General features: G+C 60.1%; 101 protein-coding genes and 1 tRNA gene (1 of these 102 running past the window's edge). 57 read left to right on the forward strand and 45 right to left on the reverse strand.

The genetic code is table 11. From position 1 onward, the window contains the following. Positions 1-360 precede the first annotated feature (360 nt). Positions 361-1,371 carry a pseudouridine synthase gene (locus tag QP884_RS06115; protein ID WP_434736452.1) on the reverse strand — a complete coding sequence of 337 codons (1,011 nt, stop codon included), beginning with the start codon at positions 1,369-1,371 and terminating at the stop codon, positions 361-363. Here QP884_RS06115 and QP884_RS06120 point away from each other — a divergent pair. The 4 genes from QP884_RS06120 to QP884_RS06135 all read left to right on the forward strand — a co-directional run bounded on the left by QP884_RS06120 (position 1,352) and on the right by QP884_RS06135 (position 3,492). Then, positions 1,352-1,495: a hypothetical protein gene (locus tag QP884_RS06120; protein WP_005325337.1), complete on the forward strand. Its 144-nt coding sequence runs from the start codon at positions 1,352-1,354 to the stop codon at positions 1,493-1,495. The genes QP884_RS06115 and QP884_RS06120 overlap by 20 nt on opposite strands. A gap of 41 nt (positions 1,496-1,536) precedes the next feature. Next, positions 1,537-2,436, forward strand: coding sequence for a universal stress protein (locus QP884_RS06125; protein ID WP_179387148.1), 900 nt, complete (start codon positions 1,537-1,539; stop codon positions 2,434-2,436). 120 nt (positions 2,437-2,556) lie between these two features. Next, the gene (locus QP884_RS06130; protein WP_005327014.1) at positions 2,557-2,805 is read left to right on the forward strand and encodes a GlsB/YeaQ/YmgE family stress response membrane protein; all 249 of its coding nucleotides are present in this window, start codon (positions 2,557-2,559) and stop codon (positions 2,803-2,805) included. A 78-nt stretch (positions 2,806-2,883) separates the two neighbouring features. Continuing rightward, on the forward strand, positions 2,884-3,492 hold the full coding sequence (locus QP884_RS06135; RefSeq protein ID WP_204610744.1) for a TetR/AcrR family transcriptional regulator: 609 nt from the start codon (positions 2,884-2,886) through the stop codon (positions 3,490-3,492). Here the strand turns inward: QP884_RS06135 and yidC are convergent. Next, entirely contained in the window at positions 3,449-4,393 is a 945-nt protein-coding gene (yidC, locus tag QP884_RS06140) for a membrane protein insertase YidC (protein ID WP_005327017.1), read from the reverse strand. The two genes, QP884_RS06135 and yidC, sit on opposite strands and share 44 nt — an antisense overlap. Positions 4,394-4,426: 33 nt before the next feature. Between yidC and QP884_RS06145 the strand changes: the two genes are divergently transcribed. Next, positions 4,427-5,089, forward strand: a complete 663-nt coding sequence (locus QP884_RS06145) for a class E sortase (RefSeq protein WP_005327018.1) — start codon at positions 4,427-4,429, stop codon at positions 5,087-5,089. Continuing rightward, entirely contained in the window at positions 5,089-5,241 is a 153-nt protein-coding gene (locus QP884_RS06150) for a hypothetical protein (RefSeq protein WP_005325347.1), read from the forward strand. Before QP884_RS06145 ends, QP884_RS06150 begins: the two co-directional genes overlap by 1 nt. On the opposite strand, the gene QP884_RS06155 is transcribed toward QP884_RS06150, so the two are convergent. Beyond that, positions 5,238-5,774: a DUF2020 domain-containing protein gene (locus QP884_RS06155; RefSeq protein WP_284821304.1), complete on the reverse strand. Its 537-nt coding sequence runs from the start codon at positions 5,772-5,774 to the stop codon at positions 5,238-5,240. The genes QP884_RS06150 and QP884_RS06155 overlap by 4 nt on opposite strands. On the opposite strand from QP884_RS06155, the gene QP884_RS06160 reads away from it, so the two are divergent. Together QP884_RS06160 and QP884_RS06165 are read left to right on the forward strand one after the other, a co-directional pair. Then, complete coding sequence (locus QP884_RS06160) at positions 5,773-6,936, forward strand: sensor histidine kinase (RefSeq protein WP_239191892.1); 1,164 nt, start codon at positions 5,773-5,775, stop codon at positions 6,934-6,936. The two genes, QP884_RS06155 and QP884_RS06160, sit on opposite strands and share 2 nt — an antisense overlap. A gap of 37 nt (positions 6,937-6,973) precedes the next feature. Then, the gene (locus tag QP884_RS06165; protein ID WP_005327021.1) at positions 6,974-7,612 is read left to right on the forward strand and encodes a LuxR C-terminal-related transcriptional regulator; all 639 of its coding nucleotides are present in this window, start codon (positions 6,974-6,976) and stop codon (positions 7,610-7,612) included. Here QP884_RS06165 and QP884_RS11275 read toward each other — a convergent pair. Both QP884_RS11275 and QP884_RS06175 read right to left on the reverse strand, forming a co-directional pair. Further along, positions 7,609-7,701 (reverse strand): Lsr2 family DNA-binding protein, encoded by a 93-nt coding sequence (locus tag QP884_RS11275; protein ID WP_434736454.1) that lies wholly within the window; start codon positions 7,699-7,701, stop codon positions 7,609-7,611. The two genes, QP884_RS06165 and QP884_RS11275, sit on opposite strands and share 4 nt — an antisense overlap. Positions 7,702-8,109: 408 nt before the next feature. Next, on the reverse strand, positions 8,110-8,742 hold the full coding sequence (locus QP884_RS06175; RefSeq protein ID WP_005325356.1) for a DUF6474 family protein: 633 nt from the start codon (positions 8,740-8,742) through the stop codon (positions 8,110-8,112). A 69-nt stretch (positions 8,743-8,811) separates the two neighbouring features. On the opposite strand from QP884_RS06175, the gene QP884_RS06180 reads away from it, so the two are divergent. Then, a complete protein-coding gene (locus QP884_RS06180; protein ID WP_284821306.1) occupies positions 8,812-10,245 on the forward strand; it encodes a TM0106 family RecB-like putative nuclease in 1,434 nt (477 codons plus the stop codon). On the opposite strand, the gene QP884_RS06185 is transcribed toward QP884_RS06180, so the two are convergent. Next, complete coding sequence (locus tag QP884_RS06185) at positions 10,232-11,530, reverse strand: copper oxidase (RefSeq protein WP_284821308.1); 1,299 nt, start codon at positions 11,528-11,530, stop codon at positions 10,232-10,234. The two genes, QP884_RS06180 and QP884_RS06185, sit on opposite strands and share 14 nt — an antisense overlap. A 10-nt stretch (positions 11,531-11,540) precedes the next feature. Further along, positions 11,541-12,692: an MFS transporter gene (locus tag QP884_RS06190; protein ID WP_005327025.1), complete on the reverse strand. Its 1,152-nt coding sequence runs from the start codon at positions 12,690-12,692 to the stop codon at positions 11,541-11,543. Between the two features lie 71 nt (positions 12,693-12,763). Between QP884_RS06190 and QP884_RS06195 the strand changes: the two genes are divergently transcribed. Continuing rightward, entirely contained in the window at positions 12,764-13,618 is an 855-nt protein-coding gene (locus tag QP884_RS06195; RefSeq protein ID WP_005327026.1) for a LysR family transcriptional regulator, read from the forward strand. A 42-nt stretch (positions 13,619-13,660) separates the two neighbouring features. Here QP884_RS06195 and QP884_RS06200 read toward each other — a convergent pair whose 3' ends face one another. Beyond that, positions 13,661-14,263, reverse strand: coding sequence for a superoxide dismutase (locus QP884_RS06200; RefSeq protein ID WP_005325362.1), 603 nt, complete (start codon positions 14,261-14,263; stop codon positions 13,661-13,663). A gap of 164 nt (positions 14,264-14,427) precedes the next feature. On the opposite strand from QP884_RS06200, the gene msrA reads away from it, so the two are divergent. Beyond that, positions 14,428-15,075, forward strand: coding sequence for a peptide-methionine (S)-S-oxide reductase MsrA (gene msrA / locus QP884_RS06205; protein WP_005327027.1), 648 nt, complete (start codon positions 14,428-14,430; stop codon positions 15,073-15,075). Here the strand turns inward: msrA and QP884_RS06210 are convergent. After that, entirely contained in the window at positions 15,072-16,814 is a 1,743-nt protein-coding gene (locus QP884_RS06210; RefSeq protein ID WP_284821310.1) for an alpha/beta-hydrolase family protein, read from the reverse strand. The genes msrA and QP884_RS06210 overlap by 4 nt on opposite strands. Positions 16,815-16,901: 87 nt before the next feature. On the opposite strand from QP884_RS06210, the gene QP884_RS06215 reads away from it, so the two are divergent. Genes QP884_RS06215 through QP884_RS06225 form a run of 3 tightly spaced genes read left to right on the forward strand, consistent with a single transcriptional unit; the run spans position 16,902 to position 19,494 of the window. Further along, complete coding sequence (locus QP884_RS06215) at positions 16,902-17,849, forward strand: L-lactate dehydrogenase (protein ID WP_284821312.1); 948 nt, start codon at positions 16,902-16,904, stop codon at positions 17,847-17,849. Further along, positions 17,849-18,553: a glycerophosphodiester phosphodiesterase family protein gene (locus QP884_RS06220; protein WP_200436303.1), complete on the forward strand. Its 705-nt coding sequence runs from the start codon at positions 17,849-17,851 to the stop codon at positions 18,551-18,553. The genes QP884_RS06215 and QP884_RS06220 overlap by 1 nt, the downstream gene beginning before the upstream one ends. A gap of 20 nt (positions 18,554-18,573) precedes the next feature. Beyond that, on the forward strand, positions 18,574-19,494 hold the full coding sequence (locus tag QP884_RS06225) for a DUF5926 family protein (protein ID WP_284821313.1): 921 nt from the start codon (positions 18,574-18,576) through the stop codon (positions 19,492-19,494). 49 nt (positions 19,495-19,543) lie between these two features. Here QP884_RS06225 and QP884_RS06230 read toward each other — a convergent pair whose 3' ends face one another. From QP884_RS06230 to QP884_RS06240, 3 genes are all read right to left on the reverse strand, one after another. Continuing rightward, entirely contained in the window at positions 19,544-20,788 is a 1,245-nt protein-coding gene (locus tag QP884_RS06230; RefSeq protein ID WP_284821315.1) for an LCP family protein, read from the reverse strand. Positions 20,789-20,851: 63 nt separating this feature from the next. Then, positions 20,852-21,550 carry a CPBP family intramembrane glutamic endopeptidase gene (locus QP884_RS06235; RefSeq protein ID WP_284821316.1) on the reverse strand — a complete coding sequence of 233 codons (699 nt, stop codon included), beginning with the start codon at positions 21,548-21,550 and terminating at the stop codon, positions 20,852-20,854. Further along, a complete protein-coding gene (locus QP884_RS06240; RefSeq protein ID WP_284821318.1) occupies positions 21,547-22,683 on the reverse strand; it encodes an amidase in 1,137 nt (378 codons plus the stop codon). Before QP884_RS06240 ends, QP884_RS06235 begins: the two co-directional genes overlap by 4 nt. Before the next feature lie 33 nt (positions 22,684-22,716). On the opposite strand from QP884_RS06240, the gene pheA reads away from it, so the two are divergent. Together pheA and QP884_RS06250 are read left to right on the forward strand one after the other, a co-directional pair. Further along, complete coding sequence (gene pheA / locus QP884_RS06245; RefSeq protein ID WP_284821319.1) at positions 22,717-23,613, forward strand: prephenate dehydratase; 897 nt, start codon at positions 22,717-22,719, stop codon at positions 23,611-23,613. 9 nt (positions 23,614-23,622) lie between these two features. Beyond that, entirely contained in the window at positions 23,623-24,276 is a 654-nt protein-coding gene (locus tag QP884_RS06250; RefSeq protein WP_284821320.1) for a histidine phosphatase family protein, read from the forward strand. Here the strand turns inward: QP884_RS06250 and QP884_RS06255 are convergent. The 3 genes from QP884_RS06255 to QP884_RS06265 are packed head-to-tail and all read right to left on the reverse strand — an operon-like array spanning position 24,273 to position 26,479. Beyond that, positions 24,273-24,620, reverse strand: coding sequence for a metallopeptidase family protein (locus QP884_RS06255; protein WP_284821321.1), 348 nt, complete (start codon positions 24,618-24,620; stop codon positions 24,273-24,275). The genes QP884_RS06250 and QP884_RS06255 overlap by 4 nt on opposite strands. After that, complete coding sequence (locus QP884_RS06260; protein WP_204610769.1) at positions 24,620-25,693, reverse strand: septum formation family protein; 1,074 nt, start codon at positions 25,691-25,693, stop codon at positions 24,620-24,622. The genes QP884_RS06255 and QP884_RS06260 overlap by 1 nt, the downstream gene beginning before the upstream one ends. A gap of 36 nt (positions 25,694-25,729) precedes the next feature. Further along, positions 25,730-26,479 carry a GntR family transcriptional regulator gene (locus QP884_RS06265; protein ID WP_284821323.1) on the reverse strand — a complete coding sequence of 250 codons (750 nt, stop codon included), beginning with the start codon at positions 26,477-26,479 and terminating at the stop codon, positions 25,730-25,732. 65 nt (positions 26,480-26,544) lie between these two features. Between QP884_RS06265 and serS the strand changes: the two genes are divergently transcribed. From serS to QP884_RS06295, 6 genes are all read left to right on the forward strand, one after another. Beyond that, positions 26,545-27,801, forward strand: a complete 1,257-nt coding sequence (serS, locus tag QP884_RS06270; RefSeq protein WP_150850412.1) for a serine--tRNA ligase — start codon at positions 26,545-26,547, stop codon at positions 27,799-27,801. Positions 27,802-27,824: 23 nt separating this feature from the next. Continuing rightward, entirely contained in the window at positions 27,825-29,438 is a 1,614-nt protein-coding gene (locus tag QP884_RS06275; RefSeq protein WP_434736453.1) for a lysophospholipid acyltransferase family protein, read from the forward strand. Between the two features lie 297 nt (positions 29,439-29,735). After that, entirely contained in the window at positions 29,736-31,460 is a 1,725-nt protein-coding gene (locus QP884_RS06280) for a glycerol-3-phosphate dehydrogenase/oxidase (RefSeq protein WP_284821326.1), read from the forward strand. Between the two features lie 3 nt (positions 31,461-31,463). Continuing rightward, a complete protein-coding gene (locus QP884_RS06285) occupies positions 31,464-32,201 on the forward strand; it encodes an MIP/aquaporin family protein (RefSeq protein WP_250409099.1) in 738 nt (245 codons plus the stop codon). A 28-nt stretch (positions 32,202-32,229) separates the two neighbouring features. Then, positions 32,230-33,777, forward strand: coding sequence for a glycerol kinase GlpK (glpK, locus tag QP884_RS06290; protein WP_239274041.1), 1,548 nt, complete (start codon positions 32,230-32,232; stop codon positions 33,775-33,777). Between the two features lie 22 nt (positions 33,778-33,799). Next, positions 33,800-34,630, forward strand: a complete 831-nt coding sequence (locus QP884_RS06295) for an HAD family hydrolase (protein WP_239274040.1) — start codon at positions 33,800-33,802, stop codon at positions 34,628-34,630. On the opposite strand, the gene QP884_RS06300 is transcribed toward QP884_RS06295, so the two are convergent. Then, on the reverse strand, positions 34,627-36,525 hold the full coding sequence (locus QP884_RS06300) for an N-acetylmuramoyl-L-alanine amidase (RefSeq protein ID WP_284821328.1): 1,899 nt from the start codon (positions 36,523-36,525) through the stop codon (positions 34,627-34,629). The genes QP884_RS06295 and QP884_RS06300 overlap by 4 nt on opposite strands. Positions 36,526-36,670: 145 nt before the next feature. On the opposite strand from QP884_RS06300, the gene glf reads away from it, so the two are divergent. Both glf and QP884_RS06310 read left to right on the forward strand, forming a co-directional pair. Next, the gene (glf, locus tag QP884_RS06305; RefSeq protein WP_269954052.1) at positions 36,671-37,867 is read left to right on the forward strand and encodes a UDP-galactopyranose mutase; all 1,197 of its coding nucleotides are present in this window, start codon (positions 36,671-36,673) and stop codon (positions 37,865-37,867) included. 268 nt (positions 37,868-38,135) lie between these two features. After that, complete coding sequence (locus tag QP884_RS06310; RefSeq protein WP_284821329.1) at positions 38,136-39,626, forward strand: ATP-binding protein; 1,491 nt, start codon at positions 38,136-38,138, stop codon at positions 39,624-39,626. Here QP884_RS06310 and QP884_RS06315 read toward each other — a convergent pair. The 4 genes from QP884_RS06315 to QP884_RS06330 are packed head-to-tail and all read right to left on the reverse strand — an operon-like array spanning position 39,623 to position 47,726. After that, positions 39,623-42,841, reverse strand: a complete 3,219-nt coding sequence (locus tag QP884_RS06315; protein WP_284821330.1) for a type I restriction endonuclease subunit R — start codon at positions 42,839-42,841, stop codon at positions 39,623-39,625. The two genes, QP884_RS06310 and QP884_RS06315, sit on opposite strands and share 4 nt — an antisense overlap. A gap of 35 nt (positions 42,842-42,876) precedes the next feature. Beyond that, a complete protein-coding gene (locus tag QP884_RS06320; protein WP_284821333.1) occupies positions 42,877-44,046 on the reverse strand; it encodes a hypothetical protein in 1,170 nt (389 codons plus the stop codon). A 1-nt stretch (position 44,047) separates the two neighbouring features. Then, a complete protein-coding gene (locus tag QP884_RS06325) occupies positions 44,048-45,679 on the reverse strand; it encodes a type I restriction-modification system subunit M (RefSeq protein ID WP_284788411.1) in 1,632 nt (543 codons plus the stop codon). Between the two features lie 52 nt (positions 45,680-45,731). Then, on the reverse strand, positions 45,732-47,726 hold the full coding sequence (locus QP884_RS06330; protein WP_284821334.1) for a helix-turn-helix transcriptional regulator: 1,995 nt from the start codon (positions 47,724-47,726) through the stop codon (positions 45,732-45,734). 241 nt (positions 47,727-47,967) lie between these two features. Between QP884_RS06330 and QP884_RS06335 the strand changes: the two genes are divergently transcribed. The 3 genes from QP884_RS06335 (at position 47,968) to QP884_RS06345 (ending at position 49,042) form a co-directional block, all read left to right on the forward strand. Next, on the forward strand, positions 47,968-48,150 hold the full coding sequence (locus QP884_RS06335; protein WP_284792034.1) for a hypothetical protein: 183 nt from the start codon (positions 47,968-47,970) through the stop codon (positions 48,148-48,150). Between the two features lie 40 nt (positions 48,151-48,190). Then, a complete protein-coding gene (locus QP884_RS06340) occupies positions 48,191-48,373 on the forward strand; it encodes a DEAD/DEAH box helicase (protein ID WP_239278600.1) in 183 nt (60 codons plus the stop codon). 81 nt (positions 48,374-48,454) lie between these two features. Next, positions 48,455-49,042: a three-helix bundle dimerization domain-containing protein gene (locus tag QP884_RS06345; RefSeq protein ID WP_225746299.1), complete on the forward strand. Its 588-nt coding sequence runs from the start codon at positions 48,455-48,457 to the stop codon at positions 49,040-49,042. Here QP884_RS06345 and QP884_RS06350 read toward each other — a convergent pair. Then, complete coding sequence (locus QP884_RS06350; protein WP_284821336.1) at positions 49,039-50,283, reverse strand: hypothetical protein; 1,245 nt, start codon at positions 50,281-50,283, stop codon at positions 49,039-49,041. The two genes, QP884_RS06345 and QP884_RS06350, sit on opposite strands and share 4 nt — an antisense overlap. A 124-nt stretch (positions 50,284-50,407) precedes the next feature. Between QP884_RS06350 and QP884_RS06355 the strand changes: the two genes are divergently transcribed. The 13 genes from QP884_RS06355 (at position 50,408) to QP884_RS06415 (ending at position 71,011) form a co-directional block, all read left to right on the forward strand. Then, entirely contained in the window at positions 50,408-52,360 is a 1,953-nt protein-coding gene (locus tag QP884_RS06355; protein ID WP_284821338.1) for a glycosyltransferase, read from the forward strand. Continuing rightward, the gene (locus QP884_RS06360; RefSeq protein WP_284821340.1) at positions 52,350-52,865 is read left to right on the forward strand and encodes a phosphatase PAP2 family protein; all 516 of its coding nucleotides are present in this window, start codon (positions 52,350-52,352) and stop codon (positions 52,863-52,865) included. Before QP884_RS06355 ends, QP884_RS06360 begins: the two co-directional genes overlap by 11 nt. Further along, positions 52,858-53,838, forward strand: coding sequence for a decaprenyl-phosphate phosphoribosyltransferase (locus tag QP884_RS06365; protein ID WP_250409107.1), 981 nt, complete (start codon positions 52,858-52,860; stop codon positions 53,836-53,838). Before QP884_RS06360 ends, QP884_RS06365 begins: the two co-directional genes overlap by 8 nt. Before the next feature lie 53 nt (positions 53,839-53,891). Further along, the gene (locus tag QP884_RS06370) at positions 53,892-55,586 is read left to right on the forward strand and encodes a hypothetical protein (protein WP_284821342.1); all 1,695 of its coding nucleotides are present in this window, start codon (positions 53,892-53,894) and stop codon (positions 55,584-55,586) included. A 137-nt stretch (positions 55,587-55,723) separates the two neighbouring features. After that, positions 55,724-56,737: an alpha/beta hydrolase gene (locus QP884_RS06375; RefSeq protein WP_284821344.1), complete on the forward strand. Its 1,014-nt coding sequence runs from the start codon at positions 55,724-55,726 to the stop codon at positions 56,735-56,737. A gap of 159 nt (positions 56,738-56,896) precedes the next feature. After that, entirely contained in the window at positions 56,897-58,042 is a 1,146-nt protein-coding gene (locus tag QP884_RS06380; protein ID WP_284821346.1) for an HNH endonuclease signature motif containing protein, read from the forward strand. A gap of 21 nt (positions 58,043-58,063) precedes the next feature. Continuing rightward, complete coding sequence (locus QP884_RS06385; RefSeq protein WP_284821348.1) at positions 58,064-59,464, forward strand: NAD-dependent succinate-semialdehyde dehydrogenase; 1,401 nt, start codon at positions 58,064-58,066, stop codon at positions 59,462-59,464. 137 nt (positions 59,465-59,601) lie between these two features. Beyond that, entirely contained in the window at positions 59,602-61,548 is a 1,947-nt protein-coding gene (locus QP884_RS06390; protein WP_284821350.1) for an alpha/beta hydrolase-fold protein, read from the forward strand. A 2-nt stretch (positions 61,549-61,550) separates the two neighbouring features. Beyond that, positions 61,551-61,985, forward strand: a complete 435-nt coding sequence (locus tag QP884_RS06395; RefSeq protein ID WP_284821352.1) for a hypothetical protein — start codon at positions 61,551-61,553, stop codon at positions 61,983-61,985. A gap of 22 nt (positions 61,986-62,007) precedes the next feature. Beyond that, positions 62,008-62,922, forward strand: coding sequence for a cutinase family protein (locus tag QP884_RS06400; RefSeq protein ID WP_284821354.1), 915 nt, complete (start codon positions 62,008-62,010; stop codon positions 62,920-62,922). 59 nt (positions 62,923-62,981) lie between these two features. After that, complete coding sequence (locus QP884_RS06405) at positions 62,982-64,694, forward strand: AMP-binding protein (RefSeq protein ID WP_284821356.1); 1,713 nt, start codon at positions 62,982-62,984, stop codon at positions 64,692-64,694. 79 nt (positions 64,695-64,773) lie between these two features. Then, a complete protein-coding gene (locus QP884_RS06410) occupies positions 64,774-69,480 on the forward strand; it encodes a type I polyketide synthase (protein WP_284821358.1) in 4,707 nt (1,568 codons plus the stop codon). Next, a complete protein-coding gene (locus QP884_RS06415; protein WP_239228427.1) occupies positions 69,455-71,011 on the forward strand; it encodes an acyl-CoA carboxylase subunit beta in 1,557 nt (518 codons plus the stop codon). The genes QP884_RS06410 and QP884_RS06415 overlap by 26 nt, the downstream gene beginning before the upstream one ends. Positions 71,012-71,199: 188 nt before the next feature. Here QP884_RS06415 and QP884_RS06420 read toward each other — a convergent pair whose 3' ends face one another. The 5 genes from QP884_RS06420 to trmB are packed head-to-tail and all read right to left on the reverse strand — an operon-like array spanning position 71,200 to position 76,079. After that, positions 71,200-71,529, reverse strand: a complete 330-nt coding sequence (locus tag QP884_RS06420; protein WP_284821361.1) for a DUF3054 domain-containing protein — start codon at positions 71,527-71,529, stop codon at positions 71,200-71,202. After that, a complete protein-coding gene (locus tag QP884_RS06425; RefSeq protein ID WP_284821363.1) occupies positions 71,526-72,542 on the reverse strand; it encodes a lysylphosphatidylglycerol synthase transmembrane domain-containing protein in 1,017 nt (338 codons plus the stop codon). The genes QP884_RS06420 and QP884_RS06425 overlap by 4 nt, the downstream gene beginning before the upstream one ends. After that, positions 72,543-74,696: an MMPL family transporter gene (locus tag QP884_RS06430; protein ID WP_284821365.1), complete on the reverse strand. Its 2,154-nt coding sequence runs from the start codon at positions 74,694-74,696 to the stop codon at positions 72,543-72,545. It abuts the gene before it with no gap. A 12-nt stretch (positions 74,697-74,708) separates the two neighbouring features. Continuing rightward, on the reverse strand, positions 74,709-75,302 hold the full coding sequence (locus QP884_RS06435; RefSeq protein WP_005325427.1) for an NYN domain-containing protein: 594 nt from the start codon (positions 75,300-75,302) through the stop codon (positions 74,709-74,711). Next, on the reverse strand, positions 75,303-76,079 hold the full coding sequence (trmB, locus tag QP884_RS06440; protein ID WP_005325428.1) for a tRNA (guanosine(46)-N7)-methyltransferase TrmB: 777 nt from the start codon (positions 76,077-76,079) through the stop codon (positions 75,303-75,305). 349 nt (positions 76,080-76,428) lie between these two features. On the opposite strand from trmB, the gene QP884_RS06445 reads away from it, so the two are divergent. Then, on the forward strand, positions 76,429-78,252 hold the full coding sequence (locus tag QP884_RS06445) for a phosphoenolpyruvate carboxykinase (GTP) (RefSeq protein ID WP_284821366.1): 1,824 nt from the start codon (positions 76,429-76,431) through the stop codon (positions 78,250-78,252). Positions 78,253-78,297: 45 nt separating this feature from the next. Here the strand turns inward: QP884_RS06445 and QP884_RS06450 are convergent, their stop codons facing one another. Then, positions 78,298-79,041, reverse strand: a complete 744-nt coding sequence (locus tag QP884_RS06450) for a class I SAM-dependent methyltransferase (RefSeq protein WP_284821367.1) — start codon at positions 79,039-79,041, stop codon at positions 78,298-78,300. 24 nt (positions 79,042-79,065) lie between these two features. Here QP884_RS06450 and QP884_RS06455 point away from each other — a divergent pair, with 24 nt between their 5' ends. Continuing rightward, a complete protein-coding gene (locus tag QP884_RS06455; RefSeq protein WP_284821368.1) occupies positions 79,066-80,175 on the forward strand; it encodes a glycosyltransferase family 4 protein in 1,110 nt (369 codons plus the stop codon). On the opposite strand, the gene QP884_RS06460 is transcribed toward QP884_RS06455, so the two are convergent. Next, on the reverse strand, positions 80,090-81,508 hold the full coding sequence (locus QP884_RS06460; protein ID WP_284821370.1) for a hypothetical protein: 1,419 nt from the start codon (positions 81,506-81,508) through the stop codon (positions 80,090-80,092). The two genes, QP884_RS06455 and QP884_RS06460, sit on opposite strands and share 86 nt — an antisense overlap. Continuing rightward, entirely contained in the window at positions 81,498-82,652 is a 1,155-nt protein-coding gene (locus QP884_RS06465; RefSeq protein ID WP_284821372.1) for a DUF3068 domain-containing protein, read from the reverse strand. The genes QP884_RS06460 and QP884_RS06465 overlap by 11 nt, the downstream gene beginning before the upstream one ends. 9 nt (positions 82,653-82,661) lie before the next feature. On the opposite strand from QP884_RS06465, the gene QP884_RS06470 reads away from it, so the two are divergent. Beyond that, a complete protein-coding gene (locus QP884_RS06470; RefSeq protein ID WP_284821373.1) occupies positions 82,662-83,822 on the forward strand; it encodes an acyltransferase family protein in 1,161 nt (386 codons plus the stop codon). Here the strand turns inward: QP884_RS06470 and QP884_RS06475 are convergent. Genes QP884_RS06475 through QP884_RS06485 form a run of 3 tightly spaced genes read right to left on the reverse strand, consistent with a single transcriptional unit; the run spans position 83,743 to position 87,540 of the window. Next, on the reverse strand, positions 83,743-86,811 hold the full coding sequence (locus QP884_RS06475) for an alpha-(1->3)-arabinofuranosyltransferase domain-containing protein (protein WP_284821375.1): 3,069 nt from the start codon (positions 86,809-86,811) through the stop codon (positions 83,743-83,745). The genes QP884_RS06470 and QP884_RS06475 overlap by 80 nt on opposite strands. Before the next feature lie 2 nt (positions 86,812-86,813). Further along, entirely contained in the window at positions 86,814-87,011 is a 198-nt protein-coding gene (locus QP884_RS06480; RefSeq protein ID WP_005325448.1) for a DUF2613 domain-containing protein, read from the reverse strand. Positions 87,012-87,033: 22 nt separating this feature from the next. Beyond that, positions 87,034-87,540, reverse strand: coding sequence for a universal stress protein (locus tag QP884_RS06485; protein ID WP_049359996.1), 507 nt, complete (start codon positions 87,538-87,540; stop codon positions 87,034-87,036). 58 nt (positions 87,541-87,598) lie between these two features. On the opposite strand from QP884_RS06485, the gene QP884_RS06490 reads away from it, so the two are divergent. The 5 genes from QP884_RS06490 (at position 87,599) to QP884_RS06510 (ending at position 92,335) form a co-directional block, all read left to right on the forward strand. Beyond that, a complete protein-coding gene (locus QP884_RS06490) occupies positions 87,599-88,759 on the forward strand; it encodes a glycoside hydrolase family 3 N-terminal domain-containing protein (protein ID WP_049359998.1) in 1,161 nt (386 codons plus the stop codon). A 34-nt stretch (positions 88,760-88,793) separates the two neighbouring features. Further along, positions 88,794-90,482 carry a VanW family protein gene (locus QP884_RS06495; RefSeq protein WP_284821377.1) on the forward strand — a complete coding sequence of 563 codons (1,689 nt, stop codon included), beginning with the start codon at positions 88,794-88,796 and terminating at the stop codon, positions 90,480-90,482. Between the two features lie 13 nt (positions 90,483-90,495). Next, positions 90,496-90,795, forward strand: coding sequence for a hypothetical protein (locus tag QP884_RS06500; protein WP_284821379.1), 300 nt, complete (start codon positions 90,496-90,498; stop codon positions 90,793-90,795). Positions 90,796-91,600: 805 nt separating this feature from the next. Further along, entirely contained in the window at positions 91,601-92,035 is a 435-nt protein-coding gene (locus QP884_RS06505) for a hypothetical protein (protein WP_284821381.1), read from the forward strand. Between the two features lie 3 nt (positions 92,036-92,038). Continuing rightward, complete coding sequence (locus QP884_RS06510; RefSeq protein ID WP_284821383.1) at positions 92,039-92,335, forward strand: winged helix-turn-helix domain-containing protein; 297 nt, start codon at positions 92,039-92,041, stop codon at positions 92,333-92,335. 374 nt (positions 92,336-92,709) lie between these two features. Here QP884_RS06510 and QP884_RS06515 read toward each other — a convergent pair. Next, positions 92,710-92,783 (reverse strand) — tRNA-Gly (locus tag QP884_RS06515). Positions 92,784-92,848: 65 nt separating this feature from the next. Between QP884_RS06515 and dcd the strand changes: the two genes are divergently transcribed. Both dcd and QP884_RS06525 read left to right on the forward strand, forming a co-directional pair. Continuing rightward, positions 92,849-93,412, forward strand: a complete 564-nt coding sequence (gene dcd, locus QP884_RS06520) for a dCTP deaminase (RefSeq protein ID WP_005329405.1) — start codon at positions 92,849-92,851, stop codon at positions 93,410-93,412. Between the two features lie 42 nt (positions 93,413-93,454). Continuing rightward, positions 93,455-94,777 carry a UDP-glucose dehydrogenase family protein gene (locus tag QP884_RS06525; RefSeq protein WP_284821385.1) on the forward strand — a complete coding sequence of 441 codons (1,323 nt, stop codon included), beginning with the start codon at positions 93,455-93,457 and terminating at the stop codon, positions 94,775-94,777. A 71-nt stretch (positions 94,778-94,848) separates the two neighbouring features. On the opposite strand, the gene QP884_RS06530 is transcribed toward QP884_RS06525, so the two are convergent. The 5 genes from QP884_RS06530 to QP884_RS06550 form a co-directional block, all read right to left on the reverse strand. Continuing rightward, a complete protein-coding gene (locus QP884_RS06530) occupies positions 94,849-96,012 on the reverse strand; it encodes a YibE/F family protein (RefSeq protein WP_284821386.1) in 1,164 nt (387 codons plus the stop codon). 149 nt (positions 96,013-96,161) lie between these two features. Beyond that, a complete protein-coding gene (locus tag QP884_RS06535; RefSeq protein WP_179387070.1) occupies positions 96,162-97,391 on the reverse strand; it encodes a pyridoxal phosphate-dependent aminotransferase in 1,230 nt (409 codons plus the stop codon). 54 nt (positions 97,392-97,445) lie between these two features. After that, complete coding sequence (locus QP884_RS06540) at positions 97,446-98,087, reverse strand: DUF1707 SHOCT-like domain-containing protein (RefSeq protein ID WP_284821395.1); 642 nt, start codon at positions 98,085-98,087, stop codon at positions 97,446-97,448. 57 nt (positions 98,088-98,144) lie between these two features. After that, positions 98,145-99,422, reverse strand: coding sequence for a cation:proton antiporter (locus QP884_RS06545; protein WP_284821397.1), 1,278 nt, complete (start codon positions 99,420-99,422; stop codon positions 98,145-98,147). Positions 99,423-99,456: 34 nt separating this feature from the next. After that, positions 99,457-102,066: a (Fe-S)-binding protein gene (locus tag QP884_RS06550; RefSeq protein WP_284821399.1), complete on the reverse strand. Its 2,610-nt coding sequence runs from the start codon at positions 102,064-102,066 to the stop codon at positions 99,457-99,459. 250 nt (positions 102,067-102,316) lie between these two features. Between QP884_RS06550 and QP884_RS06555 the strand changes: the two genes are divergently transcribed. The 3 genes from QP884_RS06555 to QP884_RS06565 are packed head-to-tail and all read left to right on the forward strand — an operon-like array spanning position 102,317 to position 103,942. Then, entirely contained in the window at positions 102,317-102,895 is a 579-nt protein-coding gene (locus QP884_RS06555; protein WP_284597874.1) for a DUF6230 family protein, read from the forward strand. Next, on the forward strand, positions 102,885-103,352 hold the full coding sequence (locus tag QP884_RS06560; protein WP_284821400.1) for a DUF6114 domain-containing protein: 468 nt from the start codon (positions 102,885-102,887) through the stop codon (positions 103,350-103,352). The genes QP884_RS06555 and QP884_RS06560 overlap by 11 nt, the downstream gene beginning before the upstream one ends. Continuing rightward, positions 103,349-103,942, forward strand: a complete 594-nt coding sequence (locus tag QP884_RS06565; protein WP_284821402.1) for a hypothetical protein — start codon at positions 103,349-103,351, stop codon at positions 103,940-103,942. The genes QP884_RS06560 and QP884_RS06565 overlap by 4 nt, the downstream gene beginning before the upstream one ends. An 18-nt stretch (positions 103,943-103,960) precedes the next feature. On the opposite strand, the gene QP884_RS06570 is transcribed toward QP884_RS06565, so the two are convergent. From QP884_RS06570 to QP884_RS06580, 3 genes are all read right to left on the reverse strand, one after another. Next, a complete protein-coding gene (locus tag QP884_RS06570) occupies positions 103,961-105,898 on the reverse strand; it encodes an ABC transporter ATP-binding protein (RefSeq protein WP_284821403.1) in 1,938 nt (645 codons plus the stop codon). Then, the gene (locus QP884_RS06575) at positions 105,898-107,640 is read right to left on the reverse strand and encodes an ABC transporter ATP-binding protein (RefSeq protein ID WP_284821405.1); all 1,743 of its coding nucleotides are present in this window, start codon (positions 107,638-107,640) and stop codon (positions 105,898-105,900) included. Before QP884_RS06575 ends, QP884_RS06570 begins: the two co-directional genes overlap by 1 nt. An 85-nt stretch (positions 107,641-107,725) precedes the next feature. Continuing rightward, complete coding sequence (locus QP884_RS06580; RefSeq protein ID WP_040425355.1) at positions 107,726-108,145, reverse strand: hypothetical protein; 420 nt, start codon at positions 108,143-108,145, stop codon at positions 107,726-107,728. 172 nt (positions 108,146-108,317) lie between these two features. Here QP884_RS06580 and QP884_RS06585 point away from each other — a divergent pair, with 172 nt between their 5' ends. Genes QP884_RS06585 through QP884_RS06595 form a run of 3 tightly spaced genes read left to right on the forward strand, consistent with a single transcriptional unit; the run spans position 108,318 to position 111,285 of the window. Then, positions 108,318-109,103 (forward strand): phosphoadenylyl-sulfate reductase, encoded by a 786-nt coding sequence (locus QP884_RS06585; protein WP_284821408.1) that lies wholly within the window; start codon positions 108,318-108,320, stop codon positions 109,101-109,103. After that, positions 109,103-110,002 (forward strand): sulfate adenylyltransferase subunit CysD, encoded by a 900-nt coding sequence (gene cysD / locus QP884_RS06590; protein WP_284821410.1) that lies wholly within the window; start codon positions 109,103-109,105, stop codon positions 110,000-110,002. Before QP884_RS06585 ends, cysD begins: the two co-directional genes overlap by 1 nt. Beyond that, positions 110,002-111,285 (forward strand): sulfate adenylyltransferase subunit 1, encoded by a 1,284-nt coding sequence (locus QP884_RS06595; protein WP_284821412.1) that lies wholly within the window; start codon positions 110,002-110,004, stop codon positions 111,283-111,285. The genes cysD and QP884_RS06595 overlap by 1 nt, the downstream gene beginning before the upstream one ends. On the opposite strand, the gene QP884_RS06600 is transcribed toward QP884_RS06595, so the two are convergent. The 4 genes from QP884_RS06600 to QP884_RS06615 form a co-directional block, all read right to left on the reverse strand. Next, the gene (locus tag QP884_RS06600) at positions 111,282-111,470 is read right to left on the reverse strand and encodes a hypothetical protein (RefSeq protein WP_284821413.1); all 189 of its coding nucleotides are present in this window, start codon (positions 111,468-111,470) and stop codon (positions 111,282-111,284) included. The genes QP884_RS06595 and QP884_RS06600 overlap by 4 nt on opposite strands. Before the next feature lie 198 nt (positions 111,471-111,668). Then, positions 111,669-112,157, reverse strand: a complete 489-nt coding sequence (locus tag QP884_RS06605) for an LppP/LprE family lipoprotein (protein ID WP_239282906.1) — start codon at positions 112,155-112,157, stop codon at positions 111,669-111,671. A gap of 229 nt (positions 112,158-112,386) precedes the next feature. After that, positions 112,387-113,112, reverse strand: a complete 726-nt coding sequence (locus QP884_RS06610) for a hypothetical protein (protein WP_239282905.1) — start codon at positions 113,110-113,112, stop codon at positions 112,387-112,389. 81 nt (positions 113,113-113,193) lie between these two features. Continuing rightward, positions 113,194-114,285 (reverse strand): hypothetical protein, encoded by a 1,092-nt coding sequence (locus QP884_RS06615; RefSeq protein ID WP_239282904.1) that lies wholly within the window; start codon positions 114,283-114,285, stop codon positions 113,194-113,196. A gap of 402 nt (positions 114,286-114,687) precedes the next feature. Here QP884_RS06615 and QP884_RS06620 point away from each other — a divergent pair, with 402 nt between their 5' ends. Beyond that, positions 114,688-115,343, forward strand: partial view of a hypothetical protein gene (locus QP884_RS06620; RefSeq protein WP_284821417.1) — the 5' portion only. The gene runs 328 nt beyond the window's last position; 656 of the gene's 984 nt are visible here — the first part of the coding sequence; its start codon is at positions 114,688-114,690; its stop codon lies off the right edge, out of view.

Below are 115,343 nucleotides of genomic sequence, written 5' to 3' on the forward strand. Positions count from 1 at the left end.
CGCCGACACCAAACAACAAAAACATAATTCAATAACCCAAAAGAAGGGAAGAGAACGGAACACCACCGTCCTCTTCCTTTTTTTCACGTTTTGCGGGAGCAAGCATCACGCGACGGAACACGTAGCGAGCCGCGTGCCGCCGCCTTTCGTCGTCGCTGAAGTTTATAGGCATTAGGCGCCCCAGGAGAACACTTCAGGACGAGCGATTGAGAATGTTCCCGCACCCAACTGTGCTTGTTGCTGGGGATCTACGGACTAGGAATGGCTCGGTGATTTTTCCCTTATCTACTCGTAAAGGGCGCCGGCTTTGGCTATACTTTTTCGCCACGTGACAGTTTCATGGACTACACGATGTGTCGGCTATCTTTGATCTATTAAGCGGTGCGTATAGAGAGGAAGGGCGGACTCGAACTCCCGGTACTTCCCGCTGAGGGGGTCAGTAAATTCGATGTGGGCTGCGGTGAGATGCATAGGGATGCGCATATCCTCAGCATCCTCGGGATAAATTTCTGGATAGACAGGATCACCCAGGATGGGTATTCCAGCCTGCCACATGTGGAGACGCAATTGATGGGTCTTGCCCGTGGTGGGTTTGAGCGTGTATTTGCCTAATTGTGGCAGTTCTCCGTGGATCCTTTCATACGGGGCGTTATCTATTAGCTCTACTGCAGTCAGAGTAGTAAATGCGTTGGGGATGCCATCGCCTATGCGGCCTTGGATTTCGCCGGGGGTTTTGGTGAGGTGGGAGGCCCACTGTAGGGGCTTCGGAAAGCGGCGGTATTCGGCGATCGCCTGATAGGTCTTTTGTACTTTCTTTTCCGCAAAGAGCGTTTGGTAGGCGCCGCGAACATCACGATGTTTGGTGAATAGCAAAATTCCGGAGGTAAGTCTGTCTAGGCGGTGCGCCGGTGCGAGCTCGTCGTTTCCTGTCATTCGTCGGAGCTGGACTGTAGCTGTCTGTACGATGTGGCGTGCGCGTGGCATGGTTGCCATAAACGGCGGCTTATCGGCGACGAGGATATGCTCATCTTCGAAGAGAATAGGGACGTCGTAAGGCACCGGTGTTTCGGGTGCCGGAATGCGGTAGAAAAAGACGTCCTCGTCGTTGCCTAATATTGAGTCCGGCCGAAGCCTGGTCTGATTGCGTAGGACAACCTCGCCAGAGTCGAAGCGTGCCTGGAGCGCCGAGGCGTCGTCGTCGGGGTGTCGATGGCGTTGTGCCGAAATTACTGCACTAAGAAAATCCCAGGCCGTTATGCCTGCCTCGGGAGTGCGAACGCGGGTTGGATTCAGACCGTCTTTAATCGGCAAAGGCGTGAAACCTTTTCGGCGATGTATTAATGTTTTGTCCATGGATTTTAACTCTCTCATTGAACCGGTTGTTGCCTTTTTCTCTGAAGGTATTGGTGCCGTAATTCGCACCGTCCTGGAGTTTGTGTACACCGTTATGTTCCCGTCGAATTCCGAGGCTGCAACCGTCAACCCTCAAGCCTAATCCGTACTACAATTAAGGTATAACCACCGAAAGGACACATCATGGCTAAGGAAGACATTGTAGTCGTTGCCGTTGACGGTTCGGATGCATCGAAGAATGCAGTTCGTTGGGCCGCAAATACGGCTATGAAGCGCGGGATTCCACTGCGAATCGCATCTAGCTACACCATGCCACAGTTCCTGTACGCAGAAGGCATGGTTCCGCCTAAGGAGCTTTTCGACGACTTGCAGGCCGAGACCCTCGAGAAGATCGAGGAAGCTCGCGCCATCGCTCATGAGGTAGCCCCAGAGCTGAAGATTGGTCACACTGTGGCCGAGGGCTCCCCGATCGACATGCTGCTAGAAATGTCGCACGATGTCACCATGATCGTCATGGGCTCCCGCGGCATGGGTGGCCTGTCCGGCATGGTGATGGGTTCTGTCTCCGCTTCGGTTGTGTCCCACGCCTCTTGCCCGGTGGTCGTCGTTCGCGAGGATAATCATGTCACGGACTCCACCAAGTACGGCCCTGTCGTTGTTGGCGTGGATGGTTCTGAGGTTTCGCAGAAGGCCACGGCTTATGCGTTCCGTGAGGCACAGGCCCGCGGTGCTGCTTTGATCGCCGTGCATACTTGGATGGATATGCAGGTGCAGGCTTCCTTGGCGGGTCTGTCGGCCGCCCAGTCCGAGTGGGCTGATATTGAAAAGGAGCAGAGCGAGCTTCTGACTGAGAATCTGAAGGAGCCGCGTGAGGAATACCCAGAGGTTGAGGTAAAGAAGCTCATTACCCGTGACCGTCCAGTGAGCGCTTTGACCGAGGCTGCAGAAGGCGCGCAGCTTTTGGTTGTAGGTTCGCACGGTCGTGGCGGCTTTAAAGGTATGCTCTTGGGCTCGACCTCTCGCGCACTGTTGCAGTCCGCACCGTGCCCGATGATGGTTGTCCGTCCGGATGAGGAAAGCTAAAAGCTGCTGTTTATAGAGCGCTTCGCCCACAAGGGCGGAGCGCTCTTGTTGTGTGGGGCCGCCTTAGGTAGTGTGCGCTCGTGTACGCTAAGGTATTACCCGCTAATTTAGGAGGATTGCATGAATTTGGGTTTGGGGCTTATTAGCTCGATTGTTATTGGTATCATTGCCGGCTGGCTGGCAGAGAAGATTATGAAGCGCGACCACGGCCTGCTGACCAACCTTATTGTTGGTGTGCTGGGTGGCATCATCGGTGGCATGATTATCCACTTCCTGAACATTGAGGAAGGTGGATGGATCTTCTCCTTGATTGCCGCTACGGGTGGTGCTTGTATCCTGTTGTGGATCGTGGGGCTCATCAAGAAGTAGCCCGAATTTAATTCGCGTACAAACCGGTTTGTCTATAAAGTATAGATGAACCGGCTTTGTCGTTTTAGAGAGGAACCCATGGCAGAGAAGAAGTCGCGCCGTAATCGGCCCAGCCCGCGCAGCCGGCTGCTGGAATCGGCGACCAAGCTTTTTACCACCGAAGGCATTCGTGTCATCGGAATTGACCGCATCCTGCGCGAGGCGGATGTGGCTAAAGCTTCTTTGTACTCTTTATTTGGTTCCAAAGACGCGCTCGTTATCGCTTATGTAGAAGCTTTGGACGAGAAGTTCCGCCAAGATTGGGAACAGCGTACCGCGGAGATGACGGATCCGGATCAAAAGATCCTGGCCTTTTTTGATAAGGCGATCGAAGAAGAACCCCAGCAGGAATTCCGCGGCTCCCACTTCTTGAATGCGGCCGGAGAGTATCCGCGCCCAGAAACCGAGGCGGAACACGGTATCGTGGCTGCCTGCGTTGAACACCGCAAATGGGTGCATTCCACTCTGACGGCCTTGCTGACAGAGCGCAATGGTTACCCATCGTCCTCGCAGGCGAGCCAGCTGTTGATTTTCCTGGATGGTGGCCGTGCGGGTGCTCGCCTCACCAAGGAGATTGGGCCGCTGCAGACGGCCCGCGACCTGGCTACTCAGATGCTTTCTGCTCCCCCTGCTGATTATTCGATTTAAGGTACTTTCGCGCCTCCATACGTAGCTGGCTGACCCGCTTCTTCTCCTCCTTGGAGAGGGCGGGTTCTTTTTCGCGCTTGCGCCAGCGGCGAATGCTTTCGCGGCGCATAGCGTGGACATCCTCAGTAAGCGGGTAGTCGCGGTGCAAAATGATCTCAAAGATAGCGGTTTGGATCAGCATGAAGAGATAGGCGCAGCCCCAGTAAAGAATGATGGCCACCGGGATAGGTCCGGTTTGGGCCAGGTGCCACAGGAAGAATGGGATCACCAGGAGCAAAAAGCCCATGAGAATGAAGACGCGGCGGTTGACCTTCTGATCAAATTGAGTGGTGCGGAAACTGCGCACGAGGGAAATGACGGAATTAGCCATGGTAAAGGCGATGGCGGCAATGAGGATGGGATTGATGAGGTCGCCGTGCTCGCGGGCGAAATCCGTCAGCGGAGCGCCGTAAAAGGTGGTTTCGCGGAAGGCCGAGACGTCGGAGGCATTCAACATGCCCACGGTGGTGGAGCCGCGCTCAATATTGGACATGCGCAGGAGCACTTGATAGAGGCCGATGAAGGCCGGAATCATGATGAGCGGGGGAACACAACCAGCTGCGGGGTTGTAGTTATAGCTCTTCATGAGGTTCTTTTCCTCTTGCATGAGCTCCGCCATTTCCTCGGTGGTGGTGGCGCTATTCATCTGCTTTTTGATGCGGTTATTCTCCGGGCGGATGAGTGCGCCGATGCGGGCGGAGCGTACGGATATCCAGTTCAAGGGAACAACGACGCCGCGCACGGTGATAACCAGCAGGATGATGGAAATCAGCCAGGCCGTAGATTCACCGACGAAGCTGCTGATGAGCCAGTGCCAGAATTTCATGATTCCGGAAACTGGGTACATGAAGACTTCGTACATGCTCAACCTTTCATGGGCAGTATGGTTTAAGGCATGACTAAAGTTCTAGGGGAACTCATGCTAACCATTGGCGTGGTTCTTTTACTCTTTGCATTCTATGAAGCCTATTGGACAAATGTAGAATCCGGTCAGCTGCAGGAGGAGGCGAGCGCCCACCTCGACGAGCAATGGCGCAATCCGCGGCAGAAGTTGGAGCCGGAGTTGGGTGAGGCGTTCGCGCAGCTTTATATTCCCACGTTCGGTTCTGACTACCGCTTCGCCATCATTGAGGGCACCAATGAAGATGATCTGCTGCGCGGCCCGGGGCGCTACCTGGATTCCCAGATGCCGGGAGAGATGGGCAATTTTGCGGTTGCGGGCCACCGCGTGGGCAAGGGAGCTCCCTTTAATGACTTGGGCAAGCTAGAGACCTGCGATGACATCGTGGTGGAGACGCAGAAAGAGCGGATTACCTATCGCGTATTGCCCATCGATGGCGAGCAGGCGGACTGTTTCAATGGAATTCCGCCGGAGTATTCGCACGTAGCTGGCCGGCATATTACGACGCCTGGCGACGTCTCGGTGACCAACCCCGTGCCAGAGTCGGACGCCGAACCGAGCCGCGAGATCTTGACCTTGACCACGTGTCACCCGCAGTTTTCCAACGCGGAGCGCATGATTGTGCACGCTATGGAAGTAGAAAAAGAGGAGAAATAATGTATCGCGCTTTGTGGAATCTCTTGCCGGGGCCGACGCCGGTGAAGGCCATCTTGGCCATTGCTATTGCGGTGGGAGTCTTCTTCCTACTTATGGAGGTTGTATTCCCGTGGCTGTCGCCGATGATGCCGTACAACGACGTCGCGGTTTAAAGGCCCAAGTTGGTGATCGCTTCGTGGGCGATCTGCTCTGATTTAACGGTTTGTTGCTGGTTGCTCCACACCAGCACCGCGTGCGTGTCCTTCTGGACGGCGTACACGGCGTGCTCATTGACTACGCCCCGGCCACCTTCCCAGCCGTCGAAGGAGGCGGGTTCGGTGGCGTCGATAGGCGCGGCCCAATCCACTGCGGCGCGGGCGTCGGCGACCGTGGGCATATCGCGCACGATGACGGTGGCTTGCGGGTCGTCCTGGTAGGACCAAAAGACGCAGGCCGGGGTGGGAAAGCGCGTATCGATGCCCTGCTTGGTCAGGCGCTGGCCGTTGGTTTCTTCGAGCCAGCCGGGGCCGATGTAGGGGCAATCGCTCCAGTCATTGACTTCCGCGGTTTGGGCCACGTTAACCTCCGGTGCCTCCGAAGCCTCCGGAGTGACCGTAGTGGTTGGTGCAGGAGTGGGTGCGGATGAATCGCAGCCGGCGATCCCAAAAGTGGCTAGGGCGAGTAGGGGAAGTAGGCTTTTGCGCATGAGCCCCACAATAGACCGGGATACCGATGCGTTGCGCACCGGCATCCATATCCTGACCGCTGGCCTGCTGGTGGTAGGCATTTTTACCTCCGCGCGAATGCCGCTTTCGCAGGCGATCATCAACTTGCTGCTCTTGGTGGGCTTTGCGGCCGTGTACTTCGCAGGCTCGGTATACGGGGAATATTGGGCAAGGCCGGTGCGCTACCTGTGGCTGTGCATCCTCTCGGTGCTGTGGGTTGCGGATCTGTTCGTGGCCCCAGCGGCAATCTATTTGGTTTTCGCCATGTTCTTTTTGTACCTCACGGTGCTGGACATGGCGGCGGGCATCGCGTGCGTCATCGTTGCTTCGATCATCACCGTGGTGGTGCAGATTCCGCAGGGCCTGACCTTCGGCGGTGTCATGGGGCCGGCGGTCTCGGCGCTGGTGACGATAGCGATCACCTACGCCTTCCGGACGCTGTCGCGGATGAATAAAGAGTTGATTGAAACCCGTTCGCAGCTGGCAGCCACGGAGCGCGATGCCGGCATGGTGGCCGAACGTCAGCGCATTGCGCACGAGATTCATGACACCCTTGCCCAGGGACTGTCTTCCATTCAAATGCTCCTGCATTCGGCGGACCGTGATCTGGATAAGCAGGACGCGGGCAAAGCACGAGAGCGCATCGAGCTGGCCCGCAGGACGGCTGCGGATAATTTACACGAAGCGCGGGCAATGATTGCCGCTTTGCAGCCGCCGACGCTCAATGAGGCATCACTTGAGGCCGCGTTGACCCGTATGGCGGAAAATTTCGGCGCTACCGGAGATATCCACGTCGAGGTGGAATCCGAAGGAGAGGTACAGCAGCTGCCCATGAAGGTGGAGGCGGCGCTGCTGCGGATTGCGCAGGGCGCTGTGGGGAACGTCGTCAAGCATGCAGAGGCAAGCCGCGCCCGGATCACGGTGACCTATGAGGGCGATGAGGTGCGCCTGGACGTGGTGGATAACGGCAAGGGCTTTGATCCGGCCGCGGTGGAAAGTACCCCGGCTGGGCTGGGGCATATTGGGCTGGCCGCAATTAGGCGTCGGGCACAGGAGCTAGGTGGGGAGGTCATTATTGAATCCGCGCCGGGGGAGGGCACTGCCGTGTCAGTTAGTATGCCCTTAGGCAACCGGGTAGATTAAACTTTTGGTTGACAATGACATCGATAGGAGGAATGTCGTGATTCGGGTCCTATTGGCAGATGACCACGAAATCGTCCGCCTGGGTCTGCGCTCCGTGCTTGAGGGCGCAGAGGATATCGACGTCGTAGGGGAGGTCGCTACGGCCGAAGCTGCGGTGTCGGCAGCGCAGGCGGGCGGCATCGATGTCATTTTGATGGACCTGCGCTTCGGCGCGGGCGTAGAAGGAACCCGCGTTATGGGCGGCGCGGAGGCAACCGCGCAGATTCGCTCCGCGATGGCCACCCCGCCCAAGGTCCTCGTGGTTACCAACTATGACACTGATGCGGATATCCTCGGCGCTATCGAAGCCGGTGCCGTGGGCTATTTGCTCAAGGACGCACCACCGCACGAGCTGCTGGCCGCAGTGCGCTCGACTGCGGAGGGTGATTCGGCGCTATCTCCCATCGTGGCCGATAGGTTGATGACTCGCGTGCGCACGCCACGCACTTCGCTCACGCCGCGTGAGCTGGAGGTCTTGCAGTTAGTTGCGGCGGGTGCGTCGAACCGCCAGATTGGCCAGGATCTCATGTTGTCTGAGGCCACGGTAAAGTCCCACCTCGTGCACATCTATGACAAGTTGGGCGTGCGCTCGCGCACCTCTGCTGTGGCGGCAGCGCGCGAGCAAGGCGTGCTTTAATTAGCGGCGTTATACGCCTCGATAACGTCTTGCCGGATCTTTCCGCGGTGCGCCACTGGCAGGCCTTGGGTGCGGGCCCATTCGCGGATTTGGCTGGGGTTTGCCCGCTGCGCATCGTGCGCGGGGGGCTATGCGGGCGGCGTCCACGTAGGGGGCGAGCAGATTATGGAAATGCCGCGCATTATCCGTGGAGAGATCGATAAGGTAATTTTGACTGTTTACGCTGAAGCGAACGACTTATAGCTGGTCTTCGGGGATTAGGGTGTGGTCCAAGGCGTCGTAAAATTGGGTCACTTCACGGCGGGAAATATTTCCTCCAATTTTAAAAATTGCACCAAGCACAGAGAGCATAAACGGTGCTAAAGAGGTAGGGCGGTGAGAAGATTATCAGCAACTTTTTCTGGCCGAAAATACTTTTCCCGAAAAAATCCCGGATCTTTATAGAAAATAATTAAACGCCACCACCGAATAGGAGGCGGTGGCGGCGTGTATCTCTTTTACTGGGCCAGGCGCTGCTGGATTTCCGCAGTAATGGAGTCAATTTCCGAGCTAATGGTCTTGTGAGCGCGGCGGCGCTGCTGCTCGGTCATGAACTCGGCATTATCGATGGCGGAGTCTACTTCTTGCAGGCGGTCACGCACATCGCGCTTGAAGCCGGCCGGAACGTCCGTGTTATCGAGGGAGTTGCGGATGCCGGCGGTGCGGGCCTTGAGCGGCGCACCGTAGCCGGAGAAGGAAGCCATCTGATCCGAGCTCACGCCCGCCTTAGCGGCCTTGCGCTTTTCGCCCTCGGTCTTCAAGCCCACGTAGCCGCGGTAGAGGAGCGGCAGCAGCAGGGGTGCGGCGGTGCGCAGTGCACCGGCATAACGCTTGACATTATCGGAGTTAAAGCGGCCGGCCTTGAGCTTGGCCAGCTCGTTCTTGGCCATCTTCTCCTCGTGCTTGCGGCGCTTCTTGAGGCCCTTTTCCTCCGACTTAATGAGGTGCTTTTCCTGCTTGGCCAGGAGCTTTTGCTGGCGGCGACGGTCCTTAGACTGGGCCTTTACCTCTGCCTTGGCGCGGGTCTTGGCGGCCTTTGCCTGTGCGCGTGCTTCTTGGCGGGCCTTTTTAACTTTCTTCAGAATGCTCATTAATTTTCCCTCACGTTTGATCGAGTCTGGATTCAACTTTACCTTGCCGTTCTATTAAGCTCACCCGGTGTGGAGGATGTGGTTGTTGCTTCGGACCTTGTGGGGTGCCGCTACCGCTTAGTACAGCGGCGCGCGCACCCCGAGATGCCGCGTACCCATGCCTCGATTGCCCGAGCAGAACGCCACGCGGCCGCAGTGGAGGCCGTCATGGAGATGTTTCCCCGCAAGGGCTCTGGCCGGTTCCGCCGCATCGATCTGGAAGGCGATGAGTGGGAGCGCTCCATGCGCACCCTTGAGGCCTTAGCTTCTGGGTATACGCACATCACCAACGCGGTCTTCGCCACCGCGGAGTGGATGGTGCGCGTAGATTTGCTGCTGCGCGAGGGCGATAAGTACACCCCAATTATCGTGTCCAATCACCGTGTGGCCCGCAAGAATGACACTAAGACGACGCCGGCGGTGCCTACCCACCGCTTGGGCCTGAGTGAGCCGCTCGAGGCGCCGTATAAGCTGCGCCATCATGCGGTAGATGGTTACCGCTTAGCGTTTGCCGCCCGTGCTTTGCAGGATCTCGGACTCGATTCCGGCCGGGGCGGGGCCATCGGCCAGGACCGCACCCGGGCATTTTTTACGGAAACAGCGAAGTTTGATCTGGAACGCGCCTGGAATCAGCCGCTTCCTACCGCGCCGGTGCGGGTTAAGGAGTGCGCGAGCTGCCGCTTTTGGTCCTTGTGCGAGCAGGAGCTGGTGGCAGCGGATGATATTTCGCTTTTCCTATCCGGCGATCGTGCTAAGCCTTATCGCGAGCGCGGGATTACTACCGTGCAGGCGCTTATCGACGCCGACCTGGGCGAACCCTCCCGCCTTGCTGCTGCCTGGCGCGCCGGGGAAGTGTTGCTGCGCCGCGGCGACGTGCACGCTCCGCGCGCAGACGTGGAGGTAGACGTGGATATGGAAGCCTACCTGGACCAGGGCGCGTACCTATGGGGAGCCTGGCACGACGGCAACTATGTCCCGTTTGTTACGTGGGACCCGTTGGGCGGGCGCGCCGAGGCAGAGAACTTTGCGGCCTTCTGGCGCTGGCTGATGGATGTGCGTGCTAAAGCCCATGCGGAGGGCAAAACCTTTGCTGCATACTGCTACTCGGCCCACGGTGAAAATCACTGGATGCGCATGTCCGCGCAGCGCTTCCGCGAGGTGGATGAGCGGGAAGTAGAAGAGTTTATCTCCTCACCGGAGTGGGTGGATATGTTCGCCCACGTCAAAAGATCCTTCGCCGGCCCCTTCGGCCTAGGCCTAAAGGTAGTCGCCCCAGAAGCGGGGTTTACCTGGCCAGAAGAAGACTTCGACGGCGAAGAATCCGTGAACGCGCGCCGCGAGGCGCTAGCCGGTGACCTCGTGGCGCGGCAGCGCTTGCTGGACTATAACTCCGGCGACGTCCAGGCCACCCGCGCGGTTCGCGAGTGGATGGATGCCGGCGCGCCGGGTACTACAGCGCTGTAAATAGGGCGTAGATGACCGCGAGGATCGCGATGCCCGCATAGACCTGGTTCCATTCTGGCCCCGGCTTCGGATCTGGGCCCTCCGCCTTCTTCATCAAAACCTGCTTTTGGGCCTTGACCGCCCGGGCGATGAGCACGGGGTAGACCGCCAGGGACAGGATGCACAGGAGGGAGGCGACCACCTTAAGCAGGGAAATATCGGTGCCGATCCAGATGAGCAGGCCGCCGTTGACGAAGGTGGCGCGCAGGAGACCGAGTTTGTTCAGCTGCTGCAAGCCCGCTCGGACGGCAGCGGGGCCGCCACCCATGGTGCTGGGCAAGAGGTAGCTCATCACGCCGATGAGCAGTTGGCCGGCAAACCCCACCAGCAAGGCGAGGGTGGGCAGCGCCGGCTCGGGCATAAAGAAATGCTGCACCGTGTAGTACACCAAAGACAGCACCAGCCATAACGAGGCCATGAGCACGGAGACCGAGGCAAAGGTGATGCGATCGCGCGGGTCCTTAGCCACCGTCAGTACATTAGCGAGCCACTGCTGCAAGCTCAGCGCCCAACCGCAGCAGTAGGCGATAAGTCCCAACTCGGGGAAGCCGAGGAAAGCGCCCACGATGGTGGCAACCACACCGACTGCGAGCAGCGCAAAGGAGGAGTGCATGTGGCGATTAATACCTTGGGTGCGCCAGATGGAGGGGAAAAGGATAGTGAGAGAACCGGCCGCGGCCAAGCCGATGAATCCGCCGATATTGGCGGCGATATGGGCCGGCAGGAGCGTGGGGTGGCCGGGGGAGACGGCCAGCAGGCCGCCAAAGATGGCACCCACCGGCAGGCACAGGGCGGAAAGAACATAAGCGCCCACCACGGGGCGGAAGCGCTTATCTTTGGCACCGCGCCATTGCTGAAAGAGCGATACCGCATGCCAGAGCATCATCAGGGCAATGAGCGTGGCGCCCACCTGGGTGACAATCCAGTGTTGGGACCAGAACTCCATGAGAATTTGGCCGATTAACGCGAGGATGATTCCGGCATTGAGGCCATAGATGCGGGCCAATTGGGTAGGACGGGTGGATTCGGGGAGGCGCTGTTGGGTGAATTTCTCCGTGAGGTGCTGGGACCACACGATGATGCTATTGCTCACCAGTCCGAGGGTGAATAGGTGGATGAGCACCCACCGGTAGTTCGGGACCAAGGTATGCGTTGCACCCACGAGGATGAAGACCATCATCCACAGGGATACGGGACGGGAGGCCTTGCGGTGCCATGTCCGCGCCGACCACTTATTCTCAGGCATAAAACCGATTTTAGTCGGTTTTAATCTTGGTCCAAGTCAGCGCAGTAAGGGCGAGGGCTACGGCGGTGAAGAAGGCGATGAAAAGGGGCCACGATAGGGCGTCGAAAAGCAGGCCGGCACACGCGCCCACCACAGAAGAGCCAAAGTAATAGCAGAACACGTACATCGAGGAAGCTTCCGCGCGGTCGTGGGTGGCAATCTGGCCCACCCACCCGGAGGCGGTGGAGTGTACGGCGAAAAAGCCCACGGTAAAGGCGATCATGCCGAGAAGCGTCAGCGGAAGGTTACCGGCGCACAACGCGATGCCCACAGTAAAAAGCGCGGCCGAGCCGCACAGGGTCTTCCCGTGGCCGATTCGGGCCACCAGCGCTCCAGCCCGAGCCGAGGACCAGGTGCCAGAAAGGTAGAAGAGGAAAGCCAAGCCGGCGAGCGAAGGGGCCAAGCCAAAATCATCGATGAGCCGGAAGGTTAAGAAGTTATACATGGAGACAAACGTGCCCATGGACAGGAATGCGGTGAGAAAGAGCAAGGCCAAATCCCGGTTGGCCCAATGACCAAAGAGTGCCCTGCTTTCGGTCTTGAGGTGGATGGATTTAGGTCGGAAATTGCGTTGGGTAGGAAGTAGCAGCCACGACGTAATGGCAAAGGCGAGTGAGACCAGCGCCGAGCCGAAGAGCGCCCAGCGCCACGTGGAAATCTCCACCAGTCCGGTGGGGATGAGGCGGCCGGTAAGGCCACCGACGGAGGTGCCTGCAATGTAGAGGCCCATTGCCCGCGGCAGGGCTTTGTCATCGAGTTCTTCAGAAAGCCATGCCATTGCGGTGGCGGGGGCGCCAGAGAGCAGCGCACCCTGCAGGCCGCGCACCACGATGAGCTGCCATCCTTCCTGGGCGAGGGGCACAATGAGTCCTACTCCGGTCGCGGCAACGGCCGAAATCAGCAGGATACGTCCGCGGCCGAAGCGCTCGGAGAGGATCGATGCGGGCACCACGCATAGTGCCAGCGCGCCCGTGGCTGCCGATACGGTCATGGCCGCCTCGGTGGAAGAAAGGCCCATGTTGTCTACCAGCGTGGGAAGAATGGCTTGGGTGGAATACAGGCTGGAGAAAATAGCCAAGCCCACCAGGAGCATGGCCACCGTAGCGCGCCGCGTTCGAGTCATATCATTTAGCCTGCCCGGATACGCAGCATGTGTAAAATGTGGAAAATTACACTAATCGATGCGGAGTATGCATGAATGTGGAGGATGTCCGCGGCTTCCTCGCCGTGGTGGATCATGGTCGCGTGGGCGCTGCGGCCGATGAATTGGGGATCTCCCAATCCGCGCTGACCCGCCGCGTACAGCGCGTAGAAGCTAGTCTTGGCGCCCGCCTTTTCGAGCGCACTGGGCGCACCCTGCACGTGAACTCGCGCGGGAGGGCCTTCGCTGCAGCCGGGCGGGAAATGCTCCGCGCCTACCAAATAGGGCGGGACGATGTTGCTCGCCTCATGGATCCAGAGCGCGGCACCGTGCGCCTAGATTTCATGCACTCATTGGGCACCTGGCTGGTTCCGGACCTGCTCAAGAGCTATCGCGCGCAGCACCCGCACGTGGATATAAGCCTGCATCAAGGCGCGGCGCAGGAGTTGGTGAGCAGGGTGGAAAACGGCGAATCCGACCTTGCCCTCGTGGGCCCGCGGCCTGATGCAGCCCTAGGCTGGCACCAGATTAAGGTGCAGCGACTAGGCCTTGCGGTGCCGGAAGGCCACTGGGCAGCGAACCGGCGGGAGGTGAAACTAGCGGAATTCGCTGCAGAACCGTTCATCGGCATGCTCCCAGGCTATGGCACGCGCATGCTTCTCGATGCCCTCGCGGACGACGCTGGCTTTAGCCCCCACCTCGTCTTCGAGTCGATGGAGCTTACTACCGTTGCGGGGCTGGTAGCGGCAGGACTCGGGGTGGCGCTTTTGCCGCTGGATGATCCCTATCTGCAGGTGGGGAGCTTGATCCCCCTCACGCCGCCGGCGTACCGCGAGCTCGGTTTGGTGTGGCGCGCCGGGGATGATGCGCCCCCAGTGCGGCAATTCCGGGAATTTATCCGGGCATAGAAAAAGCCGCCCCAGAGGGGCGGCCGAAGTAACTAAAAGGAGTTACTTGGTGGCTGCAGCGAAACGCTCAGCAACGTCATCCCAGTTGAAGACGTTCCATACGGCCTTAACGTAGTCAGCCTTAACGTTCTTGTACTGCAGGTAGAAAGCGTGCTCCCACATATCCAGCATCAGCAGCGGGGTGAAGTTGATGGAGGTATTACCCTGCTGGTCAGTCAGCTGCTCGATGATCAGGCGGCCAGCAATGTGGTCGTAGCCCAGAACGGCCCAGCCGGAGCCCTGCAGGGAGGTAGCAGCGGCGGAGAAGTGAGCCTTGAACTTCTCAAAGGAGCCGAAGTCGCGGTTGATGGCCTCTGCCAGCTCGCCGGTAGGCTCGCCGCCACCGTTCGGGGACAGGTTCTTCCAGAAGATGGAGTGGTTGGTGTGGCCACCCAGGTTAAATGCCAAGTTCTTGGAGAGGGCGCGGATGCGATCCGGGTTAGCCTCACCGTTGCGCTCTTCCTCGAGTGCCTCGAGTGCAGCGTTAGCGCCAGCAACGTAGGTTGCGTGGTGCTTATCGTGGTGGAGCTCCATGATCTCTGCGGAGATGTGTGGCTCCAGTGCGTCGAATGCGTATGGGAGGTCAGGAAGTTCGTAAACAGCCATTTGTTAAATCCTTTCTTCGGGTACGTGTCCCGATGATAGGCACGGTTGAAAGATTTCGCCATGATTAATTCGAATTGTGGAACTAGCGCGAATATTAACTGGCCGCGGAATAGGTTTTCGCAGTACAACGTTGGGAAGAAGGAATAAGGAAGGAGCTATACCTCATGTGGATGTTTAAGCCGGAGCCCAAGCTCGTGACTGCAGACGAGGCTCTGCCGGGTCGATCCGAGCCGATCCTAGCCCCCGCCCCGCACGCCGTTCTAGGGACACCGATTACCGGACCGTGGAAGGACGGGCAGCGTTCCATTCTCATTGCGTTGGGATGTTTCTGGGGCGCGGAGAAGATGTTTTGGGAGACCGAAGGAGTGGAATCCACCTCGGTGGGCTATGCGGGCGGTACCACCCCGAATCCCACGTATTACGAGGTCTGCCGTGGGTTGACCAACCATGCCGAGGCGGTGGAGGTGGTCTACGACCCGCAGCGCATCAGCCTGCGCGATCTTGTCGTACAAGCCCTAGAAGCGCACGATCCCACACAGGGTTTCCGCCAGGGCAACGATGTGGGAACGCAATACCGCTCTGCTTTCTACCCACGCACGGAGGAAGAGCGGGCAGAAATCCAGGGCATCGTGGATTCCTATGCAGAAAAACTCAAGGAATTCGGATTCGGGGATACCACTACGGAGGTCAAACTCCTCTCCGATACTGATTCTGGGGAGTATTACCTGGCTGAGGATGAGCATCAGCAGTACCTATATAAGGTTCCTAATGGGTACTGCCCGCACCACAGTACTGGGGTGAAATGCGACTAAGCGTCGCGCCGGATAAAGCGGGCAATCTTCTTGGCCAACTTCGGCGTGAGCGATTGGCGGGATTGGGATCCTAAGACCTCATCCCAATACCAGAGCATTTCCTCAAAATAGTTGTGTCCGTGCCCGCCAGGGACGTTGAGGGAATTGATCTGGTCCAAGCCAATTTGCCACCAGGTAATAAAAGGCACCCAGTGTAGCTGCCGGAAGGTATCCGCGTGCAGCGCTTCCGGCTGCGGCTCATGGATCCAGGTGGGCCTGCGCACGAGAAGGTTGAGATCCCACCACACGATGGCGTCGGAAGCATGCTGGGCAATGAGCATGCGGGGGCGGCGCCAGGTATGGGCGTAGTCATTGCCAAAGGCATCGTGCAGCGTATGGTCAGGAGCCGCCGCGTAGCGCACATGCTTGCCGCCATCGATAACGGGCAGGCGTTCTAGGGAACCAATATCCCGGCGCAGGCGCTGAGTAAAGTGCGTCATGCGCGGAGGCCCAGAAAAGACCGCGCCATTGCAGGCGGAAAGTAGGTCCTCCACATTATGGTAGTTATCCATAATGGCGTAGGCGCCAAGCGATTCACCTGCGAAATAAAGCTGCGGACGGTTTTCTTCCGGCAATCGATCTATTTCTTCTTGTATCACCCGAATCAATTCACGAGCCGCCTGCTTCGGCGCGTTCTTATCCACGAGGTAGGAAAAAACTGAAGGCAGGTAGGAGTACTGCATGGTAACGGTGACGCAATCACCGCCGGTCAAAAACTCATAGGAGCACGCACCCCAGTTATTGATCCATCCCGAGCCGGCGGGCATTTGGATGACGATAGTTTCGCGCCGCAGGGCACCGGTGCGTTCGAGTTCGGCGCGGATCTTCTCCGCGGATTGTTGGAAGGAGCGCCCTGGTATGTATCCGGCGTAGATGCGGATGGGTTCCTTTGCATCGATCCCGGTCACTGTGCGGATATCGCGGGCGCGGGGGCCGTTGGAGACAAAGCGGCGTCCCTGTTGTCCCAATGCCGACCACGGTTCGAGCGACCACGGACTGCCGGAGCGCTCGGGTTCCCACGGCATGGAGGTGCCGGGGAAAATCTGCTTATTTATTCGCTGCGCTTGGTGCGATAGCGAGCGCAGCCAGCGTCGAAAGACCACGCGGTCAGAAAGGGCAAACGCCGTAAGGCTCAGTCCCGCGGTCACCACCGGCCACGCAATGAGCGCCGGCACCCAGCGGCCTAGCTGGCGTGACAGTTTGGTGACCGCAAGCTGCGTGGCCTCCCCGATGAGTAGGAGAGTGCCGTAGCCCGCGGTGCCCGCGGCCAGGCCGATGGCCGCCGTGACGGGCCCGCGCACGAGCTGCTTATTGACCAACTCCGCCTGCTTCTTCTGGTTGCGCAGCGAAAGCACGGCATTAAATGCAGTCCCGGCGCCAATAGCAAGGTGCACAATTTGTCGATGCTGTGGTCCGAGGCGGTCCTGCGGGCGCTTGCCAAGGCTATTGAGCACGAAGCTTGTTGACGCCGCACCTAGATGCCCAATGCCCTGCCCGATTGCCACGTTGGCAGCGGTCACCCACCACGGGCGGGGAAGTAAGGAGGGCGAAACAGCCGCCCACGTAGCTAATTCCGCACCCAAAATTCCAGCCGACATATTGGGCGGTAAGGTTTGCCGACTGGTCATACGGACGATGGGCGTGAGATCCGCGGCTACGCCAAGAGCGATTAGTGCAGCGCGGCGGAGTGCGCGTTTCATAATGCCCGATTCTCCCAGATTTCGGTGGGAATTTCAGTGTGAGACTTAGCCCGTGCAAAAATCTCCACAAAGTTGCACAATGGGGTCATGGCAAATCATGTAGGAAACAAAGTAGTTCTCATTGGCGCCGGCGATGTGGGAGTCGCTTACGCCTTCGCTCTCATCAACCAAAGCATCGTTGACCACCTGGCAATCATCGATATCGATGAAAAGAAGCTAGAGGGCAACGTCATGGACCTCAACCACGGTGTTGTCTGGGCCCCTACCCGCACCCGCGTCACCAAGGGCACCTACGCCGATTGCGCAGACGCCGATATGGTCGTCATCTGCGCCGGTGCCGCACAGAAGCCGGGTGAGACCCGCCTGGACCTGGTGGGCAAGAACGTCAAGATCATGAACAGCATCGTCTCCGATGTTATGGCGAATGACTTCGACGGCATCTTCTTGGTTGCCTCCAACCCGGTGGACATCCTGACCTACGCCGTATGGAAGGCCTCCGGCCTGGATCACAAGCGCGTCATCGGCTCCGGCACCGTGCTGGACTCCGCTCGTTTCCGCTACATGCTGGGCGAGCTGGAAGATGTTGCACCGAAGTCCGTTCACGCCTACATCGTGGGCGAGCACGGCGATTCCGAGCTGCCGGCCGTCTCCACTGCGAATATCGCCGGTGTTCCGATGTCCAAGAAGCTGGACTCGGATCCGGAGTATGCACAGCGCATCGAGAAGATTTTCGAAGACACCCGCGATGCCGCCTACTCCATCATTGACGCTAAGGGCTCCACTTCCTTCGGCATCGGCATGGGCCTGGCCCGCATCACCGCCGCCGTCATCCAGAACCAGGATGTGGCGCTGCCAGTATCTGCTTACCTGCAGGGTGAGTACGGTGTAGAGGATCTCTACATCGGCACCGCTGCCATCATCAACCGCTCCGGCATCGTGCGTGCGATTGAGCTGCAGCTCAGTGAGCACGAAAAGGAGCGTTTCGATGCTTCTGCCAAGACCCTGAATGACATCAAGGAAGAGTTCTTCGGCTAGTGAAGATTGTCGCTCATAGGGGATACTCCGGAAAATATCCGGAGTTATCCCCTCTAGCTTTTGAAAAAGCCCTAGATTTGCCAATTCACGGCGTCGAGTGCGATGTGCGCTTGACGCGCGATGGAAAAGTAGTGGTTCAGCACGATCCCACGTTGGACCGCACCGCGGGGCGCCCCGGCCGCATTTCCAAGATGGACTGGGAAGAATTGCGAGGCGTTGACATCGGTTCTGGCCAGCGCATGATGCTTCTCGACGAACTCTTGGAACTGCTCGAGGGCACACCGCACCACCTTTATATCGAGACTAAGCACCCCTCCGGGCAGGGCGACATCCTGGAGGAGCAAACGGTGCTGCGCCTGCGTTATGCGGGGCTTTTCGACGACCCCCGGATCCACGTCATTTCCTTCTCTCACCATGCCATTCGCCGCATGCAGAATTTGGCGCCGCACATGGACCGGATTTATCTCCGCCGCGATTGGGAGCGCCACGTCAACCGCCCCGATGTCATGCTGTCCAGGCCCACCGCGCTTGGCGTATCGTTGCTGCGCGCGAAGCTGCGTCCGGCGATTATCGGCGCGCAGGGATTGCCTACCTACCTGTGGACCGTAGACAAGCCGGAGGACATGAAGTGGGCGTGGGCTAATGGGGTGGATATGCTCGCCACCAATCAACCCGAAGTGGCCCTACATGCCATTGAGCTCTAGTAAGCAGGTATCTTGGAGGCATGGCCAAGAAGAAAAAGAACAAGGAACAGCTGCCTGAGGGCATGTCCCGCCGCCAGGCAAAGCTCGCTGCCCGCGCCAAGGAGCGCGCCGCCCTGGAAAAGGATCCCCGCCCCTACGGCGGACTTGCTGCGGAGGCCTCCCTGGTCGCCATGCAGGAGTTCGTCCCCTCCGCTTTTGCCAAGCTTGACGTTAAAGGCTGCGATAAGAACGTGTATGTAGCCACCGTCCTGCCGGGTGCTTCTGCTGCGCTAATTCGGGATACCGAATTTGGCGGCGATGCCTTCGTGGGCCTGCAGGTGCAGTCCCACACCCACAACCCGGGCCGCGACCTCGCCTTTGCGCTTAACTGGGTGAAGAATAATGAGCCGGGTGCCACCCTGGAATCCACCGCGGCTGACGGTTCGGAGCCGAAGCTGGAGGAGCTTATCGATGCCTCCGCTACCCTCGACGTGCAGGTTCACCAGGACTTCGAATGGTGGATTCCGGAGGGAGCACAGGTCACCCCGCAGATTGCGCAGTCGCTACGCGCCGCTAATGATTCCGTCATCGAGTCCCACGAGGTGGGCGAGAACATCACCGGTGCGGCCTTCTGGGCAAATGCCGGCGGCGGCAAGGCCCACATCCGTTGGGTCCGCCCCAATGATGATGAAGCCGCATTCCTGAACGCACTGGCGCGCGTCGCCGCCCGCGGTGAGCTGAACTTGGGCGAGGGCACCAAGTTCGCCGGTGTTTTCCGCACCCACGGTCTCATCGCTCCAGTCTTCGACTTGGATCCAGAGGTTGACCACGCTTCCTATGAGGAGCACCTCACCCGCGTGGACAAGGCCTTGGAGGAAGAAATCTCTAATGATGCCCAGCTGAACGCCGATGAGCGCAAGCAGCTAGAAAACATCAAGTCCCGCCAGGTGACCCTGCGCTAAAGACAGGAAATGGCCCTTCCCCGGTAGAGGGAGGGCCATTTTTTGATCGCTATTTGAGAGAATCCCACAACCCGGCGGCTGCTTCATCGTCCCAGAGCACGACGTTGCCAACCTCGGTATCTTGGAATCCGCCGATGGGGACGGTCTCGGTGTCTACACCGGAGCCCATGGCTAGTGCCACGCGGGCGAGGTGCCAGACGTGGTCGCCCTCACCGACGATGAACGAGGAGGCGGTGTGGTTGACCAAGGAGAAGGCGCGGAATGGGTTAATCAGGGTGGCTGGGGAAGCAACCTTATCCAGCAATGCGGAGAAGAATTCGCGCTGTCGCTGCACGCGGTCAAGGTCACCCATCGCGGTGGCGCGGGTGCGCACGTAACCGAGGGCGTCGCGGCCCTTGAGCTTCTGGCAGCCATCTTGGAGATCAATGCCGGCCAGCGGGTCATTGATGGGTTCTTTCACGCACACGTCTACGCCGCCGACGGAGTTGACCACATTGGCTAGGCCACCCATGCCGATCTCGGCATAGTGGTCGATGTGCAAACCGGTCGTGCCCTCGACGGTTTGGGCAAGCAGCTGCGGTCCACCGTAGGTAAAGGCGGCATTGATCTTGTCCATGCCAAAACCAGGGACTTCCACGTAGCTATCGCGTGGGATGGAAACGAGCTTGGCCTTGCCGGTGCGAGGGATGTGCAGCAGCATGATGGTATCGGTGCGGCCCTCGCCCACATCTCCACCGGTGCCTAGCTCCGCCTGCTGTTCCTCGCTGAGTCCTTGGCGGGAATCGGAACCGACGAGCAACCAATTGGTGCCGGCGGTATTTGAGACCTGGTCTTCTGGAAGTGCCTCCACGCGGGTGAGGCGGGCATCGGCCCAGAACATGAAGACGAGGTTGAATACCAGCAGGACAATGAGTGCCAAGCCAACGCAGCCGAGGGCGCGCTTGGCCGGATTGACCTTTTTACGCCGGCTATGCGGGCGCTGCCGGGGCGCCGGGCGCGGTTCGGTGCGACGAGGCGGGCGCTGCTGCGCGCGGTACTGGCTGGGGTAGCGGCTCGGTGTTGGCGGCGGAGTGCGACGCGGGGGCTGTTGCTGCCGCTGTGGCTGCGGAGCGCGGAAGGATTGTTGCTCGGGTTCTACGCGCCGCGGCGCCGGGCGGGCGGAGGAACGGCGTCGAATGGGGCGGCCGTATCGATCCTTGAGGGGACGTCCATCGGCCCCAAGGACGAATTCAGTGGAGGAGTCGTCGCCGGCGCGGCGGGCCTCCCTATGCGGATCTCGTCCTGATTCAGTCATGCGCTATACCTTACAAGGAGCAGGGAGCAACGCCTGCTTCGCGACGTCCCCTTAAGGGCATTTTCACAGGAAGGAATAACCCACGAAAGCGACGGCGTCGATAAGAAAATGCGCTATGACCAGCGGCCATACCCGCCCCGTGCGGTGGTAGTAATAGCCGTAGATTAAACCCATGATGATATTGCCAAAGCCAGCGGAAACTCCCTGGTAGAGGTGATAAGAACCGCGGAGAATGGAGCTTGCGGCCAGCGTGGCTGGCAGTGACCAGCGGGCCTGGCGCAAGCGCGTCATCAGCCACATCACCACCACGGTTTCCTCCGCGAAGGCGTTGGCGCCGGCCTTGAGGAGGGAAACGGGGATTTCCACCCAAGCATTGGCGAAGTCGCCGGGGATGACCTCCTTGCTCCACCCCAATTGCACCGCCGTGACATACAGGGCGAGCCCCGGGAGGCCAATGAGGGCGGCAAGCCCTGCGCCTTCGAGCCAGTCGCGGGCGCGGTGGGCACGGGGTACAAAGCGGTCCTTGGCCAGCAAGAAAAGCGCTAAAGCTCCATAGGAAAAGAGCACGGCGGCCGAGCACAGCTGTAGTCCCATATCCACCCAGGCAAGGGAGGATTGGCTGGAATTGAGGGTGACCGATTGCTCGTCGAGCCGCTGCGGCGCGGCCAGGGAATTGATGAGGTTCAACACCGCCCGCACCCCGGAAATGCCAAAGGTGAGGGTGAGGACGATGAGCAGCTCGGCGCGTAGGGACTTGGTCATGGGTGGAGGATGTGGGCGAGGCCGAGCAGGGCGGCGTCGGAAAGCGTAATGCCTCCCAGATGCACGCTCACCGGCGGGTGATTGGGAACGGCCCATGGCACGGAAATGGCTGGCAGGCGGGCCATGTTGAAGAGGGAACCCCACGGAGACCACCGGGTCTGGGCCGCGAAATTCTCCGCATGGGGCAGGGACAGGAAAGAACCAATGCGCGGCGGGTCCGTGGTCAGCATTGGGGTGAGGATGGCATCGACGCCCCATTCTTGGGCCAGCAAGTCGGGCAGCTGCCGGACATGCGCCCGCGCCGCGGCCAGCTCAGCGGAGCTTACGCGCCGGCCCTGCTGAGCAATCCACTCGGCGTAGCCTGCCGCCGGGTTGAGCCCTGCCAAACGGGAGGTAAAGGTCGTGCGGAAATGCGCAAAGGTGGCCCGGGCCTGCGGATACGGGGAAATGGGCACCACGGTGAAGCCGGCTGCCTGTAGGCGTTGGGCGGCCTCGCGGGCGGCGCGCAGGTGGTGGGCATCGACGTTGGCATCACAAAACAGCGGCTCTACCAGCAGGCCGATGCGGGCGCGCGGGGTGATCATGCGGTGGCCATGCAGAAAGGCATTATCGGCCACTGTACGGGTAATAAAGCCCTGCACACCCAGTTCTTTGCCTGCCGGTTTAAAGCCCACCACGCCGCAGGCCGCGGCCGGCACTCGAATGGAACCGCCGCCATCGCTGGCGTGCGCCGCGCGCAGTAACCCCCGCGCAACCTGTACCGCCGCACCGCCCGAGGAACCACCCGGAGTGCAGCCGGGATAAAGGGGATTATCGGGATGGGGCAGGCCCACCGGTTCCGTATCCACGCGCAGACCCAACTCCGGGGTGGAGGACTTGCCGATGATGCGCGCACCCTGCTTCTCCAAGGCCTCGATAAAGGCATCGCTGCGCTCGGGGTAGTAGGTGCGATCGACATTTCCCAACGTAGTAGGCATGCCGCGGACATCGCAGAGATCCTTAGCGGAGAGGACCCAGCCGCTCAGCCGGCCTCGGCCGGAGGGCTCGCGGTCTACATCCAGGTAGGTGAAACCGTGTTCCTCGGGGGTAAGGCCGTGCAGATCCGCGCGGAGTTGTTCTACGGAAAAGTCCATGGGGCACCAGTCTAGTGGGCTAAGGTGACGTGCATGACTACCACCATCGCCTTCCTGGGGCCAGCCGGAACCTTCACGGAAGCGGCCGTGTATAAGTTTGCCGCGCACCTGCCGCAGGTAGAGACCATGCCGGTTGGCTCGCCTTCGGAGGCCGTGGCCGCCGTGCGCGCCGGGCACGCCGAGTACGCCTGCGTAGCCATTGAAAATTCCGTCGATGGCGCGGTCACCACCACCTTTGATGCGCTGGTTGAAGCCGAACCGGTGCAGATTTACCGCGAGGTGGATATCCCCGTGGCCTTTAGCATCATGACCCGGCAAGGCGCGGGCGACATTGCGCGGCTGAGCACCCACCCGGTGGCGTTCCAGCAAATCCGCGGTTGGGTAAAAGACAATTTGCCGGAGGCAGAGTTCGTGCCGGCCAGTTCCAATGCCGCCGCGGCCGAGGCTGTAGCTCGTGGGGAAGCGGATGCCGCCGCAGCGCCGGCGCGGGCCGCCGAGATCTTTGGGCTGGAGACCATCGCCCAGGACGTGGCAGATGTTGAAGGCGCCGCAACGCGCTTTGTTCTGGTGGGGCGTCCGGGAAAACCCACTGCAAGGACTGGCCAGGACCGCACCAGTGTCATCTTCACCCTGCCAAATGAACCGGGCAGCCTGGTGGGAGCGTTGCAGGACTTTGCGCACCGTGGGGTGGACCTGTCCCGGATTGAGTCGCGGCCGACGCGGGAGGCCTTTGGCACGTACCGCTTCTACGTGGACCTTATCGGGCACATTGACGATCAGCCGGTCGCGGAGGCGCTGCGTGCGCTGTGGCTGCGGACAGAGGACTTGCTGTTCCTCGGATCGTGGCCGGCGGCAACCCCTGCGGGCAAGCCACCGCGCGATCTGGCGGCGGCGGATGATTGGGTAGCGCGGGCACGCAGGGGCCAATAATCTAGAAGCATGCCCGGAAGAATTATCCTGCTGCGCCACGGCCAGACCTATTCCAATATTTCCCGCTTCCTCGATACCCGTCCGCCCGGGGCAGAACTTACCGAGCGCGGGCGCGACCAAGCCACGGAGGTAGGCCAGGAGCTAGCGCAGTTGGTGGGCGAGCGCGAAGTGGAATTTAAATGCTCCATTGCCCTGCGCGCTCAGCAGACCGCGATGCTGGCGGCACGCGCCTTTGAGCAGGAGCGCGGAATGCCGGAGTTTTCCCAGCGCGTTGACGTAATCGACGGCGTGCACGAAATTTTTGCCGGTGACTGGGAGATGGACGGCAGCGAAGATGCCCATAGGTCGCACATGGTGGCCATGCGTGGCTGGTGCGATGGCGAGCGCGGCGCCGGGATGGAAGGCGGCGAGAGCTTGGATGATGTGCTGGCGCGCTACCAGCCGGTGCTGGAGGACATTGCGGAGCAGCTTGCCGACGACCACGATGTCATCCTTGTCAGCCACGGCGCCGCCATCCGCGTGGTCACCAAACATGCCACGGGCGTTGACGCCGACTTTGCCTATACCGGCTACCTGGCCAATTGCCGCTTTATGGTGATGGAACCGCGCGGCAAGGACTTTGGTGAGTGGACGTTAACCCGGTGGGCGGATACGGAGCTCTAGCCCCAGCCCAAGCGGTGCAGCTCCTCTTCCTCGAGGCCAAAGTAATGGCCGAGTTCGTGGAAGACGGTGACCTTGACCTGCTCTGCTAATTCTTCCTCGCTGCCGGACCAGCGCTGCAGCGTGTTGCGGTAAATGAAGATCGCATCGGGCAGGAAACCGGTGTGATCGAAGGTGCGGTGAGGCAGTGCCACACCCTCGTAGAGCCCTAGCAACATAGGGTTATCGGGATTTTCATCTTCGACCAAGATGACGAGGTTGCGCATGCGGCGCACGAATTCGTCGGGGACTTGATCGAGCGCCTCGTTGACCATCTCATCGAAGCGCTCTTCTGATACCTCCACCATTAGGGCGCTGGGGCCGGTGCGGGGGCGGCGGACTCGGGTGCCGGATTATTGTCCTTGCTCTCACGCAGTGGATTGCGCTCAGGGCGTTCCTCCGGCGGTTGGCCGTCGATAGTCAGCGCCTGGCGGCCACCGGTAGCGGAACCGGTGATGGCAGAGAAACCGCCGCCTTCGCGGGCGTGCACAAGGGAGCAATTGACGGACTTGGTGCCGCCGTTCCACGAGGCCTCGGTGATAGAGCCCCAGAATGGTTGCAACGTGGACTGGTAGAGCTGTTCCTCGCCGCCAAGGTAGTCCTCGGTGGCGGCGGTACACGTATCGGACAGGAACTTGTCCATATCCTTGCCGTCCGGGTAACCGTCAGGGAACTGCTTGCCCACATCGATGACGGAAACGGTCTCCATCTGGTGCGGCTTGGCGCAGTCGACGACGTGCGGAACCTGCTTATCATCGATGGCCAAGCATTCGCCCGGCTTGGCGAGGTTAGCCTGCTCGGAGGCCTCGACGTTGCCGGTAGTAAGCTGCGGTACGCCGTGATCATCGGTGGTTTGCAGGCCGCACAGCAAGGTGCGGTCGCCGCGATCCCAGGCGGACTGCGGCGGCAGAATGGACGCCACATCGTACTTGCCATTCGGATCCCATTTACCGTGCAGGTAGCCCACAGTGGCGGATTCGCACAGCTCATCGCGCAATTGGTGTTGGCGGGTAAGCGCTGGGCGGGTGGCATCAGGGCCGAATTCGCTGGTGGGGTAGACGCTGAGGTCTTCGGTCTTGGAAACCTCGAAGCGGTGCTGATCGGAGCACGGTACTTCCTTGAACCCGGTGGCGGAGCCATCCTGGGCGATGTCCCACGTCAAGCAAGCGCCGGCGGCCGCAGCGGTGAAGGGCTCCGGTTTAGGAGCGGCGGTTTCTGAAGTATCCCCGCTATTGTGCTGCTGGGCAGCGGTAGTGTCTTCGCCGCCCGATTTGTGGGAGCTGATAACGCCATAGATGCCCATGAAAACGGCCGCCGCGATTGCCGCAATCAAGACAATCTGGACGGCCACAGCGGAACGCCACGCAGGTGATTTCTTCATAAGGCCTTTAATCTTACCTTTTAAGCAGGGTGCTGGCTAGATACTGTTCTCCCTAGCCACCCGGGTAGTCAGGCGGTAGCGGTCGGTGCGGTAGACGGAGGAACACCACTCCACCGGCCTATCGCCCGAGCGGGAGTAGCGCACGATGTGCAGCAGTGGGGTGCCCACGGGGACGTCGAGAAGCGGGGCAGTGTCCGCATCGGCTGAAATCGCCGAGACCGTTTGATCCGCATCGGTGATGGGGATATCAAAGACGGAGTCGAGGATGGCGTAGACCGAATTGTAGGTGTCATTTTCTAGCAGGCTGGGCGCATACGTGGAGTTATACCAACCGTCATCAATGGAGTAGGGCTCGCCATCGCCCAAGCGCAGGCGGCGAAGGTGAATATGTTCGGTTTGGGCAGGCGTATCAAAAAAGAGGGCGGCATCCTCCGGGGCGCTGCTGCGTCCGCTGGTAAGGATTTTGGAGGAGGCGGTGACGTCTTGTGCGCCCATCTCATCCGAGAATGAGGCTAGGTGGAGCCGGGAGACAAGGGGATTGGGCGCTACGAAGGTGCCCTTTCCGCGGACGCGCCGCAGTTTTCCGGCCGCGACAAGATCCCCGATGGCGCGGCGTACCGTGATCCGTGACACGCCATAGGTTTCTTCAAGAAGCCTCTCGCCGGGCAGGATATCGCCGGGTTTGAGGGTCGTGCGGCACAATTCTTCGAGGATATTGTGCAATTGGGTGTGTTTTGGAACGGGACCGTCCGTAATTGTGCGGGCGGGGAGCTGAACGGCGGACATAAAGCCATCATAATTCGCTGGTTATTACCACCGCAAGGTGTTGCCAATACGCTAAACTTACATTCGTGATTGATCTCAAGCTACTCCGCGAAAACCCTGACGTTGTCCGTGCTTCCCAGGTGAACCGAGGTGAGGATCCCTCCCTCGTAGACCAGCTCTTGGAAGCTGATGAGCAGCGCCGCGCTGCTATCCAAAAGGCCGACGAACTGCGCTCCGAGCAGAAGGCTTTTGGCAAGAAGATTGGCCAAGCCTCCCCAGAGGAGCGTCCGGCACTGCTGGAGGGCTCTAATGAGCTGAAGGCCAAGGTCAAGGAGGCGGAAGAGGCACAGTCTGCCGCCGAGGCCAAGGTGGAAGAGCTACAGTACAAGCTCGATAACGTGGTCGAAGGTGCCCCGGCCGGCGGCGAAGATGACTTCGTAGTGGTCGAAGAAGTAGGCCAGATTCCTGAGTTCGACTTCGAGCCAAAGGACCACCTTGAGTTGGGCGAGTCCCTCGGCCTTATCGACGTCAAGCGTGGCGCCAAGGTAGGCGGCGCTCGTTTCTACTACCTCACCGGCGATGGCGCCTTCCTGCAGCTGGGAATGCTGATGCTCGCGGCGCAGAAGGCGCGCGAAGCTGGCTTCAAGCTGATGATCCCGCCAGTTCTGGTTCGCCCAGACATTATGTCCGGCACCGGTTTCTTGGGCCAGCACTCCGATGAGATTTACTACCTGCCGGCCGACGATATGTACCTGGTCGGTACCTCTGAGGTGGCCCTTGCCGGTTACCACAAGGATGAGATCATCGACCTCTCCAATGGCCCGCTGCAGTACGCCGGCTGGTCCTCCTGCTTCCGCCGTGAGGCTGGCTCTCACGGTAAGGACACCCGCGGTATCCTGCGCGTCCACCAATTCGACAAGCTGGAAATGTTTGTCTACTGCAAGCCGGAAGACGCGGAAGAAATGCACCAGCGCCTTCTGTCCATGGAAAAGGACATGCTTGCGGCCATGGAACTGCCCTACCGCACCATCGACATTGCCGGTGGCGACCTCGGTTCTTCGGCGGCCCGCAAGTTCGACAATGAGGCTTGGGTTCCTACCCAAGGCACCTACCGTGAGCTGACCTCCACCTCGAACTGCACCACCTTCCAGGCTCGCCGCCTGTCCACCCGCTACCGCGACGAGAACGGCAAGACCCAGACCGCAGCTACCCTGAACGGCACTCTGGCGACTACCCGCTGGCTCGTTGCCATTCTGGAAAACCACCAGCAGGCCGACGGCTCCGTCGTTGTCCCTGAGGCCCTGCGCCCGTTCGTGGGCAAGGATGTCCTGACCCCGCAGTAAGTCCGCCGTCGTCCTGGAGAGTTATGAACGCTGCGACGAATTTCCTGTACCGCCAGATCACCCACATTGGCAGGGGGGTGACTCTGGCACAGAGATTAAAAATGCGCCTTTCGGGGGAAGAAAATATCCCCGATAAGGGCGGCGCGGTGTTGGTTTGCAACCACACCGGCTACATGGATTTCCTCTTCGGCGCCTTTTTGGCCTATCGCAAGAAGCGTCTGGTGCGCTTCCTGGCTAAGGCTGGAATCTTCAAAGCACCGGTGGCGGGTCCGTTGTTGAAGGCCATGCATCACGTGCCAGTTGACCGTATAGATGGCAGCGCCTCCTTCCGCCAAGCGGTACAGCTGGCCAAGGACGGCGAACTCGTGGGCGTGTTTTCTGAAGGCACAATTTCCCGCAGCTTTGAAATCCGCAGCATGAAAAGTGGCGCCTCCCGCATTGCCTATGAGGCGGGGGTGCCGGTAGTCCCACAGGTCATTTTTGGTTCGCAGCGCCTGTGGACCAAGGGACACAAAAAGAACCTGGGACGGACCAAGACCCCTGTCTTTATTACCGCCCTCGAACCGTACTATCCCACCGGCGATGCGGAGGCTGATACCGCGGAGATTCGACGCCGCATGCAAGAGGCATTGGAAGGGCTATGGGAACAGTACGAAGCCGAATTTGGACCCATGCCTGCCGGTGAATACTGGGTGCCCGCCCGTAAAGGTGGAGGGGCTCCTACCCTTGAAGAGGCAGAAGCTCGAGATGCTGAAGTAGAAACCGAGCGCCACCGCGTACGCCGGTTGCGCGACGATCTAGTGGGCCTCAAAGAACGCGTCTCGGTTACTACGGTTGACTTGGTGCGCAACCACATGGCCGCCGCCAAGGGAGCGGACGGGGAGGAGCCAAAGAATAAGGCGCGGACCGCCCCGGAGACCCTGGAGTGGATCAAGAACAACCTCAACGCCGTGGTAGAAGAGGCAACCCGCGGCTTGGATGAAGGTCGCGATAAGGTCGCGGATATCATGGCGCAGCTGAAGTCGGATGTGGCGCAAACCCAAGCGTCCATCACGGCCAGCAGTAAGGAGATATGGGCTGGTTCCGTAGCGGAGCAGGGCCTGTTGGCGGCAGCCACCCAATCCCGGCTTATCGTTTCGCGCTTGCCACACCGCATGAAGGCGCAATTTTCTTCCATCCCCCGCGTGGTAGTGGCGCAGAGCAGCGCGCTGAATTGGGAAGATGGCGCGCTAACTCCGCGATTGCACAAGGCTTTGGCAGATATCTACCCGGCGGCCGAAGTCCTGATCGTGATATCACCCGCCGGTGAAGTGGAAGTTCCGCAAGCCGTGTGGAGCGTTGTCGTTGATGAGGACGCTGTGCAGCCGCGACTCGATACCGATGCACTGTCCGTCACTGCCGCGACTGCGGTACAAGGCGTGGAGCGCATCCTTGAGGATCTGCAAGCTAAGCCGGAGGAGGCCCTGGTTTTTGCTAACGAGCCAGGAGATGAGGATTTCCTAGACCGGATGCCGGTGGTGGCGTTGGAAACTGCCCCTATTGAGGTGGTCAAAGGCGCTCAGGCGGTCACTTATTCTGCCGAGAAAGCCGGAATGTCCGAAGTGCTTGAAGCAATGGCGCGGTTAGCGCAGAAATAGCGAAGGATTTTCGTCCGCTTTGCACCCCCGCGAGGGGGTGGTTTTTCTTTTTGAATGTCTAAGTATTTTAAGAAAACTGACTGCTTACGGGCCTGAAACTTACGTGTGAGTAACCACATGTGTAACTCGCGTCCGTGACTCCTAACATAGATTTCAGGAGATAAAGTCTCTGCAGCCGCGGTGTGATACTTTCCACCGAAACCACAATTCACTGCTTTTGGCTGTGCTTTTGCCATCTCATTCATGGATTTATGGCGCAGGCACATGCAAGCACCAAGGAAGGAGATGCGGTCAGTAATGACCCAGCAAAGCAACCAATCCTTTAACCCCGAATACTTTGAAAATCTATGGAATGGGTACGCGGATGAGGACTACGACGTAGTCATCATCGGTGGCGGTTCCGTAGGCGCTGGTGCGGCAGCGGACGCCGCTACCCGCGGCCTCAAGACCGCCGTCATTGAGGCGCGCGACTTCGCCGCAGGTACCTCTTCTCGCTCCTCCAAGATGTTCCACGGTGGCCTGCGCTACCTGGCCATGTTTGACTTCCGCCTGGTGGCGGAGTCCCTCAAGGAGCGCGAGCTGAACATGTCCACCCTGGCACCCCACCTGGTGAAGCCGCTGAAGTTTATCTTCCCGCTGACCCACCACGTATGGGAGCGCGTGATGATGTTTGGTGGCTTTACTCTTTATGACCTCATGGGTGGCTCGAAGAGCGTGCCAATGCAAAAGCACCTCACCCGCAAGGGCGTGCTGAAGGTGACCCCGGGTCTGAAGGACGATGCCATTGTGGGCGGCGTGCGCTACTACGACACCTTGGTTGATGACGCCCGCCACACCATGACCGTGCTGCGTACCGCCGCCGAGTACGGTGCCGACGTGCGTACCAATACCGAGGTCATTGGCTTTGACAAGGACCGCGGCGGCCGCATCGTAGGCGCCAAGGTGCGCGATACCGCCACCGGCCGCGAGACCACCGTGCGCGGCAAGGTCTTTATCAACGCCACCGGTGTGTGGAATGACAAGATTCAAGAGATGGCCGGTGTGGAGGGCAAGTTCACCGTTCACGCCTCCAAGGGCGTGCACATCGTCGTGCCGAAGGATGCGCTCGATGCAGACGCAGCCCTGTGCTTCGTCACCGAAAAGTCCGTCCTCTTCGTTATCCCGTGGGGCGAGTACTGGATTATCGGTACCACCGATACCGATTGGGAAAAGGGCCTGTCCTTGCCAGATCCGGCACCAACCAAGTCCGATATTGACTACATCTTGGATCAGGTTAACCAGCGCGTGCGCCGCAAGATCACCCGCGATGACATCGTGGGTGTCTACTCCGGACTGCGCCCGCTGCTGTCCGGCAAGTCCGATTCCACCACCAACCTTTCCCGTAACCACGCCGTCGCACGCGTGGCCCCAGGCATGGTCTCTGTCGCCGGCGGTAAGTACACCACGTACCGCGTCATCGGTAAGGATGCCGTGGACTTGGCAGTGGAGGAGCTGGATACCAAGGTCCCAGAGTCCATCACCGAGCAAACCCCGATCCTGGGCGCCGCCGGCTATCACGCCTTGGCCAACCAGGTCCCATCCTTGGCTCGTCGCTACAACCTGAGCGAGAAGTTCATTGAGCACCTGCTCGGCCGCTATGGCTCCCTGCTGGGTGAGGTTTTGGCACCGGCAGCAGAGGATGCCTCCCTGCTCGAGCCAGTTCCGGGTGCCGAGTCCTACCTGTGGGCCGAGGTCCGCTACGCCGTCACCCACGAGGGTGCATTGCACTTGGAAGACATCTTGTCCCGCCGCCTGCGCATCGCCATCGAGTACGGCGACCGCGGTGTGAACGCCGCCCCGGGCGTTGCTGATTTTGTAGCACCGCTGCTGGGCTGGAGCGACGCCGACAAGGAGCGCGAGGTATCCCAATTCAGGGCCCACACGCAGGCCGAACTTGAAGCAGAAGCTGCGGTAACTGACCGCGAGGCCAATGACATTTTGGTGCGCGCAGGATCCGCCCGACCCACCCAAAACGAGGTATAAGTTATGACCGGATTTGATGCATTCCTGTGGGAGTTTATCGGCACTGCGTTGCTGCTCCTTCTAGGCAACGGCGTATGTGCGCTGGTAAACCTGCGCACCTCTGGCGCGCGCGGCTCCGATTGGATCGTAATCGCCCTAGGCTGGGGCCTTGCGGTTTTCGTCGGCGCGAGCGTAGCCGATCCCACGGGCGGGCACCTTAACCCCGCCGTCACCGTAATGTTGGCCGTCAATGGCTCGCTCGAGTGGTCCCTGGTCCCGTACTACTTCCTGGGCCAGATCCTCGGCGCTATCCTCGGTGCCATCCTGGCATGGGCTGCTTTCAAGCAGCTTTTCGACGCCAATAATTACGACGACGCCGGAAACGTCACCGGCGCCAATAAGGACACCAACGGTATCTTCTTTACCAAGCCGGCACATCCTAAGAACGGCTGGAATGCGGTGACGGAGTTCATCGCCACCTGCGTGCTGTTGATGTTCATCGCCTTCGGCCCCACCGGCGGCGAGCTTGGCCCAATGAGCTACTTCGCTGTTGCTTTCGTTGTGGTGGCGGTCGGCCTGTCCCTTGGTACCCCTACGGGTTATGCCATCAATCCGGTCCGTGACCTGGGGCCGCGAATTGCTTATGCATTCATCTTGCCCATCCAGGACAAAGGCAGCGCGAATTGGGGCTATGCTTGGGTCCCCATCGTGGCCCCGTTGGTCGCGGCCGTAGCCGTTGGCCTGTTGTCCGTTGCGCTCTAATTCCATCTTCGTATAGGAGACTAGACACATGACTAACAAGAAATACGTCGCCGCTATCGACCAGGGAACCACGTCGACGCGCTGCATCATCTTTGACCACAACGGCGAGCAGGCTGCCGTAGGCCAGCTCGAGCACGAGCAGATCTTCCCGGAAAAGGGCTGGGTAGAACACGACCCAGAAGAAATCTGGAGCAATACCCGTCGCGCCGTCGGTGAGGCTCTTGCCAATGGCGATATCACCGTCGAAGACATTGACTCGGTAGGTATCACCAACCAGCGTGAGACCACCGTGGTGTGGGATAAGCACACCGGTAAGCCGGTCTACAACGCCATTGTTTGGCAAGATACCCGAACCACCGCCATCTGTAAGGAACTCTCGGGTGAGGAAGGACCAGAAAAGTGGCGCCGCCGCACCGGTCTGATTATTAACTCCTACCCGGCGGGACCGAAGGTGAAGTGGATCCTCGATAACGTCGAAGGCGCCCGCGAGCGTGCCGAGGCAGGCGACCTGCTCTTCGGCACCATTGATAGCTGGCTGCTGTGGAACCTCACTGGCGGCGCCGAGGGCGATGCCGGCCGCGAAGCGCTGCACGCCACCGACGTCACCAACGCCTCCCGCACCTTGCTTATGGACATCGAAAAGCTGGAGTGGGATGAGGAATTGTGTAAGGAAATGGGCATCCCGATGTCCATGCTGCCGGAGATTCGCCCGTCCCTGGGTGATTTCCGTACCGTGCGTGAGCGCGGCTCGCTTTCCGGCGTGCCTATCCGCGCCATCCTGGGTGACCAGCAGTCCGCGATGTTCGGCCAGGGTTGCTTCCGCGCAGGTTCCGCAAAGAATACCTACGGAACCGGCCTGTTCCTCCTGCTGAATACGGGTACCACCCCGAAGTTCTCCGAGAACGGCCTGCTGACCACCGTCTGCTTCCAGCGCGAGGGCGAGCGCCCCGTGTACGCGCTTGAGGGATCTGTATCCATGGGCGGTTCCTTGGTGCAGTGGCTGCGCGATAACCTGCAGATCATCCCCAACGCTGCGTCCATCGAAAACCTCGCGCGCGAAGTTAAGGACAACGGCGGCGTTTATATCGTGCCGGCCTTCTCCGGACTCTTCGCTCCGTACTGGCGCCCGGATGCTCGCGGCGTCATCGTGGGCCTGACCCGCTTTGCTAACCGCAAGCACTTGGCTCGCGCCGTGCTCGAATCCACCGCGTACCAGACGCGCGATGTTGCCGACGCTATGGTGGCGGACTCCGGCGTGGAGATTACCGAGCTGCGCGTGGATGGTGGCATGACTATGAATGAACTGCTGATGCAGTTCCAGTCCGATATCCTCGGTGTGGAAGTACACCGCCCGAAGAATATCGAGACCACCGCCACCGGCGCGGCCTTCGCGGCAGGCTTGGACAATGGCTTCTGGGATGACCTGAGCGTTTTGGGTAACCAGGAAGGAGACATGAAGGTGTTTAAGCCGAAGCGCGAGAAGGAAGAGGTAGAGGCCCTCTACCGTGACTGGAAGCGCGCTATTAAACGTTCCTTGGACTGGGAGGATAATGAGGACGAGGACCTGAACATCTAAGTCCTGACGTAAACTCGCGGGTATGGAGAATTTCCCTTCCCGCGCTCCTCGCCTCATCGCGAGCGATATTGACGGCACCCTGCTGGACCGCAACCACCGTGTCCCGCGTCGCAACCGTGACGCAGTGGCGCGGGCGGTCCAACAGGGTGCCTATTTTGCGCTTTCTACCGGCCGTCCGTTCCGCTGGATTGCCCCGGTGCTGGAGCAGCTGCCCGCGCGGCCGGTATGCGTGACCTCGAACGGCGCTGTGTTGTATGACTCCGCGGAGGATCGGGTGATGTCCGCCCACGAGCTTTCGCCCGCCGCGTTGGCGGAAGTAGTGGATGTGGCCCAGACCGTACTGGGCACCGTGGGCTTTGGCGCGGAGCGGGCTGGGGGCTCGCTTGCCGACGCCGTCGAGGACCTCTTCGTAGTCGAGCGCCACTACTCCGAAAACGCCCTGTTTGAGGGCTTCGGAGTGGTCAGCATGGGGGAGCTAGTGGGGCAGCCGGCGGTGAAGTTCCTCATACGCAACACGGACTACTCCGCCCCAGAGCTCTATGAGCTCATTGCGCCGCACATCGATCCGGAGCTCGCGCACCTGACCTATTCCATGCAGGAAGGAATCTTGGAGGTTGCCGCGCCCGATGTGACTAAGCGCCGCGGGGTGGAATGGCTGGCGCAGCACACCGGCGTCGCCCAGCAGGAGACGATCGCATTTGGGGATATGCCCAACGATATTGAGATGCTGCGCTGGGCTGGCTGCGGTGTGGCCATGGAAAACGCCCACCCGGAGGTTAAGGCGGCCGCGGATGCGGTCACCGTGGCTAACCACCAGGCGGGCGTCGCAAAGGTGCTAGAGCGCTGGTTCTAGTCGGTGAAGATGTCTACCTTTTCCGTTTCGGTGTTGTAGACAATCTCGCCACCCTGGAACTTCACGCGGATTTCCTTGCCATTCTTTTCCTCGTTGGAGAGAGGCAGGCCGAGCTTGGAGGCATTATCGCCCTCGGACCACTTCTTGGCGATCTCACCCGTAAGCGCCTTGGTGCCGGACTCCTTGGAAGAAAGCACCACGCCATTTTGGAAGAGCTGGTAGAGGATCTTGCCGTCATCGGTGGTATCCGGGCCGCCGACTGCTAGACCCAAGACCGGGCCGAAGGCATTGAGCACGGAGGTCCAGGATTCCTTCAAGCCCTCGTTGCTGGAGACCTGGACAACCTTGTTGACAATCTCCGGGATATCCCCGGTGGTCAAATTGCCCGCCACCTTCTGATCGGTATCAGGCTTCTGCAGGCGGTCATTGGCGATGAGCACGCCGAAGACGGCGGCAGCGATTCCAGCGAGGGCGGAGATGGTCGAGACTGGGACCTCGACGTTGCCCAGCGAGGACATGATTTCTTCGCCCGCCTGCTGCGGGGTCTTGGGGGTATTTGGCCGTGGAGACTTTTGCCAGTTCAGGTCCGTGCTGTTCTTGCCGGACTTGATGGCGTCCGCCTTGCGCTTGGTGTTCTTACGGATTTCATCCCAATGGCGCGTGGTGTACTGGCCCGGGCAGGCCGTGTAGTGAAAATCATTATGGCCCGCGAACGCCGGCACGGTGGCCATGGTTCCTGCAGGGAACTTGGAGCCGTTGAATCCGCCGGAGTACAAGCTGGCCTTGCCCATTGGATCGATGCCAGAAATAGCGGCCTTCCAGCCAGCAATCTCGGCCACGGAGTTGAGCATCTCGCGGGAAGGCTCAGCCTGCTCGTAGTTGCCAATCATGGAAATGCCCCAGTTATTGGAGTTGAAGCCACCCACGTGGGCACCTTGTACGGCCTTGTCCAAGCCGCCGTAGCGGCCTTCATAGATGGTACCGAACTTATCTACCAGTACGTTGTAGCCGATATCGCACCAGCCCAGGGTCTGCGCATGGTAGTCGTAGGCACCGCGTACCTGTGCCGCCGCCTGCGCGCGGGTGTAGTTATTGCTACCCGCGGTGTGGTGCAGGGTCATGGCCTTGATGCCATCGTCGTAGGTTGGCTGCTGGCAGCGCTTAGATTCGTCTGCTCCCCAGCCGGCGCGGGTGACTACCTTGGGCATGCCCGCGGTTTCTGCGGTGGGCTCGATGGCTTCGCCTTCTTGGGCGTTGCCGTCGATAAACACGGCGTCGAGATCCGCAACCTGGGTGCGCTCATCGGCCACGGGGGAGATATCGCCGACGTTGTACGCAAGCGGCGCGGGGCGGTTGGCATCAGCGCCCTTGGCGGCCTTGTCCAGGAGGGAGTCTTCCTTCTTGTCGAGGTTGGAACCGGTCACGAGGTCAACGTTGGCCATAGAAACCTGCACATCGTTGGTATCGCCCACGAAGATGAGTTCGGTGCCGTTCTTGCCCTCGGTGTAATTCATTGCATCCATGGGCAGCCACTCGCTCCAGGAACCGTCCTGCTGCTTGGAGCGGACGAAGGAGTTGATATCTCGCTTGCCCTCCCAGGTGACGGCGAACATGTTGAAGGTTTCGTCGCGGTGGAACTGCTTGACCGCGCGGCGGCTTTCGCCTTCGCCCTGAGCGGCTACGGCTGGGTCATCGACGACGATGGATTCGCCGTCACTGAAGCTAGAGGAGGAATTTTTGACCTCAATGGGACCGCCGTTGCCGGAGTCTTGGGTCTTGAGAACTTGCTGTCCGCCGAATGCGGCCGTCACGGCGAGCGCGATGGAGGTGACCGCCGCGATGACGGGGGTGGACCATTTTGACCTGGTGGGTACTAGTCGACGTCGTTGTTGCACTGTTATCTCCCTAGGGTTGTGCAGCTGTAAAAACCGTTGCCAAAGTTAAGAGTTGATAGTGATGGTACGTTTGTGACCTCTGTGAAATCTGTTGCGACACGCCGATGCACCGTGTCAGCTGCCGTAGTGCAATAAAGTGGAGGCCATGACTTCTTATGACCTCATCGTTGTTGGCTCTGGATTTTTTGGTCTAACGGTTGCCGAGCGCGCCGCTAGCCAGCTGGATAAGAAGGTGCTCATTGTGGAGCGCCGCAATCACCTCGGCGGCAATGCCTACTCCGAGGCCGAACCCACCACCGGAATCGAGGTGCACAAGTACGGCGCGCACCTCTTCCACACCTCTAATAAACGCGTGTGGGATTACTGCAATAAGTTCACCGACTTCACCGACTACCAGCACCGCGTGTTTGCCATGCACGATGGCACCGCCTACCAATTCCCGATGGGCCTGGGTCTTATCAACCAGTTCTTCGGCCGCTACTACTCCCCGGATGAGGCCCGCCAGCTCATTAAGGATCAGGCCGGCGAATTCTCCCCGGAAGAGGCGCAAAACCTGGAGGAGAAGGCCATCTCGCTCATCGGTCGCCCGCTGTATGAGGCCTTCATTCGCGATTACACCGCAAAGCAGTGGCAGACCGATCCGAAGGAGCTGCCGGCCGCGAATATCACCCGCCTGCCGGTGCGCTATACCTTCAATAACCGCTACTTCAACGACACCTATGAGGGCCTGCCGGTCGACGGCTACGCGGCATGGCTAGAAAACATGGCTGACCACGACAATATTGAGGTCCGCCTGGATACCGATTGGTTCGAGGTGCGCGAAGAGCTGCGCGCCGAGTCCCCAGATGCGCCCGTGGTCTACACCGGCCCACTGGATCGCTACTTTGATTTTGCCGAGGGCGAGCTGGGTTGGCGCACCCTCGACTTTGACTTGGAGGTGCTGGATACCGGTGACTTCCAGGGCACCCCGGTGATGAACTACAACGATGCGGACGTGGACTACACCCGCATCCATGAGTTCCGCCACTTCCACCCGGAGCGCAAGGATAAGTACCCGAAGGATAAGACGGTCATCATGAAGGAGTATTCGCGCTTTGCCGATAAGGGCGATGAGCCGTACTATCCAATCAATACCCCAGAGGACCGCACCAAGCTGGAGGCTTATCGCAAGCTCGCCGCCCAGGAATCGAAGGAGAACAGGGTTCTCTTCGGCGGCCGCCTGGGCACCTACCAGTACCTGGATATGCACATGGCCATTGCCTCAGCGCTGAGCTTGTTCGACAACAAGCTGGCTCCGTTCTGGAACGAGGGTAAGGCGCTTGAGCAGGAGCGCGGCCACTAAGCCGAAATCCGTCAACAGAACGCTTAACACTCAACACACCACCCAACACACCACACTATGGAGTGTTGGGTGGTGTGTTGTATGTAGTGTTGTGTAGTGTTGCGCAGACCGGGAAAATTATGTTTGAACTGCGAAAGCATACCGTACTGTGAGAATTTCGGACGAGGAACACGTGCGAACACTACACAACACACCACAGTGTGTGTAGTGTTGTGTGTAGTGTTTGAGGGCGTTCAGGAGCGTTGAGCGCTGATAGGGGTGAGTGATTGTGGTCTGGGATGATGACCAGGCGGAGATCGCCGAGATCATTGGAAGCCTGCGATCTCAGGACACCGATACGCGCGCTGTCGAGGTCAAGGCAGCTGCGGGAGGTTTTCCCAAGAAGCTCGTTCGCTCTATCTCTGCCTTTGCTAACGGGACCGGTGGAATCATCATCTTGGGGCTGGATGAAGACAACGGGTTCGTTACGGTACCAGACTTTGATGCTACTGCCATGGCGGATGCCCTGGCTGGCGCATGCGCAGACCTCGTGACCCCGTCGGTTCGCGCCCAGATCGACATTGTTGAGTGGGAGGGCGCGAGCATTGTCGTTGGCACCATTCCCGAATGTGCTCCTTTTGAGAAGCCCTGCTGGGTCGTTTCTCAGTCGAAGTATCACGGCAGCTATATCCGGGTCCATGATGGGGACCGCGTACTAAAGCCATACGAGATCGACCGGCTGGAGGAAAACAAGACCCAGCCGGAATGGGATCTGGAGCCGGTTCCGGCTGCTGACATCGACGATCTGGATCCTGACATTGTGGCCGAGATCTTGGCCCGCGAGCGCTCCATCCATGAACGCATTTTTGGACGGTTGAGCGATGAAGAGGCGATGTTAGCGCTCCACCTGATTACCCGGAACGACAACGGAAAACTAGTGCCAACTCTGGGCGGGCTCATGGCAGCGGGCACTTACCCGCAACAGTTTTTCCCGCGGCTCAACGTGACCTTTGCAGCATATCCCGGCACCGATAAAGCGGCCGGGTTGGGCAAGCAGCGCTTCCTCGACAACGAAAGTCTGGTGGGGCCCATTCCGGTGCTGGTCGCGGATGCCGTGCGGGCAGTCCGACGCAATATGCGCGTCGGAGGCGTAATCGCGGGAGTCTTCCGTAAGGACTTGCCGGACTATCCTCCGGAGGCCGTGCGTGAGGCAGTCGCTAATGCGCTTATGCACCGTGACTATTCGCCGCAGGCGCGGGGCACGCAGGTACAAGTGAACCTGTATGTCGACCGGCTGGAGATCCTCAACCCCGGTGGTCTTTATGGAACGGTCACCGTTGATCGATTGGGCACTGCGGGTATGTCTAGCGCGCGCAATCAGCATTTGTCTGCGCTGCTGGAGGTGACTCCTGCCGGTGACGGAGATGGGTACGTTGCGGAAAATCGTGGTACCGGATATATCGAGATTCTCGACCAACTGGAACAGCAGCTGCTGCCGCCGCCGGTACCACGGGATTCATTGACCGAATTTGAACTCACCTTTGCGCGGCGAAATCCGACTACCCCGGAGCGCACCGCGGCGTCGGGCGGCGGAACCCGCGGGCGCGTGCTCGACTATCTTCGCGAACACAGGACAGCGTCCAGCCGCGAATTGGCAGGGGCTGCAGAGCTGTCCCTCAACGGAGTGCGCAGGATCATCAACGAACTTGTTGAGGAAGGCGTCATCGTGCGCACTGAGCCGCTGAAGAGCCCGAAGCAGCGCTATCGGCTGCAGGGCTAACCACGGTGTTCAACGTTACCTTGTTCGCGCGCCGCCGCTGAATACCTTGGCGCGAATTTCTCCATCTGTTCAAGCACGAGCTTGATGGCCTCCGGCGCCTTGTCCGGTGGATATTTGTAGTCGCGTAGCAACCTGCGGACCGAGCGGCGTAGTTTCGCGCGTACGTCATCGCGTACTGTCCAGTCGGTCTTTGCATCGCGACGCAGCATGGAAACGAGCTGGCGTGCGATTTCAGCAAGAACTTCGTCGTCCATGAGCTCGGTTGCGGATTCGTTTGTCGACACCGCGTCGAAGAAGGTGAGCTCGTCATTGCCTAGTGGTGGGGTGAATTGTTCACCGCGTTTGCTTTCCTTGACAATCTCCTTGGACAGGCGGATGAGTTCGGCGATGATTTCAGCGGCCGTGAGCTGCTGATTGGTGTACCGATTCATCAGCTCAGTGATCCGCTCGGAGAACTGCTTGGAGCGCAGCTCGTTGTTTCCTGTGGCGGTGCGGGCTTCCTGCTGGAGCTGGCGGCGCAACGCATCAATGAGCAACGAGACCTCCGAGGGGGATTGTTTGTCCTTGAACAGGTCGACGGTGAGATCCTGCAAGTTCGGAATCTCAATCCCGGCCTGGCGGTAGATGTCGATGACACCGGTGGCCTCAGCCGAATCAACGACCAGCTTGCCTAGGGCGTTGCGGATGGAGTCGCTAATCGGCTCGCCATTGGCCACGCGGTCGCCTGCATCGAGCTTGATGAGCCAGTTCTTGACCTCGGAATAGAACTGCACGCTCGGACGGAATTCATCGGCGGCAGGGCTGTTGGACGCAAGCGCCCATGCACGCGCGAGCCTTCCAGCCTGACGCTTGAACTCATCAGCGACGGGACGCGCGTTTGGCTTCTCGGGGTCGTAGTTGCCTTCGGTCTTCGGATTGCGCAGGAAGCCCGTGACATCGAGCAAGGCACGGCGAAGGTTGGCGTCATCGATGAAAGCGGTGTTCTTCCATTCGATTCCCACAATGTCGTCGAGACGAGCCAGGAATCCCTTCGCCAGAGTTAGTGCTTCTTCGACGTCCTGTCCCGTGACCTTCGTGCCGTCGTCGGAGGGGTTGAGTGTGAACTCAGCCAGCGCCTTCTCCAGGTTTTCGACCAGCGGAGCATAGGCGACAAGGAGGCCATCCTGCTTGTCTCGGAACGTGCGGTTGACGCGGGCGAGGGTCTGCATGAGCAGCGCGCTCTTGAGCGAGCGGTCAATGTAGAGCGTGTGCAGGGGCGGCGCATCGAAACCGGTGAGCATCATGGACTGAACGATGGCGATTTCCAGCTCGTCGTCGACGTCCTTGATGCGGTTCTTCACGGCCTTGAGCGCGCTCGGGCGGCGCATATGGACCTTGAGCTCATCCGGATCGGACGGCGCGGCAGAGTAGATGACCTTGATTTTTCCCTTGTCATCGGCATCCGAGTGCCACTCAGGGCGCAGCGCCACGATCTTGGAGTAGAGGCGTGCTGCGATGGAACGCGTGGCGGTCACGATCATGGCTTTGCCCGGTGCACCGATGAACTCCCGCATGTTCTCGCGGCGGTTTTCCCAGTGGCGAACAAAGTCCTCAGCGAGCGCATCCAAGCGGTCGTCGGAACCGTAAATGATTTCCAACGCGGCGACGGAGCGCTGAATCCGGTCGCGCTCGACTTCGTCGAGACCCGTGAGCACTTCCTCAGCGGTGTCATCAATCTCGTCATCGGTAATCCCAGCAATGCGCTTGAGTGGGATGAGGCGCGGTTCGAAATACACGGGAACGACGGCACCGTCCTCGACGGCGCGGTTCATGTCGTAGATGTCGACGTCATCACCGAAGACCTTGCGCGTATCGCGGTCCCATTCCTTGAGCGGGGTACCGGTAAACGCCAACATGGTGGCATTCGGTAGTGCATTACGCAGGTGCTGCGCGTAACCGTCAGCCGCGGTGTCGCCAAAGCCATAGTGCGAGCGGTGAGCCTCATCAACGATGACCACAATGTTGCTGCGGTCAGAGAGCAACGGGTGCTCCTTTTCGCGGAGCTCGCCCTTTCCATTCAAGCCAAACTTCTGGAGCGTGGAGAAGTAGATGCCGCCGGAGGTCTTCTGTGAGAGCAGCTCACGCAACTCAGCACGGGACTCGATATTGCGCGGTGCCTCCGGCAGGATGGTGGACCGGTTGAAGGTCTCAAATAGCTGCTCATCCAGCTCGGTACGGTCATTGAGCACAATGACGGTCGGGCTGAGCATCTCGGGCCGACGCATAATCTTGGCGGCGTAGAGCTCCATCTCCATGGACTTGCCCGCACCCGTCGTGTGCCAGATGACGCCAGCGCGCTTGTCGCCGCGCGCCGCCGTGATCGTGGAACCCACAGCCTTGGTCACCGCGAAGTACTGGTGCGGCTTCGCGATGCGCATGACTAGCCCCTCGGCCGTGTCATCGAACGCCGTGAAGTCGCTGTAGAGTTGTCCAAAACGCTCCACATTAAACAGACCATCAAGCAACAGGTCCAGCTGCGTGACCGGCTCGCCGGCCACAACCATGTTGTTGGGGTCTACCGGGCTGCCGTCCTCATCTACATTCCACGGCGCAAAGTGGTTCCACGGAGTAAACGGCGTACCGTACTTCGCGCTGAGGTCATCCGAAGGAATCACAATATTGGCAAAGCGGAAGGCCATGCCGAATTCCTTGACGTAGGTCTGCAGCTGGTTGTGGGCGCCCTCGACGGAGGTATTCGCGCCCGTCTTCTTCAGCTCAATAAACGCCAGCGGCATGCCGTTGACGTAGCAGACCACATCGAAGCGACGCTCGCCGTCCAGGTTCGCAACGGTGACCTGGTTGAGCGACAAATAGTCGTTCATGTGCGGATGCGAGGACAGGAAGCAGATGGTTGGGTTCTGAACGTTGCCCTCGTGGTCGATGTACTCGATACCGCGGTAGCCTTCCACCAGAATCTGGTGAATGCGCCGGTTCTCCGCAATCGCGGACTGTGACTTCGGCGTGATGACCTCACCAATCGCCTGGTCGAGGTACTCCTCCGGTACGCCCGGGTTGAGGTTGCGCACGGCATTGTGCAGACGCCCGCGCAGAACGATGTCATTCCAGGTGTCGCGCTCGCCGGAGCCCGGCGCAAAGTCCGGGCCGTGGCCGGCCTGCCATTCCAGTTCCGCCAGGTGGTCCTGAACAATGAGTTCGAGGGATTCTTCGCTCAACATGAGCTTCTCCTTAGGAGTTGTAGGGGTAGGGTTGCTTAGCTTTCCGACGCCGCCTCATCCGCAGCGTCCTCCGCCTCACCGACTGTGATGCGGCCGCTCATGAGGAGAGGAAGGAGCTCGTCGCGGGTGCGGGCGAGTTGTAAATTCTGGCTCTCAAGGCTTGTGGCAAGTCTCCAAAGTGAATTTCCGAGTTGATTCGTTTCTTCCGACATCTGGGCGGGGACTTCGACTTCCTGGTCTAAATCGCCACGCTTAATATGCCCCATCGTTGTGGCCTTACCAGCGGCAATCATTTGGAAATATTCGAGCTGAGCATCGATTGCTTGACGGAGAGCCCATAAATCCAGTTGTCCATTGGGAACCACTTTGAAGATGTGTTGATTGACAATTGCCTGGTCATAGGGCCAACGCTTGGTTATAAGGGTACCGGACCAAGAAAATAGAAGGTCGCCTGGATTTACCTCGTTGTCTGGATCTGCATCGAAGTCGCTGAATACGGTCTTTCCGCCAATGCCAGAATTCATTTCTGCAATGCGGACGACAACCCGGCCGGTTCCAGACGCGCCTTTAGTGAATGCTTTGCCATTGATGAATGAAGCCAATGAGCTAAGTGGAACGTCAATGTTGCTAAGAGAAAGTTCTTTTTGCCAAAGGGCTCTTAGGATTTCATCGATTTTTGAAATTGACGTTTGGTTTGCGGCGATTTTATCGTCGAGAGCCCTGAGTGGAGCAGATATGGATTGTTGTTGTCGTACCGAAAAATCGGGCAGTTCCAGTTGCTCCAGCATTCCTTTCGTGAGAGCAGCTCGAGACGCTCCGGATGATGCGAGCATCAATAAGTGCTGTTTTACCTCGGGGGAATACAACCAGTACATAAGCCAGTAAGGGTCGAGCTGGTCTGGATTTGCTCGGATGATAGCGACGTGTTGATTGACACGGGCTTGCTGTCGGCGGTTCCAGATTGCGACTCTTGCCGTTGAGTCACCGGTGATATTTAAGAGCACATCATTGAGGTGGACACTGACACCTTCCATCGCTTGAGCTTGTTCTTCAGAAATAAAGGCTAGGCCTGATTCGTGGAATGACAGATCTAGTATGTTCTGGGAGCGGATAATCGGAATTCCGGAGTCGATGTAGGCGCTCTTGCCGCCACGAGGTGTCGAGCCTGAGCCAATTTTGGTAGTCAGTTCTTTCAGGTTGGGCATGTTACTTCAACCTCCCAAGCTGTTCGCGCACGACCTGGTCGAGGCGGGCGGCGTCGTCAAGCGCGGCGGTGAGTTCGCCGGTGAGTCGGGCAATCTTCTCGTCGATGGGCTCGTCGTCTTCTTCGGCCTCGGCGAAGCCGACGTAGCGGCCAGGAGTCATCGCGAAGTCGGCGTCGCGGATGTCATCGAGGGAGGCGGACTTGCAGAAGCCGGCGATGTCCTCGTAGGCCTCGTCCTTCGGTGCGGAGGTGCGGCCGCGCCACAGGCGGAAGGTGTCGGCGATCTTCTGGATGTCCTCGTCGCTGAAGGTGCGCTCAGTGCGGTCAATCATGTGGCCGAGCTCGCGGGCATCGATGAAGAGCACCTGGTTGGTGCGGTCAATGGTGCCCTTGGAACCAGCCTTCTTGTCCTTGGCGAAGAACCAGACGCAGACCGGAATCTGCGTGCCGCGGAAGAGCTGCGCAGGAAGTGCGATAACGCAGGAAACGATGTCGTCTTCGACCATGGCCTTACGGATATCGCCTTCACCGGAGGAGCTCGACGTCATCGTGCCATTAGCCATGACGACGCCGGCCTCGCCCTGTGAGGTGAGCTTGGAGATAATGTGCTGCATCCACGCGAAGTTGGCATTGCGCTTGGGCGGAACGCCGTATTTCCAGCGGGTGTCTTCCTCGTTGCGCGACCAATCCTTGATGTTGAAAGGCGGGTTGGCCATGACGTAGTCCATCTTTTTATCCGGATGGATGTCGCGGGCGAAGGTGTCGGCCCAGCGCTCACCCAAGCCAGCAGAGCTAATGGCGTGGATGGCCAGGTTCATCTTGGCCATGCGCCAGGTGCGCTCATTGAGCTCCTGGCCGTAGATGGCCAGAGCAGTGCGGTCCTTCTCTGTGGTCTCGAGGAACTTCTCTGCCTGCACGAACATGCCGCCTGAGCCACAGCACGGGTCGTAGACGCGACCCTGGGCCGGCTCCAGGATTTCTACGAGAGTGCGGACGACGGGGCGAGGAGTATAGAACTCACCGCCACGCTTGCCCTCAGCACGGGCGAACTTCTCCAGGAAGTATTCATAGACCTCACCCAGCAAATCGCGGGCGCGCTCGGGACCTTCCGCGGTGAAACGTGTGGTGCTGAACAAGTCGATGAGTTCGCCCAAACGACGCTGGTCAACGCTTTCCGAGGCGAAGTTCGTGGGCAGGGTACCTAACAGCGACTCATTGTCCAGCATGAGCTGCTTCATCGCGTTATCGATGAGCTTGCCGATGGACTGGTACTCCTGGCCGGTGTCGGCCGTCTTGCCCTTCGAGTTGTCACGCAGGAAGTTCCAACGAGCGATGCGGTCGACCCAGAAAACGTTCTTCTCACGGTAAGCGTCGATATCCTCCAGGTCTTCCTGGATGTACTCTTCGCTATCCCCGCGCTCCTCGCCTTCAGCACGCAGCTCCGCGCGCCGGGCGTCGAAAGCATCAGTGACGTATTTGAGGAATACCAGTCCTAGGACGATGTCCTTGTACTGGGATGCGTCCATGGAACCGCGCAGCTTGTCTGCTGCCTTCCATAAAGTGTCCTTGAGCTCTTTGAGGGTGGTGGCGGAGGCAGACTCGACGTTCTGCTCATCCTTGACTGAGTTAGTCATTTTTCTCCTTACATATAACGGTGTTTGTGTGTTTGAATGTTGAACTCTGTTATTAGCCTGGCGGGGATTGTCCACGAGATTCAGCGATGGTGACAGCACCGGTACCTATCGACATGACGAGGCCGTGCTCAAGTTCATCGAGGCTATGTAACTGTTCTAAGAGCTGCTGGCGTCGTGCGCGGAGCTGGTGTTCCACCGAGCCGAGGTGCTTCGCATTCCCACGTGGAAAGACGGGGAAGTACAGCGAGCTCAGCTCCGAGGATGTGGCCTCGTTGATGGCTTTCGCTACGAGGTACGGGACGCAAACCTTCTCAAGGGGAGTCTTGCTGCGCCCGCGGAAGGTACGGCATCGTAGTGCTTGAGCCGGCGCAGTGACTAGCTTGCCGCCTTCCTCATCGATGAGCGCGCGTGGTCTTGGGCTCTTGATGAAGACCACGTCCCCTGGCTCTGTGAGGGTGCCGCGCGGTGCAATGTCTTCCAACCGGAGACGATCGATGCAACGCGCGCCCTGTGGAATGCTCCCCAGAATTTCGGGTTCACCGATGAGTTCCAGTTTTGCTACTGCTTCAGGGGCGAGATCACGTTCGGCAATGCGGGAGCCGCTGAGTTTCTGCAGTACTCCAGTGCGAGCGTTGGTTGCGGCCTTCCACGGTAGGTACTCAAGGCGCGTTGCCCCCGATTCAGCGCGCATACCAATCTTTGGCTGCGCGTCCTCCAACCCTGCTGAACTGATGTCTAATCCTGCTTGATGCGCGGTGTGCATGAGATTGGCGGCGGAGGACGTCGACGTAGAAGAAAAGACCGAGTCATCGAGAGAATGAGTACGACTGCGCCAGGCATCAGCGGCGCGAAGAATACGACCGCGGATGAAGGTGTGCTTGCGCGCTTCATCCGGTGTGGTGAGCATGGTTGCCCAGTCTGAGACGAGACCGGGTGTCTTAAGGTCCGGCACGTCCGCGATAACGGCAGCAGCATCGGCAGAGTTGCCTTTGGCCTTGAGATTAGGGCGCTTGAGAATCCATAGTGCGCCCTGCTGCTGTCCGCGGTACGGAAAAATGCCTCGGGGCAGCCGTGCGCTGTAACGCAGCGGTGCAATTGCGCCGGTTTCAGTCGGTGCGAGGAAGCGCCGTCGGACAACCTGCGCTACAGAGTCCTCGATAAGCATGTCTGCGGTGGAAATGCAGAACATTGCGCCGCGCTCGTCCAAGTTGTCGAGCAAGTTCTGGAGGTGCTCGAAGTATTCGGGCGCATTCTTGAGAGGGAAAGGAGCAGCGTGGACGATGAGAGAATTCGCTGGGATCTCCTCGCTAGCGTCGATGAATTCCACGTTTCGGCACGCTAGTTCGGCCCAATAGAGAGAACCTGGTGCGCAGTCCTTTCGATATCCGATGTTGACCGCCAGAGTTTCTTCGAGTTCCCGGGCGAGTCCGGTGACGAAACCTAGGCTGTATTCATCAGTAGGGATGATAGGTGGAGTTGGGTTCTCTAGCGTGAGGGCTTCCGATACTGCTTGCATAGCGCGGGAAGTAAATCGGGAAGAGAGTGTTACTTGACGCTGAGCACTGAGGTCATCTGCAAGACGGGCGAGCGCGGCCGCGGGCCCGAAAGCTGCCTCGGCTACCTGCTCTGCTGCTTGTGCGATGTCAGCTTCAGGGTCATCAGAAGGAATGTTGTCTGCTGCGCGCTGGTACGCCGCAGTAAGAGAGTCGATTACTGCAGCAGAGGGCGAAAAATCCTGAGGGGAGAGAGCCGTGTTGCAGTCCAAAAGACCCAAGGCCGCGCGTGCCGGATTGTGGAGCAGCATTCGGTAGAGCGAAGAATAGAAGAGGGCATCTTCAACGGCTGTGTCGCGGCGGCCGAGCTTAGTTGCTCGCAGCCAGTCTTGAACTTCGGTGATGGCGTAGTAGGGGTGGCCATCATGTTCTCCGTAAGGGGAGGGGAAGGGCGCGATGGATTCGGAGTTAAAGCGCTGAATCCACTCGTTGACCGCGGGGCGCGTAACGCCGGTCAGCCGGGCGACATCGGCGAGTGTCAGTGTTGCGGTCACTTGAGGCCTCCTTTCATAGGGGAGTGATGGGGAATAAGGGTGAGCGGTCATTGCTGATTGCTCTGCCCAATACGTTAAACGAACTCGAGTGAAGTGCCCAGATTTTAGTCTGTTAATCGTCCTGAAGGTGGCTTAAGGCTGGTTAATTCAAACTAAAAGAGTGTCGCCCAAGAGTGGTTTAGTTTTCGTGGGGCTCGGGCTTCAAAAGCGCATGACTTGCTGACGTGTTCGGTCAGGTCCGGTGCTAAAGCGGGGGATCGATGTGCACTTTGTGGCCGATTTCCTGCTGGTGAACGTGTTGGCTGGGCTGTCTGTCGCTGTCGACATGTGGATGGCTATCGTCTCCGCGCTGAGTATGTTCGACAACAAGCTGGCTCCGTTCTGGAATGAGCGCAAGGCCCTTGAGCGGGAGCGAGGCCACTAAGCGCTATGCTTGATCACCTCTGAGGAAAGGAGGTGACGGCATGGCTGACCGCCGCATGTGGAAAATGTCGCCGGAGCGGCTGCAGGAGCACCTGAAATTGCGTAGCCGCGCATCGCGCATTCCCGATAAAAAGAAGGAACAGTCCAAGAAGGCCTGCCGGAACTCCCGGCGGGCCTTTCCGCTTTTTGGTGCAGAAACTATTGGGTTATTCCCAACCGTTTGACTTAACCCAACATTAACTATTAAAGTTAACTGTAGGTTAACAATTAGCAAACGGGACAATAATCCGAGAAAGGGGATAACAATGAACCAGTTTGAAACCCTGCGCCAGGATCTGCACGAGAACTACGGCCACGAGTACACGGCCGCGGAAATCGATGCCAAGCTCGATGAGGTTATTGCCAAGCACACCAACAAGGCGGAGCTCGATGAATTCGTGCCGCTTTTGGTGGAGCGTGAGGTGCGCGACTACTTCGGTGCTCACCGCCTGCACGTACGTTTTGCCGCCGGTACCAATAATGCGCTGGCCCAAGCCGCAGCGGAACTGACCCGCAAGCACGCCGGCGCAGCCCTCTTTGTAGATACCGCCGTTACTCACCCAGAAAACGAAGCGGAAGGTCACCTTGCCCACGTCATGAACGAGCGCGGCATGGGCGAGGCCCCGAATAAGTACCTCGATGAGGTGCGTACGGTAGCGATGCCGGATTACATCGTGTTCTTGGGCCGCGAGATCGAGCGCGATGAGGCAGGCAAGGACATCAAAATTTGGGATATTCCTGCCGCGGATACCGTGGAGGAGGCGCGCGAATTGGCTGATGACCTCGAAGCCCGCGTACTCTACATGCTCAATAAGCTGGGCATTGATCCGGTAGCCGAACCGGTCAACGCTTAGAAGCGATATGGGTTGGGCAGCTGGGAGGAGACGTTATTATTAGCTACCCAGAAGCCCGCAAACCTATAGGGCATGTAATGCGTGCCCATGCCGGGGCGCCATTCCGGCGTGCCCAGAAGCGGGGGAGTTTTACGGTCGCGCTGCGGATATAGCCTTTCGGGCAGCGCGCTCACCATGGGGTGGTAGTCTTCGAGGACGCGAGCGAAGGCGGAGTCGAAGTCTTTCCGCGACAGATCCTGGGACAGGTCTTTAATGCGCTGCGTTATCTGGCGCAAGCTGGCGTTGTCGGGCTGGCGGGAGAGGGCCGCTTGGGCGTCGCCAAGCAGCCATTGCACCTCGCCCGCGCGCACTGCAGTATCGCCGGCGCAGAAATTTTCTAGGGAATCTATCTGTGCTGCGGCCGTATTGATCTGCTTAAGCGCTTTGTAGGCCTCCTTGATGGAGGCGGCGTGCAGGGAATAGTCCTGGATGTTTTCCAGCGCCTTCAGTGTTGGCCGCGCATCGGTGTACTGATTGACCAGAGAGCGCCACTGTACCTTCAGGTAGTCGCCTGCCAAAGGGGAATGCAGGGCGTCAATCCGTGCCTCCGTGCGCTTGATGAGTTCCTCAGCCCCGTCGCGAGCGCCCTCAATATAATCGAAGCGCTTGCGCACTCGGGCGCGGCGGATGAACAAGTAGGTAATGAGGCCGACCGCGCCCAGAACCACGAGCACCATAGTGGCTGCGATGAACACGGACCACGTGGGTGCATCCTGCGCATATTGTCGGCGCACGGTGGTATCCGCGGCGGCGCGCGTCGCCAAGATCATGCCGACGGTATAGTCATCGTCCGCCAGCGCCGGCCGCATCTGGTCCAAGATGCCGTCCACGCGGCCCTCGTCATAAATCTTGATGTCTTGGCACACCTCTGTGCCGCAGTGCACGGCCATGCTATTGGGCTCAAAACCTACCGCGATGACGAGCACATTTTTCTGTAGCCCACTTCCGCTCATGAAACGTGGATGCTCGCGGGCTAAGTCATGGAACAGAGTCCGGGAAAACTCCTCGCCCGAGTTCGGATACGTAGCGTAGAGGACCTCGTGCACGGAATCCGGCAAATGCATGGACTGTGCTTGCGATTTAATGGCGTCTTCGTCCGAATTGCTGAGGATTTGGGCGTGGTCCAGAAACTCCACCGCGGGCTTTTCCTCTGCGATAGCGGCGGGCGCGCTGGCTACAGTGAGAAGACCTACTGCTGCCACGCAAGGAACCCATCTCATGAGGTTCCATCATACGGGCTCCGCGTGTAAACCGTAGTACTTATGCAAAAGCAACTACGCTAAATCGCTGACTACTGTTTATACCGTTTGGAGAATCGAAGCTATCGTGACTGCCAACAACACCCAGGCCCACGAGCCCCTGCAGCGCATCCTGCTACCTAAGCGTGGCGAGCCCTTTGATGTGCGGATGCTTTACCTCATTGAGGCCGAGCAAAACCGCGAACGCCTCAGCTGGTTTGACCGCACGTCCGTAACCATCCCGGCCGGCGAGGAAGCCTCTTTTGAGACCTACTTCAATGCCTTCCCGGCTTCTTATTGGCGCCGCTGGTCGCAGCTGCGCTCCGTGATCCTCAGCCTGGACATTGAGGGTCAAGCAAATATTTCCCTGTACCGCTCCAAGCAGGATGGCCAGCGCATTTCCGTGGCCAACCACCTGGTAGGCACCGGCCACCACGAGTTTGAGCTGCCGCTCAAAAACTTCGAGGACGGCGGCTGGCTGTGGTTCGATATCACCGCCGAGCAGGAAACCACGCTTGCCGACGCCGCCTGGTGCTCCCCCCACGCCCCCGGCCCGCAGGTGCTGCCGGATGGGACCGAGCAGCCGGCGCAGGACAAGCGCGTGGCGGTCGGTATTCCTACCTTTAACCGCCCGACCGATGCCGTGGCAGCACTCAAGGCATTGGCCGAGGACCCGGTGGTAGATGAAATTATCGACTTCGTCCTCATGCCGGACCAGGGCAACCAGCACCCCGCTGATGAGCCGGGCTACGACGAGGCAGTGGCCCACTTTGGCGATCGTTTCCGCGAGTTCCGCCAGGGCAATCTGGGCGGCTCTGGCGGCTACTCCCGCATCATGTATGAGGCGCTGGAACATACCGATTCGCCCTTCATCCTCTACATGGATGATGACATCGCCATTGAGCCGGACTCCGTACTGCGTGCGGTTCAGGCGGCCCGCTACGCCGCCAAGCCCATTGTCGTCGGTGGACAGATGCTCAACCTGCAGGAACGCTCCCAGCTGCGCACTACCGGCGAGCAGGTTAACCGTGCCGATTTCATGTGGGGCGCGGCGCCGCACGCCGTCTACGACCACGACTTTGCTAAGTACCCGCTGCGCGCCATCGGTACCCGCGAAACCCACCTGGATCCGAAAAAGTACGATTCGCGTGCGCTGCACCGCCGCGTTGACGTGGAATACAACGGCTGGTGGATGTGCCTCTTCCCGCGCATCGTGGCAGAAACCAACGGTCAGCCGTTGCCGCTGTTTATCAAGTGGGACGATACCGAGTACTCCCTGCGAGCAGCGCGCAATGGATTCCCCACGGTGACCTGGCCGGGTGCCGCCATCTGGCACATGGCCTGGGCCGATAAGGACGATGCCATTGACTGGCAGGCCTACTTCCACCTACGCAACCGCCTCATCGTGGCTGCGATGTACCACGAGGGGCCGGTCAAGGGCATTACCAAGTCCATCTTTAAGTCCACCCTCAAGCACACCATGTGCATGGAATACTCCACCATGGCCATCCAGATTGAGGCTATGCGAGACTTCCTGGCCGGGCCGGACCATCTCTTCGACATCCTGGAGTCTTCGCTGCCGCGCATCGCGCAGATCCGCAAGAACTACTCCGATGCCGTCATCCTGGAATCCGCCGATGAGCTGCCGGCTCCCACCGGCGCGCCGGGCGTGCCCACCCGCAATATCGGCGGCCGCCTGGCCAAGATTAAGAAGATCCCGTGGGCTATCAAGGGTCTCAAGCACCTCGTCAGCAAGGAAGACGCTGCGCACCATGAGGCGCCGCAGCTCAACCTCACCCCGGACGAGGCCCGCTGGTTCACCTTGTCCCGCGTAGATTCGGCCACTGTGTCCACCGCGGGTGGCACCGGCGTGGCCTTCCGCAAACGTGATCGCGATCTGGCCAAGGACCTCGTGACCCAGACCCGCGAACTGCTGAAGGAAATCGAGGAAAACTTCGATGACCTGCGCGCCGAATACCGCGCAGCACAGCCGGAGCTGACCTCGCGCGAGTCCTGGAAGAAGGTCTTCGATGCCCAATAAGCTTTCCGTAGCAGAATCGCGCGTCCTCGAATCCATCCAGGGTGCGGCCTTCGACGTGCCCGGCGTGCTTCCCACCGCCCGCGGGCTTAGCCACTGGGGCGAGCATGCCTTGGGCTGGATGGGCAGCGCTGCGGTAGGGGCGGGCATCGACAAGCGCCGCCGCGAAGGCTGGGTCCGTGTTGGGGCCGCCGCCTTCCTCGCGCATGCCGCCAGCGTGGTGCTCAAGCGCATCGTGCGCCGCAAGCGCCCGGACTATCCGTACGTGCGCGTGGGAGTAAAAACGCCCTCTAAGCTCTCCTTTCCCAGCTCGCACGCGACTTCGACCACCGCATTCCTGGTGGCGGTAAGCCGCCTGACCGGCCGCAAGGCGCCCCTTCTCGGCGTGCCGGTAATGATGGCATCGCGTATGGTGCTCGGAGTGCACTATCCAACAGACACGGCCGTGGGTGCGGCCATCGGCGCTGCTACCGCGGAGGTCGTGATGAAAGGAATGAAGCATGAGTGATGATGGAAACCAGCACTTTTTCCATTCGGAACCGCACACCTCCGGCGTAGATACCGGCCGCAAGCGCAAGCCGCCGAAGAATCTTGTCGATGGCATGATTAAGGCCCTGCGCCCCAAGCAGTGGGTCAAAAACGTCCTGGTGCTGGCTGCCCCCGCCGCGGCCGGCGCCGATGCGCTGTTCCATGGCCGCGTGCTTCTCGACGTCCTCTTGGCCTTCGTCGTCTTCTGCCTCGGTGCTTCCTCCATTTACCTGATTAACGATGCGAAGGATTGGCGAGAGGACCAAGAGCATCCGACCAAGCGCTTCCGCCCGATTGCCTCGGGCGTGCTGCCGATTAAGCTCGCCTATGTCATGGCCGTGGTGCTCATCGGCCTGTCCATCGGCCTGTCTTTCCTTGCCACCGCTGGGCCGCAGCTGGCTATCGTGATGGCGATTTATATCGCGTTGCAGTTGGGCTATTGCTTTGGCTGGAAGCATATGCCGGTGATCGATATTGCCCTGGTGTCCTCCGGCTTCATGCTGCGCACCATGGCCGGTGGCGTAGCCGCAGGCATCGAGCTATCCCAGTGGTTCCTGCTGGTGGCGGCCTTCGGCTCGCTGTTTATGGCCTCCGGCAAGCGCTACTCGGAGATCCTGTTGGTAGAACAGACCGGCGCGAAAATCCGCAAGTCCCTGGAGGGGTATACGCCCACTTACCTGCGCTTCGTGTGGACCCTAGCCGCCACCGCGGTGGTCATCTGCTACACCCTGTGGGGCTTCGAGCTCGCTAACGACGCTCAGACCGGTGGCGTGTGGTACCAGATTTCCATGGTGCCGTTTACTATCGCCATCCTGCGCTACGCGGCCGATGTGGACCGCGGCCAGGGTGGCGCACCGGACGAGATTGCACTCGAGGACCGCACTTTGCAGGTTCTCGCCTTGGCCTGGCTCGCCTGCATTGCCATGGCGGTTTATATCATGCCGTTGTTCTAGACACAGCGGAAACGATGTAGAAATTTTCTGCGGGGCTGATAAACTTTCTCCCCGTGTTTAACACCGACCACAAGAGCATCGCCCGCTGGAGTACCCCAGCGGCCGTTCTTGTGATCGGTGTTTTATCTTTCTGGGGCGGCTTCGCCCGCCGCTGGATTTCCGATGACGGCCTCATCGTCCTGCGCACCGTGCGCAACCTCGAAGCCGGAAACGGGCCCGTGTTCAATATGGGCGAACGAGTCGAGGCCAATACCTCCACGCTGTGGCAGTACCTCATCTTCCTCGTGCGCTGGGTAACCCACGCAAATCTGGAAGGCATCGCCATTTATTTGGGCCTCTTCTTGGCGGTAGCAGCAATGGTTGTCGGTACGGGGGCGTCGGCAAGCGTGCGCTCTGGAGCCGTCCTTCCGGCCGGCGCACTTGTGTATTTGGCCCTGCCACCGGCCCGCGACTTCTTTACCTCCGGCCTGGAATGGGGACTGTGCATCTTCTACCTTGCGGTGCTGTGGTGGCTGTTGCTGCGGTGGTCGCGCCCGCGCCGCCACTCCGGGAGCAATAGCGACGCCTATTGGCTCGCCTTCTGGGCCGGGCTGTCCTGGCTGGTGCGCCCAGAGCTTGCCCTGTACGGCGGCCTGGTGGGAATCGTGCTGCTCGTATCCCACCGCTGGTGGAAGATTCTTGCCGTCGCAGTGCCGTTGCCGTTGGCCTATGAGATTTTCCGCATGGGTTACTACGGCCTGCTGACCCCGCACACGGCCGTGGCCAAGTCTGCGGCCGGTTCCGAATGGGGCAAGGGCTTTACCTACCTGGCGGACTTTGCCGGACCGTACTGGCTCTTCCTGCCGCTCATCGTGCTGGCCATTGCGGGTCTGTGGAAGGCGGACCTGCGCCCCACCGCTCTCCGATCCACCGCCACTGCCACGTATCTTTTTGTGGGCGCGGCGCTCATCCATACGCTTTACGTCTTGCGTGTGGGCGGAGACTTTATGCACGGCCGCATGCTGCTGCTGCCACTTTTTGCGTTTCTGCTTCCGATCTTTGTCGTCAGCGTACGCATGTGGATCGTCTCCGTCCTCTGCGCGGTGTGGGCGCTGGTTATCGTTCTACGCGGACATCCGGTGGATCGCAGCATCTATGCGGATGAGATTTCCATCGTGGACGAGCGTGATTTTTGGACCTATGCCACCCAGCGCCAGGATCCTCCTATGCGGGCCGAAGAGTTCCTCGGCGCCAAGTTTATGGAGGACTACCAGGAGGGCATCGACGAGCTAGAGGCGGGCGACGCCATGACCTTCCGCTATATCAAGGGCGAAGATAGGTTCTCGTGGACGGCCACGCCTGCAGACCCTTCGCGCACCGATCCGCCGACCGTTTACCTGCTCAATTTGGGCCTTTCTTCCATGAACGCGCCGCTGGATGTCCGCGTGTTGGACAATATTGGCCTCAGCAACCCTTTGGCGGCGCGCCAGCCGCGCATCGAGGGCGGTCGCATTGGGCACGACAAGAGCTTGGATATGTCGTGGCAGGTGGCAGATTCCGCGGCCGATATTGACGAGATCCCGGCGTGGATTGATAAGTACGAGGCGGCCAAGGCTCGCGCCGCGCTTGCCGACGCCGATTTTCAGAAACTCTTCGCCACATACAGGGAACCCCTAACTTGGGACCGTTTCTGGAAAAATATTAAATTCTCCCTGACCGATGGCCGGACCCTCACTTTTTCTTCTGATCCCTCTGACTACCTGCGCTAATTCCTTTAGATGCAGACTTTAGGGAGAACCTAAGTTACACTATTCTGTGACATTGTTATCGATCCGTGACGTTAACGGTATACAGGTTCCGGACGATAGAACTTAGTGACAATCACCGAGTAGTTTGAAGGAGAAAGATGACTGCATCCATCAAGGGTCGCGTCCTTTCAGTCATCATGGCAGTTGCCGTAGCTATGGGCCTGGCCGTCGTGGCAGGTTCCCAGCCGGCAGAGGCAGCCAACCGCGACTGGCTGCGCCGTGACGCCACTGGTACGTGTGAGTGGGACAAGGTTGGCTGGTGGGTCCAGCGTTGCGACGTATGGTCCCAGGCTATGGGCCGCACCATCCCGGTGCAGGTTCAGCCGGCAAAGCGCGGCGGCAATGCTGCCCTCTACCTGCTAGATGGCCTGCGTGCCACCGATCGCACTAACGCATGGGTAAATGACGTTAATGCTGCCAAGACCTACGAGCCGCACAACATCACCCTCGCTATGCCCGTCGGTGGTGCCGCTTCCTTCTACGCTGACTGGCAGGGTCCTGCTACCTATGACCTGGAAAATCCGGTCAACTACAAGTGGGAGACCTTCCTGACCAGCGAGCTTCCTGGCTACTTGGAGCGCAACTTCGGTGTTGCCCGCAACAACAACTCCATTGCTGGCCTGTCCATGGGCGCCGGTGCTGCACTGACCCTGGCTGCAAAGCACCCGAACCAGTTCCGTCAGGCGCTGTCCTACTCCGGCTTCCTGACTACCACGGTCCCGGGCGCTCAGACCATGATGCGCTTTGCCATGCTGGATGCGGGCGGATTCAACATCAACGCTATGTACGGTTCCCTGTTTAACCCGAAGCGTTTCCAGAACGATCCGCTGCTGCTTATTCCGAAGTTGCGCAATACCAACCTGTACATCTCCGCAGCTTCTGGTGTCCCAGGCGCCGGCGATAGCCACTACCTGCCGGAGCACCAAGCGGCAGGTGCCGCACTCGAGTTCGGCTCCAATATCACCACCCGCGTGTGGGAAGGCGCCGCTCGCCTGCAGGGCCTGAACCCGACCGTGGACTACCCGGCACAGGGTCTGCACAACTGGGAGCAGTTCGGCTACCAGCTCAACCGCTCCAAGCCACAGGTGCTTAACGTTATGAACGCCTGGTAATTCTTGCGGCCGAATCCCCTTTCTTAAGGAAAGGGGATTTTCTTTTACGAAGCGTATCGAACAAATATTCGTCTATCTATTGCGAGCGTCTCGACGTTGCGTTAATCTAGGGGTGTCAATTCGATTGGGTGTGCGAAATTATTTAGAGGGGGAGCTTTCGTGACTACTGCTACCGCACCACCAAAACAGGCGTATTTTTCTACCAATGACATGGAAGACACCGTGTGTGTCATGGCCATGGTGCAAAGAATTCAATCATGGCAACTGTTCCAGGCAGTGTTGCCACAGTTGGAAGACGACGTTGATTGCACACTGGCTGTCTTGTCTAAGAAGCTCGGCTTTTCGCGATGGCGGGTATCAAGTGCAATCCAAGCCCACTTTCGGATGCGTGAACTGCCGCTTACTACCGCAGTACAAACAGAACATTGGATTTTGGACCTTCCGCGACTCCAAGTTATTGACGTGGAATTGCGCCCCCTCGGCGGGGATGAAACGCAGATCCAACTGGTTGACGCGGCCTTGGCAGATTTCCTCACGCCCAAAGACCCAGGACAGCACGTACCGACGGAACCGGAAATCCGAAATTTCCTACGCGGATTCATTGATGGGCTGCTGAAGCCAGATTTGTCGGCGCACATCGAGCGCGCGGTGTCCGTGTCCTATTCGGGCGGACAAGCAACGATCGTGTTGAAGACAGATAAGGCCACTGCGGCGGCAATCTCCAGGCATGTTGATAAAGCGGCAGCACAAGAGGGAGTTTCAAAGGCGGAGGCGCTGGAAAGTCTGATCTTCAACCGCACTAGTACCAAGGTGGTGATTAACACCTATCGCACTGGCGAGGATCCTTCCCGCGTCTTTATTCCTAGTGCGGGATGGTGCGATTTGGGGGAGGACTTAGCACATGACTCTGCGGTGCGAACTCTAACCGCCGAGGACGTCAAAAAGTATGTCCCCTCAGAAGAAATCCGTGCCTGGGTGCAGGGGCGGGACGCGACCTGCCGGTGGCCAGGGTGCTCAATGCCAGCGCACTATTGTCAATTGGATCACCGCGTGGAGTACGGCGACGAAGGGCCTACCAGTGTGGGAAATCTGGTGAGCTTGTGTCAGCATCACCATAACGTGAAGACGGATGGTCGGGTGAGATACATGATGGACCCGTTTACCGGAGATATTGTCTGGATGTTTGAGGATGGCACTTATGAGGTGGACCGAGCGGCAGGTCCTCTGGCGCCCCGGAATATTCATTGGAAGCTGACGTGGGAGCGATTCCTCAAGCTCAGGAGGGGTTCATTGCAAGGAATGTGAGTCGGGACTATACAGGGGCGCATGTTCGCTATTGAGAATCCAAACACAGGCAAGAGTGAAGACCAGTTTGAACGTATCGATGATTCGCAGCGCGATGACATCCTAGACCGTTCCACCGCGGCCTACGATGCATGGCGGAGCACTCGCATCGAGGAACGTGCTGCAGTTCTGTCCCGCGCAGCTGACCTTTATGAAGAGCGCATTGATGAGTTAGCCGATCATATCGGACGCGAGATGGGCAAGCTGACCCGTTGGGCCAAGGCCGAGATTCAGATTGTTGCCGATATTTACCGTTACTACTCCGAGCATGCTCACGAGCTGCTTGCTGACGAGTACCTGCCGGCCCAAAACGCGCACAAGACCGTAGTGCGTAAGGAGCCGCTCGGTCCGTTGCTGGGCATCATGCCGTGGAACTTCCCGTACTACCAGGTAGCCCGCTTCGCGGCACCTAACCTGTTGCTGGGTAACACCATTGTGCTCAAGCACGCTTCCATCTGCCCGCTGTCTTCCCAGGCATGCCAGGACATCCTGGAAGAGGCTGGTCTGCCGAAGGACGCGTACATCAACATCTACGCTTCCGGCTCCCAGATGGATGCCTTTGTAGCGGACAAACGCATTAAGGGTGTTTCGCTGACCGGCTCGGAGGGCGCGGGTGCTGCCGTGGCCAAGACCGCTGGCGAAAACTACAAGAAGTCCGTGCTGGAGCTGGGCGGCAACGACCCGTTCCTGGTCATTGATGATGAAAACCTCGAGTGGGTACTGGATCAGTTCAACTTGATTCGCATGTACAACACCGGCCAGGCCTGCAACGCGCCGAAGCGACTTATTGTGCTCGAGGACTTCTACGACCGCACTGTGGAATACCTGGAGAAGAAGATCGGGGACATGAAGGTCGGCACTTATGACGACGAGAATGCCGACATTGGTCCGCTGTCCTCCATCGGTGCTCGCGATGAGATTGTGGAGCGCCTGGAAAAGGCCGCGGCCAATGGTGACGCCAAGATTCGCGTAGGCGGCAAGAAGATTGACCGCGAGGGCGCCTACATGGAGCCTGCGCTGCTTACCGACGTCGACCCATCCACCGACGTAGGCTGCAACGAGATTTTCGGCCCTGTGGCTATTGTCTACAAGGCCAAGGATGTTGAAGAGGCCATCGAGATTGCCAATAACTCGGAGTATGGTCTGTCCAGCTCCGTGTGGGGCACCGACCTGGATGCCGCGTTCGAGGTGGCAAACCAGCTCAACGATGGCATGACGTTTGTCAACGAGGCGTCGGTAACCGCAGCAGGCCTGCCTTTCGGTGGCGTGAACCGCTCCGGCTACGGCCGCGAGCTGGCACGCTGGGGCGTCGGCGAGTTTGTCAACGAGCACCTGTACCGCGTGAGCGGACAGGATAACCCGGGCAACTCCCCGGCCATGTAGCGGCGTGTCAGTCTAGCGTAAGTCTCAAGTTCAACTTAAACTTGAGCACACGATAGACAGCTCACGCCGCAGGCATCGGTCCGGGGGAGGGGAACCCTCGGAAAGGTACCGCGGCAAATCTTCAAGGACGTTTACCTATGCGCAAAAGCACTTCCCCGAGCAAAGCTCGCAAGGGCCTTGCAGTGGCCGCAGTACCTACCGCTATTGCCGTGGGTTTGGCTCTGCTGCCAAACGCCACCGCACAATCTTCCGTAGGCGATCTCTCTTCCGCCATCGGCGGCGATTCCAGCCTGTCCGATCACTTCGCACCGAAGGATCCACCCGCCCGCACCCCGCTGAACACCGAATACCCGGATGTTAAGGGCCTGCCGGAGGGCGTGAAGATCAACCGTGTGGAGTACCTGACCAACCGCCACCTGATGGTCTACATCAAGTCCGCGGCTATGCCGGACAAAGAGCAGAAGGTACAAATCCAGCTTGCTCGTGACTGGTATTCCCACCCGGAAAAGAAGTTCCCAGAGGTATGGGCGCTCGACGGCCTGCGTGCACGTGACGATGAGTCTGGCTGGACCATCGAGACCAATATTCTGAACCAGTACGCTGACCGTAACGTCAACCTGATTATGCCGGTTGGCGGCGAGTCTTCCTTCTACTCGGATTGGGAGCAAGCAGACCGCGGGAAGCGCTACATGTGGGAGACCTTCCTCACCAAGGAATTGATCCCCATCTTGGACAATGAGTACCGCTCGAACCACAAGCGTGCGGTCACCGGCCTGTCCATGGGCGGCACGGCCGCGATGAACTTGGCTGAGCGCAACCCGCACCTGTTCAACTTCGTGGGTTCCTTCTCCGGTTACCTGGACACCACTACGCGCGGCATGCCGGAAGCCATCATGGCTGCGCAGCGCGATGCCGGCGGTTATGATTCCCGCAAGATGTGGGGCGAGCCAGGTTCCCAAAATTGGATCGACCACGATCCGAAGCTGGGCATTGAAAACCTGAAGGACATGAAGGTCTATGTCTCTGCAGGTTCGGGCAAGGATGACTTTGGTAACGCCAACTCCGTAGCCAAGGGTCAGGCCAACCTTGCCGGTATGGGCTTGGAGGTCATTTCCCGCATGTCCACCCAGACCTATGTGGACTACGCAAAGCGCGCCAAGATTAACCCAGTGATTAAGTTCCGCCCATCCGGCGTGCACAGCTGGGAATACTGGCAGTTTGAGATGCAGCAGGCATGGCCCTACATCGCAGATGCCCTCGAGATGGACAAGGCTGATCGCGGTGCGGACTGTGAGGCCATCGGCGCCATCGCCAAGGAAACCAAGAGCGGCGTTATTGGCTCTTGCTTGAATAACGAGTACGACGTCGCCAAGAAGGGCAAGGCCCAAGACTTTGAGTCTGGTACCGCTTACTGGTCCCCGGATACCGGTGCGCACGCGCTCTTCGGCCGTATTGGCGCTCGCTACGCCGAAATCGGCGGACCTACCTCCTGGCTGGGCTTCCCTAAGACCGGCGAGTCTAAGACCCCGGACGGCAAGGGTCGCTTCGTGCACTTCGAGCACGGCTCCATCTACTGGTCCCCGGAGACCGGTGCTTGGGAGATTACCGGCGATATGTTCCAGGCCTGGGGCAAGAATGGCTACGAAAAGGGCGACCTGAAGTACCCGACCGGCTCGGTTAAGAAGGTCGGCGAGGGCTACATGCAGGAATTCCAGGATGGCGTCCTGACCCGTAACCCGGATGGCTCCAATCAGGTAGTCCACGGTGCTATCGGCGCCAAGTACAAGGACATGGGCGGCGCTGAATCTGCGCTCGGCTTCCCGACGTCCGGTGAGAACGCCGTCAACGGCGGCTTCTTCCAGACCTTTGAAAAGGGCAGCATCTACTGGTCCCCGAAGACTGGTGCGCACTACATCCTGAAGAGCAAGATCATGGACCGCTGGGGCCAGGCTGGCTGGGAGCAGGGCGAGTTCGGCTGGCCTACTTCTGACTACTCCGAGATTGCCGCTGGCGGCCTGAGCCAGGAATTCCAGCACGGCAAGATCAGCGAGGTCCTCGGCCAGGTTCGGACCGAGAAGAAGTAGCTATGCGCAAGCTAGTAGTTGTGGGCGCGGCGCTGTGCTTGGGTCTTGCGGGCTGCGATTCCGCCACGGTGGATAGCGAACCGCCGCAAGAGACCGAGGTCGCGCCCCTCGAGCGCGAGTCCGATGCTCCTTCCTCTTCTTCGGAGAGTGCCACCTCTAAGTCGCAAGAAGATCGCGGTGCGCGCGAGATCTCTGAAATCCCGTCCGCTGAGGTGCCGGAACCGGACGCCAAGTACTTGGACAAGCTCAAGGACGCCGGCGTTAACGTCGATGGCGTAGAGGATCAGCTTCTCGGAGCCGGCAAAGCGGCCTGCGACGAGAATGAGGTCACCATTTCTGCGGTTGCCGGCCAGCTCATCGAGCAGCAGCGCACCACGCAGAGTTTTGAGGAGCTTTCCCAGCTCATCAAGGATTCTGCACGTTCAGGGATTTGCTAGGTTTACCTGGTACAACTAATCCATGCGAAAAACTATTACCGTTGTCGCGGCCCTCGTCGTATTAGCTGTCATTGGCGTGGGCGCGTCGCGTTACTTCAACCAAGGCACTGATTCCCCGGCTCCGCATACCACGGAGCAGGCCGCGCCGCCGCAACCGCAGCAGCCCGAGTGGTGCCCCCGTGTGGAGTTCATTTCTGCCCCGGGTACCTGGGAGTCCGCGGCTGACGACGACCCCATCAATCCTTCTGCCAACCCGCGCTCGTTCATGCTGTCTATTACGAAGCCGCTGCAGGAGGCTTACGGGGATGACGTGAAGGTCTGGACCCTTCCCTATACCGCGCAATTTAAAAACATTAATGCGCAGCACGAAATGAGCTACGACGATTCCCGCACTGAGGGAACCGGCAAGATGAATGACGAGCTGCGTAGCGTTCATCAAAGCTGCCCAGCTACCAAGTTCATTCTGAGCGGCTTTTCTCAGGGCGCGGTGATTGCCGGCGACGTTGCCGATGAGATTGGTGGCGGCCAGGGCGCGGTGCCGGCGGAAAATATCGCCGGTGTGGCCCTTATCGCAGACGGCCGCCGCCAAAATGGCGTCGGGCAAAACCCAGGCCGCAAGGTGGGTGGCGTCGGTGCAGAAATTGCCCTTCAGCCCGTATCCGGATTGGTGCAGCCCATCGTGCCAGGTGCCTCCATGCGTGGTGCGCGCCAGAATGGGTTCGGTAGCCTCGCGGATCGTACCTTCCAGATTTGCGCGCCCAATGATTCGGTGTGTGATGCCCCGCCAAACGTGACCAATGCACTTGAGCGCGCGCAGGGTTTGATTGCCGCGAATGGCGTGCATGCGCAGTACGCCTCCAATAGTGGCGTTATCGATGGCACGACGGCCAACCAATGGGTAGTGGGCTGGGCCCGCCAGCTTATCGACGCCGCGTAACAACCATTCCCCCAACTCCGATAGTTTTATTACCGAAACCATATACCTAAGGAGAATCGATGGATCTGAAAGCGCAGATGGGGCAGTTCTTAGCGCCCGAGTTCACCTTGGCCCAGTTGGCAGAGAAGCTCTTCCAAGCGGAAACCGACCCAGACCGCGTGGTCATGCGCCAGTGGATCTATGGTGAGGAAGAAACCTGCCGGGAGCTTACCCGCGCACAGGTCAATAATCGCATCAAGGTGGTGGCCGCGCGCCTGCAGCAGGTGGCAGAGCCTGGTACCCGCGTGGCTATCTTGGCTGGTAATTCGCCGGAATACGTCTTCGGCTTCTTGGGTGCTCTTTATGCGGGCATGGTGCCGATTCCGCTGTATGACCCCAACGAACCGGGGCACTCGGACCACCTCAAGGCCGTATTTGGTGACTGCGAACCGTCCATCGTGGTGACTAACCGCGTATCGGCGGCGGCAGTGCGCACGTACTTTTCCGCTCAACGCGAGCGCCCGCGCATCATTTCCCTCGACGCCCTTCCTGATTCTTTGGCTTCCTCCTGGACTCCTGTGGAGGGAACCGCAGAAGACACTGCTTTCCTGCAGTACACTTCCGGTTCCACCCGCACCCCGGCCGGCGTGGAGCTCACCAATCGCGCGATTATTACCAACGTGGCGCAGATCTTCCAGGCACTGCAGCTGCAGATGCCTGCCCGCATCGTTTCTTGGCTGCCGATGCACCACGATATGGGTATCATCCTTGCCGTATTTGTCACCATCTTGGGCCTCGACTTCGAGATGATGACCCCGCGCGATTTCATCCAGCACCCGGATCGCTGGGTCCGGCGCCTCACCGCGGGCAAGCAGGCCACCTATGCCGCCATCCCGAACTTTGCCTTGGAACTCGCCGCTCGCCATGCCAAGGATGCAGATTTCTCGCACGTGGGCGGCATCATTATCGGTTCCGAGCCGGTGACCGAATCGGCCGTGGACTCCTTCCTCGATGCCTTCAGCGTGGACCGTTCCGTACTACGCCCGGCATATGGTCTGGCAGAAGCGGCGCTTATTGTGTCTACCCCGCAAACTGACAAGCGCCCGGTCATCGCGCACTTTAACCGCGCGGAGCTAGCCGCAGGTCGCGCCGTCATTGAGGATAAATCCGAAGACACCGTTGCTTACGCCTCCAATGGACAGTGCGTGCCGCATCAACACCTCGTCATTGTGGATCCGGAAACTCGCGCCGAGGTGAAGGACTGCGTTATCGGAGAAATCTGGGTCCACGGTCCCAATATGGCCACCGGCTACCTCAACCGCCCAGAGGAAACTGCTGCGACCTTCCGCAATACGCTGGGTGAGCGCCTGCAGGATGGCCTGCCGGAAGACGATTACTGGATGGCCACCGGAGACTTGGCAACCATCGTGGATGGGGAATTGTATATCACCGGCCGCCTGAAGGATCTCATCGTCATTGCTGGACGCAACCATTATCCGCAGGATATTGAGGGCACGGTGCAAGCAGCTTCCGCACAGGTTCGCCCGGATTCCGTTGCAGCCTTCTCCGTGGAAGGCAATGACTCTGAGTCCCTCGTCCTGCTGGTGGAGCGCGCCGATGATGCGCAGCCGTCCGGCGATGCCGAGGCAACCGAGGCCATTCGCACCGCGGTCACCGCCCACCATGGCATCACTCCGGATGACATCGTGTGGAAGGCACCTGGCGAAATCAACCGCACGTCCTCCGGCAAGATTGCGCGCCGCGTAGCCAAGAAGAATTATGTGGGATTCTGATATATCGCTAACAAAGTGACAAAATATAGCGATATACCCCTACGCCATTTAGTATTTTTCCGTAACGAAAGACCTTTTTATGACCATCGAGCAACTGCGAGCATGGCTGCGTGACTGGGTCGCCCAGGCCACCGGTGTTTCCGCCGAAGAGATCCTAGATTCCAAGCCTTTGGAAAATTATGGCCTCTCCTCGCGGGATGCTGTAGTGCTATCCGGCGAGCTGGAAAACCTTCTGGGCACCCGCCTCGATGCCACCGTGGCATATGAGTATCCCACCATCGAGCTGCTGGCGGACCGCCTGCTGAACGCACCGGCGGCGCCCCAGCCGGAAGAGCACGCCCCGCGGATAGCTCAGGGATCCGACGTTGCGGTCATTGGTCTTTCCGGCCGCTTCCCGGGCGCCAAGAATGCCCAAGAGTTCTGGTCTATGTTGGCGGAATCCCGCGCAGGCACCGGCCCGTTGCCAGTGGGTCGGTGGTCCGAGTACTCCGCCGATCCGGTCATGAGCGAAAAAATCGCTCAGCAAAATACCGATGGCGGTTATCTTGAAGATATCGCCTCCTTTGACGCGGAATTTTTTGGCCTGTCCCCACTTGAGGCCGCCAATATGGATCCGCAGCAGCGCATCCTGTTGGAGCTGGTGTGGGAAGCGCTAGAAAACGCTGGTGTTCCCGCTAATGAGCTGCGTGGCACGCAGACCGGTGTGTACATGGGATCGACCAATAACGACTACGGCATGCTCATCGGCGCTGATTCCGCCGAGATGCACCCGTATGCGCTGACCGGCATTTCTTCCGCCGTGGTTGCTAATCGCATTTCCTACGCCCTGGATTTCCGCGGCCCTTCCATCAACGTGGATACGGCCTGCTCCTCCTCCCTCGTGGCGGTGAACCAGGCGATGAAGGATCTGCGCACGGGAAGCGCGGACGTGGCGCTGGCCGGCGGCGTGAATATTCTGGCCGCCCCGCATGCGTCCACGGCGTTCTCGGAGTTAGGCGTTACCTCTCCAACGAGTGCCATTCACGCCTTTTCTGACGACGCCGATGGCATCGTGCGTGCCGACGCCGCCGGCGTCCTCGTGCTCAAGCGCTTGGAGGACGCGGAAGCGGACGGCGACGATATCCTCGCCGTCATCAAGGGCTCGGCCGTCAACTCCGATGGTCACTCCAATGGTCTGACCGCCCCGAACCCGGAGGCACAGGAGGATGTGCTGCGCCGCGCCTATGCTGATGCGGGCGTAAATCCGCAGGACGTGGACTATATTGAAGCCCACGGCACCGGCACCATTCTGGGCGATCCGATCGAGGCCTCCGCCCTGGGACGCGTGCTCGGTGCGGGCCGCGGGGTCGAAACTCCTATTTTGCTCGGCTCTGCCAAGACCAATATCGGCCACTCTGAATCCGCCGCGGGCGTAGTCGGTCTCATCAAGGTCATTCAGGCCATGCGCAATGACGTGATTCCGGCGAATATCAACTACTCGGCACCGAATCGCTATATCGATTTCGAGGCCGAGCACCTTGAGGTAGTCGAGGATCCGCGCGAGTGGCCCGAGTACTCCGGCCATAAAGTCGCTGGCGTATCCGGTTTTGGATTCGGTGGCACCAATGCGCACGTCGTGCTCACCGATTATCGCGGCGCCCCGGCCAAACGCGCGCCCCAGCTTTCCACCGAAACGGTGGCGCTGCCGGTCTCTGGCCTTTTGCCGTCGCGCCGGGCACGCGCTGCGGCCCTGTTGGCAGACTTCATTGAGGCGGAAAAGCCCGCGCTTGTCGACGTCGCCCGCACCGTCGCCCGCCGCAACCACTCCCGTTCCCGCGCCGTCGTGACTGCTAGCTCAACCGAGGAAGCAGTCAAGCGCCTGCGCCAGGTGGCTGAGGGCAAGGTTTCCGTGGGTATCGCTGCCGCGGATTCCCCGCAGGTTCCGGGACCCGTATTTGTTTACTCCGGGTTCGGATCCCAGCACCGCAAGATGGCGAAGGACATGATTGCGCTCTCGCCGCAGTTCAAGGCCCGCTTGGAAGAGCTCGATGCCATCGTGGACTTTGAGTCCGGCTGGTCCATCCTGGATATCGTCAATGACGATGCCCAAACCTATGACACCGAGACCGCACAGGTGGCCATTACTGCTATCCAGATTGCGTTGACGGACCTGCTCGCTTCCTTTGGCGTGCGCCCGGCCGGCGTGATGGGCATGTCCATGGGCGAGATCGCCGCGGCCTATGCCGCAGGCGGCATCTCCGCAGAGGACGCCATGGTTATTGCCTGCCACCGCGCGCGGCTGATGGGTGAGGGTGAGGCGTCGCTAAGCGATGCTGAGCAAGGAGCCATGGCCGTCGTAGAGCTCTCGGCCGAGGATATTGCCGCGCTCGACGGCAATATCGAACCCGCCGTGTATACCGGACCCGGTATGACCACCGTGGGCGGCCCCCGCCAAGAGGTGCTGGACCTGGTGGAAAAGCTCGACGGCGAGGGCAAGTTCGCCCGTGCGCTCAATGTGAAGGCCGCCGGGCATACCTCGGCCGTGGACCCCATCCTGGGCGAGCTGCATGCAGCCATCGCCGGCATGGAGGCCAAGCCGCTGCACACCCCGCTGTTTTCCTCCGTGGATAAGGGCGAGGTTTATCGCCCTGGTACCACCGTGCACGATGAGGACTATTGGCTGCGCATGACCCGCCACTCGGTCTACCTGCAGGATGCCACCGAGGCGGCCTTCAACGCTGGCCACACCCAGCTGGTGGAAATCTCGCCGAACCCGGTGGCGCTGATGGGCCTTATGTCCACCGCCTTCGCCGTGGGCAAGGCCGATGCGCAGCTGCTGTATGCGTTGAAGCGCAAGGTAGATCCCACCGAGTCCTTGCTGGACCTGCTCAGCAAGCTCTATGTCGCCGGCATGCCGGTAGATTTTGGCGCGGTCTTTGGCTCGGGTGCGCGCGTAGAGGCGCCCTATACCCAGTTCAACCGCCAGCGCTTCTGGACCAACGCGCGTCCGTCGGCCGGCGTTTCCGGCCTGCCGGGCGCACGCGTCAACCTGCCCGAGGGCAAGGTTGCCTTCTCCACCAATGCGGATCAGGCGCCATCTGCGCTGGCCATCGTGGAAGCGGCGGCCGAGGCCGTCAAGCCTGGGGCGCGCATCATCGCTACCGAGGAACACGCCGACCTGCCACCGCGCGGTGAGGTCACCACGGTGGTAAGCCAGTCCATCGGTGGTATGTCCGTAGCCGTCTACGCCGTCCGTGGCGCACAGACGGAGCTTTTGGCGGAAGGTTTTGCCTCCGCCTTGGACTTGGGCGCAGCGCCTATCCCGGGCGTGGTCGATGTGCCTGAAAGCGAGCCTGCAGCAATCGCAGAAGTTGATGCCGTACGCTGGGATCCTGCTGAGGAAACTGTGGAAGACCGCCTCGCACTCATCGTGTCGGAATCCATGGGCTATGACGTCTCTGACCTGCCGCGCGAGTTGCCGCTCATTGACTTGGGCCTGGATTCCCTGATGGGCATGCGCATTAAGAACCGCGTGGAAAATGACTTCCAGATTCCGCCGCTGCAGGTGCAGGCGCTACGTGACGCCTCTTTGGCCGACGTTATTGCCATGGTGGAAGAGGCCGTGGCCGGCGGCAGCGTGGATACCAGCGAGATTGCTTCTGCGGACACCCCTGCACCAGAAGAGGACGAACCCGGCCAGGGCGTCGGTGTTGCCCCGCGTGATGCCTCGGAGCGCATGGTCTTTGGCACGTGGGCCGCCTTTACCGGTAAGGCAGCGGCGGGCGTTACCTCGGCGCTGCCAGAGGTTAGCGATGAGGTAGCGATCCAAATCGCCGAGCGCCTCACCGAGCGTGCCGGCATCGAGGTCACCGCCCAGCAGGTCCACGAGGCCGAGGCCCTAGAGACGTTGGCCGACCTCGTCCGCGAAGGACTGGAGACCGAGGTAGAAGGCAATATCCGCGTCCTGCGCGAGGCTGATGGTCCGGCCGTATTCATGTTCCACCCAGCCGGCGGCACCACTGTGGTCTACCAGCCACTGACCCGCCGCCTGCCCGAGGACGTGGCGGTCTACGGCGTAGAGCGCATTGAGGGCTCGCTGGAGGAGCGCGCCGAGGCTTATATCGAGGACATCCTGCACTACGCTCGCGGCCGCAAGGTCGTGCTCGGCGGATGGTCCTTCGGTGGCGCGCTGGCCTACGAGGTGGCCTATCAGCTGCATCAGCGCACCCAGCGCGGTCAGGATTCGGCGGATGTGGCGTTCATCGCGTTGCTGGATACCACCCAGCCGTCGAACCCAGCGCCGGATACCCCGGAAGAAACCCGCGCCCGGTGGGAGCGCTACGCGGCCTTTGCTAAGAAGACCTACGGCCTGGATTTCGAGCCGCCGTATGAGATGCTTGAGACCATGGGCGAAGATGCGCTCATGACCATGCTGGCGGAGTTCCTCGCTACTACCGACGCCTCCGAGCACGGCCTGGCCGCCGGCGTACTGGAGCACCAGCGCGCTTCCTTTGTGGATAACCAGATTCTGGCCAAGATCGACTTCCATCGCTGGGCCGATGTCACCGTGCCGGTGCTGCTTTTCCGTTCCGAGCGCATGCACGACGGTGCGATTGAGCTGGAGCCGCGCTACGCTGAGATTGACCCCGACGGCGGTTGGGGAGTTATCGTTAAGGATCTAGAAATTGTGCAGCTGCAAGGCGATCATCTTGCAGTGCCGGACGAGCCGGCCATCGGCGTCGTGGGCAAGCATATGGACGAATGGATCGAGGAGAAGATACGTGGCGGCCAAGCAGACAACCGCTGAGAAGCTCGCTGACCTGCGCGAGCGCCTGGATAAGGCGCAGGATCCAGGCAGTGAGCGCTCCCGCAAGCGTCGCGACGAGGCTGGGCGGACCACGCCTCGTCAACGCATCAATGAATTGCTAGATGAGGGTTCCTTCGTCGAAACCGGCTCTTTGGGCAAGACCCCGGGTGACCCTGACGCCATTTATTCCGATGGCGTGGTCACCGGCTATGGCCGCATCTCTGGCCGCCCAGTGTGTATCTACGCCCACGATAAGACCGTCTACGGCGGCTCAGTCGGCGTGACCTTTGGCAAGAAAGTCACCGAGGTCATGGACATGGCCATCAAGATTGGCTGCCCAGTCATCGGTATTCAGGATTCCGGCGGCGCCCGCATCCAGGATGCGGTGACCTCGCTGGCCATGTACTCCGAGATCGCCCGCCGCCAGCTCCCGCTGTCCGGCCGTAGCCCGCAGATTTCCATCATGATGGGCAAGTCCGCCGGTGGCGCCGTCTATGCTCCCGTGACCACGGACTTTGTCATTGCCGTGGACGAGGAAGCGGAAATGTATGTCACCGGCCCGAACGTCATCCGTGAGGTTACCGGTGAGGATATTACCTCCGCCGAGCTGGGCGGTGCTCGCCAGCAGGAGCTCAACGGTAACGTCTCGGCGGTCGTCCCTTCCGAGGATGACGCCTTTGATATGGTCCGCGATCTCCTCGATCACCTGCCGCTGACCTGCTTTGATGAGTCGCCGGAGTTCGCTGCGCCTTCCGACGCCGAAGTGGCAGAAGACGAAGAGCTCAATGCCTTCATGCCGGATGACACCAATGCTGGCTACGACATGATGGACTTGTTGACCCAGTTGGGCGATGACGAGGACCTCATTGAGATTCAAGAGAACTTCGCGCCCAATATGATCACCGCCTTTGGCCGCATCGATGGCAAGACCGTTGGCTTTGTGGCCAATAACCCCATGCACCTTGCGGGCTGCATTGATGCCGACGCTGCCGATAAGGGCGCGCGCTTCATCCGCATCTGCGATGCTTACAATATTCCGCTGGTCTTTGTGGTGGATACCCCGGGCTACCTGCCGGGCGTGGAGCAGGAGAAGGTGGGACTTATCCACCGCGGTGCCAAGTTTGCCTTCGCCGTGGTGGAAGCCACCGTGCCAAAGGTCTCGCTCATCGTGCGCAAAGCCTACGGCGGCGCCTATGCGGTGATGGGCTCGAAGAATCTGACCGGCGATATCAACTTGGCGTGGCCTACTGCGCAGATCGCCGTGATGGGCGCGGCCGCTGCCGTGGTAATGATCGCCGGTAAGCAGCTCGAGGCCGCCGAGACCCCGGAACAGCGCGAAATGACCAAGAAGATGTTCATGGACTTCTATGATGAGACCATGACCGCTCCTTATGTCGCGGCCGAGCGCGGCTATCTAGACGCTATGATTCAGCCGAATCAGTCCCGGTTGGCGCTCCGTCAGGCACTGCGCCAACTGGCCACCAAGCAGGAAAGCGATCTGCCGAAGAAGCACACTATTGCCCCGATGTAATGCCTTGTGCTTGGATAGCATATAAAGAGCTAATCCTAGTGAAGGAGTTATCTATGATTCTGTCTAGCGCTGTGGACATCGTCAGCGAGATCATTGGTTTCGTGGTCGATATTCTGAATCAGGCAGGCATTCAGGTAAGTTCCAAGTAAGTGGAGCAAAAAGAAGGAGGGTTAAACCCTCCTTCTTTTTTATTTGCGGGCGAAAAGCCGCCAGCCAAAGAAAAATAGTGCGGACATCACCGTCGCTACAATGAGGAAGCTCCAGTGTGGCAGGCGGCCGTTGACGAGCATCCACAGGGCCATGCCGCCCACGACGGTGCTCAGCCAGACGATGCCGCCCTCCTTCCACTTGCCCTGGACCTTGGTAGCGAGGATGATGACCCAGCCGATAAGCGCGCCTACGGCCCAGGGCCAAAAGGCATCTACCCAGGTGGAAAAGCTCAAACCGCCGTGGGCGAGGCGGGCAGCCACGGCGAAGAGCATCAGGGCGATGATATCGATAATGGGGGCGACTCTCATGCGTTTTCCTTTCGGTTCAAGGCGGCGTAGGTAATGCCCTTGCGGGCATAGTGCCAGAAGTAGATTACCCAGCCAATGATGGTGATCAAGGCAAAGGAGATGAGGCGGTAGATGATGGCCGCGCCGGTAGCGTCCACCGCGGTCATGCCCGTGGCCACCAGAGTGGCGATGATGGCGGCTTCCACCGTGCCCAGGCCGGCCGGCGTGACCTGAGCAGAGCCGGCAAGCTTAGCGGTGAGATAGGCCAGCGCCACGCCGGCCATCGTCGTGGTGTCCTCGCCCGCATGCAGGGCGGGTAGGTGGCCGGTAACGGCCCACACACAGCCCCAAAGCGAAACCATATCGATCAGGCGGTTGGCCAAGGAATAAAAGGATACCCAACCGAATTGGCGGCGGGTGAGGTGAACTTCCTCCAGATTCTTGACCTGGTCCACGAGGGCTTCGCGCTTGGAGCCCTTAATGAGCTTTTGGCGGTTGAGCCAGCGCATGATGGTATCCGGATGATTGGTCAGCCAGAACAGGCCGCCCGAAAGTGCCAGCATGAGCACCAAGGTGCCGATGAGGGACCAGAGCGCCATATCCGCGTTGAGGAAGAGCACGCCGCCCAGGCCGATGAGCACGAGCCACATGGTGGAAATCGCAGAGGACAGCACGAAGAACCAGCCACACAACATGACGGACGCGCCCCACGTGCGCTGCACGTAGAAGGTGAGGATGGCGGAAAAGGCTGGGCCGGCCGGAAGAGTGGTGGACCAGGCATTAGCGGCCAACGTCAGTGCTGCGGTTTCTGAGGCCGGCACCTTGACGCCGCCGGCGCGAATGAGCAGGCGCATGACCTCGCCCATGGCGAGTACCGCCACGATGGAGGCGATGACCACGAGTGCTATCGCGGCTGGGTTGGAATGAGAAAGCCGCGAGAAGCCTTCGCGCAGGAAGTCCAGCTCATCGCGGAAGACATAAACCAAGACCAGCAGGACGATGAGCGAGGCGATAAGGCGCAGCCAATTCTTCACTTACTTACCCCCTTCGAGGCGTTGTTTGAGTTCAGTGAAGGGAACAGTCTTGCCGCGGTGGGTCGCACCGCCGGTCAAGGTGGTGGTGGCGTGGCGCAGCCAGCTAGGGGCCCACCAGTTATCCTCGCGCAGCAAGTGCATGACGGCCGGGACGAGGAGCATGCGGACAATGGTGGCGTCGATAAGCAGGGCAAAAATCATGCCGTAGGCAATGTATTTCATCATCACGATATCGGAGAAGCCGAACGCGCCGGAGACCACGATCATAATAAGCGCCGCCGCGGTAATAATGCCGCCGGTATGCGCGGTGCCGGCCGCAATAGACTCGTCGGTAGATGCGCCGCGCCGGCGGGCCTCCACCATGCGGGAGACCAAAAAGACCTCGTAATCGGTGGACAGACCGTAGACAATGGCGATGATGAGCACCAAAATCGGGCTCATGAGCGGGCCGGGCGTGAAGTTGAGGATGTCCGAGCCCAAGCCGGCAACGAACATCAACGTCAGGATGCCCAGCGTTGCGCCCAAGGTCAGCAACGTCATCACAATGGCCTTGAGCGGCAGTACAAAGGAGCCGAAGACCAGAGCCATGAGCAGGAAAGTAGCCAGCACCACGTAGAGCGCCATCCACGGCAGCGTGTGGAAGAGCGCATCGAGGGATTCCACCTCCATGGCGGGAGTACCGCCCACATAAAGGTTCACGCCCTCAGGGGCCCTGACCTTTTCCAGCTCGTGCACGATCTTCGCGTAATCATCGCGGTCTTCAATGCCGGCGGAAAGGACAGTTGTGCCGTCCTTGGTGGCGGTCGTCGGCGCCATGGGCTCGGTGAGGCCGTCGAGGCCGCGGACCTGCATGACGACGTCGACAAGCTGCTGGTTCGAGGCATTTTCCACCACGAGCTTGACCGGCTCCGTGCGGAAGGCTGGGAACTCCTCGTTGAATTTATCCTGTGCCACGCGGGTGTCCTGGTCGGGCGGCAGGTAGGACTCGTTGATGCCGCCAAAGGTGATGCTCATGACAGGCAGGGTAAGCGCGATGAGCAGGCCGCACACGGCGATGGTCAGCCCGCGGGCATGGCGCATGGCCCAGCGCGGAAGCTTATACCACCAGGTGTCCTGAATAGTGCGAGCCGTCCGCGAGGTACGGCGCACAGACCAGGTATCGATCTTGGGGCCGAGCATGCCAAAAATGGACGGCAGCACGGTGACGGAAAGGAGCGCGGCCAAGCCGACCGCAGAAATGGACCCATAGGCCACGGACTTCAGGAAGGCCTGGGGGAAGAGGAAGAGGCCGGAGAGCGCGACGGCGACCATGGCCGCGGAGAAAACCACGGTTTGGCCGGCGGTTGCGGTGGTGGTGGCCACCGCCTCCTCGGTGGAGCGGCCCTTATCCAGCTCCTCGCGGAAGCGCGAAACCATAAAGAGGCCATAATCGATGGCTAGGCCGAGGCCCAGCAGCGTGACGACGGCCTGGGCAAAGACATTGACCTGCGAGAACCCGGCCAGGATGGACAGGATGCCCAAAGAGCCCAAGATGGAGAGGCCACCGACCACCAGCGGCATGCAGGCCGCAACCACCGAGCCGAAGACCACCAGCAGGAGGATGCCTACCAGTGGCAGGGCGGCCTTTTCCGCGCGGGAAATATCGTGGGACATTCCCTCATCCAGGGCATCAGCAACCGCGGTGGCACCCGCAATCTCCACCGGTGCGGTGGTATCCGTGAGCGCGCCTTCGATGGTCCGGAAATCCTTCAGCGTCTGCTCATCATCGCCTTTCAGCCCGATGGCGGCGAAGGCTAGCGAATGATCAGCATTGACCAGGTTCGGGTTCTTCGTGTCGAAGTAGCTGGTCACCGAGTCAATCTGGTCCGGATACTCCGATTTCAACTGCGCCAAGTGCTGCTTGGCGGCGTCGAAGTTCTCATCGGGGGAGTGGAAGAGCAAGATGACATCGCCGGAGTTATCGCGGCCGAATGCTTCCTGCTCGATCTGGGCCGCGCTTGTCGACGCCGCATTGGGATCCTCCCAGCCTTCCTGGCTCATGCGGTCTTCGAGCTGCAAACCAAAGCCGATGAAGAGCGCAAGGATGGCGGCGACGATGATAGCGGGGATGAGCCGGCGGTGCGCATAGGAAAAACGTCCCCATTTTTCAAACATTGGGGCAGCCTCCTAGCGGTTATTAAGCAGCGCAGCCAGGGGACGGAATGGCTGCAGCCATGCACCACCCTCGGGCAGGTTATCCAGGTTCACGCGCGGTAGCGGTTCGCGGAATACGCCCTCGATATCTTCCAAGTCCACAAAATTGATATCCGCGTGGCCTACGGCCCATGCGGCATGCTCATGGAAACCGAGGACCGTCACCGGAAGGCCTTCCGCGATGAGCTCTTCCAAAGGCTCCTGGAAATTCTGGCCATCAGCGGAGGCAACAATCACGCCCGCTAGATCCTCACGGAGGCTTTCGATGTGGTCGAGCATGTCCGGATCCACGTCGTCGTCTTCGTGGATCTTGGGCTTGGCAAAAACGCCGAAGCCTACGTTGCGGATGGCTTCTACCCATGGGCGGATGACATCGGCGCCGCCCGGGGTGACATTAGTAAAGACATCGGCACGCGGCTCCGCATCAACATCCTGGGCAAGGTGTACCAGCCAGCGGCCGATGGCGTCGAAGCGCGGGCGGTGTGCGGCGGTGGGGCGGCCGCCGAGCAGGGAGCCCAGGCCCATGTCCATATTGGGCGCGTCCCAGACAAGTAGGTAGGTGCTCATTTATTTCTTCTCCCAGAGATACTCCGTGATGACGTGTTCTTTATCTAGGCCCTTGCCCTCAAACTTGGTGATGACCTGACGGTCCACCAACTGCGGGCACTCTGGCCACGGCCAGCCCTTGTAATCCAGGCTCGGCTCTACGTCCACAAGCTCATCGATCCACTCGGCGTATCCGGCATGGTCGGTAGCAACGTGCAGCACGCCGCCCTTCTTCAGGCGGGAAGCAAAAAGGTTGAGTGTGCCCGACTGGATGATGCGGCGCTTGTGGTGGCGGGCCTTTGGCCAGGGATCCGGGAAGAAGACGCGGATGCCATCAAGGGATTCCGGAGCAAACATGCGCACCATGACCTCGATGCCATCGCCGCGAATCATGCGGATGTTGTCGATGCCCTCGCGCTCGATCTGGCCCAGTAGCTTGGCCAGGCCCGGCTTGTAGAGCTCGACGGCGATGATATTGGTATCGGCCTCCTTCGGCGCCATGGCGGCGGTAGAGGTGCCGGTACCGGATCCGATTTCCACGATGGTCTTGGCGCCGCTGCGGCCAAACCAGGCATCAAGGTCAATGACCTCGTCTTCCAGCGTGCGGCCTAGTTCTGGCCAGCGCTTTTCAAAAAGCTCATGCTGATTTTCGGTCAGCGTGCCGCGGCGGAAGGTGACGTTGCCCAGGCGTGGGTAGTCAAGCTCGTTGTCGAATACGGCATTGAAATCGGTCTGTGGCGGGCGCCCTGGAGGCATTTCTCCAGCGCGGGTGTTTTGAGAGTTATCTGTGTTATTCATTGCGGCCTATTTTTCCCTGCTTAGCCTTGCCAAGCAATACGCCGCGCCGGGGGTCACGTGTGGCGAAGCCAATCCTGGTATAACCAGTGGGCCCGGTTGGGGGTGGAAGATTATCGTTTTGGTTGCCGCTAGGGAGGGGAATAGACCCCCAGACAGGGGGATGGAAAAAGGCGATTTTTAACACAGTATCTGTGGTTGCGCTTGGTGAAGTTCTGGTAAACGCGGTGGATATAACCGGTGTGACAAAATCTGCGCAAATTATTCGGACAAGCACGTTAATCTTGAGGTGGAAGGCACAGTTGGGGATTTATTTCCCCAATTTTCACACCCACCCTCAGGAGAATTACTAATGACCGCCACTATCCCAGGGCTCGTCGGAGAGCTGCCGACTAAAAACGAAAAGCTTATCGGCTGGATCAGCGAGAACGTTGAGCTTTTCCAGCCGGACCAGGTGGTCTTTGTAGACGGCTCCCAGGACGAGGCTGACCGTTTGGCCGCAGAGCTGGTGGAAAAGGGCACGCTTATCAAGCTGAATGAGGAAAAGCGTCCTAATTCCTACCTGGCTCGCTCCAATCCTTCCGACGTTGCCCGTGTGGAATCCCGCACCTTCATCTGTACCGAGAATGAAGAAGGCGCCGGCCCGACCAATAACTGGGCGCCGCCAGCTGCGATGAAGGAAGAAATGACGGAGGCATTCCGTGGTTCCATGAAGGGCCGCACCATGTACGTGGTTCCCTTCTGCATGGGCCCTATTAGCGATCCGGAACCAAAGCTGGGCGTGCAGCTAACTGACTCCGCTTATGTGGTGCTCTCCATGCGCATCATGACTCGCATGGGTGCGCAAGCCTTGGACAAGATTGGTGCCGAAGGCGATTTCGTCCACGCCCTGCACTCCGTGGGTGCCCCGCTGGAGCCGGGCCAGGAAGATGTGGCATGGCCGTGCAATGACACCAAGTACATCACCCAGTTCCCGGAGACCAAGGAAATCTGGTCCTACGGTTCTGGCTACGGCGGCAACGCCATTCTGGCGAAGAAGTGCTACGCGCTGCGCATCGCTTCTGTCATGGCCAAGGAAGAGGGCTGGATGGCTGAGCACATGCTCATCCTGAAGCTCACCAACCCAGAGGGCAAGAAGTACCACGTCGCTGCCGCCTTCCCTTCGGCATGCGGCAAGACCAACCTGGCCATGATTACCCCGACCATTCCGGGCTGGAAGGCTGAGGTCGTCGGTGACGATATTGCTTGGCTGCACCTGCGCGAGGACGGCCTTTACGCAGTCAACCCGGAAAATGGCTTCTTCGGCGTGGCCCCTGGCACCAACTACGGTTCCAACCCGATTGCCATGCAGACCATGGAGCCGGGCAACACCATCTTCACCAACGTTGCGCTTACCGACGACGGCGATGTCTGGTGGGAGGAGATGTCCAAGGAGGCACCAGAGCACCTCATCGACTGGACCGGTCAGGATTGGACTCCGTCCTCCTCCACTAAGGCTGCGCACCCGAACTCTCGTTACTGCGTCCCGATTTCCCAGTGCCCGAGCGCCGCTCCGGAGTACGACGACTGGCAGGGCGTGAAGATCGACGCCATCCTCTTCGGTGGCCGCCGCAAGACCACTGTTCCGCTGGTGACTCAGGCCTTTGACTGGAACCACGGCACCATGATCGGCGCCCTGCTGGCTTCCGGCCAGACCGCTGCAGCAGAGGGCAGCGTCGGCACCCTGCGCCACGACCCGATGGCTATGCTTCCGTTCATCGGCTACAACGCCGGTGACTACCTGCAGCACTGGATCGATATGGGTGAAAAGGGCGGCGACCGCATGCCGTCTATCTTCCTGGTTAACTGGTTCCGCCGTGGCGATGACGGCCGCTTCCTGTGGCCGGGCTTCGGCGAGAACTCCCGCGTGCTCAAGTGGATCATTGACCGCATCGAGGGCAACGTTGAGGCCGAGGAAACCGTCGTGGGCCACACCGCCCGCGCCGAGGATATCGACCTCGAGGGCATCGACTTCGATATCGAGGACGTTCGCGCCGCTCTTGCCGTCAACCCGAAGGACTGGGAAGGCGATATGCAGGATAACGCCAGCTACCTCAACTTCCTGGGCTCCCGCGTCCCGTCCGAGGTGTGGGACCAGTTCCACGCCCTGAAGGAGCGCGTTGAGAACGCCTCTTAAGCTCTAAACTCTGCTAGCCCCCAGCGACGTCGGCGTTGCTGGGGGCTACTTTTGTAACACCAACGTCAGGTTAGATACCGCAAACTCCCGCACACCCGGCACGCGGGTGAGCCACCAAGCCCAGCTGGGATGGTAGCGGGGGAAGGCGAGTTTGAGCGCGCCGGTGCGCTGTGCCCAGGCAAGGCCGGCGGAGCAGGGGACGTCGAAAAGCGAGGTGCCAAAGACATTCTTGGGTGGATGTCCGTGGCGGCGGGTATAGCGGTCGCGGGCAAACTCGCCGCCTACGTAGTGCTCCCACAAGCCGGTTTCGTGGCCACCAAAGGGGCCGAGCCACACCGTGTAGCTCAGAATGGCGAGGCCGCCGGGGCGGGTTACGCGCAGCATTTCCTCGCCCATATCCCAGGGATTGGGGATGTGCTCGGCCACGTTGGAGGAATAGACCACGTCAAAGGAATTATCGGCAAAGGGCAGATTGGTGCCATCGCCACGCACGGAATTGCTCAAGTGGATGCCAGCCGCAGACATTTCGCCCGCATCTGGCTCCAATCCCACATAGTGGGCGCCGCGCCGGGCAAAGGCATCCGCAAAATAGCCCGGGCCACCGCCGACATCGAGCACCCGTGCCCCAGGAAGCTGCACGCCCAGGTCGCGGCCGAGGTTATCCACCAGCGCGGCCGTATCTTCCGCGAGCCCGCCGTAGAAAATCTCCGGGCGCGTCTGCTCAAAGCGGAAGGAACGCAGCAGCTGAAAGGAGCGGCGCAGCGTGGCCATCTCACGGGTATGTCTCATAACCCACTAGGCTAATACCTCACGATGAAGATTCTTTTACTATGCTGGCGCGATTCCACCCACCCGCAAGGCGGTGGCTCGGAGCGCTACTTGGAGCGCGTGGGCGAATACCTGGCGTCCCAGGGCCACGAGGTGGTCTTTCGCACCTCCAAGCACATGAATGCCGCCCACCGTGAGGTGCGCGACGGCGTGCGCTATAGCCGCGGCGGCGCCAAATTCGGCGTGTATCCGCGTGCTTGGGCGGCGATGCTGGCCGGCCGCCTGGGGCTGGGAGATCTGCGCGGCGTGGATGCGGTAATCGATACCCAAAACGGCATCCCTTTCTTCGCCCGTCTGGTGTCTGGCGCGCCGACGGTGCTGCTTACTCACCATTGCCACCGCGAACAGTGGCCGGTGGCGGGTCCACTCCTCGGCCGGCTCGGTTGGTTCCTTGAGTCCCGGGTAGCTCCGCGCGTGTATCGCGGCGCTCCCTATGTCACCGTGTCGGAGGCCTCCCGCGAGGATTTGGAGGCGCTGGGCATTAAGGGCGCGCACATCATCGCCAATGGCCTGGACCCGGTTCCGGATCACGTTCCTTCCTTGGAACGAGAGGCCGAGGTGCATCTAGTCACGCTTTCGCGCCTAGTGCCACATAAGCAGATCGAGCATGCCATGGATACGGTGGCGCAGACCCCGGGTGCGGTCTTGGACGTCATCGGCTCCGGCTGGTGGGAGGCTAACCTGCGTGCCTATGCCGAGGAGCATGGCGTGAGCGATCGCGTGCGCTTTCGCGGTCAGGTGACCGAGGACTATAAGCACGCCCTGCTCGCCCGCGCCGATGCCTTGCTCATGCCCTCGCGCAAAGAGGGGTGGGGATTGGCAGTAATGGAGGCGGCCCAACATGGGGTGCCCGCCGTAGGTTATACATTTGGCCTGCGTGACAGCGTTATCAACGGCAAGACCGGCATCCTGGTAGAGCGCGAAGAGGACTTCGTGGCGGCCACCAAGCAGCTGCTTGCCGACGCCCCACTTCGCCGCACCCTCGGCTCCAACGCGCGGGATTTTGCCGCTAGCTTCTCGTGGAAGAAGACCGGCGAGCAGTTCGCGGAATTGCTGCAAGGGCTAGTAGCGGACACGCCATCCACAAGACGGTAAGCGCCCACGGAACCTGCGGTCGCGGCGCGTTGGTTTCCGCGGCTATGGCACCGTCCACCACGACCACACCGACGCCGATCTCGGCCAGCCGATTCATATCGTGCTCTTCCCACGCGCGCAGCGCCGCCCGGTAGTGCGGCGAGGCTTGGTCCACCACCGTGCCGTCTACGCTCAATTCTCCCGATTCCACCATGGCCACCGCCTTGGAATAGGGGTCGACGGCCACGCCGCCGGGTACCTCCACGAGGTTGGCGCGTTCTGGGAAGAAGGCCACCCGGCCGTCAATCGCGCGCACCAACTGCTCATCTATCCCCGTATCCCGCGGCGCGAGCACCGCGAGGCGTCCCGGAACGGGCAGCAGCTGCACGGTCGCCGCCACGGTGGCCAGTGCCGCCGGCAGATTCGGCAGCGCTCCTAGTGAGGCCACATAGAGCGGCAACGCCAACATGCTCAGTTTCCCGCTATCGCGCAGCAGCGCCGCCCCCGGTACGTGATCGATGGACCACACCAGAGCGCCGGGAACCAACCAGAAGAACATCGCCCCGCCGAGCCCCATCGCCGCAAGGACGCTTAACCGCACGGGTACCCGCCACGCCCCGAACAGGGCGATGACCGCCACGATGACGCCGCACACGGCGAACCCGATGGCCGCCTCCGCATTCCAGATGCCGCCGAGCCGCAGCAGTGCGCCCGCGGTGCCGACGTAGTTTTCTGCCCGCGGGCCAAACGCGGCCACCGCCTCTGCGCTATCGCCGGGCGCTGCGGGATTGAACATGCCCGGAATGGCCCACGGCAAGCACAGAATCACGCCGCCGAGCGCTACCCGCTTGCGGCAGGTCACCGCCGCGGTCACCACGGCAAAGAGCCCGCCCGTAGGGGTAAGCGATGCTCCCCACATGGCCAGCCACGCCACCCAGCTGTGCTTTCTTCCTGCCCACGCGATGACCGGCAGCAGCCACGCAGCCACCGCAAGCGACCACTGGCCCTGCAGGAGACGCTCGATGACGAAGGGATTGGCCACCGCCACCGCCATCGCGCTCACCGCGGCGACTATAGAGCGTGCCCAGCGCGCCGCGGTGAGCGCGGAGGACGCGGCGGCGGCAAAAATGAGCACCCGTGCCGCCCACGCGCCGCCCCCGAGAGCAAGGAAACCGTCCTGCGGTGCATTGCGGGCGGGCAGACTGCCGCCACCAAAGGCAGAAGGGGAAAGCGCCGGATGGTCAAGCAACGCCATATCGCGCCACAAGAACTCGCCGGGCAAGGCAAAGGGCCAGCACACCGCGGCCACGAGGAGGGTGCCCCAGATAAGGAGTAAAAGACGCCTAGCCTTCACGGTGGCGGCGCATGTACATATAGGCGGCACAGAGCAATAGACCAACGCCGATGGCCTTGCCGGCCCAGCCGACCACCATCAAGGCGCGAATGGTGCGAATGACCGGACGCACCTCATTCAGGCGCTCCGCCCGGGTCTCATCGGACCAGCGCAAATCGGCGGCAAAGATGGAACGGTCCTCTGTATCATCATTCGCCACCATGGTGCCGGCCTGCTTTTCGTCCGCGGCGAAGAAGATTTTGATGTTCTCGCGCAGGTCCACCATGGTGCCGGTGGTGGGCTCGACGGAGATATCGCGGCCGATGGTATAGAAGGGCTCCACCGTGACGCGGTCAGTGGCATCCAAGCCGAGGAGCTCGCGCGACTCGGCGTCGTAGAACCGCTTCGCCGGCCCGGAGATGCGGAAATCCTCGGCCGCTAGCTGCTTATCGCCGGTGCCGGTATCGACCTCGGCGGTAATGCTTTTGCGCATATCAGCCAAGGAAATGGGCTGGATATCGTGGTGGAAAGAATAGGTGGGGATTCCGTCGAGCTTTTCCGTCGTGGTGAAGTCCACCGCCGTGGAGGTTTGCGTCGCTAGATCGAAAAACGGATAGGAGCGCTGCTCGGTACCGGAGGGAAAGAAGTAGTTGATTCCATCGCGCTCGAAGTCGGTGCGGGCCATGCCGGTATCCAGCGCCGGTAGCACAAACTTCCATTTATCCTTTGGCGCGGCAACCGGGTAGGTGGACTCGCGGTTCAACACGGAATGCTCCGTGATTTGGGCAAGGGGAGTATCGCCGGCGAGCAGGCGAGAGAGCGAATCGGAGTTAGCGAGCGCATCATCTTCTGCCACCTCAGAGGTGGTGGTATTGCGCTCGATAGTAAGCAGGTCGTGGTGTAGGTAGCACCACATGGGTGCCTGCTTTTCTTGGCACTGCGGGTCCTTGCTATCGCCGGAGGCTTTGGCCCCGGCGATGAACTCGGGCGCTTCCATCCACACCCCGGCCGACGGCGCGGTGACGGTGTTGATGTTTTGGTCGAAGGCCAGCGGCCGGGTCTGATTGTTATACAGCGGCGGCACCACGGTGCCCAGCACCAAGAAAATGACGGCGGCAATGACAACCCACGCCAGTGGCGAGCGTGGCCAAAGGTAGCGTTTCATTGCAGTAGTATGTCCAATCAGTTTCAGGTCGATCCGGGGTTAGGAGCAAGCGTGCAGCCGCAGGCATCTGTGAAAAGCGTACCCCAGCATCTGCCGGAGCTAGACGGTCTACGCGCGGTCGCCTCCCTTGGAATCATTGTCACCCACGTGTCTTTTCAGACCGGAACCGGGTGGGGCTTTGCGGGGCGCTTCGACTATTTTGTCGCCGTTTTCTTTGCCCTCAGCGCCTTCCTGCTGTGGCGCCGCCGCGACCTGCACACCTTATCCGGCTATGCACGCTCGCGCGTGGCCCGCCTATTGCCAGCCTATTATGCCTGCGTGGTGGCGGTGATGCTCCTGCTTCCCGACGCCCACTCGCTCACCCTCACCCAACTTCTCAGCAACCTCACCTCTACCCAGATCTATGTGGTGGACGGGCTAGCACCGGGGCTTACCCACCTGTGGTCGCTGTGCGTGGAGTTCTTCTTCTACCTTGCCCTGCCTGCGCTGGTGTGGCTTCTTGGGGCGCTGCCGCGACGCTGGCGGGTAGCGGCCATCGCGCTGGGCGCCGTTGTTAGTTGGGCCTGGGGTTTTGTTCCCTTTGTGGCCGATTACGCCAAGGATCAGGTCAATTCGCAGATCTGGCCACCAGCGTATGCTTCGTGGTTTGCCGTGGGAATGCTGGCCGCGGAATGCGAAGAGGCCGGTGTTAGCCGGCGCGTGCAACGCGCGCTGCGGCCGCGCTGGGCATGGTGGCTCGTGGCAGCGGTGGTGCTGTGGATTTCCAGCCGCGAGTGGTTCGGGCCGCAGGGACTGGTGCATCCAGAACCGGGCGAATTTTCCCGCCGGATCATTGCGGGAGCGGCCTTCGCCGCAGTCGTGGTGGTACCGGTGGCGCTCGCCCCACGGGATAAGTCCTGGCTGACCAGCCCGCTCATGCAGGCACTGGGCGCGTGGTCCTATTCCATCTTCTTGTGGCATGTGGCCATTCTGGGACTGGCGTTTCCGCTTACCGGGGTGCCGCTGTTTAGCGGGAAACCCCTGGACTTTTGGGTGATTCTGGCCGTAACGGTGGTGGCCACCGTGGTGGTCTCGGCCGCGAGCTATACGCTCATCGAGCGTCCCGGCCGGGATCTTCTCCTCGGTCGGAGGCGAAAAGACAGGCCACGCCCGCGGCACACAAGCAGCTAAGCAGGAGCGAATCGCCCGCATAGGAGCCCGATGTCCACGGCGCGCGGGCGAGGATCGCCCCGGCCGCCGCCACGACACCAGGCGCGAGGTAGGCGCGCGGGATGGTGGTCCAGCGCAGCACCAACCAAGCGGCAACGGCCGCCACCGCGGCCGGCCAGCCGGTGAGGGCCAGTGCGCCGAGTGCGACCACGGCCGAGGCAGCGCCGCCGCGTGGCGCGCGCCAAGTAGGTTGGGACGGGCGCCGCGTGGCCGCCAGGATGCACAGGCCGAGGGTGAGCAAGCCCAAGGCACCGCCGAAGAGGAGGGTGGCGCGGTAAACCGGTTGGGCGCTAAAGGTCATGCGGAAGTCACCGGAGCGGCCGGCCGGAATGACAAAAGCTTGGGTGGCCGCATCGATCTCGCGCGGGGTGAGCTCTTCGTTACCTAGGTAGCCGCGCAGGCCCTTATTGAAGGCGCGACCGGTGACCAAGAGGCGATCCTCATCAGCGGCTGCAATCGAGTACCCGGTGGGCTCGGAAGAGCCTGCTGGTTGCCAGCCCTCCTCGCGCAGGCTCACCCACGGCCCCGTGGTACGCACGCGGTGCGTGCCAGGGCTGAGGGTGAGGGATTCGCCGGGGGAGTAGCGGTGGGCGTCGATAAGCACGGGTTTAGTGGAATCCACCGTCACCCGCATGGGGCGCGGTGCCGTGAAATCGCGGATGAGCACGCCGGTATCCTGCAGCATGCGCTGGAAGAAGAATTGGTGAACATTGGGGGAGGTATCCGGGACGGTCACCACGCGCTCGACCGGCTGGCCCTCGACCCCTAACTCCGCGATGCCGGTGCGGTGGGATAGCTCCACGCGGATGGACTCGGTATCGCCGCCGGGAACGCGGACTTCCTGCGAGCGGAAGGGCTGTAAGTCCACGTCTACGGCCGCGCTGCCAGAGCGCACGGTTACCGTGGTTGCGCTGGTGGCCATGAGCTTGAGGCGCGGCTGGGTGAATTCGCCGCGCAGTTCAATCCACCCGGAGTCATCGCCCGGCGCGGGCCACCAGGCGGTGGAGTTTTCCCCATCTACCGCGGACGTGGCGGACTTCTTCGGCTGGGCCCCGCCAAAGGCCGTGGCATCGGCGGCCGAGGAAGAGACTGCTACCGAACCGCCGTGGGTTTCCACCTGGGTAAGCGGCCCAGCGGAGGGATAATCGCGCAGGCGGTTATTCACGTGGCTGGGGTCGTCCGCGGCCAGGGGCGCGGAGATAGGACCATCGAGGGTGCCGTAGTTGCGGTCTGTGAGCGTTGGGGTATCGGTGACGATATCGGCGTCGCGATCGACGAGCTGGCGGGTGGTAGGGGTGGAGTGGGCGTCGAGAAGCGCCAAGGCTTCCCCGCCGCCGGCCACGCGGACTGGCTCTGTTGGCCCTAAGGACATGCCGGCGTGGTTGAGCAGGATGACATCGACCTCACCGAAGCGATGGACCTCGCCGCCAAACTTGCTGGCCAGGGCCTCGTCCTCGCCGGTGAAGAGATCATGGCGCACCATGACCGCGCCGATGCCCAGGCGCTGCAGGGAGCGAACGCCCGTGGCTGGGTCCTCTTTGAGCGCGGCCATGACGCCGTCGAGCCCGCGGATGGCCTCTGGTGGCACGAGCGGAATGGCATCGCGCACGGCCCAGGGGACATCGAGCAGCGGCTGGGCCGGCTCGTCGCGCGTCCATCCCCAGGTCTGCCGGGCAAAGGACGCCTCCGGGTAGATAAGCGTGCGGGTATCGGCGGCATGGGTATTGATAAAGTCCGTGGCCTCGTGCCAGTAGGAGGGCACCTCTTCATAGGCCCCCAGCGGCAACAAACGCTGCGACCATGCCGGGGAGACCACCGCGATGCACAAGAGCAGCGTCAGTGCACCCACCGTCTGCCTCTTGGTGGGGCGCAAACTCCTCGGTAGTGGAAGATTGGCGCAGGCGCGCGCCACGCCTAACAGCAGTGGTATGCGCACCAGCGGATCGAATTTATGCAGGTTGCGCAGCGCGGCCAGCGGTCCATCGAGCGCATCGAGGTACCACGCCACCTGGCAGCCCAGCACCGCGATGCCCACCACCAGCATGACGGACCACACGCGCGGCAGCTTGCTAAGACCGTAGATACCCACGGCCGCGATGCCCATGGTGACCAGCACAAAGAAGGACTCGGTGGCTAGCTCATAGCCGGCCACGCGTTCGGTATCGACAAACGGCGTCCAGCTCGTGGTGCCGCGTAGAATCTCGGGCAAGTTGAGCCAGCGCGTGGTCACGCGCGCGGACTCGATGAATTCCGTAAACGGCGGGGCATAGCGGCCAAGCACGACGAGCGGGCCGATCCACCAGGCCGATACCGCCAGGCACCCTAAGAGCCAGGCCGCGCCGGGTCTGAAGGCGCGGCGGTAGAGCAGGATTACAGCGGCCGGGATACACGCCGCGATGGTCGCGGTGGCATTGACCGCGCCCATCAGCGCTACGGGGATGGTGGCCGCGGCGGCATCGCGCCAGGTGAGCTTGGCGTTGAGGAAGGGCAGGATAACCCAGGGAGCGAGCATGACCGGCCAGGTCTCAGAAGAAATGGCGGTCAGGGTAGAAAGAGTGCGCGGCGAGAGCGCGTAGAGCATCGCCGCCACCCAGACCCACCAGCCATGCAGGCCCACCTTGCGGCCGAGCTTATGAAAGCCGATGAAGCCGACGCTTAAGACCAGTAGCCACCAGAGGCGCTGGGCCACCCAATCGGGCAGGGGCTGGGTTAAAACGAAGAAAGGTCCCTGGGGAAAGAGGTAGCCATAGGCCTGATTCTGCAGCTGCCCCAGGGTAAAGGTATCCGTATAGGCGCTGAGCGCCCCGCGGAGAAAGTGCAGCGGATTGGCCGCCAGATCATGCTTGGTATCGGCGGCCGTCAGCCCCCACGGCTGCACGAGGAGGATGAGCGCTAGGGCAAGGATCCCCAGCGGGTAGGGGCGGGCAAGCCGCCCGCGGAGGGTACGCACACCTAGTTGCGGGATCCGTACTCAGGGCCGCCCAAAACCGCATCGGAAGCAGAAACCGCATTGCCTTCCGGCACAGTATCGGTGCCGGAGAATTGTGCGATGCCGATGATGGTGATGACGCCGAGCGCGATGCCCACAACAGCGCTACCGATGGCAGGGCCAAGGGTGCGCTTGTTCAAAGAATCGGTTTCCAGAGCCATGGCTAAAGATACTAGCAGCTATTTAGAAGTATTCTGCCTCATCATCGTCCGCGTCATCCTCGTTTTCCTGCGGCACGATGAACACTGGGAGGCCGGCATTGCGCACAATCTGGTCGGCGGTGGAGTTGGTCCACCACGCGCGGAAGCCGGTCAGGGCGCGGGTACCGGTGACGATGACGTCTACGTCCAGCTCATGCGCGGCATCAATGATGGCGGAGGAGATGGTGGTAGCGGATTCCACTAGGTGGGCGCGGCCGGCTAGGCCCAGGCTTTCGGCCAGCTCGATGCCCTGGCGGCAAATCTTTAGCGCCTCTTCATAGGCCGGATCCTCTTCGACGCCATCCGGGGAGACGGTGGACTGGTGCATTCCGGTGCGGCTGACGGCGCGGGCGGTTTGCCGGGCTACCGGCTCCCAGGCGGTGAGGATTTCTACCGTGGTGGGCCGCAGCAGCTGGGCCGCGTACTCGAGGGCGCGGCCGGCTCGTTCGGTGCCATCGTAGGCAATTAGCATTGTCTCGCCGTTACTCATGTCACTAGTCTACCCACCGCTTGCGACAGAACGCGAGGAGTATTGCACACTAGAGGGCATGAAAACTCCGCGCATCCTTGCCAGCCTCGCCCTCGTGACGGCCCTGGGAGCCTGCTCTACCTCCACCCCGGAGGACAATGAGAGCCAGGACTCCACCACCGCGGCCGCGTCGAGCTCACCTGCCGCGACACACGAGACGCACGAAGAGACGTCGCAGGAAGAGGCCCCGCAGCAGGACATCCGCGCCATGGCCGCCTCGGTGCTGATGCCGCCGGTTACCAACTACGACGATGCCAAGGCCAAGCTGGATGCCGGTGTAGGCGGAATCTTTATCCCCAGCTGGGCGGATCCAAACTTGCTGCAGGAAGCGGGCCGCGATATTAATGCCCTGCGCCAGGAGGTGGGCCGCGACTTTGAGGTCTCCATCGATTTTGAGGGCGGGCGCGTGCAACGTTTCTCGGAGATCCTGGGCGAGTATCCCGCGCCGCAACAGATGGCGGCCGAGCGTTCCCCACAAGAGGTGGAGCAGCTCGCGCACGAGATTGGCACGAGCCTCAAGGTGCACGGTATCAACGTGGACTTTGCACCGGTGCTCGACGTCGATGGCAACGGCCTAGAGGTGGTGGGCGATCGATCATTTTCCACCGACCCGGTCCAAGCAGGCGAGTATGGCGCGGCCTTTGCACGCGGGCTGGATTCCGCGGGGGTCAAGGCCGTGTTCAAGCATTTCCCGGGCCACGGCCGTGCTTCTGGCGATACCCACCTGGCCGAGGCCGTTACCCCGCCGTTGGAAGAACTAGAAGGCCACGAGTTCATTCCTTTTAAAACCGCTCTTCCCCAAGCGCCCAATGCCGCGCTCATGATGGGCCACCTCGCCGTGCCCGGCCTAGGCGATGGTCAGACTCCCGCTTCCATCCTGCCGGAAGCCTATGGCCTAGCCCGCGAGACCCTCCAGTACGACGGGCCCATCTATACCGATGACATCGGCGGCATGAAGGCGATTGCGGATTCGCTCCCGCTTGCCGACGCCGTCGTGGCCTCCCTCAATGCCGGTGCCGACATGCCCCTGTGGTCTACCGAAGGCGACATTAATGCGGTGATCGACGCCGTTGTTGGCGCCGTCGACCAGGGCCGCCTGCCACTCGAACGCCTTGCAGACGCCGCCCGCCATGTCAGCGCTCCCCCGGTCGGCACTGCACCCGAGCTCGCACAAGACTAGGAAAAATGCCACTAAAACCGTTAACCTTTAAGGCGTGAAAAAGGCAGAAGGAAAAAACGGTGCTAAAGGCTGGCTCATCGCGCTCGGCGTATTGGTCGGCCTTGTCCTAATCGCGGGCATTGCTTATGCCTGGGATGTCGCAGCAAACCAGGACAAGATTCCGCGCGCCGTTTCCGTCAACGGCGTGGATATCTCCGCCATGGATCGCACCGCCGCCGTGGAGAAGCTCGAAGATGAGCTTGCGGGCGTAGAAACCGAGCCCGTGAGTGTTACCTCGGGCGACCTGCACACCGATTTCGTTCCCTCCGAGTCGGGCCTCGCCCTGGATAACCAGCGCGCCGTGGACAATATTGAGGAGCCTTCCCTCAATCCTTTTACCCGCCTGTATAGCTTCTTCCGCTCCACCCGGGATATTCCGGTAGAAACCAACGTGGACGAGGTCCAACTTCAGCCGGCCTTGGACCGCGTGAAGAAGGATCTCTCCACCGATCCAGTTGATGGCATGTTGGAGCTCAACAATGGTGAGCTCAAGGTCACCGACCCCAAGCTCGGCCAAACCGTGGATGCCGGCACCCTGCACAATGCAGTTACGGATAATTGGCTCGATTCCGAGGGAGTAAACGTGGACCCAGAAGAAGTAGAGCCGGCCATCAATGATGAAGCTATCGAGGCCATGCGCACCGGCGATGCCGCCAAGGCGCTGGATAATCCCATTACATTGAAGGCCAAGAATAATGTCACCGCTACCCTGAATAAGCCGGAAATCTCCCAGTTCACCAGCATTGAAAAGAAAGACGGCAAGCTCAAGCTCGCCGTGGATACCAACCGCGCGCAGGAGCTGCTGGCCGAGCGCTCTGAGGGCGCCGATGTCCCCGGCGTAAATGCCAAGATTTCCTTCAACGGCAACGACAAGCAGATCACCCCGTCCGAAGACGGCGAGATCATCGACTGGGAGCCGACCATGAAGGACTTCGACAAGCGCGTGACCGGCGATGACCGCGAGTGGGATGCTACTTACAAGCCGGACCCGGCAGAGTTCACCACCGACGATGCCAAGAAGGCGACCTTCAACGACACCGTGGGCGAGTTCACCACTGAGGGCTACTCCGCTGCCTCCGGCAAGAATATCGAGCTGGTAGCCCAACAGGTCAACGGCGCCGTGGTCAACCCAGGCGAGACCTTCTCCCTCAACGGCCATACCGGCCCCCGCGGCACGGCACAGGGCTACGTTGAGTCCGGCATCATTATCGATGGCCACTCCGGCTCCGCCGTGGGCGGCGGCATCTCCCAGTTCGCCACCACTTTGTACAATGCTGCCTACTTTGCGGGCATGGAAGACACCGCCCACACCCCGCACTCGTACTACATTTCCCGCTACCCCGCCGGCCGTGAGGCCACCGTGTACGAGGGCGCCATCGACCTGCAGTTCACCAATACCTTCAATACCCCGGTCCGCATTGAGACCGACTTTGGTGGCGGCAAGATTACCGTGCGCCTGAAGGGCACTAAGACCGTCGACGTCGAGTCTGTGAACAACGGCCGCTGGGCTAAGACCGACCCACAACCTATGTCCGTGCCCGGCAGCGACTGCTCGCCTTCTTCTGGCGCGCCGGGCTTTACGACGTCCGATACCCGCATCATCAAGGACCTAGGCGGCAAGGAGCTTTCCCGCGAGACCACCACCACGGTTTACGACCCGCAGCCCATCGTCCGCTGCGGCTAGTAGACTCGGCGCCATGGAAGAGCGAACCCTTACCACTCTCATATTCGGCAACGTGGTCATTGAGTCCAACCTGCGTGGGGCAGAGCTTCGCATCTACAGCGAAGACTGGCGCGGATATCAGCGCCGCACCGATTGTGGAATGACGTTTCGTGCCCCGCTAGATGACATCCGTGGCACCGTTCCTGAGCGTGATCTAGCCGCGCTCACGGAGAAATTCTTCGAACCGGCAGCCGCAGAGTTGGAAGCACACTATCCAGGCGGGGTAGAACAGGCACAAAAAGAACTTGCGCAGTGGTTAAGTGCGAAAGCGTAGATCGAAGGTGCCCCGAAACTTCCCCCAAAAAATTTGGAGCCGACGACGGTGTCTGAGTTCATGACATTTTTGACAGTTTGTGCCTGAGGGAATCGTCGTGATGCTTGACAGGTGAGCTGGGACATGTTTGACACTATGAACAGTCCAAAACGCAATATCGGCATCGTCAAAGCTGTACGCCATCAAGGTCGCAGCCCGTCAAAGGTAGCTAAGCAATTCGGTATTTCCCGGCGGTTGCGTCTCTTAGTGTGGTGTAGCGCTTGCTGATGGTGAATATGCTCTGGCGTTTGGTGATTGCATCACCGGCGGGCCTGAAACTTGGTTCTATGAACCCGACCAGCCCTTCTACCTTTCGGATTCAACAAGGGAAGCGTGTGTGAAGATCGAGATTTCCGCTCCTAGCGGGTGGAAAATATGGGATCCGCTTCCGCCCCGGGGCAATGGCTACAAGAAACAGAAATCTTAACAATCTGCTTTATGGGCAGATGGTGAGATTTATTCCCCCTAGCGTTTTACAAAAGGCTAGAGGGAATTTTTCTATACCCACCCATGAAAGTTCGTCCATGTCAGGCCATGACAAAGCTCCTAGGCTTTCACCGTAAGCCTAGGGACTCTACCGCATTGGAAAGGTAGTGCTTGTTCTCTGTGTAACCCACCAAAGCCAAGGGATGTCATGGCAGGCAAATCTATACATAGCAGCAGTCCCCAACTCTGTAACTGGAGAATATTGACAATGGCCCATTCGGAATGTACTTTCTACGGTGGAAAGTACATTCCACTTGTTCACACACGAGAGAAGAGTCCCATGACCCCATCGCCGAATGAAGCACGCGAGATGATTGCCCGCGCCGACACGTTGTCCCGAAACGTCGCCCGATTCCCCTTGAGCTGGGTCGGTTACTCCATGCTCTGCGCTACCGGACCGCTTTACCTCCTGTCTGCCTACCTCTCCGGACCCACCCTCCCGGCCGCTATCTGGGTCGTTATCAGTGCCTGGTTTATTGTCGGCGGGATTTTATCAGTGGCCCTTGGGGCATTCTCACGCCCTGTTCCGAAGGGTTTCGGTATGCGGTGGATCGTCATGATTATTCTCTGGTCTGCCGCATGGATATTCTCCATCGCTGGGCCAGACATCACCACCAGCACCCAACTCGTTGTACAAAGTCTGATCTATCTCGCTCTCGCTGCGAGCGGCCCCCTCTGGGAGCTTGTCACCCTACGTAACCGGAGGATGAAATAAGACATGTCGCATCCCCGACACGATCTCGATCCCGTACTGGCTAACCCCCTGCGCTTTTCCCTCCTTGCCTCTTTATCTAACGTTGTCGACATGACCTTCAAGGAACTGCGCGACCACCTCGCCACCACCGATTCCACCATGTCGAAGCACTCCACGGCCTTGGAAGAGGCAGGCTATATCCACATCAAAAAGGGGTTCGTGGGAAAGACTCCACAAACTCGGTTATCTATCACCAAAACCGGGGAGCAGGCTCTTACCCACCACCTCGACACGCTTAATCGCATCGCCCAAGGGGGTTAAGCACGGCTCCATAAGACATCCTCACGGTTTAGACTGCGGGGACTGTTTCCTTTCAGCGGTTGGACCGAAGATCGCCCACAAGCGAGCCGGCGTCTACACCCAAAGCACCCACGAAAGCGACGATGTTGGCCGGGACAGCATTGCGTTTCCCGCGTTAGACGGAGCTGACATAGGTGCGGTGCAATCCTTCCTGAAGAAGGTCACTTTTGCCAGCCACCTCCTCGATACCTATCAAAGGCCCTACTGGAAACAAGAAGACCCGCCCCAAGCCACAAAATAAAAGAAACCGGCACCCCAGAACAAAAAGCAACTGAGATGCCGGTTTGTCAACGATGTCGCGACTCATCTGTCAAACATGTCGCGACTCATGACAATGGAGCCGACGACGGGAATCGAACCCGCGCCAGCAGCTTGGGAAGCTGCAGTTCTACCATTAAACTACGTCGGCACTGCGCGCTTGCACGCTCCGGCCTACTATACACCGCGGCCTTCGGCATGAGTAGAATTGGGGCCGTGCTTCTTTCAGATCGTGATATCCGTGCCGCCATTGACGCCGAAGAACTGGGCATCGAGCCCTTCGACAGCGAACTTATCCAGCCCTCGTCCGTAGATGTGCGCCTGGATAAGTATTTCCGAGTCTTCAATAACTCGCGGTACACGCATATTGACCCCAAAGAGGAAATGCCGGACCTCACCACCTTGGTGGAGGTAGAAGAAGATCAGTCCTTCATCCTGCACCCAGGCGAGTTCGTGCTCGGCGCCACGCTGGAAAAATTCACCCTGCCGGCAGACTTGGCCGGTCGCTTGGAGGGCAAGTCTTCCCTCGGCCGCCTGGGATTGTTGACCCACTCCACCGCAGGCTTCATTGATCCTGGTTTTTCCGGCCACATCACGCTCGAGCTTTCTAATACCGCCAACCTGCCCATCGCCCTGTGGCCGGGCATGAAGGTGGGTCAGCTGGCTATCTTTAAGATGACTTCACCAGCGGAAAGCCCATATGGCACCGGCTCGCTGGGCTCGAAGTACCAGGGTCAGCGCGGCCCGACGCCATCGAAGTCTTACCTGAATTTCCGATAGGCTTAAACCGGCATTCACATAGAGCCTCTAATATGGGGCTTTATGCGTATGACTGTAATCGGCACCGGATACTTGGGTGCAACCCATGCTGCCTGCATGGCCGAGCTCGGCCATGAAGTGCTAGGCGTGGACGTAGATGACAATAAAGTTTCCGCTCTTAAATCGGGCAAGGTTCCGTTCTTTGAACCGGGCCTGCCGGAGGTGCTCGAGCGCAATATCGAGGCCGGCCGCCTCGACTTCAGCACGGACTATGAAGAAGCAGCCGCGTTCGGCAACCTGCACTTTTTGGGCGTAGGCACTCCGCAACGCCGCGGTTCCTATGCGGCGGATATGACCTACGTGAAAGCCGTCATTACGGACCTGGTGCCCAAGCTCAAGGGTGATCACATCATCTTTGGTAAGTCCACCGTTCCGGTGGGAACCGCGGCGGAGCTTCAGGAGTTGGCCAATGAGCTTGCCCCAGAAGGCACCACCGTGGAAATCGCGTGGAACCCGGAGTTCCTGCGTGAGGGCTACGCCGTTAAGGACACCATCACCCCAGACCGCATCGTTCTCGGTGTGCGCGAGGGCGAAAGCCGTGCCGAAGAGGTAGCCCGCGAGGTTTATGCTCAGCCGCTATCGCAGGACACCCCATTCATCGTGACGGATTGGCAGACCGCCGAGCTGGTCAAGGTCTCCGCTAATGCGTTCCTGGCCACCAAGATTTCCTTTATCAACGCCGTTTCTGAGATCTGCGAGATTGCAGGCGCGGACGTTACCGCTCTTGCCGACGCCATTGGGCTCGACGAGCGCATCGGCCGCAAGTTCCTTGGCGCCGGCCTCGGCTTTGGTGGCGGTTGCCTGCCCAAGGACATTCGCGCCTTCATGGCCCGCGCCGGCGAGCTTGGCGCCGACCAGGCACTGACCTTCCTGCGCGAGGTGGACGCTATCAATATGCGCCGCCGTGACCGCGTGGTGGACCTAGCCAAGGAAGCCTTCAATGGCTCCCTGCTTGGCCACCGCGTGACCGTATTGGGCTGTGCGTTTAAGCCGAATTCCGATGACGTGCGCGATTCGCCCGCCCTTGCCGTAGCTGGTTCCCTGTCCTTGGCTGGCGCGGCAGTAACCGTCTATGACCCAGAAGGTATGGACAATGCCAAGAAGGTATTCCCCACCTTGGATTACGCCGCAGACACTGACGATGCCCTGCGCGAAGCTGAGCTAGTTATTCTGGCAACCGAGTGGAAGCAGTTCAAGGAATTGGATCCGCAGCAAGCGGGCCAGCTCGTGGACAATAAGCACATTATCGATGGCCGCAATGTGCTGCCTGTTGCAGACTGGCAACAGGCGGGCTGGAAGGTCGATGCCTTGGGGCGCACCCTCTAGGTCCTCTACATCTGAGATACAAAGGCTGAGCAGCGTGATTATTGCGCTGCTCAGCCTTCTGCATAAGGGCCCTAAACTTGTGCGCGCTGTGGCACTGTGAAAGCTGCAATGGCTGTAGTGATGGGAACCGCGAGGGTCAATGCTATCGCACCTACTCCGGAACGCAGCAGCTCCGTTGCGACGAGATCGCTGCTTAAAATCTGGCCTGCGGGGCGCTCCGCTGCGGTGATCAGCATGAGCAGTGGCAAGGTCGCACCGGTATAGGTCAGAATTAGCGTATAAACCATTGAGGCAATATGGTCGCGGCCCACCTTCATTGCGGAGAGGAAAAGCTGTGCAGGGCGGGCATCAGGGTCCGCTCCGTGGAGTTCGGTAATGGTGGATGCTTGGGCCACGGCGGCGTCGGCAAGGCTGCCCAAGGCACCGACCACAAAACCGCATAAGAGCACGCCCACGATGGACACGTTGGGCATATAAAGAAGTAGCTTCAGGTTGTCCTCGGAACTATAGCCTTGTAGCTGCGAACTATCGATAGCGGCCCACGCTAACGCTGCTGCAAGAATGAGAGCGATAAGGGAGCCGCCCACCGCCGATGCCGATTTCCAATTCAGTCCATGGACGAGAGGAACGGCGAACAGAATGATGGCGGAACAGGCAACAAGGGCGGACCAGAGGGGGTTATGGGCGTCGATAAGAGCGGGGACGAGGAACGCAAAGATCACGCCTAGGCTGAGCGTCAAGCCGATAAGGGCGCGCACGCCATGCCAGGCCGCAAAAGCGATAATGACGACGGCCACGATAACTGCCCACAGAGCTAGGCTTCTGGTGCGCTGATAATCAGCAAAAGCATAGGACGCAGCGCCGGAAGGGTCATCTGCTTTGGAAAGAACAATCTTGTCGCCCGGTTTAAGCTGCGGATCGCCGGCATTGCCGTAGGTGACCAATTGGGTCATGCGACCTTCGTCCTCGCCGGAGGTGATATTGACCAGGGCACGGTCGCACTGCACTTCCTCAGTCCCAGGAATAAGTGGCGGTGTATCGAAGGCCTGCCCAGTAAGTTCCGATTGGCAAGCCGAGTGGTCTGTCGTATCGACCGTGCCCTCGACCTGTGGGTGGTTGAGGGCATAGGTTTGCCGAAAATCGGTGGAGGTGTGCTCGGAGGCTGGACTCTGAGGCCACAGCAATGCCATGCCCGCAATGGTGGCAATAAGCGCTGTGACGAGCACGCCGAGCAAAGTTAATCGCCATGGATGCTGAGTTATCGAAGTAGAGAGCCGACCCCATGAACTAGGGGTCGGCTGAGGCTTAGGTGCCGCAGAATGTCTTCCCATGCACTATATTGTTATGGAATATCAATATCATTAGCAACTGGTGGGGGAGAAAGCTACTGCTTATAGCTCACCAGGAAGTTGCCAAGGCGCTCGATGGCGTTTTCGATCTGGGATGCCCACGGCAGCGTGACTACGCGGAAGTGATCTGGGTTCGGCCAGTTGAAGCCGGTGCCTTGCACCATGAGGATCTTTTCCGCCTTCAAAATATCCAGCATGAGCTTGGCATCATCATGAATCTCATACACGTTCGGATCCAAGCGCGGGAAGAGGTAGAGCGAGCCCATGGGTTTTACCGCAGAAACGCCCGGAATCTCATTGAGCTTCTCGTAGGCGATATTGCGCTGGCGCAACAGGCGCCCGCCGGTACCGGTGAGCTCGTAGATGGACTGCCGGCCGCCTAGCGCCACCTGGATAGCGTGCTGTGCCGGTACGTTCGGGCACAGGCGTGTTCCGGCTAGGAGCTCCAGTCCCTCGATGAAGCCACGGGCGTGGTGCTTAGGGCCGGTGAGCACCATCCAACCAGCGCGGTAACCACACACGCGGTAAGCCTTGGACAAGCCATTAAAAGTGATGGTGAGCAGGTCTGGGGCGAGCGAAGCAATGGAGATGTGCTGCGCGCCGTCGTAAAGAATGCGGTCATAGATCTCATCGGCCAAGATGAGCAGGTTATGCTCGCGGGCGATGTTGACAATCTTCTGCAAAACTTCGCGCGAGTAGACAGCACCCGTAGGGTTATTCGGGTTGATGACCACAATGGCCTTGGTCTTATCCGTGATCTTGGACTCGATGTCCTCGATCGATGGGTTCCAGTCGTCCTCCTCATCGCACAGGTAGTGCACTGGGGTGCCGCCTGCCAGGGAAGTAGCTGCCGTCCACAGTGGATAGTCCGGCGCCGGGATGAGAACCTCATCGCCATTATTGAGCAGCGCCTGGGTGGTCATGCTGATGAGCTCGGAGACGCCATTGCCCAAGAAGACATCGTTGATATCAAAGGGTGGGAAATCTTCAAGCTCGTAGCGGGTAACAATGGACCGACGAGCAGAAATGATTCCCTTGGAGGTGGAATAGCCCTGGGAAGTAGGCAGGGCAGCGATCATATCGCGCATGATGACATCGGGAGCCTCGAAGCCAAAGACGGCTGGGTTACCGGTGTTGAGTTTCAAGATGGTGTGCCCATCGAGCTCCATGCGTTCCGCTTCCGCAGAGACCTCGCCGCGAATGTCATACGCGACGCCCTTGAGCTTGTCGGACTGGTCAAAGATGCGGTGTTTCGGAGAAGTCATGGGAATATTGTGCCACGATCACAGCCACACAAAACGCTTTAACAGCGGCAATGACTATTTTTTATTCCACTCGCTGAACTTGCGCTTGGCCAGATCCATAGCCTGTCCGGTAATTTCGCCGGCTTGCATGCGGCGATCGGCCCACATCTTTTCTTCGATCATTTTTTGCTGTGCGCGCTCATGCGCCGTGAGCGCGCGAATCTCGCGCAATTGCTCCTTTTCAATTTGGCGCACGGATGGGGCGTGCCACGAGGATGGGCCCACCTTGGCAACGTAGAGCAGAATCCACAGGATAGGGATGAGTGCGGCTGCTACCGCGCCTCCCAGCAAAAGCCATGGGCTGCTTAAGGTCGCGCTCATCACGATAAGCGTTGGGCTGGCAACGGCAAGCAGCACCGAGCCGGAAAGTGCGGTCGCAAACTTTGGCTTCTTGCCCGCATTATGGGCGCGCGTGACCTCACCGCGGGAATAGACCTTGACCTCGTGGGAACCACGCGCCGGAATGTCTTGGAAGACGGGCACGAGGTCTTGGTGGGTGTGGGCACGCATGACATCGTCCGAGCGATCCTCGAACTCTTCCATGGTTAACCGGCCTTCACCCACGGCGCGGGCGAGGTCATTGATGGCATCGTTGCGCTCGGAATCGGACAGGCGCATCGTCCGATTGATAGGGGAAGAACCAAAGTTATTACTCACGCTTCCCAGTTTAGGAAATTTCCTCCCTGCTAGGGACGTGCTCTTAGCGAACGCTGCCTATAGGTCCTTGGTCTCAGCGGTAGAGTTCGCCTCGTCCTTCTTTTCGGGCTGCTTCTTGCCGCCCACCAGGCTGGCGAGGAATGGGAAGAGGGCGACGGTAAGTGCGCCGCCGGAAACAAAGATGGAAGCATTTTCGGGTTCCATAATCTTCGAGTTCACCGCCAAGGTGGTCACCGCCACGATGATCGGCAGACCGGTGGCGGAATACAAGCCCACTTGGAGGCGCTCGCGGAAGGTTTCAATATCGGATCCGGTATGCGCTACATTTTCGCGCAGGAAGACCGGCAGACCACGCGTCACCAGAATAAGGGCTGGAATGCCCAGCACCTTCCACGGATTATTGGCGATGGTATCCCAGCTAATGCTCATGCCAGAGACCACAAAGAAGACCGGGATAAGCATCGAATAAAACACCACATCGAGGCGGTGCTCCAGGCGGCGGTGGAATTCATCCGGGATGATGCGGTTCAAAATAATGCCAGCGGCAAAGGCGCCGAGCACGATATCGAGTTCAAAGACCGCCGTAACCGCCATGAGGATGGCCAGAATCAGGATGATAAGACGCAAGATCGTCTGGTTGGTGGAGCCCGCACCGGAGATAAAGGCGGTCTTCACCCAAGGGATGGCCGAGGCGATGGCCGCTGGCATGACGGCGACGGCAACGGCGATGATGATGAAGAACAACAAAATGATCATCGTCGTCAGCGTGGAACGAGTACCCAGCAACAGCGCCATAGCGGTAATGGGGGCGACCTCACCAATGGCACCGTGAATCATCACGGAGTTGCCCACCTTCGTGCCCAGAATGCGGTCCTGTTTCAGCATCGGCGTGAGCGTGCCCAACGCCGTTGATGTCAGCGCCAAGGCGACGACGATGGCACCTGGCACGTTATCCACCAAGAAATAGGCGCCTACGCCACAGGCGAGGGCACAGATGATCCAGGTAGATAGGGCCGTGCCGGCTTCTTTGGTCTTGAGGGTAGAGATTTGAATCTCAAAGCCCGCGAGGAGGAACAGCGCGCCCACGCCGAGCTCCTTGAGCATTTCGATGCCTTCGTCCTCGGCCGCGAGGTCGAGTACGGAAGGGCCAATAATCATGCCGAAAATCAGCAAGAGGGCCACCGACGGCAGGCGGTAGCCCAACATATAAGAGACCAGCGGCGCGAGTAGAGCCGCGGCCATAATCCAGGCGAAAGAGACGAGGGAATTTGTATTTTCGGTTGCGCCTGCCGCCAGCAGCAGGGCATCGGTGGGGAGTCCCGCATTAAAATGCATGGACTACAGCGTACGCACCAATGCCCCTGCGTGCCTACTCAGATTCAGGTGGCTTTGGCACGCTTTCCGACGCCGGTGGTCCCGGAGCCGCCGGCGGTGCTGGCGGGGTTGGTGCGGCTGGCGGCTCAGCCTTTGGCGGCGTGGGCGCAGCAGGAGCCTGTGGCGGTTTCGGGGCTGCGGGCGGCGTCGGCGCCGCCGGTGCTGCCGGAGCTGCAGGCGCGCTTGGCGGGGTCGGCGCGGCTGGTGCCTTTGGTGCAGGTGCTGCTGGAGCACTTGGAGGGGTGGGTGCACTCGGTGCCGCGGGAGCAGCTGGTGCCGCCGGTGCTTGGGGAGCTTGTGGCGCGGCTGGTGCCTTGGGCGCAGGTGCTGCTGGAGCACTTGGAGGGGTGGGTGCACTCGGTGCCGCGGGAGCCTTCGGCGCTTGAGGAGCCTGCGGTGTAGTCGGCGCTGCGGGTGCGGCCGGTGCGGCCGGTGCGGCCGGAGGTGGTGCCGATTCGGTCGGGGTGTGGGTGGCGGAAGTGGGGGCGTCGGCAAGCGGGGCGTCAGTGGTGCCCGCGGACTTCTGGTTGCGAACCGGGGTAGCAAGGAACGCCTTGGGATGGGGCTCAGGGAGGGTGCCGGACTCGTCGAGGGAGATGGAATTGCGCAGCATCACCGCCACGTCATTGACCTTGGTGGTGGGCGTGGAATCCTGCGCCAAGGACTTCACGCCGCCGGTCATCATGACATTACAGAAGGGGCAGCCGGTGGCGATTTCTTCCGCGCCGGTCTCTAGAGCCTGCTCGGTGCGGAAGTCATTGATGCGGGTGCCGAGCTTTTCCTCCATGAACATGCGGGCGCCGCCGGCGCCACAGCAGAAGGCCTCGTCGCGGTTCTTGTCCATCTCGCGCAGCTCCACGCCGGTGGCCTCGAGCAGCTCGCGCGGAGGATCGAAGACCTTATTGTGGCGGCCGAGGAAGCACGGATCGTGGTAGGTAATCGGCTTGCGGTTTTCCGGCGTGCGTGGCACCGGCTTGAGCAAGCCCTCGCGGACCAGCCGGTTGAGCAGCTGGGTGTGGTGGAAGACGTCGAAGTGCCCGTCAAAGTCCGGGTACTCATTGCGGATGGTATTAAAGCAGTGCGGGCAGGTGGTGATGATCTTGCGCTGGCCCTCCGGGACGCCGTCAAAGGCATTGTTGAGGGTCTCTACGTTTTGCTGCGCCATCATCTGGAAAAGGAACTCGTTGCCGGCGCGGCGGGCAGGATCACCCGTACAGGTCTCACCCGTGGAGAGCACGCCAAACTTCACGCCCGCGGTATGCAGCAGGTCCACTACAGCACGAGTTGTACGGCGGCCATCGTCATCATAAGCGCCAGCGCAGCCCACCCAGAGCAGGTATTCCATATCGGAGAAGTCGGCTTCGTCTTCACCGATGATGGGGACGTCGATGCCATCGGCGCGGGCCTCATCAATCCAGGCGCGGCGTTCAGAGTTATTCCGGCCCCACGGATTGCCCTTGTTTTCCATATTCTTGAACAAGCCGGTGAGCTCGGACGGGAAGTCCGATTCCGCAAGCACCTTGAAGCGGCGCAGGTCCGCGATGTGGTCGATGTGCTCAATATCGGTAGGACACTGATCCACGCACGCACCGCAGTTGGTACAAGACCACAGCACGTCATCATCGATAACGCCGGCCATGGACAGCACATCCAGGCCCTCGTGCGGGTTGTAGTTATCCAGTGCGCCCTGACGCAGGTCCATCATGACCTTTTTGGGACTCAGCGGCTTTTCGGTATTCCACGCCGGGCATAGCTCTTGGCAGCGGCCGCACTCGGTACACGAGGTGGAATCCAGCAGCATCTTCCAGCTGCCCGGGGTGATGTCTTCTTCTAAGTCCGGGGTAGGCAGGGATTGTAGGGCCTTTTCCCCGGTGGCATTGCGCTGGAAGAAGATATTGAAAAAGCTGGTGAAGCGGTGCCACATCACACCCCACTGGAAATTGCGGGAAATAAAGACGATAAACAGCATGCCGGACAGCAGCTTGAACAGGGCGAAGAAGCTCACCAATGCTGGGGATGCAGGGAAGAGCTTGGCTAGGTGGACGCTCAAGAAATCCGCCCAGGCGGAGCCGCCGCCGTAGGTGGCGATCTTGGTGGACTTCACCAGGATCATGCCGAGTCCCTCAGAAAAGACAATGAACTCTACCCAGCGCGCCGAGGCGGTCTGGGAGTTGAAGAAGCGGCTGCCGCGCTCAGTATCGCCGAGTTTGAGGCGCACGCCGATAAGGAAGCCAATACCGAGGACCGTCGCGATGCCCAAGACTTCCTCGACGAAGTGGTAAACCGGCCAGTGGCTGAGCCACGGCCAGCCCTTATCCGGCGCGAAGGTTTGGATATAGGCTTCAAACCACACCAAAATGCCAAAGAGGAAGCCCACCATTACTAGCCAGTGGGCGGCATTGACCAGCGGTTTACCCTTGAAGTGGGAATGGCCAAAGACCTCCGCAATAACGCGCCATAAGCGCTTTCCTAGGCTATCGGTGCGCTTGAGCTGGGTGGGTCCGCCCGAGCGGATGAACTTAAAGAGGGCCCATACGCGGGTGAAAAAGTACAGCCACACCGGAATCGATGCGGCTATAGCTATCCAACCGAACACGGTGGTCATGCGTGCTCCTTTATTACTGATGCTCCACGTTGTTATCTACCTTAAAGCCTAGGGGTGGAAATCCCAGAGTCTGCATTCAGTGCGGTATCGCAGCGGGGTGGGCTGTACACTGTCAAGATGAGAAACTCGGTCGCCATATTCTCCTAAACGTGCTGTGCACGGCGGCGGAGTGCCACCAGGGTTGGAAGCCGCAGCGCGGCCGAACCCGCCAAGAAGAGGACCTAGACCGCCGCAGAAAGGGCAAACCGCCATGGGCAAAATCAATATCACCAAGGCCGCGGTGGCCTTGACCGCAGGCCTCGCCGCCTTTGGCGTTACTGGGTTCGCCGTGGCGCAGGGCGGCTTGACCGCGAACCTGGCTCTTTCCGGTAGCTTCTTTAAAATCACCATGGGGCACTTGGATGGAGAGGGCTTTTCTCTTTTTGTTGACGATGATCAAAAGGCCGAAGAGCACCTTCCCGTCGCCCGCATCAAGCTGGACCATGCCAAAGTCTCTGATCTCTGCCTTTCCGTGACGGTTCCCAAGGTGCCCGGCGTTGGTGGGGAGGCCACCCTAGCGCTGAAGGCTGAGGGTGAGGGCAGCGTGGAGTCCGATAGCCTGCTGGTCGGCGCGACCGACGTGGATGGTTCCTTGGTCATGCAGGATGTCAACGTGGGCATCGATGCGAATCAGCTGAGCGATACCGCGGATCCTGGCGCGTGGGGCCTGTATTCCAAGCAGGTCTCCCTCAAGGCGGACGATGTGAAGGCCACCTCAGTGGGTGCACAGCGCCTTTCTGCCAAGAACGTCGGAGTAACTGTGCGGAGGGGTTCGGATAATGGCTGCTGAGTCGACCGCGGAAGACACGCAGACCCTCCCGGTGGCGGAGGCAGCGGGCGAGGAAGAATCTAAGCCCGGGGCGTGGCAGCGCTTCCGCCGCTGGCGCAGCGGCCGGCCCTTCTTTCCGGGACTGTTGCTCATCCTTTCCGGCATTATTATCGCCGCGCCGGCCTATATCACCATCCGCATCTCTGACCTTTTGGTCATGATTTCCACCATCTCTGGCGTATCTACGCTGCTTATCGGAGTCTTGCTAGCCATGTTCGGCCTTGGCGCGTGGTTCCAGCCAGCAACCTCGAATTATGTCGGTGTGCTGGGAATCATCGTGGCCATTATCGCCTTGCCGACGTCCAATTTGGGCGGCTTCATCATCGGCTCCCTGCTCGGCATCATTGGCGGGGCCTTTACCTTTGCGTGGCAGCCGGGGGAGAAAAAGCGCCGCACCAAGGAAGCAGCAGAGCAATGACGAGGGCGATGCCGCGGGCGGCGCGTAGCTGCTTGGCCGTACTCACCTGTGCCCTGGTGGTGGGCGGTGCGAGCGGTTCCGAACGGGTTAATGCGCAAGATGCCCCGGCGGTTCCGTACTTCAGTACCGTCTTCGCGGATACGGTGACGCTGACGAAGAATGTCACCGTGTCCTTGGACACTTTCCCCACCGCCAGCGGTGATGTGCGGGTTCTAGAGTTGAAGGGCGAAAACCTCGACATCGACAACCTCGCCATCACGCTGCCTGGCCGCTATGGCGATGGCATGTTAACCACGGGCGGGGATACCACCGAGGTGCGCGGCGGACCGGTGACCATTATGGCTACCGAGCTTAAGGCCACCCCGGCGGTGGGGAAGGTTTCTGCACCCCGGGCGGAAATCGATTTAAGCCGCGACGATATCAATGCCGTGTTGGGCAAACTTGGTGTTCCAGAGCCGCACCCCGTCCCCGATGCGGAGGTGCCCGATGTAATCATGGACCATCTCGAGTTGCGCGATGTCACCCTTGAGCTGGTGAACCTCAAGGGTGCTCACTTCAACGCGCCGACCGTGACGGTAGGGCTGGAGTAGCTCACCGCCGGGGAAGTTCTACCCTTGAGCGAACTGGGACTGATGCAGGCGCCAGTATGCGCCTTGGGCTGCAAGGAGATCGTCGTGCGAGCCCTGTTCCACGATGGTGCCGTTTTCCATGACGAGGATGAGGTCAGCATCGCGAATGGTCGACAAGCGGTGGGCAATGACGAAGGAGGTGCGGTCGGCGCGCAGCGCGTTCATCGCCTCCTGGACGAGGACCTCGGTACGGGTATCGACCGAAGAGGTGGCCTCATCGAGGATGAGCAGCGCCGGCTGGGCCAAGAACGCGCGGGCAATGGTGATGAGCTGGCGCTCGCCGGCGGAGATAGCACCGCCGTCTTGGTCGATGATGGTGTCGTAGCCATCGGGCAGCGCGTGAACGAAGCGGTCCACATAGGTTGCCTTTGCCGCAGCGATGACCTCTTCATCCGTGGCGTCCAAGCGGCCGTAGCGGATGTTTTCCATGATCGAGCCCTTGAAGAGCACGGCGTCCTGGAGCACCATGCCCACCTGGGAACGCAGGGTATGGCGCGGCATACAGGCGATATCGTGCCCATCAATGAGAATCTGACCGCCATCGAGCTCATAGAAGCGCATGAGCAGGTTGACCAGGGTGGTCTTGCCGGCACCGGTGGGGCCGACAATGGCCGCGGTCTGGCCGGGCTCCACGCGCAGGTTGAGGCCGGTGATGAGCTCCTTATCCTCCGCGTAGGAGAAGTCAACGTCCTGGAACTCCACGAGCCCTTGGGCGCGGCCGGGAAGGTCCTCGTCGGTGGTGTCGGGGGCTTGCTCTTCGGCGTCGAGAAGCTCAAAGACGCGCTCGGCCGAGGCCACGCCGGACTGTACCTGCTGCATCATGCCGCCGAGCTGGCCGAGCGGCTGGTTGAACTCGCGGGAGTACTGGATAAATGCGGTGGCAGCGCCCAAAGTCATGTGTCCATTGGCCACGCGCAGACCGCCCAGGACCGCAATGGCCACATAGGACAGGTAGGACAGGAACTGCATGATGGGCATCATGATGCCGGACAGGAACTGAGCCTTAGCTGCGGAGTGGTAGAGCTCCTCGTTGCGCTTGTCGAATTCCTCCGTCATGGCCTCGGTGCGACCAAAGACGATGGCTAGGTCGTGGCCGGAGAAGGATTCTTCTACCTGGCCGTTCAGCTGACCGGTGGAGCGCCATTGCGTTTTGAACTGGCGCTGCGAGCGGCTGCCGATGACACCAATGACCAAGCCGGTAAGCGGCAGGGAAAGCAGGGCCACCAGAGCGAGTTGCCAGGAGACGCTGAACATCATGATGGTGATGCCAATGACCAGCAGCGCGTCATAAAACAGCTGCGATAGCGCCTGCTGCAGGGCCTGTTGCACGTTGTCGATGTCATTGGTGGTACGCGAAAGGATATCGCCGCGCTGCTGGGAATCAAAGTAGTTGAGAGGCAGCGCATTAATCTTCGCCTCCACGCGCTCGCGCAGGTCAAACACGATATCCATGCTTAACTTGTTGAGGATGGCTCCCTGCCACCACTGGAAGCCAGAGGAGACGATGTACATTGCGATCACCGTGATGATGAGCGTGCCCAGGTGGTTAAAATCGATGCCTTCACCGGGGACGAAGTCCATCGCGGAGGCCATATCCGCAAAGCGGTCCTGGCCCTCAGCGCGCATGCCCGCAATGGCTTGCTCGGCGGAAATATTGGAGGGCAGGTTGCGCGAAATGACGCCGGCAAAGATGACGTCCATGGCCTTGCCCATAATCTTCGGGGCTACCACGGCCAAGAAGATGCAGACGATATTCATCGCCGCGACGGCCCACAGGTGGCGCTTGAAGGGAGCAAGCAGGGAGAAAAGGCGTTTGGTGGAGGGCCAGAAATTCTTGGCCTGGCGGGGTGCGGAGCCGTCCATGGGATCAAAACCGGCATCCGTGGATTCGGCGGTAGAAGTGGTGTTTTCAGCCATTAGTTTTCGCCTCCTGCAACACCGGCGGTTTCTTGGGAATCAACGATTTCTTGGTAGACCGCGCAGCGGCCCAGGAGCTCCTCGTGGGTGCCGCGGTCAACGATGCGGCCGGCATCCAGCACCAGGATTTGGTCTGCATCGCGGATAGACGCCACGCGCTGGGCGACGATAATGCTGGTCACCGGCTGCTCGCGTTCGGCAAAGGAGGCGTGCATTGCGGCGCGCACCTTGGCATCGGTGGCCACGTCCAGAGCGGAGAAAGAATCATCGAAGAGATAGATCAGCGGGCGGGCAACAAGCATGCGCGCGATGGATAGGCGCTGGCGCTGGCCACCGGAGACGTTGGTGCCGCCCTGTGCGATGGGCATGTCCAGGTCTTCTACGAAGTCCGCCTGGGCCACGCGCAGCGCCTCCCAGAGCTCGTCATCGGTGGCCTCGGGGCGGCCCAAGCGCAGGTTGGAGGCTACAGTGCCGCTAAATAGGTAAGCCTGTTGGGGAACGAGGGAGACGCGCTGGACGATGTCCTGGCGGGCCAGGGAGGTGGTAGGGGTGGCGTCGATAAGCACCTGGCCCTCCGTCGGCACGTACAGGCGTGGGATGAGGGAAACCAGGGTGGTCTTGCCCGAGCCCGTCGAACCGATGATGGCGGTAGTGGTGCCGGGCTGGGCGGTAAAGGAAATGTCTTCTAGCACCGGCGCATCCGCACCGGCATAAGAAAAGCCCACGTTGCGAAATTCCACCGTGCCCGCGCAGGCCTCCGGAGAGGTGGTGGAGCTGGGTGGGGTAATGGAGGGCTTGTGCTGGAGCACCTCGGTGATGCGGCGGGCACAGATAATGGCGCGCGGCAGCATCATCGCCATGAAGGTACCCATCATCACCGCCGCCAGAATCTGCAGCAGGTACTGCAGGAATGCGGTCAGCGAGCCGACGTTGACCAAGCCCTCATCCACGCGGTGTCCGCCGAACCACAGGACCGCGCCCGTGGCCACGTTGAGGATCACCGTAATGAGCGGGAACATCACCACGAAAAGCCGGCCGATGTTCAAGGACAGGCGGGTGATGGTTTGATTTTCCTCGGTAAAGCGCTCGGATTCATAGGCCTCGCGCACGAAGGCACGCACCACGCGGATGCCGGTGATCTGCTCGCGCAGGGTGCCATTGATGGAATCCAGTCTGTCCTGCATGGATCGAAAGAGCGGCATGAGGCGGGAAATGATAACGGAGATGGTACCGAGCAACACCGCTACGGACACCCACACCAGCCAGGACAAGCCTGCGTCTTCGCGCACGGCCATGATGATGCCGCCGATGGACATGATGGGTGCGGTCACCATGAAGTTCAGCATCATCATGTAAACCATCTGCACCTGCTGGACATCATTGGTGCCGCGGGTAATGAGCGTAGGCGTGCCAAAGCGGCTCATGTCCTCAGTGGACAGGGAATTAACGTGGCGGAAGACCTCGCCACGAAGATCCCGGCCGACACCCATGGCGGTGCGGCTGCCGCACCAAACTGCGCCAACAGCGGTGATGACTTGGGCAAACGCGACGGCCAGCATGATGCCGCCGGTGCGCCAGATGAAGTCCACATCGCCCTGAGACACACCTTCATCGATGATCTTGGCATTAAGCGATGGAAGGTACAGCGTGGCGGCCGTAGATAAGGCCTGCAGGACAAGCACCGCGATGAAATACGGCGTATACGGCGCCGACCGTGTAACGAGAATGCGAACCAGATCCATGGACTCGCGCCCCTTTCCTTGCCGTGGCTGGGTAGCCGTGCAAGTTTATACCGGTGGTGGGTGGGGCGCTAGTCGATGAATGCTGCTAAATCCCCACGTGAGCCAGCTGCGCGCGGGTGATGACGCTGCGCCAGTCTTCAAAATCCTGCAGTGGGGCGCATAGGCCTTCCCACGTGGTGACGGCCACGCCGCGGGCCTTGAGTTCCAAAACGAGGAGCTCGCGGTCGCCAGAGGCGGCCAGGCGGTGGATTTCGTTATGCGTGATATCGCCGTCTGGTCCTACCCGCACGTTGCCGATAAGGCGCAAGCGGGGAGTGGTGCCGGGGCCGCAGTGGGAGCCCGTGACGGCGTCGCCCAGCACGCCCGCCAAGCCCGCAAAGCGGCGGAGTAGACCGAATGGTGCGGTGCACTGGGTAATGAGGTCCACACACATGCCAGCGCTGATAAGCTTCTCGGCGGTGGATAGGGCTGCCGGGCCCTCCCCGATGATGGCTATACGCTGCATGAAAGTGCCTCCTTGTGCAGGGCGCGGACGCCCGCAATAGACTGTCTTGTCTGTAAATCTAGTCCGCTTGGTACGGATTGGAAACTTTTTATTCGCACCTCCCGCCAAGCTCAGCGGCTTTTCGCCCACAATCCGCTGCGCCGCCTCGGGGTTTTGCCTAATGTGTGACGGCATGAACCCAACGACGAACCTGCTGGACGGTGGCAAGAACTACCGCGACCCCAGCATCTCCCCGGAAGGCACGCGCGATACCGCGCCGCTGGACGCCGAGGTAGCCGCGCGCAACCAGCAATTGGTGGACCAGTGGGCGGATAAGCTTTATGACGCCTCAGCGGAAACCATTACCGAATGGGCCGCCGAGCACGCCCCCGGCCGCCTGGCCGTGACCATGTCCATGGAGAACACGGTCCTGGCCGAGCTCGCCCACCGCGCCGGGCTCGATGCAGACCTGCTTTTCATCGATACTGGCTGGCACTTCCAGGAAACACTGCAGGTAGCCGACGAGGTAGAAAAGCGCTACCCGGACCTGCCCCTAGTGCGGGTGCTGCCTCTGCTCAGCCCAGAGGAACAAGACGAGATATACGGCCCGCGCCTCTACGCCCGCGATACCGCGGCCTATAACCGCATGCGCAAGGTCGAGCCGCTGAACATGGCCATGGACCCTTATGCCGGCTGGGTCACCGGCCTGCGCCGCGCCGATTCCGAGCACCGCGCCACCGCTCCGGCGCTGAGCCTCGACCGCACCGGCCGGTTGAAGATCTCGCCCATCATCACCTGGGATCTAGACGATACGGACCGCTACATCGAGGACAACGACCTCATCATCCACCCACTCACCCTGCAGGGATACCGCTCCATCGGCTGCGCCCCGCTGACCTTCCCGGTTGGTGAAGGCGACGATGCCCGGTCCGGGCGCGTATTTGCAGACGGCAAGACAGAATGCGGGTTACACGAATAATGAGCACACTTTCCCCACACTTAAAAGACCTAGAAAACGAGTCCATCCACATCCTGCGCGAGGTGGCCGGGCAGTTCGACAAGGTAGGCATCCTCTTTTCTGGCGGCAAGGACTCCGTCGTTGTCTTCGAGCTAGCCCGCCGCGCCTTCGCCCCGGCCACGGTGCCGTTTGAGCTGCTCCACGTCGATACCGGCCACAACTTCCCTGAGGTCATCGATTTCCGCGACCGCCTCGTGGAAGAATCCGGCGCTCGCCTCCACGTCGCCCGCGTCCAGGACTGGATCGACCGCGGCGACCTGCAAGAGCGTCCCGATGGCACCCGCAACCCGCTGCAGTCCGTGCCGCTGGTGGAGACCATCGCCGGGCGCGAGTATGACGCCGTATGCGGTGGCGCCCGCCGCGATGAGGAGCGCGCCCGCGCCAAGGAGCGCATCTTCTCCATCCGCGATTCCTTCGGCGGGTGGGATCCCCGCCGCCAGCGCCCCGAGCTGTGGGATCTGTACAACGGCGGCAAGATGGCCGGCGAAAACGTCCGCGTCTTCCCCATCTCCAACTGGACCGAGTCCGATATCTGGGAATACATCGGCGCCCGCGAACTGGAGCTGCCCTCCATCTACTACTCGCATAAGCGCGAGGTATTCAAGCGCAATGGCATGTGGCTAGCACCTGGCGAATGGGGCGGCCCGGCCGAAGGCGAGGAGCTGGAAACCCGCACCGTGCGCTACCGCACCGTGGGCGATATGTCCTGCACCGGCGCCGTGGAATCTACCGCTTCGACCCCGGACGAGGTGCTCGCGGAGATCTCCATTTCCACCCTTTCCGAGCGCGGCGCCACCCGCGCCGATGACAAACTTTCCGAGTCCGCCATGGAGGACCGCAAGAAGGAAGGCTACTTCTGATGACCACGACTCTCACGCCGAATGTTGGCGCCCTCAAGCAGCGCGATACCCTGCGCCTGTGCACTGCCGGCTCCGTTGATGACGGCAAGTCCACCTTCGTCGGCCGCCTGCTCTATGACACCAAGTCCGTGCTCGCGGACCAGGTCGAATCCATGGAGCGCACCTCCACCGACCGCGGCTTCGACGGCATGGACCTTTCCCTGCTTGTTGACGGCCTGCGTGCCGAGCGCGAGCAGGGCATTACCATCGACGTGGCCTACCGCTACTTCGCCACGGATAAGCGCACCTTCATCCTCGCCGATACCCCCGGCCACGTGCAGTACACCCGCAATACGGTCACGGGCATGTCCACCTCTCAGGTGGTGGTGCTTCTTATCGACGCCCGCCATGGCGTTGTCGAGCAAACCCGCCGCCACCTCAACGTGGCCGCCCTCCTCGGCGTGCGCCACGTGGTCCTCGCGGTGAACAAGATCGACCTGGTGGACTACGACGAGCAGGTCTTCCGCGATATCGAGTCCGAGTTCAACCAGATCGCCACCCGCCTGGGGATTACCGATACCACCGTGGTACCGATTTCCGCGCTCAAGGGCGATAACGTGGTCGAGCGCTCCACCACTATGCCGTGGTACACCGGCCCGACCGTCCTCGAGGTTCTCGAGACCGTCCCCGTGGCCACCGGCCGCGCCGATGAGCTGGACTTCCGTTTCCCCATCCAGTACGTCATCCGCGAGCACGCCTCCGATTACCGCGGCTACGCCGGCCGCGTGAAGGCGGGTTCCATCTCCGTGGGCGACGAGGTCCGCCTCCCTGAAGGCCGTACCAGCACCATTACCCAGATTGACACTGCTGACGGTCCGGCCGACTCCGCTGCTACCGGCGACTCCGTGACGCTCCTACTTGCCGACGACGTCGATCTCGCCCGCGGCGATCTCCTCGCCGGCCCCCAGCGCCCCGCGTCCACCCGCGAATTCGACGCCACCGTTGTGGGCCTGACCGAAAAGGAGATTAAGCCCGGCCAGATGCTCAAGCTGCGCTACGGCTCTTCCCTGGTTAAGGCCCGCGTCGCCGCCGTCACCCGCACCCTGGATCTTGATGGCGTTTCCGATGTGGAAGATCCCGAGTCCGTCGCCATGAACGACATCGCCCACATCACCATCCAGACCCAGGCCGAACTCCCCGTCGAGGACTATGCCGCCCGCGGCGCGGTGGGCAACTTCCTGCTCATCGATCAATCCTCCGGCAACACCCTTGCCGCCGGCTTCGTAGGCCACCGCCTGCGCTAGTCATCCTTTGCGCCGCTGCTGCTTCTCTCACCGCGCATCATTATGGTGCCCGTGATGCCGAGCAGCAGCGGCGTGGAGATACCGAACACCGTAGGCCCTACTACGGTCAAGTTCACGATCAGCAGGACAACCGCCGCCACCAGTGCGAAAGCCCCGAACTTCTGCTGAAACGTCTTCTCGCTCATTCCTATCTCTCTTTCGGCTACGTTTCGGCCACGATAATTGCTCCCTGACTCCCCATGAAGGCTCAGAATGTGGCCACTTCTGGGCTTCCGTGCACCTTGAAGCCCCACCGCCGCTTGGCGTCACGCAGCGCGCAAAACAAGCACGTTTCGCCGCCAAACTGGTGACATTTTAGCGAAACGTGCTTGTTTTACATCGACCTACTGCATCGGCGGAACGTCGCCGGACATGATGACCTTCTGCTGGCCTTCATCCCACCGGAAGCCTGCATTGGTCGTACCCGAGCGGTTGGCATTGCCTTCGCCCTCGCGTGGCCAGTGATAGGTCACCGCTATTTCGGAATCGTTGACGCGTTCAACCGTGGGAGCGAAGCCGTAGGGCTTTGCTGTTGCAGTACCTAAGTATTCACCGTGGTTAAAGAGCATGATGTGGAAGGGTGAAGAACTTGTCCCTCCCTCAATAATCAGGGTTTCCCACGATAGGGAAGCGCATGGGTCGTAGCCGGAGGAATCGAAAAGCTCCCAACCGATGGTGCCCCACGGCGCAACTTGGGAAACGCCGTCTTGGAACGCTGTCTGTGCGCTGTGCGTACCGCAGGTTTGGTCGGCTCCGCTAGCAGAAGAATTCTCGTCACCTAGTTGGGACGCCTGGCTGTCCTCTTCCTCATCCATCACTACGTTGGGTGGCACTGGCCTGGAAGTAGTTTTTCCTTCTGGTATAGGTCCTTTCGTCGAGGTTTCCTGCTCTACATCGTCTCCTTGTTCTGGTGAAGCGGACCTCGAAGCAGTCTCATAGTGAAGTTTTTGACCAGCAGTGTCAGTGGAATTTTCGTCACAGCCAGCCAGAGCGAAAGACGTGATTGCCAGGCCCATTGCTGCTCCGATAGCCAGTACTTGGCCATGGAAAGGGCTATGCGAGCTAGGCATTCTCAATTGCCCGGCGTCCTATAGTCTTGCGAATCGACCAGACGAACTCCCAGAGAATCAGCATGAGCGGGGTGGCTACGAGAGTTTTGATCAGGGAGGCGCTGAAATCTGCGGTCTTGGACTCAAGCTCCGAGGAATCAAAGATAAGGCCCATGGCGGTGGTGTCACTAGCTTCGCCGGCAAGGGACAAGCCGCGGATTCCGGCAATGAGCCACATGAGGAGCAGGATGCCCCATAGCACGCACCACATGATGGATTGGCAGCGTTGGCGGTCTGGTTCGACGGGGAATGTTACATTACTAAAATCAACAGTGACTTGTTTATTGGCCACGTTGAAGCTTGAACCGCTGCTGAGTTGCCGATTTGTTGCCTGTGGCTTCCAGTCTTGCTGTGGTTGCGCCGAGTGCTGAGGGGTGTATTCCGGCGCCGGGGTATAGGAGGCAAGATTTTCTTGCGGCGCGGTTTCGGACGGAAGGGCGGCGATGTAGCGGATGCGTGCGATATCTACTTCCGGCCCAGTGGTATTAGCCAAGTCGTTATCGTATTGCTTGCGCCGGTTGTCTGCGGAAAAGATTTGTCGCGCAGTGCTCAGTTCGTCGCGCGCTGCGGCGTCCCCGGGATCGACTTGGGTGAGCTTGTTGTCGATCTCTTCGATAAGATCGGCGGAATCGGCCGAAGCATCGAGGGAGAGAGAATCGTAGAGGTTGTAGTGGGACACAGAGAGTTCCTTTCTGGTGTTAGAGCAGAGTCGTAGGGAGAAGAGAGTAATAGGGAAGGGGGGATTTACATGGAGAGGGGATTAGCAGGGGTCGGAGAAGTCCGCATCGTTATTTAGTGAACGAGCATTGCCACCGTATTGCGCTTTTAGCTCGCACACTTTCTCCACGCTATGGCCTGCGTCGAAGTAGACGGCGTAGACGTCATTGCCGTCTACTTGGCCGCGAAGAGAGCTGCAGGCTTTTCCGCTCATTGTGTGTGAACCCGGATACTTACCCTGGACGCGAGAAAGCTCAGGATGGGGGTCACTGCCTAGGGGGACCATAACGGATTCCGCGATGAGAATGTATCGGCCGTCGCAGCGGGGGCCGGCGCTGTCGTCCGGCATTTCGTCAATAGATTTTGCGCTAGCGCCAGCTTCATCTTTTGCTGCAGATTCCGCACTGGGTTTGTCATTGGCGTCGCACAACAAAACCTTATCGAGCAAGGGGAGCGGGGCACCGGCGTCTTCAAGTTTTGACCGGTCGTAGCATCCCATATGCGACGGCCACGACGTTCCATCTGTTTCGTATCGGTGCCAGGCATTGTCGGTCCAATAGAACAAGGATTGGGCCGAGGTTCCGTACTCACCAGCAAAAAGCCAGGAGTCATCGCAGTACATCTTTACCGGAGCACGCAAATCGCTGAGTTTGTCATCTGCGTATTCATTACACTTTTCGTACTTGGTCAGTTCTTGTGATTTAGCGCTATTTTTTCTCTCTGGGGAATCTTTTGCCTCGTCTTTTTTGGACTTGTCCTCATCTTTGTCGGACTCGGATCCCTTCCCAGGGTGGGAGGTATCTTTAGCCTCGGAGCTAGCAGCCAATGCAGGTTCATTTGGGTCATCGGCATCATTTGAATCGTTCCTATTGACCAGTGCCCAAGTTAAACCGCCAACCAGAGCGAGAACCGCTAGCACAGCGATGACTAGGAACACGATGCGTTTACCTTTTCCGGAGGACTTAGGGTCGTCAAAGTCCTTACCTGTAGGTGATGCTGCAGAAGTCGAGGTTGTAGGGGAATTAGGTGAGTGCGTGCCCCAAGCTTGTTCCTCGCGTGGCATGGGGCGCATGCGTTGAGTAGAAGGATCCGTGGAGGGCTGATCCGGCTGGCCCCAGGCATTGTTGTTGTTCAAAGGCTGAACTCCTTCATAAGCAATTCAAGAGCGGAATACGAGAGAGATTGGATAATCTAAAGATTAATCCGTGTCATACTATAGACATACGACTTGCAGAAATGCTTTCAAATAGAACGTCAATACAGGCATTCGGCTTTATTCAAGTTATCTGCACGTAAAGCGAATGGTATAAGTGTGACATCTGTTTGACTAAGAGATTAGGCTAAAAGGGGAAAATGCCGCCAAGATTGTCAGATATGAGGGCCTAGCAACCGGTGAAAGGGCTGTGTCTTAGTGCGAGAGCTTGAACGCACGCGGAATTTTGGCGAGCGGGAAGAGCGAAACGGCGCTTCTATGTCCGGCTTAATCCCAAGCGTGACCGAAATTTGAATCCCCTATGAGGGGGAGAAAGGAGCACTCGTGACACTGGATCGCAATTTGAATGCGTCCGAATTGCACGCGACCCGTAACCGGGTAAGCGTGTCCCCGGATCTCATCCGCCGTTTGGGCGGTGCGCTGGGATATGACGCAATCGAGGCTTTTGGCCCTGAGGCGCAGACGGAGTTGAGCAAGGTCTTTGACCTGGGGGACATCATCGATCTGATGCTGCTTAGCCAGTTGCCGGAGATGGAGGTCGCGCCGGGAGTGGAACAACAGGTGGAGGGGGACGTCGCTAAGCAGCTGCTGCGGCGCATCAGCGCGGGTGATTATCTGACGCGCGAGCAGGTGCACGACCGCCTGCCGCGGGCGACGGTGATGCTGTACCGCATGGGACATCCGCGCCTGTGGGCCTTCGCCGCCCGCCAGCGCCTGCCCCGGGACGCGGAAAGAGCCGTGCCGGATTCCTTCCACCGTGATATCACCGGCCCGTACACCACTCCGGAGGAAGCGTGGCTGGGCATGTACGTGGCCGATGCCACGCGGCTCGGGGAGCTAAGCACCCAGGTAGATGGTGCCGGGTTGGACGAAGACAGGCAGCAGCGCCTGCGTCTGGGCATGAGCTTGGCCGATACATACCGCCAAGTGTGGAGCTCCGCGCGCGGCCATTGGCGCGTCAGCCCCCAGACGCGCTATAT

Origin of the sequence: Corynebacterium tuberculostearicum (genome assembly GCF_030229345.1) — a bacterium.
Lineage (GTDB): Bacteria > Actinomycetota > Actinomycetes > Mycobacteriales > Mycobacteriaceae > Corynebacterium > Corynebacterium tuberculostearicum_G.

Bases quoted from the DNA above. Each gene is read 5' to 3' on its own strand.
- QP884_RS06325 (WP_284788411.1), bottom strand. From the start codon at position 45,679: ATGACTAACTCAGTCAAGGATGAGCAGAACGTCGAGTCTGCCTCCGCC.
- QP884_RS06240 (WP_284821318.1), bottom strand. From the start codon at position 22,683: ATGGACTTTTCCGTAGAACAACTCCGCGCGGATCTGCACGGCCTTACC.
- QP884_RS06285 (WP_250409099.1), top strand. From the start codon at position 31,464: ATGACCGGATTTGATGCATTCCTGTGGGAGTTTATCGGCACTGCGTTG.
- QP884_RS06195 (WP_005327026.1), top strand. From the start codon at position 12,764: ATGAATGTGGAGGATGTCCGCGGCTTCCTCGCCGTGGTGGATCATGGT.
- QP884_RS06390 (WP_284821350.1), top strand. From the start codon at position 59,602: ATGCGCAAAAGCACTTCCCCGAGCAAAGCTCGCAAGGGCCTTGCAGTG.
- QP884_RS06595 (WP_284821412.1), top strand. From the start codon at position 110,002: ATGACCACGACTCTCACGCCGAATGTTGGCGCCCTCAAGCAGCGCGAT.
- QP884_RS06255 (WP_284821321.1), bottom strand. From the start codon at position 24,620: ATGGTGGAGGTATCAGAAGAGCGCTTCGATGAGATGGTCAACGAGGCG.
- QP884_RS06545 (WP_284821397.1), bottom strand. From the start codon at position 99,422: ATGCATTTTAATGCGGGACTCCCCACCGATGCCCTGCTGCTGGCGGCA.
- QP884_RS06125 (WP_179387148.1), top strand. From the start codon at position 1,537: ATGGCTAAGGAAGACATTGTAGTCGTTGCCGTTGACGGTTCGGATGCA.
- QP884_RS06345 (WP_225746299.1), top strand. From the start codon at position 48,455: ATGAACCAGTTTGAAACCCTGCGCCAGGATCTGCACGAGAACTACGGC.
- cysD (WP_284821410.1), top strand. From the start codon at position 109,103: ATGAGCACACTTTCCCCACACTTAAAAGACCTAGAAAACGAGTCCATC.
- QP884_RS06400 (WP_284821354.1), top strand. From the start codon at position 62,008: ATGCGAAAAACTATTACCGTTGTCGCGGCCCTCGTCGTATTAGCTGTC.
- QP884_RS06500 (WP_284821379.1), top strand. From the start codon at position 90,496: ATGGAAGAGCGAACCCTTACCACTCTCATATTCGGCAACGTGGTCATT.
- QP884_RS06225 (WP_284821313.1), top strand. From the start codon at position 18,574: ATGGCCAAGAAGAAAAAGAACAAGGAACAGCTGCCTGAGGGCATGTCC.
- QP884_RS06550 (WP_284821399.1), bottom strand. From the start codon at position 102,066: ATGACCACCGTGTTCGGTTGGATAGCTATAGCCGCATCGATTCCGGTG.
- QP884_RS06275 (WP_434736453.1), top strand. From the start codon at position 27,825: ATGAACGCTGCGACGAATTTCCTGTACCGCCAGATCACCCACATTGGC.
- QP884_RS06320 (WP_284821333.1), bottom strand. From the start codon at position 44,046: ATGCCCAACCTGAAAGAACTGACTACCAAAATTGGCTCAGGCTCGACA.
- QP884_RS06470 (WP_284821373.1), top strand. From the start codon at position 82,662: ATGTCCAATCAGTTTCAGGTCGATCCGGGGTTAGGAGCAAGCGTGCAG.
- QP884_RS06155 (WP_284821304.1), bottom strand. From the start codon at position 5,774: ATGCGCAAAAGCCTACTTCCCCTACTCGCCCTAGCCACTTTTGGGATC.
- QP884_RS06130 (WP_005327014.1), top strand. From the start codon at position 2,557: ATGAATTTGGGTTTGGGGCTTATTAGCTCGATTGTTATTGGTATCATT.
- QP884_RS06375 (WP_284821344.1), top strand. From the start codon at position 55,724: ATGACTGCATCCATCAAGGGTCGCGTCCTTTCAGTCATCATGGCAGTT.
- QP884_RS06210 (WP_284821310.1), bottom strand. From the start codon at position 16,814: ATGAAACGCGCACTCCGCCGCGCTGCACTAATCGCTCTTGGCGTAGCC.
- yidC (WP_005327017.1), bottom strand. From the start codon at position 4,393: ATGTACGAAGTCTTCATGTACCCAGTTTCCGGAATCATGAAATTCTGG.
- QP884_RS06435 (WP_005325427.1), bottom strand. From the start codon at position 75,302: ATGAGCACCTACCTACTTGTCTGGGACGCGCCCAATATGGACATGGGC.
- QP884_RS06565 (WP_284821402.1), top strand. From the start codon at position 103,349: ATGACGAGGGCGATGCCGCGGGCGGCGCGTAGCTGCTTGGCCGTACTC.
- pheA (WP_284821319.1), top strand. From the start codon at position 22,717: ATGACTACCACCATCGCCTTCCTGGGGCCAGCCGGAACCTTCACGGAA.
- QP884_RS06360 (WP_284821340.1), top strand. From the start codon at position 52,350: ATGCCCAATAAGCTTTCCGTAGCAGAATCGCGCGTCCTCGAATCCATC.
- QP884_RS06510 (WP_284821383.1), top strand. From the start codon at position 92,039: ATGTCGCATCCCCGACACGATCTCGATCCCGTACTGGCTAACCCCCTG.
- QP884_RS06260 (WP_204610769.1), bottom strand. From the start codon at position 25,693: ATGAAGAAATCACCTGCGTGGCGTTCCGCTGTGGCCGTCCAGATTGTC.
- QP884_RS06575 (WP_284821405.1), bottom strand. From the start codon at position 107,640: ATGGATCTGGTTCGCATTCTCGTTACACGGTCGGCGCCGTATACGCCG.
- QP884_RS06190 (WP_005327025.1), bottom strand. From the start codon at position 12,692: ATGACTCGAACGCGGCGCGCTACGGTGGCCATGCTCCTGGTGGGCTTG.
- trmB (WP_005325428.1), bottom strand. From the start codon at position 76,079: ATGAATAACACAGATAACTCTCAAAACACCCGCGCTGGAGAAATGCCT.
- QP884_RS06230 (WP_284821315.1), bottom strand. From the start codon at position 20,788: ATGACTGAATCAGGACGAGATCCGCATAGGGAGGCCCGCCGCGCCGGC.
- QP884_RS06145 (WP_005327018.1), top strand. From the start codon at position 4,427: ATGACTAAAGTTCTAGGGGAACTCATGCTAACCATTGGCGTGGTTCTT.
- QP884_RS06525 (WP_284821385.1), top strand. From the start codon at position 93,455: ATGCGTATGACTGTAATCGGCACCGGATACTTGGGTGCAACCCATGCT.
- QP884_RS06560 (WP_284821400.1), top strand. From the start codon at position 102,885: ATGGCTGCTGAGTCGACCGCGGAAGACACGCAGACCCTCCCGGTGGCG.
- QP884_RS06365 (WP_250409107.1), top strand. From the start codon at position 52,858: ATGAGTGATGATGGAAACCAGCACTTTTTCCATTCGGAACCGCACACC.
- QP884_RS06420 (WP_284821361.1), bottom strand. From the start codon at position 71,529: ATGAGAGTCGCCCCCATTATCGATATCATCGCCCTGATGCTCTTCGCC.
- QP884_RS06570 (WP_284821403.1), bottom strand. From the start codon at position 105,898: ATGGCTGAAAACACCACTTCTACCGCCGAATCCACGGATGCCGGTTTT.
- QP884_RS06585 (WP_284821408.1), top strand. From the start codon at position 108,318: ATGAACCCAACGACGAACCTGCTGGACGGTGGCAAGAACTACCGCGAC.
- QP884_RS06410 (WP_284821358.1), top strand. From the start codon at position 64,774: ATGACCATCGAGCAACTGCGAGCATGGCTGCGTGACTGGGTCGCCCAG.
- QP884_RS06430 (WP_284821365.1), bottom strand. From the start codon at position 74,696: ATGTTTGAAAAATGGGGACGTTTTTCCTATGCGCACCGCCGGCTCATC.
- QP884_RS06480 (WP_005325448.1), bottom strand. From the start codon at position 87,011: ATGGCTCTGGAAACCGATTCTTTGAACAAGCGCACCCTTGGCCCTGCC.
- QP884_RS06315 (WP_284821330.1), bottom strand. From the start codon at position 42,841: ATGTTGAGCGAAGAATCCCTCGAACTCATTGTTCAGGACCACCTGGCG.
- QP884_RS06385 (WP_284821348.1), top strand. From the start codon at position 58,064: ATGTTCGCTATTGAGAATCCAAACACAGGCAAGAGTGAAGACCAGTTT.
- QP884_RS06200 (WP_005325362.1), bottom strand. From the start codon at position 14,263: ATGGCTGTTTACGAACTTCCTGACCTCCCATACGCATTCGACGCACTG.
- QP884_RS06295 (WP_239274040.1), top strand. From the start codon at position 33,800: ATGGAGAATTTCCCTTCCCGCGCTCCTCGCCTCATCGCGAGCGATATT.
- QP884_RS06175 (WP_005325356.1), bottom strand. From the start codon at position 8,742: ATGAGCATTCTGAAGAAAGTTAAAAAGGCCCGCCAAGAAGCACGCGCA.
- QP884_RS06505 (WP_284821381.1), top strand. From the start codon at position 91,601: ATGACCCCATCGCCGAATGAAGCACGCGAGATGATTGCCCGCGCCGAC.
- QP884_RS06535 (WP_179387070.1), bottom strand. From the start codon at position 97,391: ATGACTTCTCCGAAACACCGCATCTTTGACCAGTCCGACAAGCTCAAG.
- QP884_RS06280 (WP_284821326.1), top strand. From the start codon at position 29,736: ATGACCCAGCAAAGCAACCAATCCTTTAACCCCGAATACTTTGAAAAT.
- QP884_RS06555 (WP_284597874.1), top strand. From the start codon at position 102,317: ATGGGCAAAATCAATATCACCAAGGCCGCGGTGGCCTTGACCGCAGGC.
- QP884_RS06445 (WP_284821366.1), top strand. From the start codon at position 76,429: ATGACCGCCACTATCCCAGGGCTCGTCGGAGAGCTGCCGACTAAAAAC.
- glf (WP_269954052.1), top strand. From the start codon at position 36,671: ATGACTTCTTATGACCTCATCGTTGTTGGCTCTGGATTTTTTGGTCTA.
- QP884_RS06465 (WP_284821372.1), bottom strand. From the start codon at position 82,652: ATGAAACGCTACCTTTGGCCACGCTCGCCACTGGCGTGGGTTGTCATT.
- QP884_RS06455 (WP_284821368.1), top strand. From the start codon at position 79,066: ATGAAGATTCTTTTACTATGCTGGCGCGATTCCACCCACCCGCAAGGC.
- QP884_RS06185 (WP_284821308.1), bottom strand. From the start codon at position 11,530: ATGCCTGAGAATAAGTGGTCGGCGCGGACATGGCACCGCAAGGCCTCC.
- QP884_RS06250 (WP_284821320.1), top strand. From the start codon at position 23,623: ATGCCCGGAAGAATTATCCTGCTGCGCCACGGCCAGACCTATTCCAAT.
- QP884_RS06450 (WP_284821367.1), bottom strand. From the start codon at position 79,041: ATGAGACATACCCGTGAGATGGCCACGCTGCGCCGCTCCTTTCAGCTG.
- QP884_RS06120 (WP_005325337.1), top strand. From the start codon at position 1,352: ATGGATTTTAACTCTCTCATTGAACCGGTTGTTGCCTTTTTCTCTGAA.
- QP884_RS06485 (WP_049359996.1), bottom strand. From the start codon at position 87,540: ATGAGTAACGGCGAGACAATGCTAATTGCCTACGATGGCACCGAACGA.
- QP884_RS06160 (WP_239191892.1), top strand. From the start codon at position 5,773: ATGAGCCCCACAATAGACCGGGATACCGATGCGTTGCGCACCGGCATC.
- glpK (WP_239274041.1), top strand. From the start codon at position 32,230: ATGACTAACAAGAAATACGTCGCCGCTATCGACCAGGGAACCACGTCG.
- QP884_RS06215 (WP_284821312.1), top strand. From the start codon at position 16,902: ATGGCAAATCATGTAGGAAACAAAGTAGTTCTCATTGGCGCCGGCGAT.
- QP884_RS06580 (WP_040425355.1), bottom strand. From the start codon at position 108,145: ATGCAGCGTATAGCCATCATCGGGGAGGGCCCGGCAGCCCTATCCACC.
- QP884_RS06265 (WP_284821323.1), bottom strand. From the start codon at position 26,479: ATGTCCGCCGTTCAGCTCCCCGCCCGCACAATTACGGACGGTCCCGTT.
- QP884_RS06235 (WP_284821316.1), bottom strand. From the start codon at position 21,550: ATGACCAAGTCCCTACGCGCCGAGCTGCTCATCGTCCTCACCCTCACC.
- QP884_RS06490 (WP_049359998.1), top strand. From the start codon at position 87,599: ATGAAAACTCCGCGCATCCTTGCCAGCCTCGCCCTCGTGACGGCCCTG.
- QP884_RS06405 (WP_284821356.1), top strand. From the start codon at position 62,982: ATGGATCTGAAAGCGCAGATGGGGCAGTTCTTAGCGCCCGAGTTCACC.
- QP884_RS06115 (WP_434736452.1), bottom strand. From the start codon at position 1,371: ATGAGAGAGTTAAAATCCATGGACAAAACATTAATACATCGCCGAAAA.
- QP884_RS06600 (WP_284821413.1), bottom strand. From the start codon at position 111,470: ATGAGCGAGAAGACGTTTCAGCAGAAGTTCGGGGCTTTCGCACTGGTG.
- msrA (WP_005327027.1), top strand. From the start codon at position 14,428: ATGTGGATGTTTAAGCCGGAGCCCAAGCTCGTGACTGCAGACGAGGCT.
- QP884_RS06135 (WP_204610744.1), top strand. From the start codon at position 2,884: ATGGCAGAGAAGAAGTCGCGCCGTAATCGGCCCAGCCCGCGCAGCCGG.
- QP884_RS06395 (WP_284821352.1), top strand. From the start codon at position 61,551: ATGCGCAAGCTAGTAGTTGTGGGCGCGGCGCTGTGCTTGGGTCTTGCG.
- QP884_RS06340 (WP_239278600.1), top strand. From the start codon at position 48,191: ATGGCTGACCGCCGCATGTGGAAAATGTCGCCGGAGCGGCTGCAGGAG.
- QP884_RS06150 (WP_005325347.1), top strand. From the start codon at position 5,089: ATGTATCGCGCTTTGTGGAATCTCTTGCCGGGGCCGACGCCGGTGAAG.